This window comes from Paraburkholderia sp. J8-2 (assembly GCF_905220195.1).
Classification (GTDB): domain Bacteria; phylum Pseudomonadota; class Gammaproteobacteria; order Burkholderiales; family Burkholderiaceae; genus Paraburkholderia.
Window position 1 is genome coordinate 56,111 of record NZ_CAJMZA010000012.1, and the last position, 113,365, is coordinate 169,475.

Here is a 113,365-nt window from a genome sequence, read left to right on the forward strand (position 1 = left end):
CGTGCTCGGCGTCATGTCGGGCGCCGCGTCGATTTCCGCCGGCGTGCGCAGATCGTAGACGTTGGAAAGCGCCATGCGCTCCAGCGTAGCGGCGTCGGCTGCATTCGGTGTGAGCGCGTCGGAGCGGTAAATCAAGGCGCGGCGCACATGCGCGCCGTCGCTCGTCGAATAGCCGGGTGCAGCGCCGCCCAGATCGCGGAAGTTCGCCACCGCACCGATGACGGGCGTCGGCGCATCCTGCGCGCCGTCGCCTCCCGTGTATTCGCCGCCACACGCACTCAGCAACGTGCTGGCGCAACCGCTCAGCGCCAGCAGGCTCACCGTGCCCTTGAGCAGCGCGCGGCGCGGCGGGTTGGCGAGCGTGGCGCGGTCGCTCCGGTTGAAGTTGCCGGTCGCGGCCACAGGCAAACGCTTACGCGCCTGCGCGAACGAAGAGGTGTAGGCGGAGAAAGGCAAAATCATCAGTCGGCAGCTTTTGTAGGGTACCCGCGCTTCGTGCGGGCCGCTGCAACGTCGCGCGTCGCATGCGTTCGGAAAGGGCGCAGTTTACCGGCAGATAAGCCTGAAAGGGTAAAAGCGCAAAACGCCGTAATAATTCTTCCCGATTTTCAGTGCATTGCGCACCGATATTTTCACCGGTTTTTATTTATATTCTTACCGGACCTTTCCATTTACACACAACAGGTAATGATGGTGGTAAAGGGCGTTTAATTCCCGCTTCAAGCCATGCCTGAATATCGGCTCCACGACGCATTTTCTTTATAGTTCCTTCAACTCCTTTCCAAATATTATTCTTGACGCTCTTTGTCGCGCTTTTATAATCGCCCGTAAATTCAGGCATTCGCCTGGCCATCGTGGCCGTCACCGGCTGCCCCTGGGAGTACCACGTCATGTACAAAGGCAGTGTGACCGAGGAAGCGCGCGAAGTCCTGCGTGCAATCGAGCTGATCCAGCTGGGTGCACGCATGCCTGTGCTCGAAAAAGAGCTGACACTGTCGCGCAATCGTTTGATCAGGCTTTATCGGGAACTCAAGAACGCCTCGCCGCCCAAGGGTATGCTGCCGTTTTCGGCGGACTGGTATTTCACGTGGCTGCCGAACATTCACGCGTCGCTGTTCTACAACATCTATCTGTTCCTTACCGACAGAGCGAAATGCAGCCGGCTCGATGCACTCACGCGTGCGTATCGTCTCTATCTCGAACACTGCGAGAGCGCGGAGACCGAACGCGTGCTGAGCTTCACGCGGGCGTGGACACTGCTGCGCTTTTTCGATGGCGGCCTGCTCACGCTGTCGAACTGCACCGTCTGCTCCGGCCGGTTCGTGCGCCACGTGCGCGACGCACACAAGCCCACAGCATGCTGCATTTGCGTACCGCCCGCGCGCGCCGGCATGACGCGCGCAGCACGTGCGACCCGCAGTCCGGAAGCTGACGCCGCGCCCCCCGCCTCCTCCACGCGAGGACGCGCCGCAGCGGCACTGGGCGAACTCTCGGGCACCATGCGCGAAACCATGCGCGACACGCTCGCCGAAGTCACGCGCGCCCTCGATCCAAAGCGTTCCGCGAACCGCCTGCGCCTCGTCCCTTCAGTGCCTGCCTAGGCGACTCACGTCATATCTTCATCGCGCTCTGCATCCGCTTGCAGAGCGCGAATATCGCATGCACAAATCCGGCAGATTGCTTTGTAATCCTGATGGTCGTGCTGATGCTGTAGACGTTCACATTGCTGCGCCGCCAGCTCGATGGCGTGTGAATGTGCCGCCTGCCAGATCTCCCAGGCGATCTGCGCCCCGCTTTGCACGTAATCGTCGTTTTGATCGCGCTCCAGCGCATCGGGCAGCCGCGTGTGAGCTTGCAGATAATGCGTGCGATAAAGCGCCTCGAAAACCTCGCGGCGTGACGGGCGCTTCACGCTCGTCTCTTCACGAACGTTACGGGACTTGTGAGGCGCAAAGACTTCATCCACATGCGGCGTCGAGGCGTACTTCTTTTTGCGGGTAGGGGGTCCCGCGGTCGTCGCGCGAGCCTACGCGCACGACGTTACGGATACCGATATTGTCGCAGGCGGCGCAAAGGAATTGGCCGCGGAATATCGCGAATTTTTCTGCGTTATTCGTGGAGCGTTTCAGCGCCCGGACCTGCGATTATGTAGACATAAGAAAGTCGAAAGGAGTCGACCATGCAAATCGGGGCGGCGACACAGTTCGCCAGCAGCAGCGCCAACACGAACACACTCCGTGCGGGCGCGGCTTCAGACCAGGCAGAACAGGACGGCACGCAGTCGAACAACGGTTCGACGAACGTTGCATCGTCCCCATCGCAGGACGACGCCGTGCGGATTTCGCCGCAGGGCTATGCCGCCGCATCGACGGACGATAGCGCGGACAGCGACCTTGCCGCGAGCGAAGCGACGGATGCAACAGACGCGGCCGATGCGACCGAATCGGCCGATGCGACAGACGCGACGGACGCGGCCGATGTCAGCGATATGGCCGATACCAGCGATACCGGCGACACGGCCGACACGAGCGACGGGGGGTCTACGCCGACCAACGCGCAACCGATGAAATCGCTCGTTTATGGCGCGCTAGGACTCGAGCGTCCCGACGTGCCCGCCGACCCGAACCACACCTATACGATTGGACGCTGGATCGCAGCAGGCATTACGCTGGGCGGCATCATTTCCCTGTTCATCTGAGCGCTCGGCGTGTCAACCCGGCGCGCATCATGTTTCGGATAACAGAGGACACGGGCGGCAAGTCGGCTATCATCACCGCCGGCAAGACAATCAACCCGTCGCGTACACGAGATCCACCCGTGTCTCTCAGCGCTTCAGCCGTTCCGATCGCCGCTATCGCCGCTGCCGCCGTTGCGCTCGTGAAAGGCGGCCCGAAGCAGCCCGCGCCACTCGAGTCGATCAACGCGCCGTTCAAGGAAGTCGACTTCTCCGACCTTCCCGCATTGCGCCGTTTTAGCGCGCGAGACGGTGCGTCACTTGCCTGGCGCGCGTACCTGCCTCCTGCCGGCTCGCCGCAAGGCTGCGTCGTGCTCATCCACGGATCGTCGGCAAGCAGCGCGAGCCTCCACCCGCTCGCGCGCCAGTTCGCCGCCGCGGGCTACGCGGCTTGCGTGCCCGACGTCCGCGGCCATGGCGAATCGGGCCGCAAGGGCACGATCGACTACATCGGCCAGCTCGAAGACGATCTCGAGGATCTGCTCGCCGCGCTGCCGGGCGAGTTGCGCGCGCTGCCGAAAACGCTGGTCGGTTTCTCGGCGGGCGGCGGCTTTGCGCTGCGCTTTGCGGGCAGCACGCGTCAACGTCTGTTCGATCGTTACGTGCTGCTCGCGCCCTTCCTGCATCACAAGGCGCGCACCACGCGCAACGAGGTCGGCGGCTGGGTGTCAGTCGGCTTGCCGCGTGTCGCCGTGCTCGCCTTGCTGAACGGCCTGCGCATTCGCGCCTTCAATCATCTGCCGACGATCGCCTATGCGCTGGCGCCCGAGGTACGCGAGCAGCTCACACCGCAGTATTCGTTCAATTTGATGCAGAATTTCCGCCCGCACGCCAACTACCGCACGGACATACGCGGCGTGCGGCAACCCCTGCATGTGCTGGCCGGCGCCGAAGACGAGGTTTTTCTCGCCCGCGAGTACGCAGCGGCGTTCGAGGAAGCCGGAGCCCACGTGCCGGTTACGCTCGTGCCTCGCGCGGGGCACATCGGCTTGACGCTGGATGCCGTTGCAATCGCCACGATCGTCGGCTGCGTGAAGCAATAAGGCAGGCGCGGCGTGCTGGCGCCATGCCTGTCCGTATCCGCCAGACTGGCGGAATCCGCCGATTGATCTTCGCGGCGAACTGGCCCATATTCGAATCGGTGCGCAAATCAGGCACCGATTTTGCGGCGATTTTGCGGCCATTCGTCAATCGAAGCGAAAGCGCACTGCTCCCATGTTCAATGCCCCTGGTCGCGACGATCCCGGTCCGTCGGAGTGCCCCTACTGTGGGACGAGATTCATTGCACCGCTAGCGCTGTGCCCCCAATGCGGAGCGAATCAACTGGCTGCGGCCGCCCGCATCGCAGCCGCGAGCGAGGGCGCGCTGGATGAACGCGAACGTGCGCATGGGGTCGCCGGGCGTCTGCGCGCGAACCTGGGGGGACTCCCGGGCGGACTTGGCGGCAATCGGGGCTACGACGGGGGCTACGACGGCGCATATCCATCGATCGACGAGGCACACATTGCCGAGCGCTCGCGGCTGCCGCGCTATGCATGGGCAGGCTTCGGCGCGCTTGCGATCGCGTTCGGCGGTTATGCGTTCCTGCATCGCAGCGAGTGGGAGCCGAAACTCGGCGCACAGGTGGTCGTGGGGTCCGTGAGCGGCCCGAAGGGCACGCCTGGCAGGCCAGGCACATCGGGCTCGCCAGCCGCGCTGATCAGCCGGCCGCCAGCCGTCCTGCCGCGAGCGAACGCAGCTCAGCGCAACCTCGTACAGCAAAATGCGCCTGCGGTCGAGCGCGCGCCCGCCGCGCCACGTTATGCAAGTGCGCACCCCGGAGTCGCGAAAGATCTGGCCAGCGCACACGCGAGTCTCGACAGAAACAACCTTTGGCCCGCGCGCAGGGCGCTCACGAGCGCGCTCGCCGTCGAACCCGGCAACCGCGACGCACAGCAGATGCAAGCCGACCTCGTCGCGCGCGAGCACCAGCGCGACGCGTTGATCGGTGAGGCACGGCAATGCGCGCAAGAGCGCCAATGGGCTTGTGTGCGGCAAGACGCGGGACATGCGGTGAATGTCGACGCATCGAGCCGCGAGGCGAAGCGCCTGCTCGCGCTTGCCAGCGCCGAGCGCCGGCCGGGCGGCGGCAAGCGCAGTGGCTGGACCTTGCCATGGGAAAGCCAGTATGCGCAGGCGGCCGACACCCGTTCGCGCCAGGATTCCCTTTTCTGGCATCACTGATTCTTTGCGCCGAACCTTCCCGCCGATCGATTTTGTTAAGGCATCCTACCTAGACGTGCCCGCTAAAAGCGGTCACGCACGGGCCGCCACGGATCTGTCCCGGCGTCTCGCACCCCGCGAGCGCAAACGTCACCACGGCGCGCAAGCCGTTCTGTCCATCTCGACGGTTGTGCAGCGATATCGTGCCGCCGTGCCGCTGCACGATGGCCCGCACGATCGCAAGGCCAAGCCCGCTGCCCTCGACGCCGTGATTGCAGCGGAAAAAGCGGTCGAATACGCGCGTGAGCAAGGCATCGGGAATGCCGGGCCCTGTATCGGTCACCTCAATGTGCGCGCGCCCGTGTACGGCGAAGACGCGCAAATTGACGGAACCCCATTCAGGCGTATAGCGCAGTGCATTGTCTACAAGATTCTTCACGAGCGCGCGCAGATCGGACTCCGGAATCCGCACCTTCGCCGCCGACAATTTCCCGGCACCGATATCGATGCCTTTGGCCCGCGCGATTGGCAACAGGTCGGCAACGACCGAGGTCACCACGTGCGTCACCTCGGGCTCGTCCGTTGCGGTCTCGACGACCTGCGAGTCCGCGCGTGCAAGTTGCAGCAACTGCGCGACAAGCTGGCTCGTGCGATCGATGGTCTGGCGCAGCGCCCGAAACCGCTCCTCGCTGGAAGGCGCAATATCGCCTTCCAGGTTGTCGGCCTGGAGCTTGAGCGCCGTGAGCGGCGTGCGCAACTCATGCGCGGCGTCGGCGATAAAGTCGCGTTCGAGTTTCATCGAAGCGTCGAGACGCCGGATCATGCGGTTGATCGAACACACGAACGGTATCAGTTCGACGGGCAGGCCTCGGGCCGACAACGGCACGAGATGCGCAGAGTCGATCGCGCGCGCCTGCTGGCCGAGCCGCTTGAGCACCCTGAACGACCGGCGCACGCACACATAAACGGCGAGCCATACGGCCGGAATCAGGATGAACACCGGCAGCAACCCTCTAAAGGCACTCGCTTCGGCCATGCGCTGGCGCACCGATATGCGTTGCGCGACCTGGACCACGTCATTGTCGGGCGCGACCAGGGTATAGACTCGCCACGCCTCGCGATTGACAAACTGATCGGAAAAGCCGGGTGCGGCGTCGCGATCGAAAATGACCGCGCTGTCGGTCGTTCGGGCCGGCCGCTCGAGGCCGGGCTCCCAGACCAGCACCACGATGTCGTCCGCGTTCAACGAGCCTGCTGAATGGCGCGGAATGGCGTCCTCGAACATGTCGCGCACACGCTGCGCGACATTCGACAAGCGGCTGTCGAGCACGGCGTTCACGCCAACGCGCGCGAGATCGTATGAGCTGATTGCCTGCGTGATGGTGAAGATCGAAAGCACGATCCCAAGCGAAAGCACGAGTTGCGTGCCAAGCGATCTGGCTTTGGATTTCATTCTGGATTCCTCTACGACCCGATCCATTGGCTGCATCAACGGCAAAAGCCATGGTTGTCCGGTCATGCATCGTGAAGATCGACGGTCCAGCCGAAGCCACGCAGATTGCGAATGACCCCGTACCCGAACTTCTTTCTGATCGAATAAATGAGCACCGCTACGGCGTTGCTTTCGACTTCCTCTCCCCAGCCGTAGAGGCGATCTTCGAGTTGCGCGCGCGACAGGATCGCACCTGGCCGTTCGAGCAGCGCCACCATCAGCGCGAACTCCCTCGCGGGCAGCATTTCGCGGCGGCCGCGAAACGTCAGCTCGCGCCGGTCGAGATCGAGCCCCAGCGTTGCGTTGCCGAGCACGGGAACGCTCGCGCCCGCGCGCCTGCGCAAAACAGCGCGAATGCGGGCCTTGAGTTCCGACGTGTCGAACGGCTTGAGCAGATAGTCGTTGGCGCCGAGATCGAGGCTGCGAATGCGTGTGTCGATGTCGTCGCGCGCCGTAATGATCAGCACAGGTGCTGCGCAGCCCTTCGCACGCATGGTGGTGAGCACATCGATGCCGTCGGCGCCGGGCAACCCGAGGTCGAGCAGCACCACCGCGTAAGCGTGATCGAACACGGCGCGCCTCGCGCTCCCGCCGTCGCGCAGCCAGTCCACGCTGTAGCCGGCGTCCTTCAATGCGCGCATGAGGCTTTGGCCGATATCGATGTCGTCTTCGACAATGAGGATACGCATGAGTCGACCTCCACGGGTCGCCGCCGTTAGCCGGCAGTTTGCTGATACGCAGCGCATGGTAGACCCGCATGCTTAGCGCAAAGTTAGCAACGCGAACGCCGCCTGGCGCGTATGCGCTCACTCGCCACTAACTTTGCGCGATCACTCTGCTTCTCCACGACAGCCCCATTCAATTACCTCGGGGATCGCCGCGCGAGGCGGCGATGTTCCGGGACAACGCGATGAAGCAAGGTGACGCCATGAATCAAGACACGACCACGAGAGCGACAGGGACGTACCGGCCCTATGTCGATTGCCTGCTCGACGAATTCGAATCGCGGGCCGACCAGCCGGTTATCCGCTACGAAGGAACGAACGTGACGGGCCGCGCGCTGCGCAGCGCCATTTACCGCTACGCACGGGCGCTCGAGGCGCTCGGCGTCGACCGAGGCTCGCTCGTCGCGCTCTTCGCGCCCAACCGGCCCGAGGCGATCGCCATCCGTTACGCCGCCAACCTGATCGGCGCAGCAGCGATCTACCTGCCCGCGCTCGCGGATGCCGACCGGCGCGCGGCCCTGCTTGCGCGAATGGCGCCCGCGCTGCTGGTGGTCTTTCCGGAGACCGCCCGCCTTTTACCCGACACGCCCGGCACGACGCCGCTTCGCGTGATGCAGGTCGGCTTCGGCAACGCGGCGACGCGTCTGGACGTGCTCGCCAATGCGCAGCCCGACAGGCCACTGCAGGGACGCAACACGCCAGACGAACTCGCGGTGATCGTTTCCTCGGGCGGCACGACGGGCGTGCCCAAATGCAGCTGCCGTTCGTTCGCAGCCTGGTCGGCGCTCGTGAATGCGCCGCGCGATGAACAACGGCGCCAGCTCGTCAACGGTCCGCTCGCCTACCTGTCACAGGTGCTCGTCGATACCACGCTGGCCGCGGGCGGCACGGTCGTCCTCGAGCGCCGCTACAACCCTGCCGCCACCCTTGCCGCGATCGAAGTCGAACGCATCACCGATCTCCTGCTCGTCGAACCTCAGTTGTTCGAAACGATGGATCATCGCGACGTCCCCTTTCGCGACCTGTCTTCGCTGCGCTCGATCGCGCATGTGGGCGGATCGGCGCCGGCCGTGCTTCGCCGCCGCGCAATCGAACGGTTCGGCCCCGTGCTCACGCATTTTTACGGCGCGAGCGAGGCGGGGATCGTCAGCGCGCTGGCGCCTCACGAATCGGCTTCGAAGCCGGCGCTGCTCGACTGCGCGGGGCGCGTGCGCGCCGGCGTCGATGTGCAATTTCGGCGTACTGATGGCACGCTCGCGGCGCCTGGCGAGCCGGGGAAGATCGAGGTGCGCTCAGCGGCGGTTGCAAAAGGCTACTGGAATCAGCCTGAAGAAGCGGCCCTGAAATTCCGCAACGGATGGTGCCTCACGGGTGATATGGGTTTCATCGACAAAGCAGGCAACCTCCACGTACTCGGGCGCGCGCAAGACATCAGGCGAATCGCCGGCCGCACGATCGCTCCCGTCGATATCGAAGATGTCCTCTGCCGCTTGCCCGACGTGCGCTTTGCGACCGCCTTTGCCAGCAGTGACGCGTTCAGCGACGACCTGTGGCGTGCCGTCGTCGAGCCATGGGCCGGGCGTCGAGTAGACGTGGCGCGATGCCTGCGCGCGCTCGATGCGGCCTTCGGCGAAACGGTTGCGAGTCAGGTCCGCCTCACGCAAAGCCGCGCCATTGCGCAGACCGAACAGGGGAAGGTGGACCGCATGGCGATCATGCGGGCGGCGCCGTCGCACGCCTCGGAAGCGCTCTGCCACGCCGTCGTTCGGCTCCAGCCTTCTTGCTCCATCACTCTGGGCTAACTTTCGGCCCGTACGATGACAATCATCGACGCACCCGCAAGGATACGTTGCCTACTTTCCTCACCTTTGGAGAACTGCCATGAAAAACCTTATCTCTGCTGCATCGCTCAGTGCCGCCCTTGTTGCCGGTCTCTGCGCTTCCCCGCTCGCGCTTGCGGACACCGCAAAACCCGTCACTGCCGTTTCACCCGCAAAGATGACCTGCTCCGACTTCCTCGCCGTGGACGACGCCTACAAGCCAGCACTCGTCTACTGGGTTTCGGGCGTCGACAAGCTCGGCGTGAGCGAGACCGTGACGACGGTCGTGGATGTCGCGACGCCGGTGGCCGCCGTTGTCGGCGAATGCCAGAAGGCGCCGCACGCCCCGCTTGCAAACAAGGTGCACGACCTCTACAAGGGCGGCCGCCTCGCGCTGTTCCAGCATAGCTAAGCGTCTGCCGCACACCCGTTTTCGCAGGAGCCGTCATGAAGCTCAACGCAGACCAGAAAAGCGCCCTGATCCAGGCCTCGAAGCTTGGTATCAACTGTATCGACGCGACCATTCTCCAACTGAAGGCCGAATGCCCCGACGCCTTCCATTCACAGAGAACGTTGCGCAAGCGCCAGTTCCATCACCGACCCGCCTCGGACGCGCCGCATTCCAGCTTCGTTGTGAACCGCAATGCGTAACTGCGTAATCGCGTTCGATCCCGGATTTTTTCCGTCGGCAGCGCGATCGAACGCGAGTTTTCCAACGCGAACGATTTCAAACATTTAGATTAACGAAGTATTACGCGTTCCGATCAAGCCGTAGCCGGCACTCAAGCGCGAACGCTGTCATTCGCGCGCCTCGCTCCCGTCTGCTGAGGGCGTGCCCGCTTGCTCGTCGCGGGCGGCCAGGTCGATGGTCCAACCGAACCCCCGAATATTGCGTATCACGTCATGGCCGAACTTCTTGCGCACGCCGTGAATGAGCACCGCCACAGCATTGCTCTCCACTTCTTCGCCCCAGCCATACAGCCGGTCCTCCAGCTGGGCGCGCGAGAGGATCATGCCGGGGCGCTCGAGCAGCGCCGCCATGAGCGCAAACTCGCGCGCGGACAGTACGTCGCGCTGCCCCCTGTAGCAGAGTTCATGCTTATCCAGATTCAGACTCAACGTTTCGTCGCCGAGCACAGAAACCGCTGCGCCCGCGTGCCGGCGTATCACGGCGCGAATGCGCGCCAGCAGCTCGGAAGTGTTGAAGGGCTTGAGCAAGTAATCGTCGGCACCGATGTCTAGACCGCGAATACGGGTCTCGATGTCGTCGCGAGCCGTCACGATGAGCACCGGCGTCGTGCAACCGCGCCCTCGCGCGGCAGCGAGAACGTCGATCCCATCGGAGCCCGGCAGACCCAGGTCCAGCAACACGATCGAATACGCGTTGCCCACCACCGCCTCCCTCGCCTGCGCGCCGTCCCGGATCCAGTCCACGCTGTAGCCGGCGTCCTTCAACGCACGCATCAAGCTTTGGCCGATATCGATGTCGTCTTCAACGATGAGGATTCGCATGATCAATCATCCGCATGAATGGGCCGCGCCAAGGCGGGCGTTCGCCCGCGCACGCGCGATTGTGATCCGGCGACGCGGGCAAAGGCAAGCGCCCGATAGCATCAAACCGCGCGCTTCGCGGCGGCGTATCGTCCCCATAATCTGATATCGTTGGCGCACGCGCCAGCATTGCCGGCGCGGCGGCGGGCCGCACTGCGCCGCTGGCTAACGCGGGACGAACCGTCATGCTCATGAAAGCCAGATCTCTCAGCACCCAGCTGATCGTCTCGCTGGGCCTGCTGCTCTCCGTCTTCGGAATCGTGCAAGGCGTGACCTCCTACCGGCTCGCTCTCGTCGGCGTGAATGCCCTGCTCGACGATCGGCTCTCGAACGTCGCGGGTCGCATACGCGACGTGTACGAGGCCGCCATTCCGCGCCGCTCCCCTGGCTCCAGCAACGCCGACGACATCGTCGTCGTCGTTTGGACTGCTGAACACAAGTCCTCGCCCACCCGCACCACCGACAGCGCCGTCGAGTTCGACCGCAATTCGCCCACGGGCTTCTCGGAGCAATACGCCGCCAACGAAGCGTGGCGCGTGTATACGCTCGTCACCTATAACGAGGTGATACAGGTCGGCCAACGCATGTCGGTGCGCGTGCGCATGGCACAAGACAGCGCCGCACGCGCGCTGACGCCTGTTTACGTGCTGATTCCGGCCGTGTGGATCGCGGTGTACCTTTGCGTGCGCCGTGCATTCCGGGTACTCGACCGGCTCGGACGCCGCGCCCAGGCAATCGATTCGACGAGTCTCGAGGCCCTGCCGGACGAAGGCCTGCCCATCGAGCTTCGTCCGTTCGTCAGCTCGATCAACCGCATGATCGAGCGGCTCGACGGATCGATGCGGCTCGAACGCGATTTCATTTCCGATGCCGCACATGAGTTGCGTACCCCGCTCACCGCGCTGAAATTGCAGGCCGACAATCTGCAAGGCGACATTGCTCCGCAAAACCGCGAGCGCTTCCAGGCACTGCGTCGGGGAATCGAACGCACGAGCACACTCGTCGCCCAGCTGTTGCAGCTGGCGCGCGCGGATGCGCAGATGACGTCTGCGCCGAGCGCTTCGATCGACGTGACGCAAGTCGTTGCTTCAGTCGTCTCCGAGCTGCTGCCCATCGCCAACCAGAAGCGGATCGATATCGGCGCGAGCGAATTGACGCCGGCGCGCATCTGCGCAACCGAGTCGGACCTGCGCGCCGTGGTCAAGAACCTGATCGGCAACGCGCTGCGCTACACGCCCGACGGCGGCTCCGTCGATTTGCGCGTGCTCGCCGCGAATGGGCAGGCACGCATCGAAATTGCCGACACGGGACCCGGCATTCCCGAAGCGGCGCTTCCGCGTGTATTCGACCGGTTCTTTCGCGTGAACCATGGCGTCGAGGGCAGCGGTCTCGGGCTCGCGATCGTACTCGCGATCGTGACACGCTACGGCGGTCGCGTGACCCTCGAGAATCGCCATGACGGCGTGACGGGGCTGCGAGCCATCGTGGAAATGCCGCTTCTCGCCAAGGATGGCGCGCACTGCGCCGAGGCGCCCTGACGTCCTGGCGCGCCGAGCTTGCGCAGCGGGCCGATGGGCCGGGACGCCTCGCATCGGGTCTTCGGTTTGGCTCCTGCTAACTCACGACTCATTCTGCTTCGCGATGATGCTTCTCATCGACGGCTCGCCGTCCCTGTTCAAGGAGAAGCATCATGTTCGCCAAACTCGTCAGCAAACTCGAAGCGCACTTCGCCGCTGTGGAAGCTCGACAACGCGAGGCTTACCTCGCCTCGTCCACTGATCTTGCAGAACTCGAGCGCCGCAACCGGTATTTCGATGCGCACCACAATCCGTTCGCGCCTTACTACGTCGATGAGCAAATCGACTGGCGGCATTGACGCGCGACGAGTCATAACTCACGTCTAACTTTCGCGCGTCAGCATGCTATCCGTGCACTGACTGGACACTTCCATCATGAAACCCTCACGAACCGCCTGCCTCGTCTTATCCGCCTGCATCGTCGCCCTCGGACTGGGCGGGTGCGCCGTCATTCCGCCAACGGGCCCAACCGTGGTCGCATTGCCGCCAAAGGGCAAGCCGCTGGGCGAATTCCAGCAGGAGGACTATGTATGCAGGAATTACGCCTTCCGCACGGACGGCGCAGCCCAGCCCTCGGCGAGCCACGACGCGCTGGGTAGTACAGCGATCGGCACCGCAGGCGGCGCGGCGGCGGGAGCGCTGTTAGGCGCCGCGGCGGGCAATGCCGGTGTTGGCGCAGCGATTGGCGCCGGCGCGGGTTTGCTGCTTGGGAGCGCCGTCGGCGCCAATAACACCCAGGCGAGTTCCGCGAGCTTGCAGGCCAGTTACGACGCGGCTTACTCGCAATGCATGGCGTCCAAGGGAAATAGCATTTCGCAGCCGACCGTCTACGCAACTGCGCCCATGTATGCGCCGCCCCCCATGCTGGCGCCGGCGCCGGTTGTCTATGGCTACCCGCGCTCCTTCACCTACTGGGCGTACTGAGGGCCCTCACAATGTCCAAGACCATCGTCGTTGCAATCAGTCAGAATTCATCCGATGCGTTCCTCGCGGCGGCGCTCGACACAGCCAGAAATTGCGATGCGCATATTGTCGCCGTGCATATCGTCGATTTGACGCCCTGCTTCAAGGGGATGGGCGACCACCTGGACTACGGCCTGATCGCGGGCGCAATGGAAGAAGGCGGCCGCGAGACGCTGGCCCGCGCGATGCGGATACTCGAATGCAATCGACACGGTGCGCAAGCGCGCATGGTGACATCACCGATGTCCGGTTCGACCATCGGCCGCCAGATCGCCGCGGTTTGCGACGCAGCCGGTGCCGAGCGCGTTCTTCTGGGAATTCGCAAATCGGGTTGGTGGCGCTTCATGAATGAGGATGTCGCTGCGACCGTGCAGCGCCAAACGAGCACACCCGTACAGATCGTCGTCACATCACGCTCCGCGCCCGCTGTTCATCGCTCGCTCCGGCACAGCCATAAACACCCACAATCAGGATGGGTTCGCTGAACGAGGTTGCAGGGGCGAACCGGTTTGGCGACACTACGCCTGCCGTTGCGAAACGCTGCAGGTAACGGCACGCAGTGCACATCCCGCACAAGCCGTCCGGAACGCACAACGAACGCAGCGCCGCAAGCACGGAAAAAGGCCTCATGAAGCTACTAGTCGCGACCTATGGCACCGAAGGCGATGCGCGCCCGTTCGCCGCGCTGTGCCGTGGCTTGATGGACGCCGGGCACGACGCGCACCTGCTCGCCGATGCGGCCACGCTGGGCAGCGCCCACGCACTCGGCGTGCCGGCCACCGCGCTCGCCGGCGACATTCGCGGCATGCTGCGCCCGGACCACGCCATCGCCGGTGTCGTCGAGAAAGGCGGCGGCTTCAACGAGACCGCACGCGCGCTCGCGAAAATCGCCAACGAAAACGCGCAGTCGTGGATGCGCACCCTCGTCGAGGCCGGCGAGGGTTGCGACGCCATTCTGGTTGCGGGCCTGGCCGCGTTCGTGGGGCTTTCCGCGGCGGAATATCTGGGCGCGAAAGGCATCGGCGCAGGCATGATCCCGCTCACGCCCACGGCGGCCTTTCCCTCGGCGTTCTTGCCGCCCAGATGGGTGCCGCGCGTGTTCAACCGTGCGAGCCACGGCCTGGTGAACGGCATGCTCTGGAAGGCGTTCCGCGACCAGACCAACGTCGCGCGCGCGATGTTCGGCCTGCCGCCGCGCAAGGCGGTCTGGAAGGACCACCCGATGGTTTATGGCATCTCGCCAAGCCTGCTCGCCGCGCCCGCCGACTGGCCCGCCAACGCGCATCTTTGCGGGCAGTGGCTGGCGCCGAGCCCGGCCTGGACGCCGCCGCCCGCGTTGGCGCACTTCCTCGCTGCGGGCGAAGCGCCCGTCTATATCGGCTTTGGCAGCATGACGGGTTTCGACACTGCGCGCTTGCTGGCCGCGCTGATCGAAGCCATGCAGGGCCGGCGCGCACTCTTCTACCCGGGCTGGAACGGCATCGATCCCAACGCGCTGCCCGAAAACTTCTTCGTTGTCGGCGACACGCCGCACGACTGGCTGTTCCCGCGCACCGCTGCCGTCATTCATCACGGCGGCTCCGGCACTTCGCACTCCGCAACGCGTGCGGGCGTGCCTTCCATCGTGACGCCGTTCGCGGGCGACCAGTTCTTCTGGGCGCAGCGCCTGCGCGAGGCGGGCGTCGCACCGGTGGCCGTCGATGGGCGCAAGCCCAGCGCCAAAGCGTTCGCGAGCGCGCTCGACTTTGCCGCCAGCGAAACGGTGCGAAGCCGTGCCCGCGCATTAGGCAAAACGATGCGTGCGGAAAACGGCGTGGAGAATGCGGTAGCGACCCTCGAGCGCATCGTTGCCGTCGACGTGCGCGAGGGAGCCTGAAGCTAGCCGGTCAGCGAGGCCGCAATCGCCTTCCTGAACGGCATGAGCCGGGAAGCGGCGCGCAGCATGAAGTCGCGCGCCAGTTTTGCGGGCGCGGTGTTGTTCGTATAGACATCAGTGATGAAGCGGGTCGCGAGATAGAGCGGCCGGGTCGCGCGGCGATGCTGCGTTTCGTAGCGTTGCAAGACCTGTAAGGCACCGATGTCGAAGCCGCTATTTTTCGCCTCGATAATTCGGTTACCTAAGGTTTCCACGCCGAGCAGACCGAAATTGAAACCATGCGCGGTCACTGGATGCATGCCGACCGCGGCGTCCCCCACGACCGCGAAGCGTGTCCCGACAAAACGCTCCGGATAGACGGCCACGAGCGGATAGACATGCCGCGTGCTCGCCAGCTTCATCGCGCCTAGCCTGCGCATGAAACGTTGCTCGATATGCCGCGCGAATTCGTCGGGCTCGAGCGCTGCGATCTCATTGACCAGGCCCACCGGCAGCGTGAGCACGACCGACGACTGATGCGCGTTCGTCGAACGCTGCGCATTCATGGGAAGCAACGCGAGCGTTTGCTCGTACCCGAACCATTCCCACGCCGCGTGCTCGTGCGGCGCCTCATGCGTCATGCGGCAAACCAGCATGGCCTTGCCGAAATCGTGCATGTTGGCGGCAATGCCCATCATCTTGCGCGTGGCCGAAAAGCGGCTGTCCGCGGCGACGATCAACTTCGCCGAGAGCGTCTCGCCGCTCTCCAATGTCACGCTCGCCAGATCCTCGCCGGCTTTCACGCCGCTGACCTTTTGCGCCGCGAGCAGCGTCACGTCGCCGTGCTCTGCCGTGCTTTGGCGCAGCGCCTCATAGGCAGCCTTGCGAATCAGGTGATTGGAGACCAGCCAGCCCAGCTCCGTGTGCCCGCTCAGTTCGTGCCCGATCTCGAGCGCCCCCGGCGAGGGACCATTGAACACCTTGGCGCTGCACAGCGGAGCACGCGCGTGCGCTTCAATGCGATCCCAAAGCCCGAGCTTGCGCATCAAGCGCACCGATTTCTGCGTCAGCGCGATCTCGCGCCCGTCGAACTGCGGCTCGCTGATGTCGGCGAGACACTGCTGCTCGACCATGACGATCTTGAGGCCAGAACCCCTGAACGCGCGCGCAAGACATAGCCCCACCGGCCCGGCGCCCACAATAACGATATCTGCTTGCATGAATCGAACGAATTGAAACTGACTCAAACGACCTGATCAATCTTTGCGATGCCGCGTTCGCGCAACCCTTCGACCATGAGCGCGTCCATCGACTTCACATGCCACGCGAACCATTCGCGCAGTTCACCCACCAGTTGCCGGCCCGTTTCGAAGCGCCCCTCGTCGGCAACTTGCCTGCGTATTTCGCCGGCCACGTTCAGCACGTGCCGATGCTGGCCCGCATGGCAATGGCGCGGACCGAAGTGCATTTCCTGCATCCACGCTTCTTCCTGCGCGAAATGCTGCTTCGTATGGGCGACCCACGCGTCGAACGCGCCGAGCCATGTTTCGTCGCTCGCGTGCGCGAGCGCGTCGAGCAGCACGACGAACTCGGCATGCATCGTATCGGTCATGGGTTCGCCCAGTTGCAGATCGGGCGTAAGCGTTGGCGAAGGGCGCGACGCGTGTGAGGTCATAGAGGAAGGTGGCGGCGTTCAGCAGCGCTCTGAAATGCCCTCGCGGGCAAATTCTCACGATACCGGGGCACAGGGGATGGCGCGCTGATTTTTGGCAAATGTCGCACGATCGGTCGCTGAGGCGGATGGACGCGGCGTGCCCGCATGGAAGCGGTCAGACGAAGGGGATGTCGTTTCCGGCTCAGCGCGGATTGCGCGGACCGCAAATATCGAAGGATGCGAGAAGAAGTGCCGCAGGCGTAAAAACATGAAGCCGCGCGGCGCGCGGCTCAAACCAGTTCAGCGAGATTGACGAGGGCGCGGTCGCCGTCGGATTGTGCTTCGTTTTCGGCGCGGAACGTCTTCTCGCTATAAGCGATGACCTTGAACCCGCCGCCTGCCGAACGCTCGATGGTGATACCCCAGTGCCAGCCGCCTTCCTGTTCGAATACGTGCAGCCTCGGACTCGATGGTTGGCTCGGCGATTGAAAAATATTCATGTGAAGCCTCCCGTAGTGGGAATATCGTCTCGGACGATTGCCTGGATACGAATCAGTCTAAAAACCTCCGTGCTGCGACGCAATACGGAATTACGTGGACGTGAGAACCCTGATGCGCGGCGCTTTATTCGAGAATTACCCTGGTTATGATTCGACGCGTGGCAACCGCAAATGCCGCCATCGCAAACGCCGGGACAGCAATGTTCGCTTATCGCAGCGCGTTTTAAGGCGCGCGTGCCGGAATCGTCGAACTGAACGACATGGGAGACGCGACTATGACCGATGACGAACGCGCCATTCGCGAGCTCGTGCAGACCTGGATGGACGCCAGCCGCGCGGGCGACACAGCCAAAGTGCTAAGCCTGATGACCGACGACGTGGTGTTCACGGTGCCCGGCCAGGAGCCGTTCGGCAAAGCCGGGTTCGCTGCGGCCTCCGAGGCGCAGCCAGCCATGCGCATAGAGGGCACGGCGGAGATCGTGGAGCTGCAGGTGATGGGGGACTGGGCTTTTCTGCGCAATCGCATCGACATTTCCATCACGCCGCCGGGTGCAACCGAGCCGATGCGGCGTGCGGGCTACACGCTCACGCTCGTGCGCAAGGATGCGAGCGGGCGCTGGCTGCTCGCGCGCGACGCCAATCTTGTGGCGCCGAAGCCATAAATCCGCTTGAGCGCGCCAGGTCGCCGGTCTTGCGCACACGCACTTGCTTTCATCACTGAAAGAAAAGAATCCCGCCCGACAAGCCTCGCAGCGTTGCGCCCCTTTTTTCAATCAGAAAACCTTATCGATTCCTTCAGTTTATTGAGTTTCCCTTAATCGTGCGCTTGCGGCAAAGTGACGCTCATACGCTCGGAGCCCCTCCTTGAACCAACGCATCGATCCCTCCCTACTAGCTGCGCCCGACCTGTCGTACGCCACGTTGCACTCGGGCATTGCCCTGCCGTTTCTCGAGCGCGGCGAAGGCGAGCCGCTGCTGTTCGTCCACGGATCGCTCTGTGATTACCGTTACTGGATGCCGCAGCTCAATGGCCTCTCCGAGCATTTCCGCTGCATCGCGCCGAGCCTGAGCCACTACTGGCCCGCTGCTGACGCCTGCATCCAGGGCGACTTCGGCTGGGAGAGCCACGTCACCGAGCTGGCCGATTTCATCACCGCGCTCGGCCTCGAATCGGTGCACCTCGTGGGTCACTCGCGCGGCGGCTGCGTGGCGTGGCATCTCGCGCGCCGCTATCCGCGGCTCGTGCGCACGCTGGTGCTGGCCGACCCGGGCGGCCCGCTCTCGCGCGTGGACAACGACGACGCCGCGCTGCCGCCCGCCACCAACGCGCTGCGCACGCGCGCAGCCGACCTCATCCATGCCGGCGACGTCGAAGCGGGGCTCGAGTTGTTCGTCGACTCCGTGAGCGTGCCGGGCGCCTGGAAGAAGGGTTCGGCGGCGTTTCGCCAGATGGCCATCGCCAACGCCACGACCCTGCCCAAGCAGTTGCAGGACCCGCTGCCGCCCTATGCACCGCGCGCCGCCGGCGAGATCAAGTGCCGCACGCTGCTCATCGACGGCCAGCGCAGCCCGCTCATGTTCCGCAACAACGTCGAAGCGCTCGAAGAGTGGATCGCGTTCGCGCGGCGCGTGACGATCAAGGGCGCCACGCACGGCATGAACGGCACGCACCCCGACCTCTTCAACACTCACGTGCATACCTTCATCACGCAGGGTTGAGACCCGCCTCGCGCGCCGATCGACTCACCCGGCAATCAATCGCTCGAACAGATCGGCGTCACCCATCTGTCCACCCTTGAGCATGAGTTCGAGGCCGTCAAGACGGGCCTCATCGGCGTGAAGGCGGCATAGCGCAACGCCCGGCGCGAGCGACGCGCGATACGAAAGCGCCCGCGCCCCGAGCGCACGCACGGCGAAACTCGACGTATCGCCGCCCGCCACACCCACCCGGCGCACCGGTGCACGCCGCAGCACGCCGTCCAGCAATGCGCCGCATGCAAGCGCCAGCGCGTTTCGCCGGCCTTCGGCAGCCGCTTCGACGCGTGTGCGCTCGGTATAGGCCAGGACGTTGCGTCCCTGTGCAAGCGCAGCCCCAATCACATTGATCTGTTCGCGCAGATACGCCTCGCCTTCTCGTTCGCCGATCATGCGTAAGGGCTCGAGGGGCACGCGCAGGTACGAAATCGCCGCTTCGATCTGTGCTTGCGTGCGCGGTGAAAGGCTCCCCGCCAGCACGAAAACGGGTCCTTGCGCGGGCGCCACCGGCTCGCCGTTGCACGGCGCAGCGCCTGGGCGCGCATCGTCCGCCAGCACCCACGCCTGCGCAACACTGCTGGCCCCAACGGCCAGCAAGGGCCGTTGCGCGGCGCAATCTCGCATCAACCGCCCTATCGCGCGTAAATGCGCTTCATCTTGCACGTCGAACAGCAACGCATCGGGCCTCGGCCCCAACGCCTCTTCAACACGCGCCATCAGCACACGCTCGCCTGACGCATAGGCGCGCCAGTCGACCGATACGACATCCTCCAGGCCTTGAGCACGCAAATGTCGACGTAAATCCGCTTCGTGCATCGGCGTGACCGGGTGCCGACTCATGGTTGGATGCCGGTCGATGCGATATACCGGCAGGCGGTCGTCCGCCCCCGTCGCCGCAAACAACTGGCCGAACACGCAGTAACGCTGTAAATCGGGCTGCCCGCCCACCACCATCCGCAACGGGTGCGCGAAATGCGCCCCCAGCGAGCGCACCGCGACGCCAATACTGCCCACCTCCGGCGCGCTGTCGAATGTGGAGCACACCTTGTAGTGCATCACGCGCACGCCTAGCGCGGCAAAGCGCGCGCCCACCGCATCGAGTTCCTGGCGCATGGCCGCCGGCGCCATCGAGCGCGCCGCCCCCGCCACGCCGATCGCATCAAGCGTTCCAGCACGGGCGACACACGAATCATCAGGTATGCGAAGAAATAGCCTCGTGCGCAGGCCCGCCCGTGCGAGATGCGCTAGCGTGTCCGTCGCGCCGGTAAAATCATCGCCATAAAACGCGTAGGCGGGCGCGCTCATCGTCGTGCACCGAAGAACTGCAGCGCGCGCTGCAATGCGGGCCGCTCTCGTGCGTAAGTGTCGACATCGACGCCCGCCTCGATCGCCGCCCAGGCCTCGCGCACGCTCGTCACGCCTGCCGCCGCGCCGTCCGGATGCGCGAGTATGCCGCCACCGCACATGAACAGCAGGTCTGCATTCGGCACCGCGTCGCAGGTCGCGCGCGCGGTGCCCGCCCATTGCCCCGACGAAAACGCGGGCATTACCGCGTCGTCGAACGCGCGCGTGAGCGGCGTCGCGCAGTCGCGGGCCGACTCGACCACCTCCGCATCGCACTGCGCGAATTTTCCGCCGAGTCCGTGCACATGCATATGATCGACGCCCGCGAGCCGCCAAAGTGTTTGATAAGCCTGAAACGATATGCCGAGCGCGGAATCGCGCGACATCATGCCGTAGCCGTTGCGGTGCGCGTGCAGCACGAGCGGCGTGGCCCGGCGCAGCGCCTGGATGGCGGAGAAGCCGCACCAGTTTATGCTCGCCATCACGCACGCGCCCCCTTCGCGCTCCACGAGGTCGGCGTGGCGGCGCATGGCGTCGAGTTCGTCGGTGATATTGAAGGCGATCATCACGTTGCGGCCGGTGCGCTCGCGATAGCGCCTCACTTCGTTCATCACGGCGCGTATGCGCGCTTCGATTGGGGCGTGTGCCGGGTTCGCACATACTTCGTCGTCCTTGATGAAATCGACGCCCGCCTCGCACAGGCCGCGCACGAGCGAGGCGGTCTCCATTGCATCCATGCCGACGTTGGGCTTGATGATGGTGCCGATTACCGGTCCGCGCGTCACGCCGGTCAACTCGCGCGTGCCGCGCACGCCATGGCGCGGCAGTTCGAACCGCGCGCGATAGCCGGCCGGGAGCCTTAGCGAGAGCAGGCGCATGCCGGTCGTTTCGCCGAGATCGTACAAATTGCCCGCTACGGTAGCCGCCAGCGTTGGCAGGTTCGCGCCGATATTCGCAAGAGGAAACGAGAGCGTCACGTGCGCGCGCCGGTACGGTCCGTCCACGCCCTCACGCGCAAGCCATGCGCTCGCGAGGCTCGGTCGCCGCACCGCTTCGATCTCGTCGACTCGCACCACCGTCGCGCGGCTGCGCTCGCGCAGCGCATCGGTTTCGTTGTGCACGCGCACGAACGTGCCGCTCGACTGCTCCCCGGCCATCACGTCGGCCACGCGCGCAGGATCGAGCGGCGTTTCGATCAGGTAGTCGGCTTCGAGACGATCTGCGCCAACGGCTTCGATACCGGCGCTCATAGCGCCGCCAGATCGGGGAACGCGCGCACCGGCTCGCTGCCGTCCCAGCCCGCAGACTGCGCGCGGATGAGATCGAAGAGCTTGCCCTTCGGCCCCGCCACCTCGGAAAGCTCGATCACGGTGCCCGGATGCGTTTGCGTGTCGAAGTAGACGAAGCGCCCGTTGCGCCCCACTTCGCCGCTCATCGCCACCTTGAAGCCCAGACCCTGCAGGCGCTCGAGATCGGCGTCGAAGTTCGTGGTCCAGTAGGCGTTGTGCTGCAGGCCCGTGTGGCCCGCTGCGAGAAAATCGCGGTACATGGAGGGCGCGTCATTGCGCGTCTGGATCAGTTCGACCTGCAACGGCCCTGAGTTCGCGAGCGCCACCGAGTTGTGCACCTCGTAGGCCTCGCCGCGATAGCGGTAATTCTCGATCGGCACGCGTTCGTTGTAGAACCAGGGGCCCACGCCGAGCACGCGGCTCCAGTAGTCCATGGCGGCTTCGATGTCGCGCACGACATAACCGGCCTGCCGAATCTCGCCGAAGAAGCGGCTCATAACACTCTCCACACTGCTGCAAGGATTGAAGGACGAGCGCCACCGAGGCGTTGCGCACTTGCATGCACGACACCTTCGACAACAGCCCGCAACGGTTGGGTTAGAGAAAGCCGGTGGAAATCCAGGGAATGGCGGCGATCAGCACGAGACCCACGAATAGCGCGCACATATAGCCCACAATCGGTTTGATGCCGGCATCGGGATTGACCTTGCTGATGGCGCACGCCGAGTAGTAGCCCACGCCGAACGGCGGCGAAAAGAGCCCGAGCCCCATCGAGAGAATCACGACGATGGCGTAGTGGATCTCGCTCACGCCCGCCGTGCGCGCAATCGGAAACAGCAGCGGCCCGAACAGCACGATGGCCGGAATGCCTTCGAGCACGCTGCCGAGCAGTGCGAACACAAGAATCGAAACCGCAAGGAATCCATACGATCCGCCGGGCATCGCCCCCATCAGTTGCGCGAGATCCTGTGAGAAGCCCGATTGCGTGAGCGCCCAGGCCATCGCTGTCGCACAGCCGATGATGAAGAGGATTGCGCCCGAAAGCGTGGCGGCGTCCACCAGCATGCGGCCGAGCCGCCGCCATTCGAAGCGCCGGTAGACCAAGAGGCCGATCACCATCGTGTACGCGATGCCGATGGTCGACACTTCGGTCGCGGTCGCCACGCCTTCGACCACGGCGGCGCGAATCACGAACGGCAGCGCGAGCGCGGGCGCGGCGATCACGAGCATGCGGCCAATCTCGCGGCGCGAGAAACGCTGCGCGCCGCTCAGGTCCTCCTTGCGATAGCGCCACCACACCACGGTGCACAGGATCACGGCGAGCAACGCCGCGGGCAGCATGCCCGCCGTGAAAAGCGCCGAGATCGACAACCCCGTGACCGAGCCGATCGTGATGAGCACGATGCTCGGCGGAATCGTCTCGCTCTGTGCGCCCGTGGTGGCGAGCAGCGCAACGAGATCGCCCTCGTTTGCGCCGCGCTTTTTCATCTCGGGAAAGAGCACCGGGGCGATGGCGGCCATGTCCGCGACCTTCGAACCGGAAATGCCCGACACCAGATACATCGCGCCGATCAGCACGTACGAGAGGCCGCCATGCAAATGCCCGACCAGCCCCGCGAGAAATTCGATCATCGCTCGCGCCATGCCCGTCATTTCGATCAACAGCCCCAGAAACACGAAGAGCGGCACGGCGAGCAGCACGAGATGCGACATGCCTTCGTCCATGCGGCCGACCATCACTTCCATCGGCGTGAACGTCGTGAGGCTCAGGTAGCCAAAGGTCGCGAGCGCGAACGAAAAGCCGATCGGCACGCCGGAAAAGATGCCGATCGCCACCACGCCCACGAAAAAGATGACGAGGTTGAGCTTGCCGAGCGACTGCAGCCAGGGACCGGCCTGCACCGCCAGCACGCCAATCGCGACGGCGAGCGCCAGCATCGCCAGCACGTCGCGCGCTCGGCCCACCTGCGCAAGCCGAAGCAACCCGACGATCAGCATGAGCGCAGTGCCGATGGGCAGCGCGGCAGCGCGCCAGGCGTCGCTGATCTGCAGTGCCGGGGTCAGGATGGGCACCTCGCCCGAGGCAAAATCGTATGCCGGTTGCAGCAGCAGCGCGAGAAACGCAATCGAGGCGCAAATCGCGAAGGTATCGACGAACGCGCGAGAACGCGGCGACAGACGTCCGACGAACGCCGTCATGCGCATATGCTCGCCGCGTCGCAGCGCGAGCACCGCGCCCAGCATGGCAAGCCACATGAACAGAATGCCGGTGAGTTCGTCAGACCAGACGAAGGGCGCGTGAAAGGCGTAGCGCGAGATCACGCCGGCAAGCAGCACTACGATCTCCACGGCGAGAAGCGCTGCCGCGCACACCTCCACGAGCGTGACGAGCGCGCGGTCGAACACGCGCAGCGCGCGCCGCCATGCGCTCTTCGAAGCGCTCGCACTGGCGGCCTCCATCGCGTCGGCTTCGGCCGGGTGCAATGCCTGATCGGTCATGATGCTGGGTCCTCGCGCCGTTTCGCGGCTCAATCGTTTCACCACCGCACTCTCAGGCGAGCTTGCCCACGGTCTGCTCGAGCAGGTCCCACGCCTGATTGCCGAAGCGGCCCTGCCACTGCGCGTAGAAGCCCGCCTGGCGCAACGCCGTGCGGAACGTCTCGGGCGCGGGCTGGTTGATCGCGAGCCCCTTGCTCTTGAGGTCGGCCACTGCGGCGCCATTGAGCTTCGCCACATCCTGGCGCTGCCTGATCGCCGCCTGGTTGAAAGCGTCGCTCGCCACGCCTTGCAGGTCCTTCGGCAAGCGCTGCCAGGCGCGCGGGTTGAGCACGAACCAGTAGCCGTCCCAGATGTGATTGGTCAGCGAGCAATACTTCTGGACTTCGTACAGTTTGGCGACCTGCACGATGGGCAACGGGTTTTCCTGTGCATCGACGATATGCGTCTGCAGCGACGAATACACTTCGCTGAACTGAAGACTCGTAGGCGCGGCGCCGAGTCCCTTGAACATGTCGATGGAAAGCGGGCTCACTGGCACGCGGATCTTGAGCCCCTTCATGCTCTGCGCGCTCGTGATCGGGCCGCTGCTCGTGGTGGTCTGACGAAAGCCGTTGTCCCACATTTTCTCGAACGATTCGAGGCCGGCGCGGCGCATCGCGTCGCGAGCGAACGCGCCAAGCGAGCCGTCCATCGCCTTCCATACCTGGTCGTAGTCGCTGAACGCGAAGCCAACGGCATTGATCGCCACCGCGGGCGCGAGCGTCGAAACCACCAGCGACGACGGCGTGAACATTTCGATGCCGCCGCTGCGCACCTGCGCGAGCATGTCGGTGTCGCCGCCAAGCTGGTTGTTCGGGAAGATGCGGATCTCCATGCGCCCCTTCGAGGCGTCCTTCACCTGATTCGCCGCTTCCTGCGCGCGAATATTGAGCGGATGTGTGAGCGGCAGGTTATTGCCGTACTTGAAGACGAATTCGGGCGCCGAAGCGGCGCGGACGATGGCGGGAAAGCCGAGTGCGCCGGCCACCGGCGCCGCGGCGGCGGCACGCAGCAACGCGCGCCTCACCTGGTTGGTCATGACGTGTCTCCAAACACTATTGTCGTGTAGATGATGGCCTTGCAAAGTCCATCAAAAACCATCATTCCATCCGCGCTTCGCTTTGCCCTATCATCGTCGTGTGCAGCGGCGCGATAGCTGCAAGACTATGTGGCGCAAGAAACGCTGTCAAACCGCGCAACTGATGGTTTTTGATTGATTTCCGATCGGAACGACGTCATGTCAGAAACGATTTCGCCGCTCGCGGCACGTGCGCGCATACCCGACGTGGCGCGGGCGGCGCGCGTCTCGACCGCCACGGTCGACCGCGTGCTCAACGGCCGCGAGGGCGTGCGCGCCGCTACCGCGCAGCGCGTGCTGCAGGCCGCCGCTCAACTCGGCTACGTGCTCGCGCAGGACGCGCCCGAAGCGCCGTCCGCCCGGCCGCTGCGCATCGCCTTCCTGCTGCCCGCGGGCACGAACCGCTACCTGCGCATGCTCGGCGACTATATCGAATTCGCTCACGAGCAATGGAGCGCGCTCGGCATGAAGTGCCGCGTGCAGTATGTCGAGAGCTTCAACCCGACCGAGCTTGCGCTGCGACTGCTGCAAGCCGGGCAGCGCTCGGACGGCGTGGTATTCATGGCGCTGGAGCATCCCGTGGTGCGCGACGCCGTGAACACGCTTGCCGACCAGGGCGTGCCCGCCATCACCCTCATTTCCGATCTTTCCAACGCACGCCGCCTGGCCTACGTGGGGATCGACAATCGGTCGGCGGGACGCACGGCGGGTTTGCTGCTCGGCCGCTTCATGGGCCCGCGCCCGAGCGGCAAGATCGCGATGATCGCGGGCAGCCTCAACTATCGCGGCCATGAGGAACGGGAGATCGGTTTTCTGCATCTCGTCGAATCGATGTTTCCCCAGGTGAGCGTGATCGGCCTGCGCGAAGGCCAGGACGACAGCGAGCGCAACTACGAGCAAACGCGGCGGCTGCTCGAACAGCACCCCGATCTCGCGGGCATCTACAACAGCGGCGGCGGCTCGGACGGCGTGGGCCGCGCGATCGTCGAGGCGAAGTCCGAGCAAAAGATCCTGTTCATCGGGCACGGCCTCACGCCCGACACGCGCGCACTGCTGATCGACGGCACCATGGACGCGCTCATCACGCAAACGCCGCAGTCGATGGTGGGCAACTGTCTGAAGATCTTTCGCAATGTCGCCGCCAAACGCGACGCGCTCGACGCGGTGAAGCCGATTCAGTTCAGCATCGTGCTGCGCGAGAACCTGCCTTAGCGTCCGTACGCCATTCCAGCCGCACCGGCATGCGGTTCGGCACCATCGCGAACGCCGTGATCTCCTCGATCGTCGCGGGATCGACGGCGAGCCTCACCTTGAAGTGGTTGGTCAGCATGGAGAGCACGAGCCGCATTTCCATGGCGGCGAGATGCCGCCCCGGACACACACGCGGCCCCGCGCCGAACTGCACCCATGCGCGCGGATCGTGCACGCGGGCATCGGCATCGGCACCCGCATGGCCGCGCAGCCATCGGTCGGGATCGAAGCGCCCGGGCTGTGCGTAGTGGCGCGCGTCGAGCATGGGCGGCCGGGTGAGGAAGAACATCTTCGAACCGGCGGGCAGCGCGACGCCGCCCACCTCCACGTTCTCGACGGGCTCGAACGCCATGATCGCGGCCACGGGGCGAAAGCGCAGCGTTTCGCTGCACACGGCTTCGAACAGGTCGAGGTCCTTCACGAGGCCATAGTCCGGACACACATCGTGTGCGCCCAGCACCGCGCGCGCCTCGCCGGCGAGGCGCTGCTGCAGCGGTTCGTCGGCGCCTAGATAGTAGAGCGACCATGCCAGCGCGTTGGCCGTGGTGTCCTCGCCCGCCAGCAAGAGCGTGAGCACGTTGGCGGCGATGATGTCGTCGGTCACGTCGGAGCCTGGCTCCGCGTCTGGCTGATCGCGCAGCGCAAGCATCGCTTCGAGCAGATGGCGCGGCGCACGGTCGATTGAGGACGGCTCGTCGCGCATGCGCTCGCGCGAGCGCGCCATCATGCCGCGTATCGTGCGGTGCACTTCGGCCAGCGCCCGGTCCGTGCGGCGGTCGCGCGGCAAGCGCACGTAGCGCCAGTACGGAAACGGCGCGTTCACGCGATGCATGAGCGTCGGGAAGATCTGCGCGAGATGCTCCTGGATCACGCCGCGCTCCTGTTCGAGCGTGCGCGGGTCCTCGCCGAACGCGAGCGCGCTCGTCACGTCCACCGTGTAGCGCTTGAGGTCGTCGGTCATCTCGACCACGTCGCCTCGTTCGGCCGCGCGCCGCCAACGGTCGTGCAACCGCGCCGTGATGGCTTGCAGTGTGGGATAGAAGGCGCGAATGTGCGGAACGGAAAGCGCCTGCATCACGAGCCGCCGCTGCGGCTGCCACGCCGCGCCCTCGGCCGAGAACACGCCGTTGCAGCCGATTTCGGCAAGCACGGGTTCGAGCGACGCGTAACGCCGGTAGCGGTGTGGACGCTCGCGCATCACGCTCTGGCTCAGCTCCGCGTCGCTCCATACCGTAACGGGCATGCCGCAGATCTGGAAGCGATACGGCGTGCCGAGTTCCTGCGCCCAGTGTTCGAGCACGCGATGGAGCCTCGGCGCATTCAGCTGATGGAGGTTGCCGATGAGCGGCAAGCCGCGCGGGCACGGCAGGTCGCGCACCTGGCGCAGGCGCTGGGCGGTGGATGCGGCGGCGTCCATGTAGCGGCGGTGAGGCGGTGAGACGGCGCTCAGTCGAGCGACATCCCCAGTTCGGCGGCCATGCGTGCCACGAGCGCTTGCAGGCGTGCGACTTCGTCGGCGAGACGCTGCTGCTCGGCGCGCACCGCCTCGAAGTCCGCGAGCGAGACGCTCTCGCCGCCTTCCTCGCGAGCCCCGGGTGCGCTCGCTGCCGCAGCGGCAAAACTTGCCGTATTCACTTCGCCGCACAGCAAATGCATCCAGCGGCTTTCGCGCTCGCCCGGCGCGCGCGGCAGCTTCACCACGAGCGGCGGCTCGCGCTCGGCCAGTTCTTCCAGGAAGCCTTCGACCGACGACACATCGGCGAACCCGTGCAGGCGCGACGAGTTCAGGCGCAATTCCGCCGCCGTCTGCGCGCCGCGCAGCTGCAGGACCGTGAGGAGCGCCACGGCCTGGCTCGGCACGCCGAGCACGCGGTTCAGGTTGTGCTCGAAGCGCGGCACGCGGCTGCTGCTGCCTTCGAACACGAGGCTCAGCAGCTTGAGGTCTTCGATGGCGGCCAGCACGTCGGCTTCGCTCACGTTCATGACCGGCGTGCGCGCGGTCTTCTGGTTGCAGCCGAGCGTGAGCGCGTTGAGCGAAAGCGGATAGGTGTCGGGCACCGTGTGCTGCTTTTCGACCAGCACGCCGACGATACGCGCCTCGATTGGCGAGAGCGCGCGCAAGGTGCGCGGCGAGGAAGCATCGGCAGGAGAATTCATGGGCAGATCAACCACGCTGTGGTTCATGTTGGAATCAGGCGTTCGATCATACGCGCGCGGCGCTTCTTGCAGAAGCCAGGTGTCGCGCGTGTGGAATCAGCCCGCGATCAGCTTCAACCCCGCCGGCAGCGCCTCGCCGAACACCCGGCCCGTGTCCGCCGTGTCGAGCGCGACGACTTCGCGCACCATCGTCACCCACGTGGGCGGCGCGTTCGCCGACTCCATGCGACGCACCACCGTCTCGCGCAGTTCGGGCGGCAGGTCGCGCGAGCGGTCGCCCGTCATGCGCGCGATCTGCGCCGCGGCGAACATCGCCGGTTCGATTTTTTTCCAGTCGAGCGCCAGGATCGCATCGAGCCAAAGCGCGGCGGTTTCCGGCGGCACCACGCCGTGCGCGCTGCCGTAGAACGGCTGGCGCGCGCCGATCCGGCCCACGGCCCACCACGTCTGATGATTCTCCGAGGGCTTCTGCAGCCGCTGCAACAGCCGCTCGCCGATCTCGATCTTGCGCTCGGCCGCGATCTGCTCGAGCGACGCATAGAGCCGGATCATGTCCGCATGGGCCAGCTTCGCGGGGTCGAACGGCAGCTTGTGGCGCTTCGAGCCGGCCGCATCTTCGAGGTATGTCATCGCCTCCAGCACCTCGTGCTGCTGCGCCTCGTTCAGGCCGCCCGCCGCGCGCCGCCAGAGCGTCCACCACTCCGACCACACCTGGCCTTCGTTGACGAACTGGATGCCGTCGTCGAAGAGCGTCCAGAGCTGTTCGACGCGCCATTCGTCGAGCGGATAGCCGAAGCCCGGCCGCAAGCTGAAGCCGGCGAGGTTCAGCCACAGGCGTTCGTGATCGGCGGAGCGCCGGCGCTTGCCCGCGCGCTCCCAGAGCGCGCCGAACAGCTCGCGCAGTAGCGGGCCGTCCCAGTTCTGGCGCGGGCCGAGCCGCTCTTCGAGATGCGCGCGCAGGCGCTTCACTTCCTTCGCGTCGACCTTGACGGAGCGTGCGCCGAACACGCGTTCGATTGCTTCGATGGCGTCGTCGAGGCCCGCGTGGCGTGACTCGCCGTTCGCCGTGCCCGCACCACTCTCGTGCTCCGCGCGGCGCAGCGCGAATTCGAGCAGCCAGCGCTGCGAGGCGTCGTCGGTGGCGATGCAGTGCATTTCCAGCGTGCCGACTTCGGTCAGCGCGGTCGTGAGCTTGACGGGACGCTCGCGCGCCGCCTTCGCATCGCCGCCTGCGGGCACCACCGTCGCGAGCGGCGGCAGACGCACGAAGTCGCCCGCAGCCAGATCGGCCAACTCGCCGGGCTGCCACGCGGTGTCGGCCACCGTCGATGCGAGGTGGAACTGCACCGGCTGGCCGAGCTGCAATGCGAACGTGCGGTCGTCCAGATGCAGTTCGTGGCCTTCTTCCGTGCCGCGCGGGAGCACGCACACGCCGCGCGGTGCGGCATCGGCGCCCGCGCCTTGGTCGAGCACGAGGAAGTAACTGCGCGGCGAGCCGCCGCCAATGCGCAGCGCGTGGCCCGCGCGCGCGAGCGCATAAGCGACCGCGCCGCGCGCGACGGCCACGTCGGGCTGATTGTTCTGCAGTACGTTTAGCGGCTCGCCGCGCCAGGCGCCGAGCGTGTCGGCCAAACGTTGCGCGAGCGCGCGAGCGCGGAACACGCCGCCGTTGAGCAGCAGCGCGTCGGGCATGGGCAGCGCGGGGGTTTCTGCGTTGGCTGCGCCTGACGCGGCGCCCAGTGCCTCGCGCGACTGCGCGGCGAAGCGCTGCAAAAATGCCGCGATATGGCGCGTGATGGCCGGATCGGCGGCGTAGGGCAAGCCGAACTCGACGATCGCCGCGCGCGAGCGGCGCGGCAGGTCGCCGGCAGCGCCCATCGGGAAAAAGCCGTCCACCACGATCTGCGCGACTTCCTCGCGGCCAAGCTGCGTGGTGCGCGCGCCGCCCACGAGACGCGCGCCCGCGCCGAGCAGCGTGATCGGCACCGATTCGGGCGCGCTCGCGTCGAGCAGCTGCTCTTTCGCGACACGGCAGCGCTCCACGAGTTGCGAGAGGCTCGCCGCGCTCAACCGCGTTTGTGCGTTGGCGAGGCGGCTCTCGGCCAGATGCGCGAGCGCGAGGTCCATGTTGTCGCCGCCCAGCATCAGATGATTGCCCACGCCAATGCGCGTGAGCTGCGGCTCGCCGCTCTCGAACTGCACCTTGATGAGCGTGAGGTCGGTCGTGCCGCCGCCCACGTCGCACACCAGCACGAGGCGCGACGCGCCCAGCTGCGCGTCGAGCGTCGCGCGATGGTGATACAGCCAGTCGTAGAACGCGGCTTGCGGCTCTTCTAGCAGACGCAGCGCAGGCAGCCTGGCGAGCCGCGCCGCTTCGAGCGTGAGCGCGCGCGCGCCGTCGTCGAACGACGCGGGCACGGTCAGCACGACGTCCTGATCTTCGAGCGGCGCATGCGGGAAACGATGGTTCCACGCGGCGCGCACATGCGCGAGATAACTCGCGCTCGCGGCAACCGGCGAAACCTTGGCGACGTCGTCGGGCGCGCCCCACGGCAGGATCGGTGCAAGACGGTCCACCGCCGCGTGCGAGAGCCAGCTCTTGGCGCTCGCCACGAGCCGCCCCGGCACCTGCGCGCCGAGCGTGCGCGCGAGGCGGCCGACGACGGCGTCATCGCTTTGCGAAGGCGCGCTCCACGGCAAACGCAAATCGCCAGCCGCAAGTTCGCCCGCCGCCGGGTGATAACGCGCGGAAGGCAACATCTTTTCCGCGCCCACTTCTCCGAGGCCGGTGAGCTGCTCGACGTCGAACACGCGGATCGCGTCGCCGCCGGCCTCCACGTACGCCACGACGGTATTGCTCGTCCCCAGGTCGATGCCGACGACGTATGGCTTCATCGGACTCAGCTGCCTGCTCCGCCACGCACGTCGAACTCGACCTTCCAGCGCTCGTTCGTGCCGCTCGGCATCGCTTCGAGCTCCAGCGTGCCCGCTTCCGTCACGCGCGCGTGCAGCTTCACGGGCACGACTTCGCCCGGCGTGCGGCCTTCGGTCGGCAGCGTGGCCTGGATTTCCTCCAGTTCCTGCAATTCTTCAGGCGACCAGTAGTCGAGCATCGTGCCGACCTGATCATGACGCCGCACCGAAGAGCCGAAGAAACGGAAGTGCACCGGCTCGCCCACCACGAGGCCGAACTCCTGCGGCGGCAGCGCCGCCTCGGTGCCCTCTTCCATGCCGAAGGGCGCGACGCAGAGCGCCGAAACCGGCGGCTCGAGCCCCGGCACGGCCGGCATGGCCGATTCGACCGCCACGTAGTACGCGCGCGCTGTGCCGCCGCGAATGCGCACGCCTTTGCCGCGCTTCACATAGCCGTAATAGGCTGCGCCGCGCGCCACCGCGAGGTCGAGATCCGCACCGCCCAGCAGACGGGCGGGCGCAGCGCCCTCGGCCGCGAGCCAGCCGCCCAGGATATCGAGCACGCGTTGCGAGAGCAGCGGCGACTTGAATACGCCGCCGTTGAAGAGCACCGCGGTGGGATGCAGGAAGGTGGCGCCCGCGGGCGGCGCGCCAAAGCCTTCGAGTTCCGCGAGCGCCTGCACCTGGCGGCCGAGGAAGGCCGCGAGATGGCGCGTCACGCCCGCGTCCTGCGCATACGGCAGGCCAAGCTGCGTGAGACCCACGCGCGTACGCACAGCCGGGCGCGCGGCGGCGTCCACTTGCGGGAAGAAGCCTTCGAGGATGATCTGCGTGAGTTCGTCACGCGTGAGTTCCGTGCGGATCGACCCGCCGATCAGCTTCGAGCCGCGGCTCGGCACGACGATCGGCACCGTATCGACGGAGGCGTCGGAGAGCAGCGTTTCCTTCGCCGAGCGGCACGCATAGGTCAGCGCGCGCAGCTGCCACGGGTCCGCTTGCGTGCCCTGGGTCGCGAGCTTGCGCGCGACCACATGCGCGAGCGCGAGGTCCATGTTGTCGCCGCCGAGCAGAATGTGCTCGCCCACGGCTACGCGGTGCAGTTCGAGATTGCCTTCGCGCTCGACCACGGCGATCAGCGAAAGGTCGGTCGTGCCGCCGCCCACATCCACCACGAGGATGATGTCGCCGACCTTCACTTCCTTGCGCCACGCGCCGCCGCTCTTCTGGATCCAGCTATAGAGCGCGGCTTGCGGCTCTTCCAGCAGCGTCATGTTCGCGTAGCCCGCCGCCTGCGCGGCTTCCGCCGTCAGTTCGCGCGCGGCGGGGTCGAACGAGGCCGGAATCGTGACGGTGATCTCCTGCTCGCCAAACGGCGCCTCGGGATGCGCGTGGTCCCATGCCTCGCGCAGGTGCGTGAGATAGCGCACCGAGCTTTCGAGCGGCGACACACGCGCGACTTCAGGCGGCGCGTCGTTGGGCAGAATGGCCGCGCGGCGATCCACGCCGGGGTGGCACAACCAGCTCTTCGCGCTCGACACGAGGCGAATCGGCGTGCCCGCGCCACGGCTGCGCGCAAGCTCGCCCACGGCGTACTCGCGTGTGGTGGTCCACGGCAGCGTGAGGTCGCCCGGCGTCAGCTCGCCCGCATGCGGCAAGTAGAGAAACGAAGGCAGCAGGTCGGGCGATTCCAGCGTGCCCGGCGCAGTAAGCTGGGTCACGTTCAGCACGCCCTGCTGGGTCTTTTCGCCATCGCTGGCGGCGAGATCGACGTAGGACAACGCGCAATGCGTCGTGCCCAGATCGACCCCAATCGAATAGCGCGGATCGCTCACAGCTCCACCTCCGCCGGCGCGATGATGCGCGCGTCGTGCGTCTTGACGAGCTGCGGCAGCTTGACTTCCTCGACGCGCCAGCCGCGATGCGTGAGGCTGCCGCTGAACGGGGCCTCGCCGACCACGTTGCCGGTGAGGCGCACGGCGGCGGCGTCGAAGCCGGCCGGCAGCGTCACGCGCGAGCCTTCGGACTCGCTGCGCACCGGGCGGATCGAGAAGTGGTCGCGCAACGTGGCGCGGCAGCCTTCGTGGACGATGCGGGCGGCGGCGCCGATATCCGCATCGGCATAACCGGCAATGTCTTCCTCGACAAAATCGACGAAGCGCGCGTTGCGCTGGAGCAGGCCGAGCAGTTGCAACGCGGCGTCGGGCGTCGCTTCCTTGATGACGGTGGGTGCGGGCGCGGGCGCCGGCTTCGCGACCGGAGCCGCGGCAGGCACAGGGGCAGCCGCGGCGGGTGCGAGCCCGCCTTCACGCAGACGGCGCACGTTGGCGGCAAGCTCGCCGTCGCCGAGGATCGCGAAGAACGATCCCAGCGCGACCGAAAGGCGGCCGAAGAAAGACAGATTCGATTCGGGCATGTAGACGACTCCAATATCGCTTGAGGGCTCGCGGGCAACGCGAGCCGACCTGCCGGGCTCGCAACGAGGCCCGATCGATGCCTGGAAGGAGGCGGCCGGCAGGGGAAACTCGAGCCCGGCGCGGGCTCAAAACCCGTATTTTGCCTTGTCGCGGGCGCAAGCCGGTCAAAATGCGGGATTTGGCGGGGGATTGGCGTGCCCGGCGCGGCGCGCCGGGCTTTGACGCAGGCGGTCGCCTGGCGATACGGCGGGCAATGCGCACGGGCAGCGCGGCGCAATCCCGGCTGTCAAACGGTGAGCGGTACGGCCCTCAAATGGCGCGTCAGCGCTGATAAATGGGGCGCGATTAATGGTGCGCGCACGCGATCAGGCCCGCGCCGCAGCCGCATCACGCCTTACGGTCCGACGCATTCAGGGAAAGATCGGCGTCGTGGCTTCCGCGCCTTCCACATCGGCGCGCGGCACATGCTGGGCGATGCTCGCCTCGATCTCGGCTTCGCGCGAGCCGGGCACGTCGGCCATGACCAGCAACTGACCGTCCTCGATCGGACGGTTAAAGCGCGTCAGCGTCGTGTTCGGCTCGTCCACGCCAATCATGCCGGCCGCCCACGCGCCGAATATCGCGCCGGCAATCGTCAACGCAACGACCACGCCGCCCGTGATATCGAAGTTCTCGAACGGAAACATCAGCGCCACGAGGCCAACGACGGCGCCGGTCGCAGCGCCGAACATCACGCCGCGCTCCAGTGCGTGCACGATGTCGCTGCGCTGCAGCAGCGAAGCCTCGGGCAAGCGCTCGAGGCCCACGCTGTGATTGGCGAGCACATGAATATGACGCCACGTGATGCGCGCGCGCAGCAGATCGTCGACGATCTGCTGCGCCGTGGTCGTGTCGGGAGCGAGGAAATAGAGGCGTCTCATGATGCCCTCCTTCGGTCATGCAGCGACACGCTAGCGACCCGCTCGCTGCCACATGACTACGATGCGATTCCGATCATCCTACGCCTGAGTTTCTGTCAGCGCGACAGTCTGACGCCGATTTGCCTTCGGTTTGCGGCCGCTCTCTGCGTTTTGATTCTTTTGCATTTCGCTGAAGGTCTGCACGAGGCGATCCGCTTCCCGACAAGCGCGGAGCCACGGGAACTTGTCACGCATCAATCGAATCGCTTGCATCCACAGCGCAAGTCTGAACCGCCCGCATTGGCAACCGACCTTGCGTACGCAAAAAGTCCCGCAAAAACAGCGCATTTTCTCAACGAAAGGGCCTTATCTCGATAACGCGATCCTGAAAACAAGACGTATCTGTTCCTCCTACCATCGCTCACCTCAAATCGAGGGGAACAGCCTATGTCCACCGAACAGGATCCGCGCCGCCAATTCCTGCGGCGCATGCTCGCCGTCGTGCCGACCGCATCCCTTGCAACGGGAGCCGCGCTCTCGCAGTCCGCCTGCAAGCCGGCCTCCGCGCCGTCGGCGGCAGCCCCGCCGCCCTACCAGCCCGACTATTTCACGGCAGACGAATGGCGCTTTCTGCAAGCCGCCGTCGAGCGCCTGATTCCTTCCGACCACCTGGGGCCAGGCGCGCTCGAAGCGGGCGTGCCGGAATTCATCGACCGCCAGATGGAAACGCCATGGGGCCACGGCAAGCTCTGGTACATGCTGGGGCCGTTTCACGTGAGCGAAGCGCCGGAACTCGGCTACCAGTTGAATCTCGCGCCGCGCGACGTGTACCGGCATGGCATCAAGGCCTGCGACGCGTGGTGCCGCCAGCATTACAGCGGCAAATCATTCGCATCCCTGAGCAACGCCGAACAGGAGGCCGTGCTCCAGACCATGGAGCACGGCAAAGCCAACTTCGACTCCGTTCCAGCCAGCACGTTCTTCGGCTTTCTCCTCGCGAACACGAAAGAGGGATTTTTCGCCGATCCCATTTATGGCGGAAACAAAAAAATGGCGGGCTGGAAAACGATCGGCTTTCCCGGCGCCCGCGCCGATTTTGCCGACTGGATCGACCAACCGGGCGTGAAGTACCCGTATGGCCCGGTATCTATCGACGGAAGCAGAGGCTGATCGATGACCATCAAAATGAACAAGGTTGATTGCGTGATCGTCGGGTTCGGCTGGACCGGTGCGATTCTCGCCCAGGAACTCACGCAAGCCGGCCTGAAGGTCGTGGCGCTCGAACGCGGCGCGATGCGCGACACGCCCACCGACGCGAAATATCCGCAAGTCGCCGACGAACTCAAATACGCCGTGCGCGGCAAGCTGTTTCAGGACCTTTCGCGCGAAACGGTCACGATTCGCCACGGCGTGAACGATCTCGCGGTGCCCTACCGCCAGCATGGCTCCTTTCTGCTCGGCAACGGCGTGGGCGGCGCGGGCTTCCACTGGAACGGCATGCACTACCGCGTCCTGCCCGAAGAGCTGCAGCTGCGTTCGACCTACGAAGCGCGCTACGGCAAACGTTTCATCCCGGAAGGCATGCAGGTGCAGGACTTCGGCGTGACCTACGACGAACTCGAACCGCATTTCGATTTCGCGGAGAAAGTGTTCGGCACCTCGGGCAAAGCCGGCAATCTCCAGGGGCAGATCCGGTTCGGCGGCAATCCGCTCGAAGGCCCGCGCAGCAGCGAGTACCCAACGCCGCCGCTCAAGAACACGCTCGGCGCGCAACTGTTCGAACTGGCGGCGCGCGAGGCGGGCTTCAATCCGTACCCGGCGCCTGCCGCAAACGCTTCGCAGGCCTATACGAATCCCTACGGCGTGCGGCTCGGCCCGTGCAACTTCTGCGGCTACTGCGAGGACTTCGGCTGCTTCATGTACTCGAAGGCCTCGCCGCAGACCACCATTCTTCCGGCTTTGCTCAAGAAGCCGAACTTCGAGTTGCGCACGAATTCATATGTGACGAAGGTGCTGCTCGACAGCAGCCGCGAGCGCGCCGTGGGCGTGAGTTACGTCGACGCACAGGGCCGCGAGGTCGAACAACCGGCCGACCTCGTGATCGTCGCAGCGTTCCAGATGCACAACGTGCGCCTGCTGCTGCTCTCGGGCATAGGCAAGCCGTACGACCCGACGACGGGTCAAGGCGTGGTGGGCCGCAACTACGCGTACCAGATGAACGGCGCCGTCAACGTGCTGCTGCCCAAAGAAACCCTGCTCAATCCGTTCATCGGCTCGGGCGCGGGCGCGGTGGCGCTCGACGACCTCAACGGCGACCAGTTCGACCACGGTCATCTGGGCTTTCTCGGCGGCGCGAGCGTGCGCCACGCGCGCACGGGCGGCCGGCCGATTGGCCAGGCCTCCATCGTGCCCGGCACCCCCGCCTGGGGCGGCCAATGGAAGGCCGGCGTGGTCGACGCGTATCAGCGCTTCCTGAGCATCGGCATTTCCGGCTCGGTCATGCCGTACCGCGACGCGTACCTCGACCTCGACCCGACCTACCGCGACGCCCACGGACTGCCGCTCCTGCGCATGACGTTCGACTGGCACGCCAACGAATACCGCATGCTCGACTACGTGGGCACGCGCGTGGAGGAGGTGGCGAAGGCCATGAAGCACGACGCGTATTACCGCTCGATCCGCAAGCCCGGCGACCACTACGACACGCGCCTCTATCAGTCGACGCACACGACCGGCGGCGCTGTCATGGGCGCATCGCCGCAAACGAGCGTGGTCAACAAGTATCTGCAGAGCTGGGACGTGCACAACGTGTTCGTGATGGGCGCTTCGGCGTTTCCCCAGAACATGGGCTATAACCCGACCGGCCTCGTGGCGGCGCTCGCGTATCACGCGGCGAAAGCGATCCGCGAGCAGTACCTGAAGCAGCCCGCGCCGCTCGTTCAGGCGTAAGGAGGAATTCCCCTGATGAGGATGACGAAATACTCGCGTGCCGTGCTGGCATGGGCCGCACTGGCGCTGTCCGGCTGGTTCTCGCACGCGCTGGCGGACGATCGCACCGCCACGCAGCAAGCCAGCGCCAACGCGGCGCTCCCCGCGTTGATCGAAAAGGGCCGCTACCTCGCCACCGTGGCCGACTGCACGGCCTGCCACACGGCAAAGGGCGGCAAGCCGTTCGCGGGCGGTGTCGGCATTGCCTCGCCCATCGGCACGATCTACTCGACCAACATCACACCCGACAAGCGCACCGGCATCGGCGAGTACACGCTGCGCGACTTCGATCGCGCGGTGCGCCGCGGCATTGCCAGGAACGGCACGACGCTCTACCCCGCCATGCCTTATGTGTCGTACGCCAAAACGACGCCCGAAGACATCGAGGCGCTTTACGCGTACTTCACGCATGCGGTCGCGCCCGTCGAGCAGGCCAATCGCGCAGAAGGCATTCCCTGGCCTCTCTCGATGCGCTGGCCGTTGCGCTTCTGGCGCATGATGTTCGCCCCCACGCCGGTGACCGCCAACGCGCCGGCCAGCGCAGACCCCGCGCTGCGCGGAAGCTATCTGGTCGAGGGACTCGCACACTGCGGCGCGTGCCACACACCGCGCGGTTTTGGCCTCCAGGAGCAGGCGCTGAGCGACAACAAGAACGTCTATCTCTCAGGCGGCGTGGTGGACGGCTATCTCGCGAAAAACCTGCGCGGTGACGCGAAGAACGGCCTCGGCACGTGGAGCGAAAGCGACATCGTGACGTTTCTGAAGCAAGGACGATCCGACGATGCGGCAGCGTTCGGCGGCATGGTCGATGTCGTCCAGCACAGCACGCAGTACATGAGCGACGCCGACCTCGGCGCGATTGCGGCCTACCTCAAGACGCTCTCTCCCGTCGATCCGAACGGCGACGCGCTCAGACCCGACCCGAGCGCCGCGGCCGCCTTGCGCGCCGGCACGGACCGCAGCAACGGCGCGCTCACGTTTGTCGACAACTGCGCGGCCTGCCATCGCACGACCGGCGCCGGCTACGACGCAACGTTCCCGAGGCTCGCCAGAAGCTCGGTGGTCAACAGCGACAATCCGGCCTCGCTGATCCGCATCGTGCTCAAGGGCGGCCAGATGCCGTGGACGAACGCCGCGCCCACGCACTACGCCATGCCCGGCTTCGCGCAGCGCCTCACCGACCGCGATATCGCCGACGTGCTGAACTTCGTGCGTTCGAGCTGGGGCAATCACGCGCCGGCCGTGTCGGCCGCCGACGTGGCGAAGGCTCGCAAGGCCGCGCAGGCAGGACCGCAACCGTCGCGCGCCGAAAACCCGTAAGCGCCGCGCACGCGCCGGGACGCCGCCAGGGCCCGTTCACCTGCCTAACGAGCTTGCGAACGTGCCCTAGATCTCGACGCGCGCGCCGACCTCGATTACGCGATTGGCCGGCAGCTTGAAGAACGCCGCGATATTCCCGACGTTGTGCAGCATCACCGCGAAAAGACGCTCACGCCAGATCGACATGCCATGGCCGCGCTTGGGCACCACCACCGCGCGGCTCAGGAACCACGACGTTTCGTCGAGATCGAAGGTCAACTCCGCGGACTTGAACGCGGCAAGCGTGCATGGCAGGTCCACTTCGTCCTTGAACCCATAGTTGACGACGACGTGATAGCAGCCCGGGCAAAGCAGTTCGACCTTCACGCGTTCGCTTTCTGCCACCCATGGCACGTCTTTTGTCACGACGCTCAGGAATACTACGCGTTCGTGCAGCACCCGGTTGTGCCGCAAATTGTTGACGAGCGCATGCGGTACGGCATTGGCATTCGGCGTGAGAAAGATCGCCGTGCCGCCCACGCGCACGGGGTTGCTCTCCAGCAGCGTCGTAAGATAGGGCTTGAGGGGCTTCTTGCCGGCGCGTACGCGCGCCTCGGCCATCATCATTTCCCAGCCCTTTCCCCAGGTCGCCATGATCGTGAACATCAGGGCGCCGATGACGAGCGGGAACCAGCCGCCGTCCACGATCTTGAGCAGGTTGGCCGAGAAGAACATGGCGTCGATCACGAAGAAGAACGCCGTGGCGAACAGGCACAGCGCCCAGTTGTAATGCCACGCGTAACGCACGACGAAGAAAGTGAGGAACGTCGTGATGAGCATCGTGCCGGTCACGGCAATGCCGTAAGCGGAGCCGAGCGCCGTGGACGAACGGAACCCCACCACCGCCGCCACTACGGCCACGAGCAGAATCCAGTTGATACCGGGCACGTAGATCTGCCCGATCTCGCGCTCGGACGTGTGCACGATGTTCATGCGCGGCAGAAAGGAGAGTTGCATGGCCTGCATCGCCATGGAATAGGTACCCGAAATAACGGCCTGCGAGGCAATGACGGTGGCAACCGTGGCGAGCACGATCATCGGCACGATGGACCATTGCGGGAAGAGCCGGTAGAACGGGCTTTGCACCGCGCCGGGGTTCGCCAGCAGCAGCGCGCCCTGCCCGAGATAATTGAGCGCGAGCGCAGGAAACACGATGCCGAACCACGTGAGGCGAATAGGCTGCTTGCCGAAGTGGCCCATGTCGGCGTAGAGCGCCTCGGCGCCCGTGAGCGAGAGCACGACCGCGCCCAGCGCGACAAAGGCGAGCCAGCGGTGATGCAGACAGAACGCGAGGCCCTCGCGCGGATCGAGCGCGAATAGCACCGCTGGCGCTGAGGCGATGTTGGCCACGCCCGCCACGGCGATCACGGCGAACCAGAGCACCATGACCGGGCCGAACACGGCGCCGATGCCGCCCGTGCCGTGCTTTTGCGTGAGGAACAGCACGACGATCGCCACAAGCGTCACCGGAATCACATAGGTCTTGAGCGCGGGCTCGGCCACTTCGAGGCCTTCCACGGCGCTCAGCACCGAGATGGCCGGCGTGATCACGCTGTCGCCGAAGAAGAGCGCCGCGCCCATCACGCCGATCACGAGCAGCGTGTTACGCAGATGCGGCCGCGAGGCGACCGAGGAAGCCGCGAGCGCGAGCAGCGCCATGATGCCGCCCTCGCCGTGATTGTTCGCGCGCAGGATGAGCGCGACGTACTTGAGCGACACGACGATCATGAGCGACCAGAAGATCAGCGACACGATGCCTACGATATTGAAAGCATTGACCGCGAGGCCGTTGGCGGGATCGAACACGGTGGCGAGCGTGTAGAGCGGGCTCGTGCCGATGTCGCCATAGACCACGCCGAGCGCGGCAAGAGCGAGCGCGGGAAGCGCCGGGCGATGCGGGCCGGAGTCGCCAAGGCGCTCGTGCGCGTGCCCCGCGGATGCGGAATGTCCCATGTCTCCCTCCTCGTGGCGGCCGCATGCGGGCCGGGGGGCCGCGCGGCCTTGTCGCCTCGCTTATCGCTTGGTTTGTGGCCTGGTCTGTCGCTTCGTATTGGCGCGGCGGCCCCTGCTGGGCGCGCTAGTCGAAGTATAGGAATTTCGGGCAAAAATGCGCCGCGCGTGGCGCCGTGCTTTCGCAGAACTGTCATAGTCGAGCGTATTTTCCTGACCATTCGCCCGGTACGCACACAACCCAAAGGACTTGCACAATGCGAACCCGCCTCACGTTGCTCTGCGCCGCGCCGTTGCTCGCTGCCTGCGCGTTGCAGCCTCTTTCCACGCAACAGGACGCAGGAACGCTTTCTGCGCCAACCGCGGCTTTCGCGCAGGGCGGCGCCACCGCGCACGGCCGTGCCGTGAAAGTCATGATCGTGACGATGTTCGCGCCCGAAGCGAAGACATGGCTGGAGCGCCTCGGTCCCTGGGAGTCCGTGACGATCGCGGGCCTCTCGCCCGACTATCCCAAGGTGCAATGCAATACCGACGACGTATGCGTGATGACAACCGGCATGGGCCACGCGAACGCCGCCGCCTCGACCATGGCCCTCGCCTTTGCGCCTCAGTTCGACCTGCGCAAGACTTACTTTCTCATCGCGGGCATTGCGGGCGTGAACCCCGAGCACGGCACGATCGGCTCGGCGGCCTGGTCGGACTGGCTCGTCGATTTCGGCCTGCAGTGGGAAATAGACGGCGACGGCCGCCCGCGCAACTGGCGCACCGGGTATCTCGGCATCAATACGAAAAGTCCCGACGAAAAGCCCGCGCTCGACTACCGCACCGAGGTGTTCCGCCTGAACCCGCGGCTGACCGAGGCCGCCTGGGCCATCTCGCACGACGTGACGCTCGCCGATAACGCGCAGGCTCAGGCCGCGCGCGCGAAATATGCTTATGCACCCGCGAACCGGCCGCCCACCGTGATCCGCTGCGATTCGGTCGCCGACGACACCTGGTGGTCGGGCAAGGCGCTCGGCGCGAGGGCAAGCGAGTTCACGCGTCAATTGACCGGCGGACAAGGCGTGTACTGCATGACGCAGCAGGAGGACAACGCCACGTTCGAAGCACTCCGGCGCGCAGCGCGTGCGCAACGCGTGGACCTCGATCGCGTAGCCGTGCTGCGCGCAGGCTCGGATTTCGATCGTCCGTATGCGGGTGAATCGAATGCGGCAAATCTACTGAACTATGCAAGCCAGGGTGGCTTCGCACCCGCGTTGGAAAACCTCTATCGCGCGGGCCATCCGCTCGTGCAGACCATCGTCGCGCATTGGAGCGAATGGCGCAATGGCGTTCCTCCAAGCCCTTCTCAAGCCGCGCCTCGTTAACGGCGCCACGCCCTGTCCCCGCTTTGCCGCGTAGCATCCTTGTGAGGAATACAGACGATTGATGCATGGCGTTATCCGGCACGCATCGCCTATTCGCAAAGCAATTACAGTGCACGATCGTTCATACGCATGGCGCATGCGAATGCGGGATTTCCGCTACTGAAATCCTCCTTTGACCGGATAGCTTTATCGCGGCATCTATGCCAGATTAGGTCTCACTCATTTTGAGCGCAGCGCAGGGGTCGCGAAGCGATGCGCCATGATTCACGGGGGACAGCATGCACGGTTACTTCCCTCCCCTTCATGCCGCCACGCCCATCCTGTTCGCGAGTGTGTCCGCGTGTGACTATTCGCGAGCCAGTGCGTCATGAATGCCGCCAGCATCGTCGTGCTCGGCGCGGGGCCAGCAGGGTCAGCCGTTGCGCGCGCGCTTGTGGGGCTCGGCTATCGCGTGCAGGTGGTGAGCGACTGGCGTCGCTTCGATGCTGCCGAAGCCCTATCGGCACGCGCGATTGAAGCGCTGCGCCGTGCGGGCCTGCATCGCGCAGCCAGTTGCGGCGAGGGACCCTGCGTGCGCACCACACTCTGGAACGGCGTGCTGCAAACGCTCGACGCGGAATTCCTCGTCGACCGGCGTGTGTTCGATGCGGCCTTGCGCGAGGACGTGCGCGGTGCGGGCGTGGACGTGATCGAGGCGAATGTGCGTTCGCTGCAGTCCACTTCCGCGGGGCACGACCTCATGATCGAAACCGCCGACGGGCCGCTCACGTTGCGCGCGGATTTTCTTGTCGAAGCGCGTGGCCGCCTCGCACCGCTCTTGCGCGACGCCACGCGCGGCCCGCAAACCGTGAGCCTGCTGAACGTATGGAAGGGCTGCGCGGGCGCGGCGGCCACTGCGGTGGAAAGCCTGCCGGCCGGGTGGGCGTGGATGGCGCGCCTCGGCAACGGCCACTGCTACTGGCAATTGACGCTGGACGTCACGAACCCCGAGCTGCCGCAGCGCGATGAACTGCTCGCGTTCTGCGAGCGCATGCGGCACTCGCCGCTTGCCAGCGACTTCTTCGCGGGCGACGCAGCGAACGACGTGCGCCTCTATGCGCGCAGCAGCACCGCCACGCTGTGCGGCCGTACCGGCGGCCACAACTGGCTGCGCGTGGGCGACGCCGCCATGGCCGTCGATCCGCTTGCGGGCAATGGCGTGTTCCAGTCGCTCACCTCAGCGTTGCAGGCGCCCGCCGTGATTCACACGCTGCTCGCGCGGCCCGAGCGCGCGCCGCTCGCGCTGCGCTTTCACCAGCAGCGCATCGAGCAGTTGTTCATGCGCTTCGCGCGCACCGGGCGCGATGTGTATGCGCTCGAACAGCGCTGGACCACGCAGCCCTTCTGGCAAACGCGTGGCGCGTGGCCCGACGACCGGCCTGCTCGTGTGAGCGCCGATTTCAACGAGTTGAACGTGGGACGCGCGCCCGTGATCGATGGCGGCATGATTGCCGAAGCGGATGTGGTCGCGAGCCCGGACCAGCCGCTTGGCATCTGGCATCTGTGCGACGCTGCGCTTGCGCCTGTTGTTGAGGCGTTGCGGCGGGAGCCCGCCGAGCAGGTGCTCAAGTCGCTCGATGCGGATCAGGCGCGGATGATTCGGCATTGGCTTGCCATGCAGGATTATCCTTAGCTTTAGGTCGCCGTGTGGCCAGGCGGTTTGGTGTTTCTCTTTGGGCTTTCCTTGTTTTCGTGGCGGTATGCCAGCGTTGCCCCTGTGCGGGGCGGCACCTACTTTCTTTGCAGCGGCAAAGAAAGTAGGCAAAGAAAGCCGCTCAAACCGCCAGCGCCAGCCACAGTTCACATCGCGCCATCCCAGGTGAATGGCTCCGGAGCGTCTGTCGCCCCGCACCATTCCCGTTAGTGACAAAGCGCTCATCCGTTCCCGCTGCTCGCTGCGCGCGCAGCGGTTGGGTCTGCAAGGGAAACCGAGGGGCATTGTCATGCCGTAACGCAATGCAAGTGCACCACTGGTTTTAGGTTATGCCCTTCGGGGCGCGCAGCGCCGCCGGAAGGATGAGCGCCTTGTCACTCAGTTCGGTGGTGCGAGGTGACAGACGCTCCGGAGCCATTCACCTGGGATGGCGCGATGTCAACTGTGGCTGGCGCTGGCGGTTTGAGCGGCTTTCTTTGCCTACTTTCTTTGCCGCTGCAAAGAAAGTAGGTGCCGCCCCGCACAGGGGCAACGCTCGCATACCGACACGAACACAAGAAAAGGCCCAAGCCCCAGGAACACAAAAACCATCGCACTGCAAATCACCAGCCCCCACCTCACCGCTCCTGAGCGGCCATCTCCAGCAACGCCCGCGTCCCCGCCGATCGGTCATACGCCCGCGTAGCGATCACCACTTCGCTATACCCATTCGCCATCGCAAGCGGCTTGAACACCGCCCCTTCCAGCCCAAAGCGAGCGAGCGTGCGCGGCACGATGCCAACTCCAAGCCCCGCTGCCGCGAAGCTCATCACGCCCACGGAATCGGTCGTGCGCAATACACTGGCAGGCTCGACCCCGGCCTCGAGACACAGCTCCGTCACGCGATGCCCGAGCCCAACGCCGGGCGGATCGTCCACGACGATGAGGCGCTCATCGGCCACGTCGCGCAGCGTAATCCGACGACGGCCGGCGCAACGATGTTCGCCAGAGAGCACGACATCGAGCGGCGTGCGCGAAAACGGCGTGATGCGAATCGAGGCCGGCTGGGGCCCCGGCGGCGAGCGCAAAAACGCCACGTCGATGCGCTCATCGGCGAGCGCGTTCATCTGCGCCTGCACGGAGATCGCGCGCAGTTCCAGTTCGACCTCCGGCCGCGCCTGCGCAAAACGCTTGAGCAGCGCAGGCAGTTCCGGCTCGAGCGCTACGGAACTCGCATAGGCAATGCACAGCTTGCCCAGTTCGCCACGGCTCGCACGGCGCCCGGCCAGCACCGCCGTTTCGGCCTGCGTAAGCGCGGCGCGCGCGTGCTCCAGAAACACCGCCCCCGCGCCAGTCAGCTCGATGCCCCGCCTCACGCGCTGGAACACCTTGAAGCCAAGCTGCGTTTCGAGCGCTTTCATCTGCTGCGTAACAGCCGGCTGGGCAATGCCCAAGCGCTCGGCGGTGCGGCCGAAATGCAGTTCCTCGGCCGCGATCACGAACGTTCGGAAGTAACGAAAGTCCATAGCTGCACATTTAACAAATAAGATTATCTTATCAAAATCGCCGGTTTCGATTTATTGATTCGATCGATACAAACCGGTCCAATAGGGCTATCCAGCCTTTGGCTTCACCCACACCGCACGACCATGAATCAACGAATCGAACCCGCTCAACTCCAGACCGAACCTATCAACGACCTGCGCTCGGCCCTCAAACGGCTCGAGCAGTCGCCCGGGCAACTGCTCGAAACCGACCACGAGGTCGACCCGCATGCGCAACTTGCCGGCGTCTACCGGCACATCGGCGCGGGCGGCACGGTCGAGCGGCCCACCCGCCTCGGCCCCGCGATGATCTTCAATCACGTGAAGGGCTACCCGCAAAGCCGCGTGCTGGTCGGCCTCATGGCGAGCCGCAAGCGCGTAGGCCTGCTGCTCGACGCCGAACCGCGCCGCCTCACCCAGCACATGGCGCAAGCCGTGCGCAACGCCATCGACCCCGTGAGCGTGCCGCGCGAAGCCGCGCCGTGCCAGGAAACCGTGTATCTCGCGAGCGACCCCGGCTTCGATCTGCGCAAGCTCATTCCCGCGCCGACCAACACCGAGAGCGACGCCGGGCCGTTCCTGTGCCTCGGCCTCGTGCTGGGCAGCGACCCTGACACCGGCCACGCCGACGTCACCATCCACCGCCTGTGCGTGCAGGGCCGCGACGAGCTTTCCATCTTCTTCGCGCCGGGCCGCCATATCGACGCTTTCCGCCAGAAAGCCGAAGCGCGCGGCGAGGCGCTGCCCGTCTCGGTGAACATGGGGCTCGACCCGGCCATCCATATCGGCGCCTGCTTCGAAGCGCCCACCACGCCGTTCGGCTTCGACGAACTTTCCATTGCGGGCGGGTTGCGCGGCAAGCCGGTCGAACTCGTGGACTGCGTGAGCGTGAAGCAGAAGTCGATTGCGCGCGCCGAGATCGTGATCGAAGGCGAGATCCTGCCGAACGTGCGCGTGGCCGAAGACCAGCACACGCACACCGGCCACGCCATGCCTGAATTTCCGGGCTACAACGGCCCGGCCAATCCTGCGCTGCCCGTCATCAAGGTCAAGGCCATCACGATGCGCCACGGCGCAATCATGCAAACGCTCGTGGGCCCGGGCGAGGAGCACACGAATCTCGCGGGCATTCCCACCGAGGCGAGCATCTACAACGCCGTGGAAGCCGCCATGCCCGGCTTCGTGAGTCAGGTGTACGCACACACGGCCGGCGGCGGCAAGCTGCTCGCGGTGCTGCAGGTCAACAAGCAGTCGGCCTTCGACGACGGCCGCGCGCGGCAGGCGGCGATCATCGCGCTCGGCGTGTACTCGGAACTCAAGCACGTGATCCTCGTGGACGCCGACGTCGATCCCTTCGACACCGACGACGTCATGTGGGCCATGACCACGCGCTACCAGGGCGACGTCTCTACCGTGTTCGTGCCCAAGGTGAACGGGCATGTGCTCGACCCCTCGCAAACGCCCGAATTCAATCCCGCGCTGCCCGCGCGCGGCGTGACCTGCAAGACCATCTTCGACTGCACGGCGCCGTACCATCTGCGCGACGAATTCGTGCGGGCGAAGTTCAAGGAGGTGGACCCGCGCCCGTTTGCCCCCACGCTTTTCGGGGGCGATCATGAGTAAGCGCGCGTTGAATGGCCGCAAGCGGCTGATCGTGGGCGTGACGGGCGCCACGGGCTTTATCTATGCGGAGCGCACGCTGCGTCTGCTGCGCGAAATGGAGGTCGAGACACATCTCGTGATCTCCCGCGCGGCCGAACTCACGCGCGAGTACGAGTCGAACCTCTCGCGCGAAGCCGTGCATGCGCTCGCCGACCATGTCCACCCGATCGCCGATGTGGGCGCTTCCATTGCGTCGGGGTCGTTCCGCACGCTCGGCATGCTCGTCGTGCCGTGCTCGATGCGCACCGTTGGCGAGATCGCCTCGGGCGTCACGAGCACGCTGCTCACGCGCGCCGCCGACGTGGTGCTCAAGGAGCGCCTGCCACTCGTGCTGATGGTGCGGGAAACGCCGCTGAACCTCATTCACCTGCGCAACATGACGACGGTGACCGAGGCCGGCGCAGTGGTGTTCCCGCCGGTGCCCGCGTTCTACGCGAAGCCCGCGAGCCTGCAGGAGATGGTCGATCATTCGGTGAGCCGCGCGCTCGACCAGTTCGGGCTCGATACCGAACGCATAGAGGCGTGGCGCGACGCGTAAAGCCTCCGTGGACACCCCGCGGACGCACGCCGGACAATCAGGGAACGTGCATCGCAGTATTAAGTTTCGGCGTAAAATGCGCCGTTCGCCGCGATGTACCGGCGTAGAAGCCTCACGCCAGCGATGCACGTCGATCTACTTACCATCTACTTTCTCCTGATCGGGACCCTGCTAGCCAGTTCCCTGATCACGCTCTGGGAGCATCGAACGCATCCCGCGCGCAGCAAGGCCTTACGGATTCTTGCCGCCGGGTACGCCACCCTCGCAACCGGGTGCGCCGCGGTACTCGTGCGCGCCGACCTGCCGGGCGTATGGGGCGCGGCGCTGAGCAACCTCATCATCATGGCCGGCTATCTGCTGGTGTTGCACGGGGTCGCGACGATGAACGGGCGGCAATACCGGGCAGGCTCGATCGCCCTGCTCGCGCTGATCGCGCTGACGTGGGCCACATGGGGCGCACGGCATCCGGCCGAGATGTGGTATTACGCGAGCGCGTTTCCCATTGCGCTGGCGAGCGGCATGACTTCGCGCGAGTTGTTGCGCGGCGACGGCATGAAAGGGGTGCAATCACGCCACGTCGCGACCTTCGTGACCGGCTTTCATGCCCTTTTTTACGTGTTCAGGACGTTTTTGCTCCCCTTGTTGGGGAGCCGCTATGGGGACGGCTTCGTCGCGCTGGTCAGCAAGATCACGATGTATGAAGGCGTGCTGTATTCGATCGTTCTGCCCATGTCGCTGCTCAAGCTGATTCGCGAGGAAACGCACGGGCAGCTTTTGCGCGAATCCCAAACGGACTACCTGACCCGCCTTGGCAACCGCCGCTGGTTCTTCGAAGAAGGCGAGCGCGTGATGAGCGAGGCCGGGGCGCGCGAGGCCGGGGCCCGCCAGCCGGTCTCGCTCCTCGCCTTCGATCTCGACCACTTCAAGACCATCAACGACCGCTACGGCCACAAGACCGGCGACGAAGTCCTCAAGGCGTTCGCCGACATTGCCCGCAGCGCCATGGGGCCCGACGCGATCCTCGCGCGCATAGGCGGTGAAGAATTCGCCGCCCTGCTGCCAGGCCACGACCGCTTGCGCGCCAAAGCGGTGGGCGAAGCGATCGCCCGGCGCTTCGCCCAAACCGCGACGCACAAGATCGAAGGCGTGGACATACGCGCCACGGTGAGCATCGGCCTCGCGCAGCATGGTCACGAGGCGTCCACGCTCTCCGACCTGCTGGCCGCTGCCGACGCCGCGCTCTACAGCGCGAAGTCGCTGGGCGGCAACCGGCTCGAAATGCTGGTTCTCTAGCACCGCACGCCAAGTCAGCCATTTGTAGGCTGCGCGCATCCTTTTTGCTGAGCCACTTAAGCCCGCCTCATCCCGGTCGCGGGCGTAACCGCACTGAGCGGTAAGGGGGCGCAATGGCAACGATCGATTCCCGGATCCGGATGGCAATTTCTGCCGGACTCATTGTCCTGCTCGCGGCTTGCGGCGGCGGGGGTGGCGGCGGCGGTGGCAGCAGCGCAAGCGGAGGCTCGAGCACCGGCGCGAACACGCCGGCGGGCGGCGTCAAGCTGCAGGTCGTCTCGTTCGGCGACAGTCTTTCCGATGTCGGAACCTACGCGCCGATTGCGGGCGCCGTAGGCGGCGGGCGGTTCACGACCAACCCGGGCCAGGTCTGGTCCCAGGACGTCGCGCAATATTACGGGGACACCCTGAGCGCCGCCTACACCGTCAGCATTGATCACAAGCTGAGCGCGCAAGGTGGCTTCGGCTACGCGGAGGGCGGCTCGACGGTCGCCACGCCGGCCGACCAGTACGACTTCCTCTCGAGCGTGATCGGCAACATCGAAATGCCGGTCAATCAGCAGGTGTCGAACTATCTGTCCGCGCACGGCAGCTTCAACTCCGGCCAGCTCGTGCTGGTCTGGGCAGGCGCGAACGACGTGCTGCGCGCGGGCAATCCGCCGTCCGCCAATACCGTCGTGCAAACCGCCGCCACGACGCTCGCGCAAATCGTCGGACAGATCGTGCAGGCCGGCGCCACGCATGTCGTGGTGATCAACGTGCCGAACATCGGGCTCTCGCCCAAGGGCCTTGCCGCTGCCGACGGCGGCGCGAATCTGACCCAGCTATCGCAGCTCTTCAACTCGACATTGAACGGCGCATTGCAGGCCGAAGGTTTGCAGGGCAAGGTCATCGAAGTCGATTCGTACACCTGGATCACGCAGCTCGTGGCGAACTTCCAGGCGAGCGGATTTAGCGTGTCCAACACGGCCCAGGCGTGCGACGCTTCGAAAACGCCGGACGACACCTCGTTGCTCTGCTCGCCGGCCACCTATGTCGCGGCCAATGCCGACCAGACCTATATGTTCGCCGACGACCTGCACCCGACCACGCACACGCATACGCTCTTCGCGCAGTACGTCGAGCAGCAGATCGCGGCGAGCGGCCTGGGTCATTGAGTGCTGGATTCACGCGGCCGCGGGGCGTAGCCAGCACACACTTACCAGCAATGTGACCTACACTCAGTGCGTGACGCATTTCGCAACCCGCTCGGACGTGACCGCGCTATGCAGCGAGGAGACCATCGCCTGCCATAGATGCGCATCGTAGGCAGTGCGAGCAGTCGTTCGTTGCGAACCCCGATTCTGGCGCCTTGGCACCGTGTGCCCCCGCCGGTGTGTCTGCCAGAATCGTGCGACGAATGAAGATTCGTCGCGTCACGCTGAAGGAGCGACCATGCGCGCACTCGACATCACGACCGAGTCCGTCGTCTCCGCCATGCCGGAGATGACGATCCGCGACGTGGCGACCTTGTTCGTCGACAACGATATCGGCGGCCTGCCGGTCATCGACGCAACGGGAAAGGTTGTCCGCATCGTCAGCCACAGCGACATCCTGCATCGAGTAGCGAACGGTACGGTCCGCGCGAAACGCGCACGGTGGCTCGAAATCCTCGTGTCGTCGCCGCGCGAACAGGCCGCTGCAGACGATCCCGCACCGCCCGCGGTCAACGGCAAAGCACACGACGACGCCATCGTGCATAAAACGTTTCCTCGCGTGACGCCCACGCTCTAGCGCAGCCTTCGAACATCGACTGCATACGTCTGTCACATCTGGAGAATGAGGGCGATTTCCTTCGTCAATACTCCTGATGATTTCCAACGCCGGCGGGTCCGATATAGTTGGCCCGCGGCCGCAGCAGCGTGCCGCTCGTCATCTGCTCGATGGCGTGCGCCATCCAGCCCACGCTGCGACCAATGGCGAATATCGCGAACACGGCATCTTCCGGCAAGCGGCACCAGGCGGCCAGCGCGGTGAGCGCGATGTCGATCGTGGGCGCGAGACCGCGCGACGCGTGAACGTAGTCGATCAGCGCGCGCACGTCGTCCGGTGCCTCGAACGCCGCAAGCAGATCCGCCGCGCGCGGGTCGCCTTGCGGATAAAGCGCGTGACCGAAACCCGGCAACGGGCCGTTCGAATCGAGCCACGACTCGGCCGCCGCCGCGACACCCATCTCGCGCACCTTGCCGAGCAGCGCCTGCACGCGCAATGCGGCGTCGCCATGCAAGGGCCCGGCGAACGCGGCGAGACCCGCCAGCATGCATGAGCCAAGCGACGCGCCCGTCGATGCGGCCACGCGTGCGGCAAACGCCGAGGTCGTCAGCTCCTGGTCCGCCAGCAACGCGAGCGCACGCCGCAGCAAGTCCGCCTGCGCTTCGCACTGCCACGCACGCGCGAGCCGCTCATGCAGCGCGCCGCTTTCACCGAAGGCGCCGATGTTGCGAGGCCCGACGAAGGCGCTCGCCAAGCGGCCCACGAGGCGCGCAGCTTCCTCGTTCAACCGCGCGGCAACGAGCGCGCCGCTCGAAGGCGGCTGCGCCGCGGCGAGTGCAATCGACGCATACACTCGCGCACGCGGCGGCGCCCCAACGGGCACGCTCACGTCGTCGTGGCAGGTGGGGAAAACCGGTGCAGCGCCGGTTGCCCATAGACATTGGGCGACCTCTTCGAGCGTCGCCCGGCTCGCGAGTTCGACCGCATCGTGCCCGCGGTAGTAGAGCCTGCCCCGCGCAATCGTGGAAATACGCGTGTTGATGATGGGTTCGCCCCATGCCATCGTGCTCGCCGCGATGTTCTTGTGCGCGCGGCCCAGATCCCGTTTCTTCCTGAGCGCCGCGACATCCGAGCCGCTGTACAGCTTGCGGCTTGCGTGCTCCGGGTCCCAGCGCACCTCGATGCGCCCGCGGCTCACATACGCGTACAACGTCTGCTTGCGCACGCCGAGCGCGTGACAGGCCTCCTCCTGCGTCATCCAGTTTTCCACTCGCTTTCCCTGGGTTGGGCTGGTTGATTCACTTAATCAAGATTGACGCGTTCTGGCGGGGTGCGTCAAATACAGTCAATCCGACCCGCGCACAGCAACGCAGCTTACGGGTACGGATCGACAATGATAACCGCGCCTTAGAGCCCGACACTGGAGACACCGATGTCCACGCAGAGGTCCGTCAGCTACGCCGCCACTGAAGTCACAAGCGCCGCGCGCGCCACCCGCACGCGATACACGATTCTGGCCGCCATCCTGTTGCTCGCGACGGTCGCCTACGCAGACCGCGCGATCCTCTCGATTGCCGGACCCGGCATTGCAAAGGAATTCGGGCTCAACCCCATCCAGCTCGGCTACGTGCTTTCGGCGTTCAGCTGGGCCTATGTGGTCGGGCAGATCCCAGGCGGCCTGCTGCTCGACCGCGTGGGCACGAAGGTCATGTACGGCGCCACGCTGATCCTGTGGTCGCTCGCAACGATACTCGTCGGCTTCGTCGGCAAGGTCACTTCCGATGTATCGATGGCGCTGGGCCTGCTGTTCGCGTTGCGCTTCGCACTGGGGCTCATCGAAGCGCCGAGTTTCCCCGCCAACAGCCGCGTGACGGTCATGTGGTTCCCGAAGGAGGAGCGCGGCTTCGCCACGTCGTTGTTTGCGTCCGCATCGTATTTCGCGGTGGCGATCTTCTCGCCGTTCGCGGGCTGGCTCACCGGCAAGTTCGGCTGGCCCGCACCGTTCTTCGCACTCGGCCTGATCGGCATTGCCTGCGCCGGCATCTGGGTGCGCGTGATGAACGAACCGCGCAAACACCCGCGCATTTCGCCGGCCGAACTCGACCGTCTCGTCGCGGGCGGCGCGATGATCGACATCGACTCGAAGTTCGAGCGTCTGTCGCGCCCCGCGGTGTCCGGCAAGGCGCTGCGCATGCTGCTGGGCAACCGCATGCTCTGGTGCTCGTATATCGGCCAATATTGCGTGATCGCGCTGAGCTATTTCTTCATCACGTGGTTTCCGATCTACCTCGTGCAGGCGCGCGGCATGAACGTCATGCAGGCCGGCCTCGCGACGATGCTCCCGGCTGTCGCGGGCTTTCTGGGCGGCATTGCGGGCGGCGTGATTTCGGATGCGCTGATCCGGCATGGCTGGAGCGTTTCGTGGGCGCGCAAGACGCCCTATATCGTCGGCATGGCGGTGGGCTGCTGCATCGTGTTCTCGGCGTTCACCGAGAGCAACACCGTGATCGTGCTGCTCATGACGCTCGCTTTCTTCGGCAAGGGCGCAGCGGCCGGCGCGGGCACCTGGGCCATCGTCTGCGATACCGCGCCACGCGAAGCCGTGGGTCTCGCCGGCGCGATTTTCAACTGTATCGGCAATATTGGCGGTATCGTCACGCCTATCGTGTTCGGCTATATCGTGCAGGCAACGGGCGGCTACACGGCCGGTCTTTATTTTGTCGCGGCACACTGTGTGGTCGCGGCGCTGGTTTATCTCGTGTTCATGGGCCGCATCGAGCGCGTGAACGTCAACTGAGCGCGTGCCCACGCCTCAACCGAAGCAAGGATTCATCGATTCACCATGGCAAAACCCATCATTCTCAACGCAGCCGAATTGCCGGAACGCACCCAGGCGGAACTCGCCTCGCTCTTCACGATGCTCGATCTGCCGAAGGCGCCGGAAGAAGCGGCTGCGTTTCTCGCGCAGCACGGCGCGTCCATTCGCGGCATCGCGCTGCGCAAGACGAAGATCGATGCGGCATTTCTCGACGCCCTGCCCGCGCTGGAGATCATTGCGAGCTACAGCGCCGGCCTCGACAACCTCGACGTGAAAAGCGCGCAGGCGCGCGGCATCCGCATCGAAAACGCGTCGCACGTGCTGGCCGAAGATGTCGCGAATACCGCTATTGGCCTGGCGCTCGCGCTCACGCGCGACATCGTGCAGGCAGACGCCTACGTGCGCTCCGGACAATGGCCCGAGCATGGCGCACTGCCGCTCGGCCGCTCGATTTCGCGCATGAAGGTCGGCATTGTCGGGCTCGGCATGATCGGCGCGGCCATCGCGAAGCGGTTGAAGGCGTTCGGCTCGCATGTCGCGTACTACGGGCCGAACCGCAAGAGCGTCGATCTGCCGTATTACGACGACGTAACGCGTCTTGCGGCCGATAGCGACATGCTGATCCTCACCTGCCCGCTCACGCCACAAACGCATCATCTGGTGAATGCGGCCGTGATCGACGCGCTCGGCCCGCAAGGCTTCCTCATCAACATTGCGCGCGGTCCGGTGGTCGATGAACAAGCGCTGATCGCGGCGCTCGATGAAGAACGTATCGCAGGCGCGGCGCTCGACGTGTTCGAGCACGAACCCCATGTGCCGCAAGCGCTGATCGACAACCCGCGCGTCGTGCTGACTCCGCATATTGGTTCGGCAACGGAAGAAACGCGCACGGGCATGGCCGATAACGTGGTCGATATGCTGGCGAGCCATTTTGGCATTGCCAGTCCGCGCAGCGCACCTGAGCAAACGCCGGAAGTCGTGAAGACCGCAGCAGCAGCCTGACCGCTCCCGGGCAAGACTCAGGCCGATTCGCGCGCCACGATCGTGAACCCCACGTCGAGCGCGCGAGCCTCGGTCACGCTGGTTTCGCCGCTCAGGCGGTCCAGCAAAAAGCGCGCGGCGTTCACGCCAATGCGCGTGCCCTCCACGCGCACCGTCGTGAGCTGGGGCGTGGTTTCAGTGGCGAATTCCAGATCGCCGAAGCCGCAAATCGCCAGTTGCGAGGGGACGTGCACGCCCATCTGGCGCGCGGCACCGAGCGCGCCGATCGCGAGCAAGTCCGAGCCGCAGAACACGGCGTCGATATCCTGGGCGCGCGCGAGCAGTTGCGGCAGCGCGCGTTTGCCGTGCGCGACGGAACTCGGTGGCGCGACCTGTTCCTCGGGCACGTCCTCGATGCCTGCCTGCGCGAGCCGTTCGCGAAAGCCCGCGCGCCGCGCGAGCGCGCGCGCGTCGTTGGCGGAGATGAGCGCGGGACGGCGCGCGCCACGCGCGATAAAGTGCTCGGCCACCGCCGCGCCGATCCGGTAGTGCGAAAAGCCCACCAGCATGTCGATGGGCGTATCGGTCATGTCCCACGTTTCGACCACGGGAATGCCAACGTTCTTGAGGCGTTCGCGCAACGATTCGGTATGCGCCACACCCGTGAGCAGCACGCCTTCGGGACGGCGGCTTAAAACCGTATCGAGCAGGCTCTCCTCGTTCGACGCGCTATAGCCGCTCAGCGCGAGCAGCACTTCGTAGCCCGCGCGCGACATCGTCTCGCTGAACACCTGAATGGTTTCCGCAAACAGCGAGTGCGAAACCGTTGGCACGATGGCCGCAACGAGCCGCGAGCGCGCCGACGACAACCCGCCCGCGAGCCGGTTGGGCACATAGCCCAGTTTCTGCACGACCTGACGCACGCGCTCCAGCGTTTCCGGCGCGACCGACTCCGGGTTGTTGAACACACGCGAAACCGTGATGGGCGAGACGCCCGCCTGCGCGGCGACATCGGTGATGCGCAGGCCCTTCGGGCCGCCGCGCGTGCGCTTCGTGCGCACGGTGGCGTCCGCGTGTTCGATGCTCGGAGCGGGTTTGATGGTCGACATGAACGTGAACGGGTGTGGGCGGTGCGCGGCTATTGTAGCGAATGCGCCTCGCAGCCTAGCGTGCGTTGTTCGGCAGGGGCGCGCCGTCTGCGGCTTGCGGCGTACGATTGCCACGGCGCAGGATCATGGCGGTGACGATCGCGAAGATCACCATGCACGCGGCGGGCACGAGCATGGGCATGCGCGTGCTACCCGTTGCCTGCTTCACGAAGGGCACGAGATTCTGCGCAATGAAACCGCCAATATTGCCGAGCGAATTGATTGCCGCAATGCCTGCCGCAGCGCGCGCGCCGTAAAGGAACTTGGGCGGCAGCGTCCAGAAGCACGGAATCAGCAGATACATGCACGGCGCACCAAGACACAGCGCGGCGAAGCGCAGCGCGTGGCCCGGCAGAAACACCGACGAAACAAAGAACACCATGCCGAGCAGCGACGCCACGAGCATCGCGACCGTCGCATGATTGCTCGCGCGCAGCCGCGAAGGGAGCGTCGCGAGCACGATCGTCGCCAGCAGCCAGGGAATGATGTTGAGCAGCCCGTTCGTGGTGTTGCTCACGCCGAATCCCTTGACGAGCGTAGGCAGCCAGTAGCTCACGCCGTACACGGAAATCGACAGCATCATGTAGTAGAACGCCATGCCGAGCACGCGCGGCTCCGTGAGCACGCTGAGCACGGAGCCGTGGCGCTCCCGGCCCCGCGCGGCCGCGCTCTCGGTCGAGAGCGTGTGCACGAGCCAGCGCTTCTCCCCTTCGGAGAGGAACGTCGCTTGCTGCGGCGCTTTCGGTAACAGGTACAGCACGACGATCGTCAGCAGTACCGATGGAATGCCGGTGACCACGAACACGAGCTGCCAGCCTTGCAGTCCGAACAGTCCGCCTTTGTCGAGCAGCCAGCCGCAAATCGGCGCGCCGACCATGTTGCCGAGGCTGCTGCCCACCGTGAAGTAACCGAGCATGCGCACGCGGTGGCGCTGCGGGAACCACAGGGTGAGGTAATAGATCACGCCGGGATAGAGCCCCGCCTCGGAGGCGCCCAGCAAAAAGCGCAGGATGTAGAACATCGTGGCGTTGCGCGTGAAGGCGAGCAAAATCGTCACCACGCCCCACGTGAACATGATGCGCGCCATCCAGCGCGGCGCGCCGTACTTGTGGAGCAAAATATTGCTCGGCACCTCGAACAGCAGATAGCCGATGAAGAACAGCGACGCGCCAAGCCCGTATGCGACCTCGGAAAGCCCGAGGCTGTCGAGCATCTGCAGCTTCGCGAAGGCGATGTTGGAGCGGTCGATATACGCGACCAGATAAAGCACGCCGAGCAGCGGCATTAGCCGCCAGCCCATGCGGTTGATCAGACGCGGCTCGTCAACCGCTGCGATGGCATCGTTCACGTTGTCTCCTGAGCCCGCTTTGCGCACGGGCCTCTGTTTATTGGTGCCGTTCTGCTTACTTCAGGCGGCCTATTTTGCCTGCTGCTCGCACCATGCGCGATATGCCGCCAGCGTTTCCTCGTTCGGCGGATAGGTGCCGCGCAGTGCGAGACCCGACTCGATGCGCTCGGTGATGAACGCTTCGAGCCGCTCCTGTTCGGTGGCGTCGCGCGCCACTTCCTCGGCCATTTCATGCGGCACGATCACGACGCCGTCGGCATCGGCCACGACGATATCGCCCGGATAAACCGCCACACCGCCGCACGCGATCGGCACGTTCATGTCCACGGCATGATGTTTCGCGAGATTCAGCGGTGCGCTCGCCCCCGCGCACCACAGAGGCAAACCGAGCGCCGCGATCGTGCCGCTGTCGCGCACAGGGCCGTCCGAGACCATGCCCGCCACGCCGCGCTTCGCGAGACGCAACGCGAGAATCGAGCCCACCGACGCCACGGTGCGGTCTCCACGGCAGTCCTGCACGAGCACGCTACCCGCAGGCGCCGTTTCCACGGCCTTGCGCTGCGGATGATCCGGATTCTGAAACACGCCCACGTGGTCGAGGTCCTCGCGCGCCGGAATATTGCGCAGCGTGAATGCAGGACCGACGAGATTCGGCGTGCCCGGTTCGGGCTTCACGAGCGGCGCCACGCCCTGCAAAAACACATTGCGCAGGCCGCGCTTGAAGAGTTGGGTCGTGAGCGTGGCGGTGCTCACGTGACGCAGTTGTTCGAGCGCGGCTTCGCTGACTGGCGGGTTCGTTGCAGAGTTCGGTGCGGTCATGATCGGTGATGTCTTCGATGGTGGAGATTAGTGAATTTCAGGCTCGGTGCCGTGGGCTTCGCACGGCGTGGCGGCTGGCGTTTCGAGGAAATCGAAATCGCAGCCCTTGTTCGCCTGCGTCACGTGCAGCTGATGCATCACGCCGAAGCCGCGCTCGAACGGACGCTTCGGCGCCGTCCACGCCGCTTTGCGCGCGGCCAGTTCCGCGTCGCTCACCTGCAGATGCAGGCGGCGCGCCTCGACGTCGAGCTCGATGATGTCGCCGTCTTTGACGAGCGCGAGCGGCCCGCCCACGAACGATTCAGGCGCCACGTGCAGCACGCACGCGCCGTAGCTCGTGCCGCTCATGCGCGCGTCGGAAATGCGCAGCAGGTCGCGCACGCCCTGTTTGAGCAGCTTTTGCGGAATCGGCAGTTGGCCCCATTCGGGCATGCCGGGCGCACCTACGGGGCCCGCGTGCTGCAGCACGATCACGGAGTCGGCGGTGACGTCGAGGTCGTCGCTGTCGATACGTGCCGCCATGTCGTTGTAGTCGCGAAACACGACGGCGGGGCCGCGATGCCTGAGCAGATGCGCCTCCATCGCCGCGGGCTTGATGACCGCGCCGTCCGGCGCGAGATTGCCCGTGAGCACGGCAAGGCCGTCGCGCGCGACGAGCGGGTTGCGGCGCGTGCGGATCACGTCGTCGTTGAAGATTTCCGCGCCCGCGATGTTTTCGCCGAGCGTTTTGCCGCTCACGGTCATCTGCGTGCCGTCGATCAGGTCGCCGAGTTCCACGAGCAGCGCACGCAGGCCGCCTGCGTAATAGAAGTCCTCCATCAGATACTGGCCGGCCGGGCGGATATTGCCGAGCACGGGCGTCACGCGCGCGAGTTCGTCGAAGCGCGCCGTGGTCAGATCGATGCCCGCGCGGCGGGCCACGGCCACGAGGTGCACGATCGCGTTGGTCGAGCCCGACATCGCGAGCACGGTGGTCACGGCATTGTCGAACGCCTTCGCGGTGAGGATGTCCGAGGGCTTCTGGTCGGCCCACACCATCTCGACAATGCGCTGCCCCGTGAGCGACGCGTACTGCGCGTGACGCGAGTCCGCCGCGGGAATCGACGAAAAACCAGGCAGCGTGAGGCCGAGCGCTTCGGTGGCGCTCGTCATCGTCGAGGCCGTGCCCATCGTCATGCAGTGGCCCGGCGAGCGCGCGATGCCGCTCTCGATGCCCTTCCACTCGTCTTCGGTGATCTTGCCCGCGCGCAACTCCGCCCAGTACTTCCATGTGTCCGAGCCGCTGCCGAGCGTGCGGCCATTCCAGTTGCCGCGCAGCATCGGCCCGGCGGGCAGATAGATCGCGGGCAGATCCATGCTGATCGCGCCCATCAGGAGACCCGGCGTGGTCTTGTCGCAGCCGCCCATCAGCACGCAGCCATCGAACGGGTACGACTTGAGCAGTTCCTCCGTCTCCATGGCGAGGAAGTTGCGGTAAAGCATGGTGGTGGGCTTCTGGAACGGCTCCGCCAACGTCATCACGGGCATCTCGACCGGAAAGCCGCCCGCCTGCCAGATGCCGCGCTTCACCTCCTCCACGCGTTGCTTGAAGTGCGTATGGCACGAGTTGATCTCGCTCCACGTGTTCACCACGGCGATCACGGGCTTGCCCATGTAATCGGACGCGTGATAGCCCATCTGCGCGGTGCGCGAGCGGTGGCCGAACGAGCGGAGGTCGTTGACGCCGTACCAGCGGTAGCTGCGCAGGTCTTCGGGCTTCTTGCGGACTGGGGACAAGGCGTTCTCCATGATAACGCTACCATTTCGGCGAATAAAAAAACCGCCGAGGGCGGGCGGGTTCGATAGGGCCGCTGGTGAGGTGTTCCAGATGGTAGCGTTATCATTCGCGATCGGATCCTGGGGGAAATACGGAGCGTGATGCACGCAGTGCGTCTGTCGTGCTGCGCTGCATGTCGGTTGCCGCCCCTTTTTCGGACATATCCGATACCACCGCCGGCCGGTCTACCTGACGATATCTCACACAAGATAATTTTATCCCGCCATTGCGCACCAGCCATATCGCTAGACGGGCGTTTTTTATCGACTTCGTGAGGATAGGAAAATGTCAGGTAAGCGGGAATGCCGCGCAGGGGAGTCGAAATGAGACGAGCCCTGCTAAAGCTCGGAGACAAGACGACGGCGGGTGGCGTTGTGCTCGAAGGCGTCGATAGTTGCCTGCATCACGGCACGCCGCTCACTTTCATCGGCGCGAAGATCTGGTGTCCCGAATGCAATTCGGAAGGCGTGATTGGCTGGAACGGCCCGCATCGCAAGGCAACGATGATGGGCAAGCAGCAGGCCCTGGAAGGCGATCTCTGCCTCTGCAGATGCGATCCGCCACCGGTGCTCCTTGCTTCGCAGAACAGCGCCTGGCATGTGTTCGAGTCGCATGAACTGGAAAGGGCAACAGGTGCCGGCCATTCGATGACCCGCGCATCCCCGGCCGGGCACGACGAACTGGAACACTACTTTGAAATCGTTGACGCGGTAAGCGGCGCTCCAATTGAAGGAATGACCTATACGCTGTTAAGCAACGGTGTTTCGCTGGTCAATAGTCAATCGCTTGTCACCGGGAGAACGGCAATCGTTTCTAAAGCCGACTATCCCAATCTAACGTTCATTGCATGGCGCAAGGGGGACGTCAGATGAGCGACACGATCGACAAAAACGTGCGTCTGCTCGCAGCCATTGCTTACGGCGAAGCTTCAACGGCAAACGACGCTCAGGAAATCGGCGGCATCGCTTTTGCAGTTGCTAACAGGTGTCGTGCGTGGGGCAACAAGACTGTGACCGAATTGCGCAGTGCGGATCCAAACTATGCATACGCGTGGGACGGTTCCAATGAGCGTTTCAATAAGCTCATGCGAACATCAGACGCGGAGATAGCGTTCAATCCAGGCATGCAACTGGCGATTGACTCTGCACGCGAGGCAATAGCGAACAGCGGCGTGGACCCTTCAAATGGTGCGTTCTGGTGGGATGGGCTGGATTTCAAAACCAGGTATTCCAGCCACCCCAAAGTCCGCGACGGATTCAAATGGACAGATCCGTCCCACAACCTATTCGACGTGCCGGAAAAACGCCGGTCTGTCATTGCGTATTGGCGAGTGCGAAACAGAAAGACTGGCCAGGTCGTCGATGGCGCCGAGCGTGGCCGGTACGATTCGGTATGGATTTCAACCGCAGCCCACGGAAGCACGATTTTCTGGATTCACGATCCCGACTACCTGCAGGCAACGGGTGGAAAATCGTATCGATGAAGCGCTTCACAATCCTCCTGGCCGTCTCCTCTTGCATATCGACATACGCATATGCAGAGAAAATTTACGACGACTATGACGCTTTTTATGCCGACCAACCAGGCGCCATTTTCAAAACCCCGCTCAAGCAAGACAGGAGGAATGTATATTCCAACTTCGGCGAAAATGGCATCTATGCGGAGATACGGGCAACCATCAACGGGAGACCCGCGAGAATTCAGGTTGCTTCGGGGCACATATCAATCAATAAGAAAACGTACAGGTTTGCCCAGGCCATAACATTTCCAAACGAACACACGGGCGACATCTACCCCGGCACCGCCGAAGTTTTCATTGCGAAAGGTCTGGACAATCGTTCGCCGCTTCTGTGTCTGGAGGGGCACGGTAGCGGGTCCGGCGAAGCCAATCGCCGTCAACAGATATTCCTTCTGATGAACCCGTTTGGCCATCAGCCAGTGTTTCTTCATTTGCCTGGCCTTCTTTCGTCATGCCGGGCCGTGCTAGCAACGCACAACGGCCAAGTGGTCTTCCCGCAGAATAGTTATGTGTGGAATGCGACGCAGGATGCACGAACAGGTTTGCAAATCTCGTACTTTGCATTCGAGCGCGGGCGATTTGCCCCGACAAGCAAGAAGATCAATCTGCGCTTCGTTACGCCAGAGAACCCGTTCACCTTCTATCGACAGGAATAGCCGATCTCGCCGCGCCAGGACAAGCGGATGACCAATTGCCGCAGCGATTGTCGCCTCCCGATGAACACAGCATCGCGTTCGAACCACTTTATCCAGACTAACAGCGCCCGCATACTGCGTCTCATAGATTTCACGATCATGCCGACGCCATGCTAAACAGAGACGCCATCCGCTCCGGTGCGTTTCTCGAGAGTTTCAGCCATCTTCCGCCGGAAATTCTCTGGACGCAGACCCAAATCGACCAGTCGCTCGCCGAAACGATGGCGAAGCGCCCCGCTGGCAAAGAGATCTGGGTGTTCGGCTACGGTTCGCTCATGTGGAATCCGCTCTCGCGCTTCGACCGGCGCGCGAGCGCCACGCTGCACGGCTGGCGCCGGAGCTTTTGCATTCGCCTTTTCGGCGGCCGCGGCACGCCGCAGCGGCCGGGCCGCATGCTCGCGCTGGAGCCAGGGGGCGCCACGCAAGGCCTCGCGCTGCGCCTCGACGCCGCGACGCTCGAAGAAGAACTGCATATCCTCTGGACCCGCGAGATGCTGACCGGCGCCTATACGCCGGCCTGGACCACCGTGACACTCGCCACGGGCGAAACGCGCCACGCTCTCGCCTTCGTGGCAAGTGATTGCCCGCGGCAATACGAGGCCGATTCGAGCCCCGCGACGGTGGCCCGCCTGATCGCCCAGGCGCAGGGACCGCTCGGCTCCAACGCGGAATATGTGTTCCAGCTCAGGCAAGCGCTCGCCGATTGTGCGTTGACCGACGCCTACGTCGATGAGGTGGCGCAGGCGCTCGAACGGATCGAATTGACGCCCTGACTACGCGCTAAGCGAGCCGCGCGAGTCCCGTGACCAACTGAACGACGCCAAACGCGGCGATCGCAACGGCGGAAAAAATGGAGATGCCCCGCGTGAACGCGAGCGGCAGCTTGGTTCGCAACGCGGAGGTCACGCCGCTCAGGAACAGCCACCACACGGCCGAGCCCGCGAACACACCCGTCACCATGGGCGCCACCGAAAGCCATCCCGGCACGCCATGTTCGCCCGGCATGGCCGGCAATGGTCCGAGCGCCGCAAAAGCGGCGATGAACGAAAAAATCGTCAGGGGATTCGAGAGCGTGAGCGCAAACGTCGTGAAGAAGTCACGCGTAACAGGCGTGCGCAAGCCCTCCTGGACGGCGGCCGGCGCACGAGGCGCCTCGCGCGCGATCGTCCACGCCATCCATACCAGAAATGCCCCGCCAGCCGCCTTCAAGCCCACGGTCAGCATCGGCAGCGCCGCGACGATACCCGCCACGCCGAGCGCGCCGAGCAAGCCGTAACACGCGTCCGCGCACGCAGCACCCATGCCAGTGGCAAAGCCGGAGCGGAAACCCCGGCTCAGGCTGCGCTGGATGCACAGCATGCCGATGGCCCCGACCGGTGCGGCGATGCAAAAACCCAACGCCACCGCTTTAACGAACAACATGTCCCTCTCTCCGCAATTCATGTTCTGTGGGGGACTATCGTAGACCGCGAAGATTATCCGCAGAAGCGGGGATTTAAGGGAAAATGGGCATCTCACCTTAAACATTTCGCCAAGATGGACGATCTGGACTGGAAAATACTGGCGCTGCTGCAGGAGAGCGGGCGCATGACCTATACGGAGCTGGCTCGCCGCGTGCATCTCTCGGTGCCGGCGGTCACGGAACGCGTGCGACGTCTCGAAGATGCCGGCGTGATCGAAGGCTATACGGCGCGCGTGAATCCGGCCGCCGCTGGCTATCCCCTCTGCGCCCTGATCGGCATTACGGTGCCGCAGTCCGCGAAAGCGAAGTTTCTCAAGCTGCTCGGCACGATTGCCGAGGTGCTCGAATGCCATCACGTCACGGGTGCGGACTCCTACGTCATTCGCCTGGTGGCAACGAGCGTGGCCGATCTGGAGCGACTGATCCAGCGGATCAACCTTTACGGCGAGACGCGCACGTCCATTGTCATGTCCACGCCGCTCGCCGCGCGTGCGCTCACGCCGCCTCAAAACGGGTCGCGCGGCAAGGCGTAGCCGCGACGACCCAGGGGCTCAAAGCGAACGCGCGATTGCTTGGCCCAGCAGTTCCACGCCGAGATCGATCTCCTGCTCGCTTACGGTCAGCGGCGGCGCAATGCGGAACACGCCGCCCATGCCGGGCAACTGCACGATATTCATGCTGAGCCCAAGCTTCATGCATTCGCGCGTGATCTTCGCGCCAAGACCGTCGGCGGGTTCCTTCGTGCGGCGGTCCTTGACGATCTCGAGACCCAGCAGCAGGCCGCGCCCGCGAATGTCGCCGATGCAGTCGAAGCGCTCCATCAGGTCCAGCAGTCCGCGCCTGAGCCGGTCGCCCATGATGTTTGCGCGCGCAACGAGTCCGTCGCGCTCCACCACGTCCAGCACCCGCAGGCCGACCGCGGCGGGAAGCGGATCGGACACATGGGTCGTGTAGAACAGAAAGCCGCGTTCGTGCGCCGCTTCTTCGATCTGCGCGGACGTCACCACCGCCGCCAGCGGCAAGCCCGCGCCCAGCGTCTTGGAGAGCGTGAGAATGTCGGGCGTCACACCGTCGTGCTCGCACGCGAACATCGTGCCGGTGCGGCCAACGCCTGTTTGCGCCTCGTCCAGGATCAGCAGCATGCCGCGCTCTTCGCACTTGCGCTTGAGCGCCGCCATATAGCCCGGCGGCAATTCGATGATGCCGCCCGAACTCAGGATCGGCTCCGCAATGAAGGCCGCGAGATTGCCACTCGACTGGCGGTCGATGAGATCGAACGCGTAGTCGAGTTCCGCGAGGTAGTCGTATTGCCCGTTGCGCTCGAAGCGCGGCCGGTACATGAACGGCGCGGGAATCGCGTACGAGCCCACCGCTGCGGGACCTACGCCCTTGCGGCCTGCGCTATAGGTGGCCGAAGCCGCGCCGCCGGTCATGCCGTGCCACGACTGCGCAAAGCCCACGATTTCGAACTTGCCCGTGACGAGTTTCGCCATGCGGATGGCGGCCTCGTTCGACTCCGCGCCGGTGCTCAGCAGCAGCGCCCGGTCGAGCCCGGCGGGCGTGACATCGGCTAAGCGCGTCGCCAGCTCGACCACGGGCCGCGAGAGCATGCCGCTGAACAGGTGGTCCAGCTTGCCCGCATATTCGTTGATGACCGAAACGATCTCGGGGTGGCTGTGGCCGAGCACCGCGCTCATCTGCCCCGAGGTGAAATCGAGTATCGGGCGGTCGTCCGCGTCGTAGACGAAGCTGCCCTGGGCGCGCTCGATGATCATCGGCTCGAACGTGCCGCCATAGCGGATCAGGTGCTGCCGCGCGTTGCGCCAAAACTGTTCGTCGTCGTTCCTGGACACAGGCTTCTCCTTTTCGGGTGGCAGGTTTTTCTTGCAGTCTAGTCGGCGCTCTGGTTTTATAGAATCGAATAGTTCTTATGCAAGCTAGAAGAGAGGCTAATATCGTGAGCCGCCCGCTCGAAATCGATTTGCTGCGCTCGTTCGCGGTCATTGCCGAGGTGCGTTCGCTAAGCCGCGCGGCCGAACGCGTGGGCCGCACGCAGTCGGCGCTGAGCCAGCAGATCAAGCGGCTCGAGGAGATCGTCGATCAGCCGCTGTTTCAGCGCACCGGGCGCGGCGTCGCGCTGACGAGCCCCGGCGAGCGGCTGCTGGTCCACGCCCAGCGCATCCTGCGCCTGCACGACGAGGCGATGGCCGACCTGTGCGGCACGGGCCTGTCGGGGAGCATCCGCTTCGGTTGCCCGGACGACTATGCGGCCGTGTTCCTCCCCTCTTTGCTGCGACAGTTTTCGAGCCAGCATCCCCATGCGCTCGTGGAAGTCGTCTGCGTGCCCACGCCGCGCCTGCTCGAACAACTCGACAAGCGAGCGGTCGACCTCGCGATGGTGTCGCTGCCTTTGAACGCCGGCGACACGGACGACGAGATCATTCGCCGCGAGCAACTGGTCTGGATCGGTTCGCCCGAACTCGACGCCGCCCACTTCGACCCGCTGCCGCTCGCGCTCTCCGATCCCGATACGCTCGACCACATCGCGGCCTGCGAGGCATTGGAGCGCGCGGGCAGAGCCTACCGGGTCGCGTATGCGAGCAGCAGCCTCGCCGGGCTTACCGCGCTCGTGCGTTCGGGCCAGGCCTTCGCCGTCATGACGCAAACCGCAGTTCCGCCGGATCTGGCCATTCTCACTGGCGACCCGGCGCTGCCGCCCTTGCCGGCCGTCGGGATCACGATAAAGTTCGCTCGCAAGCGGCCCTCGCTGCTCACGGCGGCGTTTGCGGAGCACATTCGACTCACGCTGCCGATGTTGTGAGCACGCTGCCGCGAACAGGGCGCGCGCACGCTACGCGCGCACTGCCACGGTCTGCCAGGCAGGCGCAACCACGTCGCGTCGCTTGCTTTCGTGCTTTCGTGACGTGAGCGGGTCGATACTGAATTCGTAATAACATCGTATGCCGTGTTTCAACCGCACCCCGGAGGCAACATGCGACCCAATAGAATCATGTTTATCCGGCACGCCGAGAAGCCCGCATCCGATGAAGGCATCGGGATCGAGGCGGATGGCAAACCCGACGCGGAAAGTCTCTGCGTGCGCGGCTGGCAGCGAGCCGGCGCTTTGGCGCGATTCTTCTGCCCGAACGAGACAACGCATGCAACGCCACTCAAGCCAGCTACCGTATTCGCAGCGGGGGCCGGTCCTTCCAGCAAGAGCAAACGCTCGATGCAGACGGTGGCGCCCCTTGTGTCGCTGCTGCGCGAAACATCGCAGGTCGATTACGTCAACACCTACCTGAAAGACGACGGCCGAGCGCTCATGACAGACGTACTCTCTCGACCGGGCGTCGTGTTGATAGCGTGGGAGCACAAAGTGCTGCCCTCGCTCATTGGACACATACCTCGCGTGCCCACGGTCCCGGCAACGTGGCCGGACGAGCGTTTCGACATGGTCTGGATATTCGATCGCGCAGGGGAAGGCTGGTCGTTTTCACAGCTCCCGCAATCGCTACTCGCTGGCGATTCCAACGCGCCAATCCGCTAGGCCTTATGTTCTGGTCTCGATCAAAAACGAGCACAGTCACCGGCTAGCATCACGCTCGCTTTGCTCCTGCACCGTAAAGATTGCCTCGGGCAATATCTTCAGACGTTCAATGGGAATAGGATCGCCGCTTTTGTCGGAATATCCATAGGTGCCTTCTGCGATCTTCTCAAGCGCGCGCTGGATGTCGGCGATTCTCCGGTCGTTCACGTTGCGCAAGGCCTGATTGGCGACGTCCTGTTCGATTCTCTGGGCATCGTCCTCGGCTTCCCTTGCTTCCTCGCCAAACGCCTCTTCCTGATCGCGCTCCGCCGCAATCGTGCCTTCTTCGCCGCCGAGCACCTCACGCTGCAGCGCCAGCAAGCGCTGACGCTGACTCTCGATGAATGCTTCGCTCAATATCTGATCAGTCATGTTGATTCTCCCAAAGACCCATCGACGACACTGCGAGCTAGTGGAGCAGACCTTTGAATATCGCCGTCAAACTGACGGCCATCATTTCGACCGCGATGGCTGCAAGGATCATACCCATCAAACGCTTGGTGATCGCTGTCACCTTGGCGGACAAAAAGCGCCCGAGATATGGCGCGGAAAACAATGCAGCAGCCAGCAAGGCGAGAAACACGACCAGCCCCGTAGCGAGGCTCGCAATCTTCCCGTTGGCGTCTGCGGTGTGGCCGAACACCACTAACGTGGCGATCGTGCCAGGGCCCACAAGAAGCGGCGTGGTCAGCGGAAACACCGCCACGTCCTGATCATAGCCGCTTTCGCCTAGCTCGCCTTGCCGCGGCGTGTGCTGCGCGCTCGATGACCCGTGTACCATGTCCAGCGCGATCAGCAATACGAGCAACCCGCCCGCGAGACGGAAATCGTCGATGCTGACCCCGAACACCTTGAGAATCGTCTCGCCGAGCGTGACGGAAATAACACAGCCAATCGTCACGCCGATAAAGGTTGTGGCCGCAACCGCCCGCTGCTTTCCATCGGACAGTCCCTCAGTCAACGAAATGAACACCGGGATGTTCGCGATCGGATTCATGATCGCAAAGAGTGCCGAAAAGACCTTCATTGAAAACGCGAAGTCGATGGCCATGAGGTCACCTCGTGATCGTCATCCGCCCTACGATTCTCAACGCGTCCCAATTCACGAGTACAGCAGACGCTTGAATTCCTGGCCGCCATGTCCGCGACGTTCACGGCACGCACAGTTTATGCCACGTCAGAGATAGAATCGCCCGCTGCATTTTCCGATACTTTGCATCGCTCGTTTGGCGTTGACAATCCAATGCATGCTGGGTTCAATGCGTATTGATCGCCTGCGTGCCGGTGCCATAATGGATCTTCGGATGACCAACGGGAGTCAATCGTGACGCGCAAGTCCAGCGACCGACGACATCGATTTCTGCACGACCTCAAGTGGATTGCCATTCTTTGGTGCGTCGGCTTCGGTGCGACCGTTCTACTCACGCTGCCGTTTCACTTTCTCGTTATGGCCATGATGAGGAAGTAGCGGCACACGAACATCCGGCTAGCCCCCTTTCGCCTACCGCGCGCACGACGCCGCGAGTCTGCCGACCGTGATGACCGCCTGTTCGATTTCCGGCGACCACGGCGTGCTGTAATTGAGCCGGATGAAGTTGCGATAGCTGTCCGACACGGAAAACATATAACCGGGTCCAATCGTGATGCCGCGCGCCAGTGCAAGCTGGTAGAGCGTCATCGAATCCACCTTCGCCGGCAACTCGATCCACAGCACATACCCACCCATCGGAGTCGACGTGCGCGTGCCTGCCGGAAAGAAGCGCGTGACCGTCGACTTCATCAAATTGCACTGCTGTGCGTAATTTTTGCGGATGCGTCTCAGATGATGCTCGTAGCCATCGCGCTCCAGGTATTCGGCAATCGCCAGTTGTGGAATGACCGAAGTCGTCAGCGTATTCAGGAATTTCAGCTTTTCGACCTCGTCGCGATAACGTCCCGGCAACGCCCAGCCGATACGATACGCCGCGGTCAGACTCTTCGAGAATGAGCCACAGTGCAGCACCATGCCCTTCTTGTCATACGATTTGAGTGTGGTGGGATGCGAGTCGCCGAAATACAGTTCGTTATAAACGCCGTTTTCAATTACCGGAATCTCAGCCTTCTCGAGCAGGTCGACAAGTTCGCGCTTGCGCTCATCGGGCATCTGGAACCCGAGTGGATTCTGAAAATTCGGCATCACCATGCAAGCGGCAATCGGCCCTGATTCGATGATTTTCGCAAGCGCTTCGACTTCGATGCCGTACTCGGGGTGCGTCGCGACTTCGATCGCCTTCATGCCAGAGCGCTCGATAGCGTGCAGCATGGCGTAGAACGTGGGCGACTCCACGGCGATCACGTCCCCCGGTTTGGCGACTGCCTGCAAACACAGATTGATCGCCTCCGTCGCGCCCACCGTCACGATGATCTCGTTGGGGTCTACGGCCATGCCATTCTCGAGGTAACGCCGGGCGATCTGGCGGACCAGCTCCGGGGTGCCCGGCGGCAGCGCGTTGGTCACGCCCCACAGCGACTTCCTGCGTCCCGCGGCCGCCGCGTAGCGGTTGAGCTTTTCGTAAGGAAACAGCTGGGGGTCGGGATACGGCGAACCGAGCGGCACGGCGTCGTCGGTACCAATGGAGCGCAAGGTAGACAGCACGAGGCGGCTCACGTCCACCGTTGCCGACACGGCAATCGGCCGGCTCGTGCGCAATTCATCCGAGCGCACGCTGCCAGCGCCCGCTCGCACGCTCACGAAATAACCGGACTGCGGGCGGCTCTCCAGCACACCGCGGCTTTCCAGCAGCAAATACGCGCGAATGACGGTAGTAATGCTGATGCGGTGCTGCTGGCTGGCCTGGCGCACCGACGGCACGCGGTCCCCCGGCCGGTAGACGCCCTTGCGAATCAGTGTCTCGATGTCGTCCGCGAGCTTTTCATAGAGCTTCACTGTCTCTCCCCGGTAGCCGCTCACAGCACAGTTGATGCAGTGTACTGCGGTGCGCGAAACTGTACTCTAAATTGCATGTGGATTCTGTATGTCATGGGGGAGGTCCATAGCTCTTACCCTTGAGCATGACGAGATGCAGCACACCCCTTATGGGCACGCCCTGGGGAAACGCGTGATACCCATGGAGCGAAGCGTAATGGACAAGGCGATGCCAAAGGGAAATATCGAGGCGTATCACGCCCCCTCCGCCGGCTGGGACGCGCTCACTAGCCGCTACGCGCAGATTGCCTGGGACGATGTGTTCGCGCCGGTCGACTTCGAGGTCGCCGACACCCTCATCATCTTTGGGCACAATCCCGCAGCCAATCATCCGCGCATGCTCGGCGCGTTGCGCGAGGCGTCGCGACGCGGCGCGGTCATCGTTTCGGTGAATGCGCTGCATGAGCGCGACCTCGAACACTTCGCAAGCCCGCAGCATAGTGTCAAAACAATGGCGTTCGGCAGCACCCGAATCGCGTCGATGTTGATCCGGACAAAACCCGGCGGCGACTTCGCACTCGTCAAAGCAGTCGCCAAACGGCTCATTGAACTCGACGACGAAGCGCTCGCGAACGGCACCGAGCGCATGATCGATATCGACTTCATCAAGCAGCATACGCTCGGCTTCAGCGACTTCGCAGAGGAGCTCCGCGAGGAAAACTGGCCGCTTCTCGAAGTGGAGTCGGGCATGGCGCGCGAGGACATCGAAGGCTTCGCGCGTATCTACGCACACGGCAAACGCGTTGTTGCGAGCTGGTGCATGGACATCACGCAGCACACGCATGCGGTGCAGACCGTACACCTGCTTCACAACCTGCTGATGATGCGCGGCAACACCGGCAGGAAAAACACGAGCAGCAGCAAGGTGTGTTTCATCTGCTCGCCGCTGCCCCGAATAGCCCCTACCTTACGTTCATGCTGCCCGGCTTATTCAAACATTAAGGGTTGCATATCCGATAGCTAATATCGGCTCGCCGACAGTTCACGGCAACACGCTGCGTCCCTAGAATGAAGTAGAGAATTTGCACGCCAATTCGCTCTTCGCTTCAACAGCCCTCACGCGAATGTGCGTGCTGAAGATCGAAGATCGAGATATTCAAATATACATAACGGGAAAATAAAAATTCGAACTTGAAGATTTAATTCTTGTTCCGAATTCGGGATTGCCTAAAATCAACCGTGACACGCCAGACAACAATCCTCAGACCCGTGCGGTCCTGGTGCGGCGTTGCTCCGGCCTTGCGCTGCATGCGTAGAAAACCCAATGGAGTTTCCCATGACGAAACTACGTGATGTGCCCGGCGTTCATCCCTACACTGGCCCGGCTGGTGGATGGGGCGCACTCAAAGCAACCGCGCAGGCGATTCACGATCAAATGGAAAGCATCGAGGCGCCCATCACGCTGATGCGGACCAATCAACCCGATGGCTTCGACTGCCCCGGCTGCGCATGGCCCGACAAGGAGCACCGTTCCACCTTCCAGTTCTGCGAGAACGGTGCGAAGGCTGTGACCTGGGAAGCCACGACGAAACGGGTGACACCGGAATTCTTCGCTGCGAACACCGTCACCTCGCTGCTGCAGAAAACGGACTATGAGCTCGAAGACATGGGACGGCTCACCCATCCGCTCGTCTATGACCGCGCAAGCGACACGTTTCGCGCCGTCGATTGGGAAGACGCCTTCGCGCGCATCGGCGAAATCCTGCGCTCGCTCTCACCGGATCAGGTTGAGTTCTATACATCCGGGCGCGCGTCCAACGAGGCTGCGTTTTTGTATCAGCTTTTCGCGCGCGAGTACGGAACGAACAATTTCCCCGATTGCTCGAACATGTGTCACGAGCCGACCAGCGTTGGCCTGCCGCAATCGATCGGAATCGGAAAAGGAACGGTCTCGCTCGAAGATTTCGATTCGACCGAGCTGATCATTTCCATCGGCCACAACCCGGGCACGAACCATCCGCGCATGATGGGCACCTTGCACGAAGCTTCGCGACGCAACGTGCCCATCATCGTCTTCAATCCATTGCGCGAGCGAGCACTCGAGCGTTTTGCCGATCCGCAAAGCATGATTGAAATGGCGACGTTCGGTTCGACCCGCATCGCGTCCACCTACTTCCAGCTGGACGCCGGCGGTGACGCGGCCGCGCTCAAGGGCGTCATGAAGGTCTTGCTGCAAATGGAGGCGGAGCAAGGCGGCGTACTCGACAAGGCGTTCATTGCGCAGCATACCGAAGGCTTCGACGCTTTCGCCGCGGATCTCGAAGCAACCTCATGGGAAGACATCGAGAAGGCCAGCGGCCTCACGCGCCCCGACCTCGAGCATGTGGCGATCGCCTATGCGAAATCGAACGCGACGATCGTCACGTACGGCATGGGCGTCACCCAGCACAATAAAGGCACGGCCAACGTGCGCCTGATTGCGGATCTGCTGTTGCTGCGCGGCAATTTCGGCAAGCCCGGCGCCGGCATTTGTCCGCTGCGCGGGCATTCGAACGTGCAAGGCAACCGCACCGTTGGGATCACCGAGAAGCCGTCGAAAGCGTTCCTCAAGCTCATCGAAAATGCCTGCGGATTCACACCGCCCGACGGACACGGTCACGACGCGGTGCAAGCCATGCAAGCGATGATCGATGGCAAGGCCAAGGCGCTCCTGTGCCTGGGAGGCAATTTCGCGGTTGCGCTGCCCGACTCCGAGCAGTCGTTCCCCGCGATGGCCGCGCTCGACCTGGGCGTCCACATCGGCACAAAGCTCAATCGTACGCACCTGCTCGTTTCGAAAGAGACGTATGTGTTTCCGTGCCTCGGTCGTACGGAACTCGATATGCAGAGCAGCGGACGCCAATCCATCACGGTGGAAGATTCGATGTCCATGGTGCACGCTTCGGCCGGCAAGCTCACCCCCGCTTCCGACCAGCTTCGCTCCGAACCCGCTATCGTTGCAGGCATGGCGCGCGCCACGATGCCCAATACGAAAGTGGCGTGGATGGAGCTTATCGCCGACTACGACAAGATCCGCGATCTGATCGAGCAGACCGTGCCCGGCTTCGAGGACTTCAACCGACGCATTCGCGTTCCGGGCGGATTCCGCTTGCCGCTTCCACCAACCGAACGCCAGTGGCACACGCCATCGGGCAAGGCCGAATTCTCCGTTTATGGAGGCGTGAAGGAAGATGCCGACGTGTTGGGGGCCCAGAACGTGCTGCGCCTGATCACGATTCGCAGCCATGATCAGTACAACACGACAATTTACGCGATGGATGACCGCTATCGCGGCGTGTTTGGCCGGCGCGACGTGCTCTTCATGAACGGCGACGACATGGCCGCGTACGGCATCGAGCACGGCGATCTTGTCGATATCGAAACGGTCACGTCGGGCCGCACACTACGGCTGAAGAACATCACCGCCATCGTGTATAGCATCGCGCGCGGTTCCGTAGCGGCTTATTACCCGGAGGCCAACGTGCTTGTTCCGCTTGACTATATCGACAAGGAGAGTGGAACACCCTCCTATAAGTCTGTGCCCGTGCGTGTGGTGCGCGCGGCGGGAACCTAGTCTTGTTCAGTTCCGGTAGTCCGGGCGGGCGCCCCGCCTTCCCGGCCGGAATGTCTCTGGCATGCAGATGCAATCGTCACCAGGAGCGCAAAAGAATCATGGACATCTTCGACGCATTTCATCTCGCCAGGCTGCAGTTCGCATTTACCGTTTCGTTTCATATTGTGTTCCCGGCGATCAGCATAGGCATGGCGAGCTTTCTCGCCGTGCTCGAATGGCGTCTATTGCTAACGGGCGATGCGGCCTATAAAGACATGTACCGCTTCTGGTCGAAAATCTTCGCGGTGGGATTCGGCATGGGTGTGGTCTCCGGCGTCGTGATGGCTTACGAGTTCGGCACGAACTGGAGCGGATTCTCGACGATTGCGGGCAATATCACGGGTCCGCTGCTGACCTATGAAGTCTTGACTGCGTTCTTCCTGGAGGCCGGTTTTCTCGGTGTGATGCTGTTCGGCTGGAGTCGTGTGAGCCCGAAGGCGCATTTCTTCGCCACGCTCATGGTCGCGATCGGCACGCTCATTTCGACATTCTGGATTCTCTCGTCGAACAGCTTCATGCAAACGCCCCAAGGCTACGCGATCCTGAATGGCCGCATCGTGCCGGTGGACTGGTGGAAAGTGATTTTCAATCCTTCGTTCCCGTTTCGGCTCGCGCATATGACCATCGCCGCGTTTATCGTGGCTGCCTTCATCGTGGCGGCTTGCGGCGCATGGCATTTGCTGCAGGGGCGGCGCGACGTGCCGGTAAAGCGCAGTTTCTCTATGGCGCTGTGGATATTGCTGTTTCTCGCACCCATTCAGATTGTGGTCGGCGACGCGCACGGTCTCAATACACGCGAGTATCAACCAGCGAAGATCGCCGCGATTGAAGGACTCTGGGAAACGGAGCACGGCGGCACCGCGCTCAATCTGGTCGGCTTTCCGGACATGAATGCGGAAGTGACACGTTTCGCGATCAGAGTGCCGCATCTTGGCAGCCTGATTCTCACACATAGCTGGAACGGCGAAATTCGCGGCCTCAAGGAGTTTCCACCCGAAGATCGTCCGTTCTCGCCAATCATTTTCTGGACGTTCCGCATCATGGCCGGGCTCGGCATGCTCATGCTGCTGACCGCCGTAGTGGGACTCTTTTTGCGTCGCGGCGGGCGACTTTATGAAGCGCGTTGGTTTCAATGGTTCGTATTCTGCATGGGACCGTCCGGAATCCTCGCGCTACTGGCCGGCTGGATCACGACCGAAGTGGGCAGGCAGCCATGGACCGTATACGGCATCGTGCGCACAATCGATTCGGTGTCGCCCATCGGCGCGCAGCAAGCCGGCGTTTCGCTGCTGATCTTCGTGATCGTCTATTTCCTCGTCTTCGGAACCGGCGTCTATTACATGCTCAAGATGATGAAAAAGGGACCCGCTACCGGGGTCGAAAGTGTCGAATCGCTCAAGTATCCGGGATTGCACAATCGTGCACTCGACGCTGTAGTGGGGGACTGAGGCCATGCAAATCGATCTTCCTGTGATCTGGGCCGCCATCATCGGTCTCGGCGTTTTTATCTACGTGATGCTCGACGGCTTCGATCTGGGCATCGGCCTGCTGTTTCCGTTCTTCGAAGGCAAGGTTGAACGCGAGGTGATGCTCAATACCGTTGCGCCGGTGTGGGATGGAAACGAAACCTTCCTCGTGCTGGGCGGCGCCGGTCTTTATGGGGCCTTTCCCGTGGTCTACTCGACGTTGCTGCCCGCCAACTACATGCCGCTCATTCTCATGGTGGTCGGCCTGATTTTTCGCGGCGCGGCCTTCGAGTTGCGCGCGAAAGCCACGCGTACGCAACATGCGTGGGATCTCGCGTTTATCGGTGGTTCCGCGCTCGCCGCAATGTGCCAGGGCGTCACGCTTGGATCGCTCTTGCAGGGCATCAAGATAGTCGATGACAAGTTCGCGGGCGATCCGTTCGACTGGTTCTCGCCGTTTAGCGTGTTCTGCGGTTTCGGCGTATTGCTCACGTATGCGACGCTTGGTTGCGGCTGGCTGATCCTGAAGACCGACGGCGAGCTGCAGCGCAAGATGCGCCAGGTGATGCGTCCGCTCCTTGCCGTGCTGCTCCTGGCGATTGCCATCGTCAGCCTCTGGACCGTGCTCGGACTGCCCGCCGTGCGACAGCGCTGGTTCTTCAGCGGCAATCTCGGCTGGTTCCTGCCGGTGCCGATTCTCGTGGTGCTGTGCACGTTGGGCATCTACCGCTCGCTGAACCGGAGCCACGAAGCGATGCCTTTCCTCCTTTCGCTCGCGATCTGCTTTCTCGGCTACACCGGACTGATCATCAGCATCTGGCCGTACATCGTGCCCCCCTCGCTCACAATCTGGGACGCGTCGTCCAGCCATTCGAGCCAGCTGTTCGCCCTCGTGGGCACGGTCATCGTGCTACCAATCATTATTGTCTACAACGCCATGCAATATCGCGTGTTCCGGGGCAAGGTTCGCGAAGGAGACCACGGCTATCACTGAAGGGCATGGAAATCGCTGACTCAGGCAAGACCGGAAGGACTTCCCCATGCGCCAGCGAAAGAGTTCTAAGTAATTGCGCGCGCCCTATGAGCAGGCAACCGTACGTCAATACTCCAGAAAATGAAAGGCCATCATGATTGTCCGGCCACGGGAAAACTGGTTCCGGCTGCTGTTCGTCTGGAACGGATCGGTTCTGTCATCAATCATTCCCCAACTGTGCTTCATGGCAGTCGTGAGTACGCTTGCGGTCTTCACGCACGGGCGAGTGTTTGGAGAAAAGATTCCGCTCAACACTGCGCCCTTCACACTGTTCGGCGTCGCACTGGCTATCTTCCTCGCGTTTCGAAATAACGCCAGCTACGAGCGCTTCAACGAAGCGCGGCATCTTTGGGGCAACTTGCTGATCGCTTCGCGCACGCTGACTTCGCAAATGCTTTGCTACATTCCGGAACGCGCTGACACCTTGCGCATCGCGCAGCAGATAGTCGCATTCGTTTACGCGATCAAGCATGAATTGCGGGGCACCGATCCCACGACGGACCTTCAGCGTCTTCTTGGCCGCGAGCAGGCTGAGACGGTGTGCAGCCAGATCTATAGACCGGTGGCCATTCTCAACGAAATACGGCGCGAACTCTCGATCCCTCAGCATCGCGTTCATACGCCCGATACGAAGTTATGGATGCTCGATGCACAACTCGACGAATTGGGCAAAGCATTGGGTGGCTGCGAGCGTATCGCCTCGACGCCAATTCCATTCGCCTATAACGTGCTGCTGCATCGTACCGTCTACGCCTATTGCGTTTTGCTGCCTTTTGGGCTGGTGGATTCCACGGAGTTTTTTACGCCGCTACTGTGCGTTTTCATTGCGTATACGCTGATTGCGCTCGAAGCCATTGCGAGTGAAGTCGCCGATCCGTTCAGCGTGGCGCCCAACGCGCTCGCACTCGACGCCATGTCGCGCAATATTGAACGCTCCGTTCTCGAGCTGTGTGGATGCCCTGTTCCCGATCCGGTTGCACCCATTCGACCTTATCAGCTTACTTGAGTAAGCAGTAGCGAGAAGCCAGATTTCGCAGAGGAAATCGTAGCGTTAATTTTCTCTCCACCGCTCACTTACGGGTAGCGCGAATAAAATCACTGCCAATCCGATACGATGTATTGGAAATTCATCTCACTAGATTTTCGTACGACTACCGCCTACTCTGAATAGAAACCGAACCCGAGTTAATGTGCCATGGCCAACAACTTAATTGTCGCTGTTTTCAATGATTCCGCTATCGCCGAAAAAGCGTGTCAGGACTTCAAGGACTACGCAGAAAAAGGACAAGGGTTCATGATCCACAGCGGCGTCGTGGTGGAAAAGAGTACCGATGGAAAGTTGTCCGTTCTCGAGCGGCAATCACGGTCCTTCTGGGGAACGACGATCGGCGCGGCGACAGGCGCGCTCATCGGCTTGCTGGGCGGCCCGGCCGGCTCGATTCTTGGCTTTGTCGTCGGTGCAAGCGCAGGATTGACCGCGCATGCGCTGCGTGAGTTGCTTGACAGCGAACTGGTGAACGAGATTTCAGCGAAGCTGACGCCCGGCTCCGCTGCGGTCATACTCGAAGCGGACGAACCTTCCCCCTTTGTTGTGGACAATGTCGTAAGCGGCTATGGCGGCAGTGTTCACCGGAAAGCGTATCCGGAATGACGCCCCTCTCTTTGGTTTGCCTCCAGGAACGAATCGCACCACAGGCTTCCATAACAGTTCGACTCTCGCCGGAACGTCAACTGTTATCTATGTGCTCACGCTGTACGCGCCGCATCAAAACTGTACTCTACTCAGCGAGCGCGATTTGTGCGCTCCGCGCATGAATGACTCCTCTTACTCTTACCCCATCGCCACGTCGCCTCTGCAAGACGCGACGCAAGAATCGGAGTTAAAGCAATGAGAGGAATCGTATGTCAACGCCATTTACTGAAGGACGCACCGCGAATACCACCGGCCACGGCAAGGAACGCACGGTGAACCTGCTGGAGGCCATGCGGATTTACGTGAGAGTGGTCGAAAGAGGGAGCATCTCGGGCGCAGCAAGGGATCTGGACATCGGCCAGCCGGCCGTGAGTGAGCGCATCGAGCGGCTCGAGAAGTACCTCGGATGTCGCCTGCTGCAACGCAACGCACGTGCTTTCAAGTGCACGCCTGAGGGGATCATCTTCCATGAACGCAGCAAAGCAGTGCTAGGCGCCGTGGAGCAAGCCGTGGCCGAAGTGTCGAATGACGAGCAGGCAGTGAAGGGGGCGATTCGTATTGCAGCGCCACACTGCTTCGGTGAAACGCTTCTGCCCGAAGGCGTGAAGCGAATCCGTGAAAGCTATCCGCGCATCGACATCGAACTCGTGCTCAACGACAAGATCACCGACCTTGTCACCGAGGGCGTCGACATCTCGTTTCGTCTCGGACAACCTGGCGACGGTGCGTACATCGCCTGGCCGATTGGTGAGATCGAGCGCGTACTAGTCGCTTCGCCGGACTATCTGAAGCGGCACGACGCGATCGACGATCTGGCGGATCTCACAGGACACAACCTGATTCGCGTGAAGGGCTCTTTCGACGCGGACCTGCTACCCCTCTCGCGAGATGGTGCGCCCATCGACAGTGCTCCGATTCAGACAATGATCAAGACCACGCATTGGCGCCCGATGTATGAAATGGTTTTGTCAGGACTCGGGCTCGGTGTGCTAGAGGCACCGCCCATCAAGGGCGCCCTCGAGACAGGCGAGCTGGTGCGGGTGCTCCCGCAGTATGAAGTGCCTGCACTGGCACTGAACCTGCTTATTCAGCCCCAGCGTCCAATTGCGGTGCGGGTTCGCAGAATCGTCGACACACTCAGGAGCTACCTCTCCGAGGCACTGGCCCAATAGTGAAAATCGAAACGCCGATCCATGACGCGAGCATTCTGTTGGCTAGCTTGAACAGTCGTTAGTTACATCAAAGTGCATTCAGATCGCGAACGATCTGCTCCGCTTCCTGGGTGCATTCAAGCCTGAAGAACCAGCGTTCAGCATGCTCGCGAACGGCTACCCACGACCGATCCTGAAGGTCATTTTTTATGCGACCGATGAATTTGCAGGCGCGCTCCATGCCGTCACGATTGGCCTCTGCCTGCGTCAACCATTCCGGTTGCACGGTGTCCGGGCTACACGTAGCAAACAAACGGCCAGCGTGACGAATCTTCACGTGCGCGATCCAGCCGCCCCGCTCGTTCTCGCGGGATTGTGCCGTTATCTGAAAGCCGTAGCACGTCATACTTTCGGTCGGAGCCATGCGCTGCCTCCATTGACATTCACGTTGATGGCCGTGTATCCCCCAACGCGGACGGCTGTCCCGTCGTCGAGGTTCGCATTTCCAGTACCGCGCGATGAATGGCTTCGGTTAGCGTATTGTTGACTTCAATGAGCTTACGCATCTCGTCCTGCAGCTTCAGAAGTGCCTCGGCGTCCTTGTAGGTCTGCAAGGCCTGCTTATCCGATGCCGCAGCCGCCACCTTCTGGCCGACCATGATTACCGATAACAGTACGAGCTGCAAAAATGTCTGTGCGACCCACGCGACCAGAGTCGAAACGCCACCCTGGATAGCCGACGGCAAGCTCACAAGCGCAATCGCTGCAAAAACGTAGGCGCACCACATCGTTCCGACAACATTAGTGATAGCGACGGCAATCCTGCCGTTCAGCCCCACATGCTCGTGCTTGGTCAGATGCGGGCCGGTCTTTTTACGTTCTTCAACACGCGCACTCGCTTCGTTATCCACTTTCATCATTGAACCCCCGAAAGAGCGATTGGATCAACGTCGGACCCGGCAACGTGCCCCACCGTATTTATCGGCCGTGATTCCCGTGCGTGATCTGTGTGCCAAGCTCGGAAATCGTACGGAAGGCCCTTCGCACCACTGCAAAATCGTGCGTCACAGCGCGGCGTGGAAATGCGTCGCCCGGCACGCTGACGAAATCAAAATCGAGACCATGCATTGAGAGTATATAGCTCGCTGTATACGCACGCCATGGATCGGCAAACGCCACGCCTCGCGGTGTGCCGTCGAAACGTTCGGTTCTTCGTTGCAGCCGCTTTACCCAATACGACGTATCTGTCTCCGCGTTTGGGAAATCGTACATCCAAACTGCGACACGAAAGATCGGTTTCTTCTTGTCAATCCGATACCTGATATCGCACGCACAATAAGATCGACCTGAATCTCCCCGATATAAAGTATCGGATGGGCAGAGGTTCACATCCGCCGAATTCAACAATAATATTCAATCGTCAAATTGTCCCTTTTTGGCTTCCCTCGCGCTCTCGTCTGATATCGGCGCTGCTTGCGGGCGACTATGAACTCCATCTCAGCGAGGACCGTTCCGGCTAACTTGATCGAACGGACACGACGATCAGGCTGTACCTGCGCGAAGCAGTCACTTTCTGGATGCTGACAAGCGAAGCGTCGGCTCCGCTTGCCTATTCAGTGGCACGGCCGGCACACGCTGACTTCTTCAGGACAACTTCAAACGGTTAAAGGTGCTTCGATCATGCCTACACTCTGCGATATCTGCCACGCTCGCCCCGCTGTCGCGCGAGTCGTCGTGACCGAGAACGGCGAGCGCAAGTCTCTGTCGATCTGCGACTATCACTATCGACAGTTGATGCGCCATCAAAGCATGCTCAATCCGTTCGATTCGCTGCTCGGCGGTGGAGGCGACCTTTCAGGTTTGCTCGGTGAATTCGGCGATGAAACCGGAATGAGTGCAAGCGTGCCTCGGGAGTCCGTCGACGCTACGGACGCGTTCAGCGAGCAAACCATGGAGTTACTGCAACGCGCCGCCGAAAAAGCTCACGAATTACACCGCACCGAACTCGATACCGAGCATCTGCTTTATGTGCTCGCCGATACCGACGTGTGCGCGGCGCTACTCAAAGAGCTGAAACTCTCGCCGCAGGATATCAAGCGCTATATCGACGAACACGCCAAACACGGCACGGCCAGCGACGATGAATCGCTCGAGAGAATGACGGTATCGCCGCGTTTGAAAAAGGCCTTTCAGTTTGCTTTCCAGGCGTCTCGCGACCTCGGCCATTCGTACGTGGGCCCTGAGCATCTGCTGATCGGCCTCGCCGCCGTACCGGAAAGCCTGGCTGGCACGCTGCTCAAGAAGTATGGCGTAACACCCGAGGCGCTGCGCCAGAAAGTAGTCAAGGTGGTCGGCAAGGGTGCCGAAGATGGACGCGTCGAAACGCCTACCGGTACGCCGAACCTCGACAAGTTCGGCCGGGACCTCACTGCGCTCGCGCGCCAGGGCAAACTCGACCCGGTGCTCGGCCGCGCTCAGGAAATCGAAAGCACGATTGAGGTGCTGGCGCGCCGCAAGAAGAACAACCCTGTGCTCATCGGCGAACCGGGCGTGGGCAAGACCGCGATTGTCGAAGGACTCGCGCAGCGCGTGGTCAACGGTGACGTACCTGAGGTCCTGCGCGGCAAACGCCTCGTGGAAGTCAATATCAACTCGATGGTCGCCGGCGCGAAATACCGCGGTGAATTCGAGGAGCGCGCGAAGCAATTGATCGACGAGGTGACAGCCAAGCAAGATGAACTCATTTTGTTCATCGACGAGTTGCATACGATCGTAGGCGCTGGCCAAGGCGGCGGCGAAGGCGGCCTCGACATAGCGAATGTGCTGAAACCCGCACTCGCGCGCGGCGAATTGAGCCTCATCGGCGCGACGACACTGAACGAATATCAGAAGTACATCGAAAAAGATGCGGCGCTGGAGCGTCGTTTCCAGCCCGTTCTCGTGCCGGAGCCAAGCGTCGAGCAAACCATCGTTATCCTGCGCGGCCTGCGCGACAAACTTGAAGCACACCATCAGGTGACGTTCTCCGATGACGCGTTCGTTGCAGCGGCAGAATTCGCCGACCGCTATATCACCTCGCGTTTTCTCCCCGATAAGGCCATCGATCTGATCGACCAGGCTGCCGCACGCGTGCGCATCGGCGCCACGTCGCGGCCGGCCGACATCCAGGAGCTGGGGGCAGAAGTTGCGCAGCTCAAGCGCGAGCAGGATTATGCGTCGTCGCGCAAGCGTTTCGACGAAGCAAAGGCCTTTGAAGAACGCATCAACGAGAAACAGAAACAGCTCGATGAGCAGATGGAGGCATGGCAGCGCAAGACCGGCACGGAAACGCTGGAAGTGACCGTGGCTTCCGTCGCCGAGGTCGTCTCGCGCCTGACCGGCATTCCTGTTGCCGAACTCACGCAGGAAGAGCGCCAAAAGCTGCTGAAGATGGAGGAGACGCTGAGAGAGCGCGTGGTCGGCCAGAACGACGCGGTTGTCGCTGTGAGCGATGCCGTGCGTTTGTCGCGCGCGGGCCTGGGCCAGGAGCACCGGCCCATTGCGAATTTCCTGTTCCTCGGACCGACGGGTGTTGGCAAGACCGAACTCGCGAAAGCCCTTGCGGAAAGCGTCTTTGGAGACGAACAGGCAATTATCCGGATCGACATGAGCGAGTACATGGAGCGCCACGCCGTCGCGCGGCTGATCGGCGCGCCACCGGGATACGTGGGTTATGACGAAGGCGGACAGCTCACCGAGCGCGTGCGGCGGCGTCCGTACAGCGTTATCCTTCTCGATGAGATCGAGAAGGCGCACCCGGACGTCTACAACGTGCTTCTGCAGGTATTCGACGACGGGCGTCTCACCGACGGAAAGGGCCGTGTGGTCGATTTCAGCAACACGATCATCATCGCCACGAGCAATCTGGGCGCCTCGATCATCATGGAGAACCTCGAACAGCCTGAGGCGAAACGCAAGAGCGAAAAGGAGGTGCGTGACGAGCTGATGAAAGTGCTCAAGGGCCACTTCCGGCCAGAGTTTCTCAACCGCATCGACGACATTATCGTATTCCACTCGCTTTCAAAGGAGAATATTCGCGCGATCGTACAAATTCAGCTCGATCGTGTCGTTCGGACTGCGGCCGCACAGGACATCACGCTTAAGGTGGGCGGGTCGCTGGTCGACCATCTGGTCGAAGTCGGCTATCAACCGGAGTTCGGCGCTCGCGAGCTGAAACGGCAAATCCGCCAAGAAGTCGAGACCCGGCTCGCAAAGGAAATACTCGGAGACACGTTGAAATCCGGCGACAGCGTGGAAATCGACTATGACGAAGAAAAAGAGGAAGTGAAATTCAACAAGGTGCAGTCTTCCGCCACGCCTGAACCGCAGAAGGGCAATGGCGCGAGCGCCAAAACGGACGGCGCTGCTTCGACCGCGCCATCCGGCGGAACCGTAACCGGCAAGGGACGCAAAAAGCGCAGTGAAAAGGAGTCTGGTCCGAACGCCAGCTAACTAGTTCGGATTGAGGCGGCGCCCTGTGGTTAAACCGACATTTTTAGCCCTCGGCGCCGCAATCGTTGATATCAATTCCAAAAAGACACGCCCGCGCTCTTGCTACGCATCGATAACTCAATCATGCCTTTCAGCTTCGCCCGATTCACCGTTGTGAAAAATTTCTCCGCCTCGCGCGAGACATACACGGTGTCTCAACTCGTGCCACTGCTACCACAACACAACATTCCATACCGGGAACTGCACCTACTGATTCGAGCGCAGCGGCCCATTCCGACGCGCGTGCGCACAGTCACCGAAATCATGAAACAGTGCGTGCCCGATCTGCTTGGCGCATTGACAGTAGATGACTCAGATCGGGATTCGCATTCATGACAGGGACAACCGTTGCGTCTCGCTCAGGTCGGGCAGGCCCCTTCTGTTCACGACCCGAGTTCCTGGAACGCATGTCCGTTCGCCTCAAGATTCTTGAGCGTCGCGGCATCGAGTTCGCTTTGCCAGATGTGCCCAGAAAACTGCCACTCTTTCGGGTTGGCAAGGTCAGGCAACCCCATGCCTTTGCGCACGTATAGCCCAAGCGTCGGTTTAGCGAGGTTGATGTAAAAGTCGAATTCCTGCTGTTGCGGTTCCATGACGCCTCCTTTCCGTACAAGACCGATACGCACTTATAGAACCACGCTTTACACAGGATACAGCGTTCGACCGCAACACACCTGTCCTTGCGACCGGTTTGGCACTCGCGCCAGCGCGTCGTAGCGCTCACGCCTCCAGTTGTTCGAGCACCTTCCCCTTCGTCTCGATGCCGAGAAAATGCACCGTCACGGCCGCGAGGAATGGCACCGCGGCGAGAATATAAAACGCGACGTCGAGATTGCCGCCGATCATCGTCTTCGAAACTATCGTCGGTGCGAAAATGGCGGCCACCTTCAGCCATGCGCCGCCCACACCGCAACCCAATGCACGGATGCTCGTGGGGTATAACTCAGGCGTGTAGACGTAAGCGGTAATAAACCCGCTCGCGAGCAGGCCGAGCGCCAGCGCGCAAAACGTCGCGACCACATAAACCGACATGGCATGGCACACGCCAGCCAGCACCAGAGAGACTGCGCAAAGCACGAAGGAGACGTTGATCACGGGCTTGCGGCCCACCTTGTCGACCAGCAGCGCGCAAGCAAGCGAGCCAAGCACGCCGAGCACCGAGGCCGCGACCGCGAGATTGAGTGCGAGCTGCAAAGGCGCGTGATAGACGGTGCGATAGATCGTGGGCAGCCAGGTGGAAAGCCCGTACTGGATAAAGCCGCATGTGATCCAGAGCATGGCCACCGCGAGCGTGCGCTTGCGATACGCGGGCCCGAACAGGTCCTTCACGCTACGCTTGGGATGGCGCGCCACGAGCGCGTCGAATTCTGCGGCGTTCGTGACCGGGGCGAGCGGGCCTTTCGCGGTACGCTCGAACGCGCTCACCGCGCGATCCGCTTCCTGCACGCGTTCGCGTTCCGCGAGCCAGCGCGGCGACTCGGGCACGAGCTTGCGCAGCACGAAGAACAGCACGAGCGGCATCCCGCCAATGAAGTACATGATCTGCCAACCGAAGCGCGGCACGAGCCACGCGCCCAGCGCATTCGAAGCGAGCAGACCCACCGGGAACACGATCTCGTAGAGGAGAACGAAGCGTCCGCGGCCATGAGCGCGGCTAACCTCGTTGATATACGTCGCGGCCACGGGCAGCTCGCCGCCCAAGCCGAGGCCTTGCACCACACGCAACGCCGCGAACACGGCGAAACTCGGCGCAAATCCGCACGCAATGCTGGTCACGCCGATGATGCCCGAGCTCCACGCAATCGCGCGCACGCGGCCGTGGCGCTCCGCGAGCCACGGGAACAGGAACGCGCCGAACAACTGCCCGACCGAACCCGAAGCGATCAAAAAGCCGATCTCCCACGGCGTGAGATGCCACTTCTGGATCAGGATCGGCAGCGTCGCGGCAATCGCGATGACGTCGAAACCGTCGAAGAACGTGGCGAGACCGATGAGGCCGCCCCACGCCGCCCTCTCGGTATGCGAACATCACGCGATGTTTCGCCGACGAAATCCGCCCATGCCGACAAGCCGAAAAGCCATCACCGCGCTTCTATTCATCGCACTCGCCGCAGGCAACGCCGCGGCCGAACCCGCACAAAAGCCGCCCGGACCGGCCATGATGGTCCACTTCGATTACTACCCGAAAGACCGCCCCAAGATCCACGCGCTCGAACAGCGGCTGGCAAGCGCGATCAAGCGCGCGGACGCCGGCGAACTCGGCGAAACCGAAATTCACGTCGATGGCAACGACGGGTATCTGTACATGTACGGCCCCGACCCAGACCGGCTGTATCACGTCACGAGCCCGATTCTGAAGTCGTCCAGATTGACAGCCCATTCCGAAGTCACGAAATGGTATGGGCCGCGCACGGAGACTTTTGTGATTCGCTAAGGTAGCGAGCGCCTCAAAGCTTCGGATGGCACTCGAAACGGATCGTGGAAGCCTGCTGCTGCAGCGCCTCGAAACCGTCCATTTGTTCGATGCCGAGGCTCGCCTGCATGCCGCGGGTCTCGCAATAGTCGGACGCCGCGGTCACGGCGCGCTTGTGGGCGCGCGCCCAGGCGAGGCGCCCGCCGGACGCCGAGGCGGAAGCGACGAACGTATCCTGCCGATCCGACGCGGTGACATTGCCTGTCGACGCGCATCCCGCGAGCACCGTGCAAGCGGCAGCAAGTGAAACGAATACCCTTGGCAACAACTGCGTGATGCGCGACGGCCACTTCGCGACGCCGCCAAACTGTTCCGACGCGCTCATGAATACACGACCTCCGCGCCGCGTTTGGCCGCCGCCTTGCGGGACTCCAGCGCCATACGCAACTTCGCATGCTGCACGAGGTTCTGCGTCGTCACGCGCCCGGCTGTGTGAAGCACTCGCTTCGCCGCGCGCGGCAGCCGCCGCTGTTCGTTGCGGCTATGCGCCCAGGCGCGCGCCGCGAACCAGCCAACGACGGTCCAGCCGAGCAGGATGTTGACCATCGTGATCGCAAACGCGTCCTTGTGCCCGCGCGCGTCGGCTTCGATGGAAGGAATCAGATACAGGATGACGGCCGCAATGACCGAGGCACCTTCGAGAATTTGGAGCATCGCACCACCTCATGTTCGAGCATCGAAACTGGGCGAAACGCCTGTGCGTCGCAGGGACAAGATCGGGCGCGATCGCGCGCCGGATTGTCCACGTCCGCCAGCTTCAGAAGCTGTTTCGCTTTGCCTGCACCGCGGCCATCGTGGCCGCCGTGACATGAGGTAGCAGTTTAGGATCGTTCTATCGAAAGTCCATGCCAATAGAACGAATTCAGTGTTGCGGCTGCATTAACAATCGCGCACGCCTGCTAGCGAAAAGGTTGAGGATTGCTGTCGAATTACACCATTCATGAGATAAATGGGGTCGAAATCTCGTCAACGTGTTAGTGATTGGGACGAAGCGGCAGGAAGGCGAGTCGACGTGTTTCGCGCGCGTGGCACGCGTGCATCCGCGCACGCATGCCGCCACCGCCGTCAAATCAGGGGCAACCGAGGCTCAGGCCGGCACACCCTCCATCGCGCGCCCGGAACGACCCCACGCCACCACGACGCCGAGACCGAGCACCGCCAGACACACGATCGGCACGATCATCGGACCGAATGCCGTGCCCGTGAGCTTGCCTGCGAGCGGCATGAGGTTCTGGCCAAAGAAGCCGCCGAGATTGCCGATCGAGTTGATGGCCGCCACGCTCGCCGCCGCTCGCGCGCCGGTGAAGTAGCGCGGCGGCATCGACCAGAAGCACGGGTACAGCAGCGGGATGCACGCGCCGCCGAGTACGAGCGCGATAAAACGCAGCGGCGTGGAAGGCAGCAGCAGACTCAACAGGAAGCTGAGCGTCCCCAGCGCAGCGACGATCGCCATCGTTCGAAGAATGCTTTTTGCGCGGCGCAGCTTCGACGGCAGCCACAGCAGCAGCAAGACCGCCAGTGCCCACGGCAGCATGCTCAACAGCCCGTTCACGCTGCTCGACACGCCAAACGACTTCACGAGCGTGGGCAGCCAGTACGTCACGCCATACAGAGACGTCGACATCAGCATATAGGTCGCCGCGAACAGCATCACGCGCGGATCGAGCAGCGCCTTCCAGGGCTGTGCGTGTTCGGCATGCTCGGGCTTCTCGCGCTCGTGCGCGGCCGCCACGATCTGTTTTTCGCGCTCGTTCAGGAAGCGCGCTTCCTGGTACGACGCCGGCAGCAGCCTGAACACGGCAATGCCGACCAGCACGGCGGGCAGGCCCGTGGCGATGAACACCCACTGCCAGCCGGCCAAGCCCCATACGCCGTTGAGGCTCAGCAGCCAGCCGCCCACGAGCGAGCCCAGCATGTTCGCGAGCGCACTGCCCAGCGTGAAGATGCCGAGCACGCGTGCGCGGTAGCTCTGCGGAAACCACAGCGTGAGGTAATAAATCACGCCCGGATAGAAGCCGGCTTCGGCCACGCCCAGCGCAAGGCGCAGCCCGCAGAACACCTTCATCGAGGTGGTGAAGCCCATCAGCACGGTAATCAAGCCCCAGGTGAGCATGATGCGCGCGAGCCACACGCGCGCGCCGTAGCGATGCAGCGCGAGCGTGCTGGGCACTTCGAACAGCAGATAGCCGATGAAGAACAGCGACGAGGCAAGACCGAATGCCGTTTCGGTCATGTTGAGGCTGTGCACCATCTGCAACTTTGCGAAGCCGACATTCTGCCGGTCGATAAAAGAGATCAGGAACATCACCACGAGGATCGGCATCAGGCGGCGCGCGATCTTCGACATGACATCCCGCTCTTCGGCGGGCTGTTGATCGACGGTTTTATCTGGATTCACTCTGTTCTCCTACGTTTATTTGTATGTTGCCTGTGCGACTGCCTAAGACGGACGGAACTCCGCGAGCATCGGCACGAACATGTCGTTCCACGTGCGCGGTTTCGCCTTGATCGTGCCCACCATGTACAAAAAGTCCACGTACTCCATCAACTGCTCGGGCCAGACCGAAAAGCGCGACTCCGGCGCGGCGAGCGTCTGCACCACGTGCTCGCGCGACGCCCCGAAGCCCGACGAATCGACATAGATTTGCGCCGCCGCCGCTTTGTCCTGCGCGATCATCCGGTTCGCCTCGTCGAGCGCGTGAAGGAACGCGCGCACGAGCGCCGGTTCGGTGTCCACGAGGCGCTTGGGCGCGAATACCACGTCGAGCGTGAGCGGCCCGAGCACGTCGACTGAATTGACCACGCGGTGTATGCCCGGCTGCTGCAATTCGAGTGTCGAAAATGGCGGCGATGCGAAATGGGCGGTAATGCCGCCCTCGCGCCGGATCAGCGACTGCATGGCCTGCGGATGTGGCAAGCCCACGGTAATCGAATCGAGCTGCGCGAAGTGCTGCGCGCCAAGCAGCTTGCTCGCCACCATTTGCAGCACGACGGCGGAAAGCGAGGTGCGAATGCCCGGCACCGCAATGCGGTCGGCGGACGTGAAGTCGTGCAGCGTCGCGATCTGCGGCCGGTTCGTGTTCAGCGAGAGCGCCGTGGCCGAAAGGCCGCTAATGCCGATCACCTCGACGTTCGGTATGCCGCGCGCCCGCGCCCACAGTTCGATGAACCCGGGCGCGCCCACGGCGGCGAAGTCGAGCGTGCCTGCCATCATGGCGTCGTCGACGGAATTGCCGCCGTCGAGCCTCAGCCACTCGACGCTCACGTCTACGAGCCCCTGACGGGCCGCATGGCGCTCGAAGAGCCGCATCTTTTCCATCACGAGCAGCGGCAGATACAGCAGGCCGTAGCCCTTCGAAATGCGCACCGTGCGCGGCGCGGCCCGCACCCAGGCAGGCGCGAGCGCAGCGGCGAGCGCCGCCGCGCCAAGCCCGGCCGCAACGAGTGCGCGCCGCCTCGGCGACTGCATGCGCATCTTGCCGTCTCCGGTGGTTCGTGTCGTAATCACGTCGCTGCATCTTCCATGGTTCGCGAGATTACCGGGCGAGTCTGAGAAAATGCTGAGAAAACACGGCTGGCAGACCTCGGGAAAACCCGCAATCGTACCCATGAAGATTTCGGCAGGAACGGCATCATGCGCATTCTGGTGGTAGAGGACGACGCGGAAATCGGCGCGGCGGTCCGCAGCCGCCTCACGCGTCTCGGTCACGCGGTGGACCTCGAAGCGAACGGCGCCACGGCGAACAGCCTGCTAGGCGTCGAGCGCTTCGACCTGGTCGTGCTCGACGTGATGCTTCCCGCCATGGACGGCTTCGCGATCCTGCGCAACCTGCGCGCGGCGGGCTCCACCACGCCCGTGCTGCTTCTCACCGCGCGCTCGGCCATCGACGATCGCGTGAGCGGGCTGGGCCTCGGCGCCGACGACTACCTCGTCAAGCCGTTCGACTATCGCGAACTCGAAGCGCGCGTGCAGGCGCTCCTGCGCCGCAACAGCGGGCACGCGAACGACGTCGTGAGGCTCGGCGGTCTTGCGATCGACCGCAGCAGCCGGCTCGCCGAACTCGACGGCAAAGCGCTTTCGCTCTCGCGTCAGGAATTCGCCTTGCTCGAAATCCTCGCCAGCCGCCCGCAACGCATTTTCCCGAAAGAGGAACTGCTGAACCAGTTGTTCAGCTATGGCAACGAGCCGACCGCGAACGCGGTCGAACAGTACGTCACGCGTTTGCGCAAGAAACTGCAAGGCAGCTCGGTCGAAATTCGCACCGCGCGCGGCATGGGATACCAAATTGCCGCGCTTTGACTGGTTCCCCAAAACGCTGCTCGGCCGCACGCTGCTCTTCATCGCGCTCGTGGTGGCGTCGGGGGCGGCGGCGCTCGCGGGCATCGCGCGCTATTACGCGGGGGTCGCTTCCGAGCGCGCCTACGATCAACTGCTTGCGGGCGCAACCATCCAGGTCGCCGAAAATCTCTACGTGCAGGGCGGCGTGCTCGCACTCAATCCGCCGGTGGCCGCCCTCTCCACGCTCTCGCGCTATGACATCGTCTACTACAAGGTGGTCGATGCGCGCGGCCTCGTGGTAGCGGGTTATGGCGACCTTCCCGGTCCGGCCAACACGATGAGTGCGCGCCAGGGTCCGACATTCGCGAATGGGCGCTATCAGGGTGAGCGCGTGCGCACGGCCACCATCGGGCGCTACATGCCCGACGCGCGGCCGCCCGGCTGGGCCCTCGTTACAGTCGCGCAAACCACGCATGCGCGCCAGCAGCTCACGAACGACATGAGCTTCAAGGTCTGGACGCTGATTCTGCTGATGAGCGTGCTCGCCATCGGTGCGAGCGGTCTCGCGATCCGGCGCGGCCTGCGCCCGCTCGCGCAGATCGAGCAAATCATCGCCGCGCGCGATCCCGCCGACCTGCGGCCTGTGTCGCACGACACGCCGAGCGAGATCAACGCGCTGATCGGCGCGATCAACGGACTGATCGGGCGCCTCGCGGAACGCATGACGGCCATGCAGCGTTTTATCGCCGACGCCGCGCACCAGATGCGCACACCGATCGCGCGGCTCGACGCGCAAATCGAATTGCTCAGCACCGAGTCCGATCCCGTGCGCCACGCCGCACGGCTCGAAGCGTTGCGGGCCACCTGCTCGGACGTGGGCCGGCTCACCGGCCAGCTGCTCAATCACGCCATGGTGATTCATCGCACGGAAGTGGTGCCGTTGCAGCGCGTGGACCTGGCGAAGCTCGCGAGAGAAGTGCTGGGCCGCACGATCCCGCTTGCCGACGAACGCGACGTGAAGGTGGCGTTCGAAAGCAGCGCGCCGCAAGTGTGGATCGCGGGCGACGCCGTCAGCCTGCAGGAAGCGCTTTCGAACGTGCTGCACAACGCGCTGCTGCACGGCAAGGCCGACGATATCGTCGTGACCGTGAACGCTTCGCCGGAGGCTGTCACGTTAACCGTGACCGACAACGGCAGCGGCATTGCGCGCGAACACTGGGAGGCCGCGTTGCGTCCGTTCGAGCGCATCGGTCAGGAAGGCGCGGAGCGCACGACGGGCTCCGGCCTTGGGCTCGCCATCGTACAAGCGGTGATGAAGGCGCACGGCGGCCGCGTGAACTTTGCGTTTCCCGCCGCGGGTGGGTTTGCCGTGGTGCTGACGTTTCCGCGCGCAGAAGACGAAGCGCCTCCCACTACGCCAATGTAAACGCCTCGCGAAAGCGCTGGAGCGCGAGTTCGGCGTCGCCGCTCGCCCAGGCTTCGAGGCCGATCGTGCCGCGATAGTCGAGCGCGGCAAGCGCACGTGCGATCGCAGGATAGTGAATCTCGCCGGTGCCGGGCTCCTTGCGCCCCGGCACGTCGGCCACCTGAATCTCGCCGATATAAGGCGCGGCACGGCGCACGAGTTCGATCAGATTGCCCTCGCCGATCTGCGCGTGATAGAGATCGAGATTCAACCGCAGATGCGGATTGTCGATGGCCTTGATGAGCGCCAGCGTGTCGGCGGCGCGCGCGAACGGCACGCCCGGATGATCGACTTCAGTGTTGAGGTTTTCCAGGCAAAACACCACGTCGTGCCGCGCGCCCAGTTCGGCAATGCGTGCGAGCGTTTTCTGCGCGGCCAGCCACATTTCGCCGCTCACGACCGGCACCGGTATAACGGGCAAACCGTTGCCATCGAGCCCGGTGCCGTGCAGGTTAAGGCGTGGGCACGCAAGGCGCTTCGCCACTTCGATCGATTGCTCGGCCGTGCGCACAAGCGCATCGGCGCCGCGCTCGGTGATCAGGTCGCCTTCGATATAACCCGTCGTCGACGAAAACTTCGCGCCGCTATGCGCCAGCGCGCCGATCTCGTGCCGGGTCCAGTCCCAGATCTCGACCTCGAAGCCCAGTTCGCTGATACGCCTAACGCGCTCGATCACCGGCAAGTCACAAAAGACCATCTCCGCGCACACTGCGAGAGTAAACATGGGTATCCCTTACTCAATCGGAAGATTCCAGGCCGGCGCCTGGCTGACTCAAGCAACCTTTACGCGGCCAGCAGTGCCATAGTAGTCCGACTTCGCGCCGCCTCCGCCGCGAAATGTCCAGTCTGGCTAAAGGGCCATCGATCAGCAGCTTGCCAAGCCGCGCTTCAATGGTCCGAAGGATGTGCCCGCGCATACATGCGCAATGCGAGCCAGCACACCGCTGCCCCGAGGCCGCCCACCACGCCGCCGAACGAGCCGACCCACGACACGCCAAAGCCGTTGGCGATATGGTTGCCCAGCAGCGCGCCCGCGCCGATCCCCACGTTATAGAGCCCGGAATAGATCGAGACCGCGAGGTCCGTGGCTTCCGGCGCGAGTTTGAGCACCCATGCCTGCATCGCAAGGCCAAAAGAAACGATCGCGCCGCCCCAGACCAGCGTATGAACCGACAACGTGACGATGCTCAACGCAGCGGGAAACAGGACGAGCAAGCATACGCACACGGCAATCACAGCCGCTTGCAGGAATTGCGCAGGATCGCGCGGGTAAAGGCGATTGAAGCAAATGGCCGCTGGAATGCCTGCACCGCCAAACAGGATCAGGATATAGGTGATGCGCTGACTGCTTTCGTGACCCACGGTGTGAATGAACGGCTCGATATACGTATACGACGTGAAGTGCGCGGTCACGACGAGTATCGTCAGCAGATAAAGCGAGGCCAGCATCGGCTTTCTGAACAGCACGGGTACGCTGCTGAACGAGCCCGTTTGCTGGCTCGGCAAGGCGGGCAGCCACATGCGCAACATCAGCAGCGCAACCGCCGCCGCGCCCGCGATGACGAAGAAAGTCTGCCGCCAGCCCAGCGTCTCGCCAATCACGCGCCCAAGCGGAATGCCCGCCACCATGGCGATCGATGTGCCCATGCCGAGCATGGCGAGCGCACGGCTCTTGTTGCCGGGCGGCGCGAGCCTCACCACCAGCGAAACGGAGATCGACCAGAATATCGCGTGCGCAAATGCAATACCGACGCGGCCCACCATCAGCACCGTGAAATTCCACGCCACGCCGGTCACGATATGGCTGACGATGAAGAGCCCGAATATCCAGGTCAGCAGCTTGCGGCGTTCGACGTTGCGTGTGAGCAGCATCAAGGGCAGCGACGCCACGGCCACCGTCCACGCGTAGATCGTCAGCATGAGGCCGACGTCGGTCGGCTGCATGTTAAGGCTGTCGCCAATGGCACTCAGCAGCGCAACGGGCACGAACTCGGTCGTGTTGAAAATAAAGGCCGAAAGCGCCAGGACGAGCACGCCCCACCACGAGTGCCCGGAAGAGACCGGTTCAGGCGTCGACATACGAGAGATGCGGGAATCGATAAAGGGCAATTATCGCGTATCGCGCGTTTCAAGCTCTCCGAACCGTACAGTGCTTCTTCTGGCCCTCGCCGCAAGCCGCGCGGGCCAGCCCAGATCACTGACTTACGCGAACGGCCGCACGCCGGGCGCGCAGCCCGAACGCATAGGCGAGCACCGCCGAAACAAGCAGCGTGGCGCTGACGAAATACAGCCCCAGTGAATAGTCGCCGCTCAGGTCGCGCAACCGGCCAATCACCATCGGGCCGATCGTGCCGCCGATGAGGCTGCCCATCGCGTTGATGAGCGCAATGCCCGCGGCGGCAGCAGAGCCCGAGAGAAACTGCGTGGGCATGCTCCAGAGCGGCGGCTTCGCCGCGTTGATGCCGAAGTTCGCGATCGAGAGCCCGACGATCAGCACAATGACATTGGCGGCGTGACCGGACATCAGCATGCCGATGCCGGCCGCGAGACACGCAATCGCAACGTGCAGGCGGCGCTCGTTCGTGCGGTCCGAGTTGCGCGCCCAGAGCACCATCGTCACCACCGCGAACAGGTTCGGAATCGCGTTCACGACACCCAGTTCGAAGTAGCTGAAGCCGAAGCGGTGGATGATCATCGGCGCCCAGATGCCAATGGCGTAGAGTCCGGTCGACGTGCCCGCATAGACGAGCGCAAGCAGCAGCACGCGCGGGTCCTTCACTGCGCCCCACACGCTCGACTTGCTCTGTGCCGCTTTCGCTTCGCGCTCGCGCCGCATTTCGGCGCTCAGCCACTGGCGCTCGGCGGGCGCGAGCCACTGTGCGTCCTCGGGCCGGTCAGTCAAATAGAAGTACGAAACGATGCCGAGCAGCACGGTCGGCGCGCCTTCCACGAGGAAGAGCCACTGCCAGCCGTGCAGATGCGCCACGCCCTCCAGGTTCATGAGCGCGCCGGAAATGGGCGAGCCGATCATGTTCGAGAGCGGCGCGGCGGTCATGAACATGGCCGTGACGAATGCACGGTGGCGCGCGGGAAACCAGAAGCTCAGGTAAAGAATGATGCCTGGAAAGAAGCCCGCTTCAGCGAGACCGAGCACGAAACGCAGCGTATAAAAGCTGTACGGGCCCGTGACGAACGCCGTGGCTGCGGAAAGCAGACCCCATGCAACCATCAGCAGTGCGATCCATCTGCGCGCGCCAACGCGCTGCAACGCAAGGTTGGACGGCATGCCCGCCGCGATATAGCCGACGAAGAAAATCCCCGCGCCCACGCCGAACATGGCCTGCGTGAGCCCGATGTCGTGATTCATCGTAAGCCCCGCGAAGCCGACGTTCACGCGGTTCAAAAAACTCAGGAAATACAGGACGATGATGAACGGCGTGATGCGCCGTGAGACCTTGCGCACAACGCTGGGCTCCAGCGCGGCGGCGTCCTGCGGATGGACTGCGGCAATGCTCATGGGTTGTCTCCGTATGGGCGCACTTGCCGCGCATGGCGGTGAGTGCGCCCCTGTGCCGTTGCGCGCGATGCACGAACGGTCTGGTTATAGCAAGGGGATTAAGCGCGTTGCTGCTGCGCCGGCAGATCGATGCGGCACCACGGCTGCGTCGCCCAATGTTTCGCCTCGAAGGCGTCGATCGCTTCCTGCTGGCGCAGCGTCATACCGACCATGTCGAGCCCTTCCACGAGCATCTGCTTCTGCCGTGCCGGCAGCGAGAACGCATAGCGCTGCCCAGAAGGCGCGATCACCACTTCGTTGTCGACATCGATCGATACGTGTTTGTCGTCGCCGCTCGCGATCTCCGCGACCAGCGCCTCGACTTGTTCCGGCGGCAGCGTAACGAGCAGCAAGCGGTTGTTCGTCGAATTGAAGTAGAAAATCTCGCCATAGCTCGGCGCGATCACGGCTTCGAAACCCGCCTGCTGCAAGCCCCACACGGCATGTTCGCGGCTCGATCCGCAGCCGAAGTTCGAGCCCCCGATCAGCACCTTCGCGTCGCGATACTCAGGACGATTGAGCACGAAATCCTCACGCACGCGGCCATCGGCATCGAAACGCAAGTCGTACAGCAGCCCGCGCGCGAGCCCCGATTTGTCGATGCCGAGCAGAAACTGCTTGGGCATGATCTGGTCGGTGTCGAGGTTGTTGACGGGCAGTGGCGCGGCAACGCCCGAGATCGTGAACGGCTTAGCCATGTGCAAGCTCCTTGCGAATGTCGACGATGCGGCCCGCCAGCGCGGCGGCGGCGGCCATTGCGGGGCTCATCAAATGCGTTTTGCTGTCGCGCCCCTGGCGCCCTTCGAAATTGCGGTTCGTCGTCGAGGCGCAGCGCTCGCCTGGCGCTAGCACGTCGTCGTTCATCGCGAGGCACATCGAGCAGCCCGGCTGACGCCACTCGAACCCCGCGTCGATCAGCGTCTGCGCAATGCCTTCGCGCTCCGCCTGGTCGCGCACCATGCCCGAACCCGGCACGACCATCGCGCGCACCGTCGCGGCCACCTTGCGGCCGCGCACGACCTGGGCGACGGCGCGCAGGTCCTCGATGCGCGCATTCGTGCAGGAGCCGATGAACACGCGGTCGATTGGCGTGCCCTCGATCGGCGCGCCTGCGGCGAGGCCAATGTAATCGAGCGCCTTGTGCAGCGTCGCGGCGTCGAGACCCGCGCCTTCGGCCGCTTCGGGAATGCGGCCGTCCACCGGCACGGCCTGGTCAGGGCTCGTGCCCCATGTCACGTAGGGTGCAACGCGCGCGGCGTCGAAGCGATGCTCGATATCGAAATGCGCGTCGTCATCGGAGCGCAGTTTCGACCATGCGTTGCATGCGGCGTCGAGCGTCTTTGCATCGAGGTCGCGCACCTTGCTGGCCACGTAGTCGAGCGTCATGCGGTCGGGCGCGATCAGCGCGGCGCGCGCGCCCGCCTCCACGGTCATGTTGCACAGGGTCATGCGCGCCTCGGCGGAGAGCCCGGCAATGGCTTCGCCCGCATATTCCACGGCGTAGCCGCGTGCGCCCTGCGCGCCGATCTTCGCAATGATGTGCAGCACGAGATCCTTCGACGTCGTTCCCGGCGGCAGCGCGCCGTCCACGACGATGCGCATGTCCTTTGCGACGCGGTACACCAGCGTCTGCGTCGCCAACACGTGTTCGACTTCCGAGGTGCCGATGCCGAACCCGAGCGCGCCCAGTGCGCCGTAAGTCGTCGTGTGGCTATCGCCGCACAGCACGACCATGCCAGGACGAATCAGACCGATTTCGGGCGCGACCACATGCTCAATGCCCTGCATCGGGTCGTGGATATCGAACAGATGAATGCCCTGCTCCACGCAGTTGCGCGTGAAGTTCGCGGCCTGCTTCGCGGCGTCGACGATCTCGATCGTGCGCGCGGCCACGGGCACCGGCTTGCTGGGAATGACGTGATCGACCACGCCCATCTGCTGGCGCGGGCGGCGCACGCGCAGGCCCTTCTCATGCAAGCCCGCGAACGCTTGCGGGCTCGTGTACTCGTTCATGATGTGCAGATCGGCGTAGAGCAGAACGTGCTCGGCGTCGATGATCGATACGGTGTGCGAATCAACCAGTTTCCGGTAAAGCGTTTGTGAGGACATAATGAAGCCCGACTAAAAAATGACGATCGAATCAGCGCTGCAGAAAAGGCAGCACGCGTTCGAGGAGAAACTGGGGCGCTTCTTCCGCGATGTAGTGGCCACACGGCAGCGCCTCGCCGCTTACGTTCGCGTTCCAGCTACGCCACTCCGCCAGCGGATCGAAGCACTGGCCAACCGTGCCCTGCGCGCCCCACAGCGCGAGGAACGGGCACTCGATGCGCTTGCCCGCCGCCAGATCCGCGCGGTCGTGTTCGAGGTCGATCGTGATCGACGCTCGATAGTCCTCGCAGATTCCGTGTGCGGTTGCGGGGTCCGAAAGGCAGCGCCAATATTCCGCGTAGGCCTCGGGCGCGAAAGGCGCGAGCCCCGCGCTACGCGCGCCCATTGTCTGCTTCAAATACAGATCGGGGTCGGCGCGGATCAGCGTTTCCGGAAACAGCGCCGGGCGCACGAGAAAGAACCAGTGCCAGTAAGCACGCGCGAACTCGAACGACGTCTGTTCGTACATCGCGACCGTTGGCGCGACGTCGAGGGTCACGAGTTGCGTGACCACGTCCGGATGATCGATCGCCATGCGCGCGGCGACGCGGCCGCCCCGGTCATGGCCCATCACCGCAAACGAAGCGAAGCCGAGGCCGCGCATGAGCCCAACCTGATCGAGCGCCATGCGGCGCTTCGAATAGTTGGCGTGGTCGGACGTGCCCTGCGGTTTGCCGCTGTCACCGTAACCGCGCAGGTCGGCGGCAACGACCGTGAAGTGCTCCGCGAGCGTGGGCGCCACCTTGTGCCAGATGGCATGCGTTTGCGGATGGCCGTGCAGGAGCAGCAGCGCCGGGCCGCGTCCGCCCTTGATTGCGTGAATGCGGACGCCTTCAATGTCCGCCGACACGTTGGTGAAACCTTCGAACATGCTTGTCTCCCGAGGTTGCATGCAGTCTAATTGATGCCTTGGGCGATTGGGTTTCCGCAAAAGCAATCCGGTCGTAACTTTCAGGAACGAATCACGCACGGCAACGGGAGCGGCTCGATGGACGCGTTTTCCGATCTGAATCTCTTTGCGCTCGTGGCGCGCAACCGCAATCTGGCGGCGGCCGCGCGCGAACTGGGCGTCACGCCGCCCGCTGTGAGCAAGCGTCTCGCGCAACTGGAGCAGCGCCTGGGCGTGCGGCTCGTGAACCGCACCACACGGCGTCTTTCGCTCACGCCGGAAGGCGAGCTGTATCTCGCGAACGGCTCGCGCATCCTCGACGAACTCTCGGAGCTGGAGCAACTCGTCACGCGCAGCCGCGGCGAACCGGCCGGGCTGCTGCGCGTGAACGCGTCGTTCGGTTTTGGCCGCGCGCACGTCGCGCCCGCGGTATCCGCTTACGTCGAGCGGTTTCCCTCGATGAAAATCCAGCTGCAATTGACGGAGCGGCCGCTCAGCCTGCAGGAGGAAGGCTTCGATCTCGGCATTCGCTTCGGCGAGGTGCCCGACGCGCGCATCAATGCGCGTTTGCTGCTGAAAAATCAGCGCATCGTGTGCGCTTCGCCGGCGTATTTGAAACGGCATGGCAATCCATCGGCACCGCACGATCTGACACGCCACGCGTGCATCGTGCTGCGCGAAAACGACTCGGCATACGGCACCTGGCACTTTTCGCGCGGCAAGCGCACGGAAACCGTGAAGGTCGACGGCGCGCTCTCGAGCAACGACGGCAGCACCGTGCTGCGCTGGGCGCTCGACGGACGCGGCATTGTCGTGCGCTCGCAGTGGGAAATCGGCGAGCACATCGAGCGCGGCGAGCTCGTGCCTTTGCTTGCCGAATGGGCGCTGCCGAACGCCGATATTCATGCGATCTATCTAGAGCGCAACAAGCTTTCGGCGAAGCTGCGCAGTTTCGTCGAGTTTCTCGGCGACTATCTGCGCGATGCGGTTGGCGCGGAAATGCCTTAGCCACGCTGGGCCGCACACCCTCGCGTCGTCGATCAGGCGTTCTCTCTATACTCTTTCGCGTGCCTTGCGCCTCTTTCCATGAGGCTCAGGTTCGGGCACGTTCCACCTGCATTGCCCATCCCTGGACGCCGTCACGTACTGCCGCGCGAAACGCGACTGCGCGCGCATGCGCGCCGGCGTCTGTCTGCTTCGTGATGCTGTAGTTAGAAACTGGAGAGTTTCCAATGAGCACCTTCACCACCCGCGATGGCACGTCGATCTATTACAAGGACTGGGGCAGCGGGAAGCCCGTCGTTTTCTCCCACGGCTGGCCGCTCACGGCCGACGCCTGGGACGCCCAAATGCTCTTTCTCGTGCAAAACGGCTTTCGCACGATCGCGCACGACCGCCGCGGCCACGGCCGCTCCGAGCAGCCCGCCAAGGGCAACGACATGGACACGTGGGCCGACGACCTCGCAGACCTGCTCGACAAGCTCGACGTGAAGGACGCCACGCTCGTTGGCCACTCCACGGGCGGCGGCGAAGTCGCGCGCTATATTGGCCGCCACGGCACGAAGCGCGTGTCGGGCGCGGTGCTGATCGGCGCGGTGCCGCCCATCATGATCAAGAGCGAAAAGAATCCGGGCGGCCTGCCCAAAGATGTGTTCGACGGCATCCGCAAGGGCGTGATCGACGATCGCTCGCAGTTCTTCAAGGACCTGGCTGTGCCGTTCTACGGCTACAACCGCAGCGGCGCAAAAGTCTCGCAGGGCGTGATCGACTCGTTCTGGCAGCAGGGCATGTGGGGCGGCATCCTCGCGTTGCATGACTGCGTGCACGAGTTCTCCGAAGTCGATTACACGGAAGACCTCAAGAAGTTCGACGTGCCCACGCTGATCCTGCACGGCGACGACGACCAGATCGTGCCGATCGACGACGCCGGCAAGCTCTCCGCGAAAATCGTCAAGGACGCGACGCTCAAGATCTACCCGGGCGCCCCGCACGGCATGTGCACGACGCTGGCCGATCAGGTCAACGCCGACTTGCTCGCGTTCCTCAATCGCAAGTAATGTGGTGCGCGGCGTGCCCGCTTGATGTGCCCATTTAGCGCGCGCACGCCATAAGCGCCTCGACGTATTGCGCCTGCCACGCCGGATCCTGTGCGAACGCCGCGAGGTCCGCGTGCAGGTCATTCGCGTAGGCCGCAATACACGCGCGGTTGTTCGCCTCCACGGCACGCGGCATGTAAAGAATTGCCGCGACGACCGCTCCCACCGCCAGCGCGGCAATCGCCACGCCAATTGCCCAACGCCAGGCCTCCTCCGCCGTCCCTTTCAGCGCCGCTTCGCTCATCGTTCTTCTCCTTATTGATTAGCAAGACAATCATTGAGGTTTCAAAAAACGCGCGAACGCCTCAGGCGAGACCCTTGCGTATCTTGCGCATGCCGGTGACCGTCGACTCGAACAGGTCCGAGCCCACTTGCGCACGCAGGCGGCGCGCGACTTCGGCGCTCGCACCGTTGATCGGGCCGTCGAGCGCCGCGCCGCTCGTCGTGGGAAAGAGACCCCATTCGCGGGCGTCGGCCTCGCCCTGGCGGCGCTCGAGCAGGTCCTTCTCGCACAGGGTGTCCACGAGGCGCGTGGCCGTGGGCCGCGCAATGCCGAGCGTTTGCGCGACATCGCTCGCCAGGCACCCAGGCTTGGCCAGCACCACGCGCAGCACGAAGCCTTGCGCGGGCGTGAGGCCGAACGGCGCGTAAGCGGCGCTCCACTCGCGCTCGACGAGCCGCGCGAGTGCCGACGAATTGAAGTAAAGGCAATGATCGAACATGGAACGAATGAGACCACGAATTGATTAGCAAGGCAACCGTTATTGCGCGCTTGAGCGAGGCTGACGGAGCAAAATTCTTATATAAGACTCCCCGATTCACTTCTCTTTTCACAAGGGTCTTTACCAACTTGACACATTATCGAGGGTACGATCCACAAAACCTCGATGCGGTGCGCGAATCACCGGGATCACGCTGCAAAGCCTTATCCAATGGGGCTCCGGCGCGGAAACGTTTTCAGCGCGCAGCCGGCCAATCAAGGCAAACGCTCCGACTTTCTGGTCAATTAACATTGCGCAAGCACATTCCACGATATGAAATACATGCACTGTTGGCCCCCGGCCGGCTGCAAATTCAGGCAAAATCCAGGTGTTTCGCCGACTGCGCGCAGCCGGTGGTGTTATCACCCCGTTTTTGAACCCCGCCAAGAAGCCGATGAGTACCCAGCAACCCACCATCATCTATACCCTGACCGATGAAGCGCCGCTGCTCGCCACCAGCGCGTTTCTGCCGATCATCCGCACCTTCGCTGCGCCGGCCGGCGTGAACGTCGAGACCAGCGATATCTCCGTTGCGGGCCGTATCCTCGGCGAGTTCCCGGAATTCCTCACGGAAGACCAGCGCGTGCCGGACAATCTGGCCGAACTGGGCCGTCTCACGCAGTTGCCGGAAACGAACATCATCAAGCTGCCGAACATCAGCGCATCGGTGCCGCAGCTCGTCGCCGCGATCAAGGAACTCCAGGGCAAGGGCTACAAGGTCCCTGACTTCCCTGAAGATCCGAAGACCGACGAAGAAAAGTCCATCCAGAAGCGTTATTCGAAGTGCCTCGGCTCGGCCGTGAACCCGGTGCTGCGCGAAGGCAACTCGGACCGCCGCGCACCGCTCGCAGTGAAGAACTACGCGAAGAAGCACCCGCACAGCATGGGCGAGTGGAGCATGGCTTCGCGCACCCACGTCGCGCACATGAAGCACGGCGACTTCTACCACGGCGAAAAGTCGATCACGAACGACAAGGACCGTGAAGTCCGCATGGAGCTCGTGACGAAGGGCGGCGAGACCATCGTGCTCAAGCCGAAGGTCAAGCTGCAAGCCGGCGAGATCGTCGACAGCATGTTCATGAGCAAGAAGCACCTGCTGGCCTTCTACGAAGAGCAGATGGAAGACGCGCGCAAGACCGGCGTCATGCTCTCGCTGCACGTGAAGGCGACCATGATGAAGGTTTCGCACCCCATCGTGTTCGGCCACGCCGTGCGCACGTTCTACAAGGACGCGTTCGCGAAGCACGCCAAGCTGTTCGAACAGCTCGGCGTGAACGTCAACAACGGCCTCGTCGATCTCTACACGAAGATCGAAACGCTGCCGGAATCGCAGCGCGAAGAAGTCATTCGCGACATGCACGCTTGCCACGAGCACCGTCCGGCGCTCGCCATGGTCGACTCGGCCAAGGGCATCTCGAACCTGCACGCACCGAACGACGTGATCGTCGACGCTTCGATGCCGGCCATGATCCGCGCAGGCGGCAAGATGTGGGGCGCCGACGGCCGTCCGGCCGACACGAAGTGCCTGATTCCGGAAAGCACGTTCGCGCGCATCTACCAGGAAATCATCAACTTCTGCAAGACCAACGGCGCATTCGACCCGCGCACGATGGGCACGGTGCCGAACGTCGGCCTGATGGCGCAGAAGGCTGAAGAGTACGGTTCGCACGACAAGACGTTCGAGATCCCGCAAGACGGCACGGCGCGCATCGTCGATAACGCCACGGGCGAAGTCCTCGAAGCCCTCACGCAGCCCGTTGAGCAAGGCGACATCTGGCGTATGTGTCTCGTGAAGGACGCGCCGATCCGCGACTGGGTCAAGCTCGCCGTCACGCGCGCGAAGAACTCGAACACGCCGGCCGTGTTCTGGCTCGACCCGTACCGTCCGCACGAAAACGAAGTGATCAAGAAGGTCGAAACGTACCTGAAGGATTACGACACGAACGGCCTCGACATCCAGATCATGTCGCAAGTCCGTGCAATGCGTTACACGCTCGAGCGCGTGATCCGCGGTCTGGACACGATCTCGGTCACCGGCAACATCCTGCGCGACTACCTGACCGACCTGTTCCCGATCATGGAACTGGGCACCTCGGCGAAGATGCTCTCGATCGTTCCGCTGATGGCGGGTGGCGGCATGTACGAAACGGGTGCAGGCGGCTCGGCTCCGAAGCACGTGCAGCAGCTGGTTCAGGAAGACCACCTGCGCTGGGACTCGCTCGGCGAATTCCTCGCGCTGGCTGTGTCGCTGGAAGACCTCGGCATCAAGACGAACAACGCGCGCGCCAAGCTGCTCGCGAAAACGCTCGACGCCGCCACCGGCAAGCTGCTCGACAACAACAAGGGCCCGTCGCCGAAGACCGGCGAGCTGGACAACCGCGGCAGCCAGTTCTACCTCTCGATGTACTGGGCACAGGAACTGGCCGCGCAGAAGGACGACGCGGAACTCGCAGCGCAATTCGCACCGCTCGCGAAGGCACTGGCCGACAACGAGCAGACGATCGTTGCCGAGCTGGCTGCGGTTCAGGGCAAGCCGGTTGACATCGGCGGCTACTACAAGCCGGACTTCGTGAAGCTCGCTGAAGTCATGCGCCCGAGCACGACGTTCAACGCCGCACTCGCAGCTGTCGCGAAGTAATTGATGGAACCCTCCCCTGCGCTTGTCGCGGGGGACATTCCACCAAATGAATCGAGCCTCCCGATGTAATCGGGAGGCTCGATTTTTTTTGCCTTTCTACTGCGAGGCAAGCCACGCGGCCCGCCTCGCACTGAAGGCTTAGTCGTCCAGCAGCGAGAGGTCGCGCACGGCGCCCTTGTCCGCCGACATCACGAGCTTCGCATACGCCTTCAAAGCCGCCGACACCTTGCGCGGACGCGCCTTCGCCGGCTTCCAGCCTCGGGCGTTCTGCTCTTCGCGGCGGCGCGCGAGTTCCTCGTCCGAAACCAGCACGTTGATCGTGCGATTCGGAATATCGATGCGGATCTTGTCGCCGTCGCGCACGAGGCCGATCGCGCCGCCCGCTGCCGCTTCCGGCGAGCAGTGGCCGATCGACAGGCCCGAGGTGCCGCCCGAGAAGCGGCCGTCGGTCAGGAGCGCGCACGCCTTGCCGAGGCCCTTCGACTTGATGTAGCTCGTCGGGTAGAGCATTTCCTGCATGCCGGGGCCGCCCTTCGGGCCTTCATAGCGCACGATCACGACGTCGCCGGCCTTGACCTTGTCGGCGAGGATGTTTTCCACCGCCTCGTCCTGCGACTCGGTCACGTGAGCCGTGCCTTCGAACACGAGAATGCTGTCGTCCACGCCTGCCGTCTTCACGACGCAGCCGTCGAGCGCGATGTTGCCCGTCAGCACGGCCAGGCCGCCCTCCTTCGAGAACGCGTGCTCATACGAGCGGATGCAGCCTTCGGCGCGATCCGAGTCGAGGCTCGGCCAGCGCGTGTTCTGGCTGAACGCGACCTGGCTGGGAACGCCAGCCGGACCGGCCATGTAGAACGTCTTGACCGCGTCGTCCTCGGTGCGCTTGATATCCCACTGCTCGAGCGCGTCGCCGAGCGTCGGCGTGTGCACGGTCGGCACGTCGGTGTGCAGCTTGCCCGCGCGCTCCAGCTCGCCAAGGATCGCCATGATGCCGCCCGCGCGGTGCACGTCTTCGATGTGGTACTTGTTCGTGTTCGGCGCGACCTTGCACAGCTGCGGCACGACGCGCGAAAGGCGGTCGATGTCGGTCATGCCGAAGTCGATGCCCGCTTCCTGCGCAATGGCCAGCAAGTGGAGGATCGTGTTGGTCGAGCCGCCCATGGCGATGTCGAGCGTCATGGCGTTTTCGAACGCCTTGAAGCCCACCGAGCGCGGCAGCACGCGCTCGTCTTCCTGCTCGTAGTACTGGCGCGCGAGTTCGACGATGCGGCGGCCGGCGCGCTTGAAGAGCTGTTCGCGGTCCGCGTGCGTGGCGACCACGGTGCCGTTGCCCGGCAGCGAGAGGCCCAGCGCCTCGGTCAGACAGTTCATCGAGTTGGCCGTGAACATGCCCGAGCACGAACCGCAGGTCGGGCAGGCGGAGCGCTCGACTTCGGCCACTTCGGCGTCGGAGTACTTGGTATCCGCCGCGATCACCATGGCGTCGATCAGGTCGAGCTTCTTGACTTCGATAGCCTTCGTGACGGGGTTCGCGAGGCGCGTCTTGCCCGCTTCCATCGGGCCGCCCGAGACGAAGATCACGGGAATGTTCAGGCGCATGGCGGCCATGAGCATGCCCGGGGTGATCTTGTCGCAGTTCGAGATGCAGACCATGGCGTCGGCGCAGTGCGCGTTGACCATGTATTCCACCGAATCCGCGATGATGTCGCGGCTCGGCAATGAATACAGCATGCCGTCGTGGCCCATGGCGATGCCGTCATCGACGGCGATCGTGTTGAATTCCTTGGCTACGCCGCCCGCGGCTTCGATTTCGCGCGCAACGAGCTGGCCGAGGTCTTTCAGGTGCACATGGCCGGGAACGAACTGGGTGAACGAGTTGACGACAGCGATGATCGGCTTGGAGAAGTCTTCGTCTTTCATGCCGGTGGCGCGCCAGAGGGAGCGCGCACCTGCCATGTTGCGGCCGGCGGTGGAGGTTTTGGAACGGTATGCGGGCATTGTGGCTGTAGGAGAAAAATCGCAGAAAGGAAGCGGGCCACGGGAATAAAGGCCCCACGCATGCCCTTGCGAACAACCTCTTGAGCTGCGCTCTGGGCAGAACCCGTAATTATCCCACAGGCCTCGGCGCCGCGCTGTCCACGGCGGTTTTGGCGGTTTTTCTCGCTCCATCATTCGCGTTTTGCATGCCTGGACGCCTCCACATTTTTGGCGGCAGATGTCGAATGAATTCTGGCGGCGTATGGTGGCCATACAGCGTCGTGCAGACGCGCAAACTCAAGCACCTCGGGGGCAATATGAAACATTGGCAACACGCGCGGCGACGCGCGAATCTGGCCGTCACGGGCCTCGCGCTCGGACTCGTTGCGACAGGTACGGGTGTACACCTCTGGCTGCGCGCCGTGGCAGCCAGCAGCGGGGACCAGTCGGTTGCGGTCGGCGCGATTGTGCTGGGCGTCTTTACGGCGATCTACGCCGGACATGAAATCTGGCGCGCGAGGACGCGGTAGGGGCGGGTAAGTCACCGGCAGGTCCCTTCGCTCAGGGTTCCCGCACCTTGCACAAAGCGTGCGGCTGCACCAATACTCTGCGTCAGTCCCCGCGACGGAGAGACCCATGCCCATGCAGAACATCAAGCACGTCGTTGTCGTGATGTTCGAAAACCGTTCGTTTGACACGATGCTTGGCGGCTTGTACACGAACGGCAGCAGCCCCACGCATTTCCTCCCCGCCGCCAGCGCGGACCGGCCATTCGACGGCCTCAAGGCGGGCCTGAGCAACCCGACCCGGGCAGGCGGCACTATCGCCGCGACCACACCGGCCTCCACGGCCACGCTGCCCGACCCCGATCCGCAGGAAACGTTCGCAAACGTGCACATCCAGTTGTTCGGCAACGCCGCTGGGGCCGAGCCCATGTCCGGCTTCGTACAAGACTACGAAACGACCGCGACGACAGATGCGAGCCAGGTCATGCAGTGCCACAGCCCCGACCAGTTGAAGGTGCTCGCAACGCTCGCACGCGAATACGCCGTTTCGGACGCCTGGTTCGCGAGCGTGCCGAGCCAGACGTGGCCGAACCGCGCGTTTGCCCACGCGGGCACGTCGAACGGGCATGTCGACAACGGCGCCCCGCCCGATCCGTTCGACTGGCAGGTGCGCACCATCTTCAACGTGTTGAGTGACGTGGACATGAGCTGGGCCGTGTACAGCGCCGCGCTCGTCGCGCCGTCGCTCACGCTCACCATGTTCCCAACGTTATGGGATCCAAAATATAAAGCGAATTTTCAGCGCTTCGGCAACTTCGTCTCGGACTGCAAGAACAACACGCTGCCGCAATATTCGTTCATCGAGCCGCGCTTTCTGCTCGATCCCAACGACCAGCACCCGCCACACGACGTCTATGCGGGCGAAAGCTTCCTCTACGACATCTGGCATGCGTTGAGCACCTCGCCCGCATGGCCCGAAACGCTGCTCGTGATCACTTACGACGAGCACGGCGGCACTTACGATCACGTCCTGCCACCCGCCAACGCCGTGGCGCCCGATACCGCAAGCAACCCCGGAGACCAGAACTTCGCCTTCGACAGCTTTGGCGTGCGCGTGCCAGCGGTCGTGGTTTCGCCCTATATCGCACCGGGCACGGTATTTCGCTCGCCCAGCGCCACGCCTTACGACCACACGTCGATTCTCGCCACGCTGCGCGACTGGCTCGACATCGCCTCCGCCGACATGCTCGCGAGCAAGCGCGTGGCGGCCGCGCCCACGCTGGCGCCGTTGCTCACGCTGGACACGCCGCGCACGGACTTGCCAGCCATCGCCGCGCCGCCTGCCTCCGGCTTTATTGCGACCAACCTCGCCCGCCCGCTGAACGACCTGCAAAAGAGTCTCGTAAGCGGCACGGCACGGCGCACCGGGCTCGACCCGGCGGCCACGCTCGGCGCGATGAGCACTCGCCAGCACGCGGTGGACTTCTTCCACAACCTGCTTTCGTCCGGACAATCCTGAGCGGATCAACGAACCGAAAGGGGCATGCGACGCATGCCTCAGGCTTCGCCCAGCCCCTCCTGCGCAATCAACCCGAACAGCACGTCCGAAAACGCGTTGGCGGCGAGCGTGCTCGATGCGTGCCGCCGCTTGAGGAGCGCAACCGTGCGCTGCGGCAACGCCGGCATGACGGGCAGCGTGACGAGCCCGCGATGCTCGCGCAGCACCGCCGATGGCAAGAGCGTGGCGAGCGTGCCGTCCTTCACGAGCTTGAGCACCGTGCCCACCGAGTTGGCCTGCAGCATGACGCGCGGAATCAACTGATGCGCGCGGAAATACGCATCGGCGAAACGTCGCACCACGAAGTCCGGGCTCAGCAGTGCAAGCGGCATCGCCGCAAGCTGGTCAGCCGTCACCTCGGCGCGGCGCCGCGCGAGCGGATGGCGCGTGGCCACAAGCAGCGCCATGTGCTCGGCAAAGAGCGGACGCACTTCGATTTCATCGGAGCGCACGTCCGTGAAGCCAATGCCGAGATCGATTTCGTCACGCTCGAGTCCCCCTTCGATGTCTTCCAGCGGCCGCTCGCTCACGTCGAGCGCGATAGCCGGATGCGCTTCGCGAAAACTGCGCAGCGCGGGGCCGATCAGATATTCCGCGAAAGTGGGGGTATAGGCGAGCCGCAGCAGGCCGCGCGTGAGGTCGCGCACGTCGTGCAGCGCACGCTTGCCCGCGTCGAGATGCGCGAGCGCCTGGCGCGCGTGGTCGATATACACGCGCCCGAATTCGGTGAGGCTGATGGCCCGGCCGCTGCGATCGAACAGCGCCCCGCCAAGCTCGTTTTCCAGTTGGCGGATCTGCTGTGAGAGCGCCGGCTGCGAAACGTGCAGCACTTCGGCTGCGCGCGTGAAATTCTTCAACTCCGCCACGGTGAGCACGTAGCGTATCGAGCGAAGCATCAAGATGGCTTGCCTCCCGAATGTCTCCGGATTCTTTTCATAAGGTGCGCTTATCGCGACGATCCAAATATCGTCTTGGACGTGAGCGCGCGCCCTGCGCAAAATAGTTTGCGATGGCGGCGATCCCGTGCGCATGGCGCGCGGCATCGCTTGCCGCACACCATTCTACCGGGGAGCAAACGGATGTTCGAGTCGATCTCGATGAGCGTGGCGGCGGTGTTCGCAGGCTCGTGCCTGACGTTTCTCATCGCCGTCCTGCTGCCCGAACCCGTTGCGGCCAAAGGCGCCGAGGGCGGCCTTTATGCCGGGCTCGGCAATGAAGATGAAAGTTTCGTGCGCGCGAGCCAGGCGCGCACGCGGCGCTTTCGCGCGCTGAAAACGTGGCGCGCGGGCGGCCGCCGTTCGCCGGGCACGACGGTAGTCGCGTGTTGCCCCGTCAATAGACGTCGCGCACGTAGCGTTTGTCCCGCCCGAGCGCACTGACATAGTCGTGCGCGGCCTCGGCGCTCATGCCGCCATGGGCCGCCACCACGTCCCGGAGCGCCGCATCCACATCCTTCGCCATGCGGCTCGCATCGCCGCACACGTAGAGGTGTGCCCCTTCCTGCAGCCACGCCCATAGCTGCGCGCCCTGCTCGCGCATACGATCCTGCACGTACACCTTCTCGGTCTGGTCGCGCGAGAACGCGAGATCGAGGCGGTCGAGGTGGCCGTCCTTGCGCATTTGCTCCAGTTCGTCGCGATAGTAGAAGTCGGTGGCTGCGTGCTGCTCGCCGAAAAAGAGCCAGTTGCGGCCCGTATCGCCACGCGCCTGCCGCTCGTGCAGGAATGCGCGGAACGGGGCGACACCGGTGCCGGGGCCGACCATGATCATCGGCGCGTCGCCATTACGCGGTGGCCGGAAATGCGTGCTTTTCTGCACGAACACGGGCACGCTGCCCTCGTGCGCGCGGTCGGCGAGGAAGGTCGACGCCACGCCCTTGCGCTCGCGGCGGCCGTTGTTATAGCGCACGGCCGATACGGTCAGATGCACCTCGCCCGCGTGCGCCTTCGGGCTCGACGAAATCGAATAGAGCCGCGGCTGCAGGCGTTTGAGCATGCCGAGCAGTTCCGGCGCGGTCATGTCGACGGGGTATTCGTGCAGCACGTCGGCGAGCTGCTGGCCCCAGAGCCAGTTGCGCAGATCGCCCTTGCGCGCCTCGTCCAGCATCTCGGCCAGACCGCGCGAGCGCGTGCGGGAAGCAATGAACGCAAGCGCATCGGGGCTCGGGCGCGCGATCTCGTAGTGCTTGCTGAGCGCCTCGCCAAGGCGCATCTCGCCCTGGCCGCTCACGGCAACCGACGTGTCGGCGGCGAGGCGCGTGAGGCCCAGCAATTCGTCCACGAGCGCGGGGCAATTGGTCGGCCACACGCCGAGCGCATCGCCCGCTTCATAGTCGAGGCCCGCCTCGCCCGTTGCAAGCGAGAAGTAGCGCGTATCCTTCGTCGCGCCCTTCATGTTCAGGCGCACGTTGCTCAGGAGCTTCGAGGCGGCCGGGCGCGCTTTGGTCGCCGCGCATCCTGGCAGCACCTCGGGAATCGAACCATCGGCAGGCACGGCGTGCAGCGCCGCATCTTCCTGCTTGATACGCACGACGATCCGATCGAGCCATGCGTCTGCGGCGCTCTGGTACTCGCTGTCGCAATCCACCCGCTCCATGAGGCGCGTGGCGCCCAGCGCTTCGAGGCGCGCGTCGAGCTTGCGGCCGTGACCGCAAAACGCGTCGTAGTTGCGGTCGCCCAAGGCGAGCACCGAGAAGCGCAGCGATGCAAGACGCGGCGCATTCTCCGCCGCGAGCGCGCTCCAGAACGCCTCGCCATTGTCCGGCGCGTCGCCGTCGCCGAAGGTGCTCGTCATCAGGAGTGCGTACTGTGCTTTTTCGAGACTGGCAAGCGGGTAATCGGCCATGCTGGCCGTGCGGATCTCGAAGCCCGATTCCATGAGCTGCGTGGCGTACTGCTCGACGAGTGATTCGACATTGCCCGTTTGCGAGGCCCACAGCAACACGACCTTCGGGCGCGTGTGCGCAATGCGCACACCATGCGGCTTTTCTTCAGGAGCGGCCGGCACGGCGAGCGAAGCCGTACGCGCGCCAGGCTCGCCGCGGCTGAACAAGCCCGCCAGCAGCCCGTCCAGCCATACGCGCGTGCCGGCCGGAAAGGGGGCATGCGCGGGCAGCACGGGCACGCCAACGGGCTCGGCTGCCCTCAACGAACGCAGGCCGCCGACAAAGCCCGAGAGGTACTGGCGCTCTGCGTCGCTCAGTTGTGGCGCGGCGATGTCGTCGAGACCGAGTAGCTGAGAAAAGGCATCGATACGGGACATGTCGAGTTCCTGAAACGGGTTGACGGCTTGCGGCGGGCTCGCGTCGAGCGTGGCCGCATCGGCAAAGGCATCGGCGGCATCCGGCGTGCGCTCGCTCTCGCGCGGCGCAGATTGCGGACCGACGCGCGAGAGCGCCACCGCGCAGAATTTCAATTCGGGCTGCTGGGAAATGGGGTCAACCGCATCGCTCGTGAGCGCGTTCACGCAGAGTTCCTCGCCATACACGTCGTTCCAGTGCATGGGCGCGAAACAGTTGCCGGGGCGCACGCGCTCCGTCACGACGGCAGGCAGCACCACCCGCCCGCGGCGCGAACGCACTTCCACGCGATCCTTCGCGGCAATGCCGAGCGCGGCGGCGTCTTCCGGGTGAATCTCGACGAAGGGGCCCGGGTTGAGCTTGTTGAGCATCGGCACCTTGCCGGTCTTCGTCATGGTGTGCCACTGATGCTGTAACCGGCCCGTGTTGAACACGACCGGATACGTGCCATCCGGCAGTTCGGCGGGCGCGACATGCGGGCGCGCGAAGAACACACCCTTGCCGTGGGGCGTTGCGAAAGCGATGCGAGGGCGCGTGCCGTCTGCGTTTTCCTTCAGCGTCTGGCTCACGCCATCGTTCACATAGCGCAGCGGGTTGCGATCGCTCGCGGCATCCGGCGCGATGGGCCACTGCAGCGGCGTTTCGCGCAGCTTCGCATGGCTCGCGCCGCGCAGGTCATAGCCCGTCTTCGGGTTCGAGAACCGCGTGATTTCGTCGAATACCTCGGCGGCGCTCTGGTAGCTGAACGCGTGCGCAAAACCCATCTCGCAGGCCACGCGCGCGATGATCTGCCAGTCGGGCAGCGCTTCGCCTGGCGCTTCGACGGCTTGCTGCATGAGCGTCATGTTGCGCTCGGAGTTGATCATCACGCCCTCGGCCTCGGCCCAGAGCGCACCGGGCAGCAGCACGTCGGCGTATTGATTCGTTTCGGTGTCCAGAAAAGCGTCCTGGGCGATCACCAGTTCGGCGGCTTTCAGGCCAGCCACCACCGTCTGCCGGTTTGCGACGCTCGCAACGGGATTCGTGCAGATGATCCAGCACGCCTTGATCTCGCCCGCCGCCATGCGCGAGAACATGTCGATGGTGCCGCCGCCCACTTTCACGGGCAGCGTGCCGGGCGCCACACCCCACGCCGCTTCCACGAATGCGCGGTCGTCTTGCGCGAGCACCGTGCGCTGGCCGGGCAGGCCCGGCCCCATATAGCCCATTTCACGCCCGCCCATGGCGTTAGGCTGCCCCGTGAGCGAGAACGGGCCGCTGCCGGGGCGGCAAATCTTGCCCGTCGCCAGATGCAGGTTGCAGATCGCGTTCGTGCTCCACGTGCCATGCGTGCTCTGGTTCAGGCCCATGGTCCAGCAGCTCATCCACTCGGGCGCTTCGCCTATCATCTGTGCCGCGCGGAGAATGTCGTCAACGGCCAGGCCCGTGATTTCCGCGACCTTCTGCGGCGTGTAGTCGTCGAGGAACGCGGGCAGTGCGTCCCATCCTTCGGTGTACTGTTCAATGAAGTCTGCGTCGGTGTGACCGTTCTTGTGCAGCAGCTGCAGCAAGCCATTGAGCAGCGCGAGGTCGGTGCCCGGCGCGATCTGCAGAAAGAGCGAAGCCTTGTCTGCGGTCGCCGTGCGACGCGGGTCCACCACAATGAGTTTCGCGCCCGCTTTCACGCGGTCCATCATGCGCAGGAACAGGATGGGATGGCAGTCCGCCATGTTCGCGCCGATCACGAAGAACAGGTCTGCCTTATCGAAGTCCTGATACGAGCCCGGGGGGCCGTCCGCGCCCAGCGAAAGCTTGTAGCCGCTGCCTGCGCTCGCCATGCACAGACGCGAGTTCGATTCGATATTGTTGGTGCGCACAAAGCCCTTGGCGAGCTTGTTCACGAGATACTGCGCCTCGATCGACATTTGCCCCGATACGTAGAACGACAGTGCGTCGGGACCGTGCGCGTCGAGCGTCGCGCGCAGGCGGCGCGCGGTATCGGCGATCGCCTGCGCGAGCGGCAGCGGCACCGGGTCCTCGTCGCGCGCATGGCGCACGAAGGCACGCTCGAGACGCCCCGACTTGCGCAGCGCCACGTGCGCCGAGGAACCCTTCGTGCAGAGGCGGCCGAAGTTGGTCGGATGCTCGGCGTCGCCGGAGATCTTCGCGACCTGACCGTCCTCGACGTGCAGGATCATCCCGCAGCCTACGCCGCAGTACGGGCAAACGCTTTTTACGCTCTCGCTGCTCATGCGGTCGATCGATATCAGCTTGAAACAGATTC

Annotated in this window: 102 protein-coding genes and 1 pseudogene (1 of these 103 only partly in view); 52 read left to right on the forward strand and 51 right to left on the reverse strand. The window is 63.8% G+C overall.

Going from position 1 to position 113,365, the window contains the following annotated elements; translation table 11 throughout:
• Together U5A52_RS24270 and U5A52_RS24275 are read right to left on the reverse strand one after the other, a co-directional pair.
• Positions 1-462 carry the 5' portion of a tyrosine-protein phosphatase gene (locus tag U5A52_RS24270; RefSeq protein ID WP_321910060.1) on the reverse strand. It extends 471 nt beyond the left edge of the window, so the window shows 462 of its 933 coding nt (coding positions 1-462); its start codon is at positions 460-462; the stop codon falls past the left edge of the window.
• Positions 463-646: 184 nt separating this feature from the next.
• Positions 647-841: a hypothetical protein gene (locus tag U5A52_RS24275; protein WP_321910062.1), complete on the reverse strand. Its 195-nt coding sequence runs from the start codon at positions 839-841 to the stop codon at positions 647-649.
• 49 nt (positions 842-890) lie between these two features.
• Between U5A52_RS24275 and flhC the strand changes: the two genes are divergently transcribed.
• On the forward strand, positions 891-1,601 hold the full coding sequence (gene flhC / locus U5A52_RS24280; RefSeq protein ID WP_321910064.1) for a flagellar transcriptional regulator FlhC: 711 nt from the start codon (positions 891-893) through the stop codon (positions 1,599-1,601).
• 5 nt (positions 1,602-1,606) lie between these two features.
• Here the strand turns inward: flhC and U5A52_RS24285 are convergent, their stop codons facing one another.
• Entirely contained in the window at positions 1,607-1,966 is a 360-nt protein-coding gene (locus tag U5A52_RS24285) for a hypothetical protein (protein WP_321936529.1), read from the reverse strand.
• A gap of 213 nt (positions 1,967-2,179) precedes the next feature.
• On the opposite strand from U5A52_RS24285, the gene U5A52_RS24290 reads away from it, so the two are divergent.
• The 3 genes from U5A52_RS24290 (at position 2,180) to U5A52_RS24300 (ending at position 4,957) form a co-directional block, all read left to right on the forward strand.
• Positions 2,180-2,698 (forward strand): hypothetical protein, encoded by a 519-nt coding sequence (locus U5A52_RS24290; RefSeq protein WP_321910066.1) that lies wholly within the window; start codon positions 2,180-2,182, stop codon positions 2,696-2,698.
• A 119-nt stretch (positions 2,699-2,817) separates the two neighbouring features.
• Positions 2,818-3,777 carry an alpha/beta hydrolase gene (locus tag U5A52_RS24295; protein ID WP_321936530.1) on the forward strand — a complete coding sequence of 320 codons (960 nt, stop codon included), beginning with the start codon at positions 2,818-2,820 and terminating at the stop codon, positions 3,775-3,777.
• Positions 3,778-3,949: 172 nt separating this feature from the next.
• Positions 3,950-4,957, forward strand: coding sequence for a hypothetical protein (locus tag U5A52_RS24300; RefSeq protein ID WP_321936531.1), 1,008 nt, complete (start codon positions 3,950-3,952; stop codon positions 4,955-4,957).
• Between the two features lie 49 nt (positions 4,958-5,006).
• Here U5A52_RS24300 and U5A52_RS24305 read toward each other — a convergent pair whose 3' ends face one another.
• Positions 5,007-6,389: a sensor histidine kinase gene (locus U5A52_RS24305; RefSeq protein WP_321936532.1), complete on the reverse strand. Its 1,383-nt coding sequence runs from the start codon at positions 6,387-6,389 to the stop codon at positions 5,007-5,009.
• 62 nt (positions 6,390-6,451) lie between these two features.
• Entirely contained in the window at positions 6,452-7,117 is a 666-nt protein-coding gene (locus U5A52_RS24310; protein WP_321936533.1) for a response regulator transcription factor, read from the reverse strand.
• Positions 7,118-7,356: 239 nt separating this feature from the next.
• Here U5A52_RS24310 and U5A52_RS24315 point away from each other — a divergent pair, with 239 nt between their 5' ends.
• The 3 genes from U5A52_RS24315 to U5A52_RS24325 all read left to right on the forward strand — a co-directional run bounded on the left by U5A52_RS24315 (position 7,357) and on the right by U5A52_RS24325 (position 9,624).
• Positions 7,357-8,955 (forward strand): AMP-binding protein, encoded by a 1,599-nt coding sequence (locus tag U5A52_RS24315; RefSeq protein ID WP_321936534.1) that lies wholly within the window; start codon positions 7,357-7,359, stop codon positions 8,953-8,955.
• A 79-nt stretch (positions 8,956-9,034) separates the two neighbouring features.
• Positions 9,035-9,385 carry an HdeA/HdeB family chaperone gene (locus U5A52_RS24320; RefSeq protein WP_321936535.1) on the forward strand — a complete coding sequence of 117 codons (351 nt, stop codon included), beginning with the start codon at positions 9,035-9,037 and terminating at the stop codon, positions 9,383-9,385.
• Positions 9,386-9,420: 35 nt separating this feature from the next.
• The gene (locus U5A52_RS24325) at positions 9,421-9,624 is read left to right on the forward strand and encodes a hypothetical protein (RefSeq protein WP_321936536.1); all 204 of its coding nucleotides are present in this window, start codon (positions 9,421-9,423) and stop codon (positions 9,622-9,624) included.
• A 147-nt stretch (positions 9,625-9,771) separates the two neighbouring features.
• On the opposite strand, the gene U5A52_RS24330 is transcribed toward U5A52_RS24325, so the two are convergent.
• Entirely contained in the window at positions 9,772-10,485 is a 714-nt protein-coding gene (locus tag U5A52_RS24330; RefSeq protein ID WP_321910078.1) for a response regulator, read from the reverse strand.
• A 230-nt stretch (positions 10,486-10,715) separates the two neighbouring features.
• Here U5A52_RS24330 and U5A52_RS24335 point away from each other — a divergent pair, with 230 nt between their 5' ends.
• The 5 genes from U5A52_RS24335 to U5A52_RS24355 all read left to right on the forward strand — a co-directional run bounded on the left by U5A52_RS24335 (position 10,716) and on the right by U5A52_RS24355 (position 14,940).
• Positions 10,716-12,062: a HAMP domain-containing sensor histidine kinase gene (locus U5A52_RS24335; RefSeq protein ID WP_321936537.1), complete on the forward strand. Its 1,347-nt coding sequence runs from the start codon at positions 10,716-10,718 to the stop codon at positions 12,060-12,062.
• Between the two features lie 152 nt (positions 12,063-12,214).
• Positions 12,215-12,400, forward strand: a complete 186-nt coding sequence (locus U5A52_RS24340; protein ID WP_321910081.1) for a DUF3563 family protein — start codon at positions 12,215-12,217, stop codon at positions 12,398-12,400.
• Between the two features lie 76 nt (positions 12,401-12,476).
• Entirely contained in the window at positions 12,477-13,025 is a 549-nt protein-coding gene (locus U5A52_RS24345) for a glycine zipper domain-containing protein (RefSeq protein ID WP_321936538.1), read from the forward strand.
• Positions 13,026-13,036: 11 nt separating this feature from the next.
• Positions 13,037-13,549 (forward strand): universal stress protein, encoded by a 513-nt coding sequence (locus U5A52_RS24350; RefSeq protein ID WP_321936539.1) that lies wholly within the window; start codon positions 13,037-13,039, stop codon positions 13,547-13,549.
• 143 nt (positions 13,550-13,692) lie between these two features.
• Complete coding sequence (locus U5A52_RS24355; RefSeq protein ID WP_321936540.1) at positions 13,693-14,940, forward strand: glycosyltransferase; 1,248 nt, start codon at positions 13,693-13,695, stop codon at positions 14,938-14,940.
• 2 nt (positions 14,941-14,942) lie between these two features.
• On the opposite strand, the gene ubiM is transcribed toward U5A52_RS24355, so the two are convergent.
• From ubiM to U5A52_RS24370, 3 genes are all read right to left on the reverse strand, one after another.
• The gene (ubiM, locus tag U5A52_RS24360) at positions 14,943-16,139 is read right to left on the reverse strand and encodes a 5-demethoxyubiquinol-8 5-hydroxylase UbiM (protein WP_321936541.1); all 1,197 of its coding nucleotides are present in this window, start codon (positions 16,137-16,139) and stop codon (positions 14,943-14,945) included.
• A gap of 23 nt (positions 16,140-16,162) precedes the next feature.
• Complete coding sequence (locus U5A52_RS24365) at positions 16,163-16,594, reverse strand: hemerythrin domain-containing protein (protein WP_321936542.1); 432 nt, start codon at positions 16,592-16,594, stop codon at positions 16,163-16,165.
• A 269-nt stretch (positions 16,595-16,863) separates the two neighbouring features.
• Complete coding sequence (locus U5A52_RS24370) at positions 16,864-17,073, reverse strand: hypothetical protein (protein WP_035514678.1); 210 nt, start codon at positions 17,071-17,073, stop codon at positions 16,864-16,866.
• Positions 17,074-17,348: 275 nt separating this feature from the next.
• Between U5A52_RS24370 and U5A52_RS24375 the strand changes: the two genes are divergently transcribed.
• Together U5A52_RS24375 and U5A52_RS24380 are read left to right on the forward strand one after the other, a co-directional pair.
• Entirely contained in the window at positions 17,349-17,735 is a 387-nt protein-coding gene (locus U5A52_RS24375) for an SgcJ/EcaC family oxidoreductase (RefSeq protein ID WP_321910098.1), read from the forward strand.
• 202 nt (positions 17,736-17,937) lie between these two features.
• Positions 17,938-18,792, forward strand: a complete 855-nt coding sequence (locus U5A52_RS24380) for an alpha/beta hydrolase (RefSeq protein ID WP_321910100.1) — start codon at positions 17,938-17,940, stop codon at positions 18,790-18,792.
• A gap of 24 nt (positions 18,793-18,816) precedes the next feature.
• On the opposite strand, the gene U5A52_RS24385 is transcribed toward U5A52_RS24380, so the two are convergent.
• The 5 genes from U5A52_RS24385 to U5A52_RS24405 form a co-directional block, all read right to left on the reverse strand.
• On the reverse strand, positions 18,817-20,133 hold the full coding sequence (locus U5A52_RS24385) for a four-carbon acid sugar kinase family protein (RefSeq protein WP_321936543.1): 1,317 nt from the start codon (positions 20,131-20,133) through the stop codon (positions 18,817-18,819).
• Positions 20,130-21,422, reverse strand: a complete 1,293-nt coding sequence (locus tag U5A52_RS24390; protein ID WP_321936544.1) for a ribulose-bisphosphate carboxylase large subunit family protein — start codon at positions 21,420-21,422, stop codon at positions 20,130-20,132. Before U5A52_RS24390 ends, U5A52_RS24385 begins: the two co-directional genes overlap by 4 nt.
• The gene (locus U5A52_RS24395; RefSeq protein ID WP_321910106.1) at positions 21,419-21,958 is read right to left on the reverse strand and encodes a VOC family protein; all 540 of its coding nucleotides are present in this window, start codon (positions 21,956-21,958) and stop codon (positions 21,419-21,421) included. Before U5A52_RS24395 ends, U5A52_RS24390 begins: the two co-directional genes overlap by 4 nt.
• A gap of 100 nt (positions 21,959-22,058) precedes the next feature.
• Positions 22,059-23,960 (reverse strand): TRAP transporter large permease subunit, encoded by a 1,902-nt coding sequence (locus U5A52_RS24400; RefSeq protein ID WP_321936545.1) that lies wholly within the window; start codon positions 23,958-23,960, stop codon positions 22,059-22,061.
• Positions 23,961-24,012: 52 nt separating this feature from the next.
• Positions 24,013-25,038, reverse strand: a complete 1,026-nt coding sequence (locus tag U5A52_RS24405; RefSeq protein WP_321936546.1) for a TRAP transporter substrate-binding protein — start codon at positions 25,036-25,038, stop codon at positions 24,013-24,015.
• Between the two features lie 198 nt (positions 25,039-25,236).
• Between U5A52_RS24405 and U5A52_RS24410 the strand changes: the two genes are divergently transcribed.
• On the forward strand, positions 25,237-26,289 hold the full coding sequence (locus tag U5A52_RS24410) for a LacI family DNA-binding transcriptional regulator (protein ID WP_321936547.1): 1,053 nt from the start codon (positions 25,237-25,239) through the stop codon (positions 26,287-26,289).
• Here U5A52_RS24410 and U5A52_RS24415 read toward each other — a convergent pair.
• From U5A52_RS24415 to U5A52_RS24440, 6 genes are all read right to left on the reverse strand, one after another.
• On the reverse strand, positions 26,258-27,745 hold the full coding sequence (locus U5A52_RS24415) for a cytochrome P450 (protein ID WP_321936548.1): 1,488 nt from the start codon (positions 27,743-27,745) through the stop codon (positions 26,258-26,260). The two genes, U5A52_RS24410 and U5A52_RS24415, sit on opposite strands and share 32 nt — an antisense overlap.
• 29 nt (positions 27,746-27,774) lie before the next feature.
• Complete coding sequence (locus U5A52_RS24420) at positions 27,775-28,485, reverse strand: YceH family protein (protein ID WP_321936549.1); 711 nt, start codon at positions 28,483-28,485, stop codon at positions 27,775-27,777.
• Positions 28,486-28,581: 96 nt separating this feature from the next.
• Positions 28,582-31,380: an Hsp70 family protein gene (locus U5A52_RS24425; protein WP_321936550.1), complete on the reverse strand. Its 2,799-nt coding sequence runs from the start codon at positions 31,378-31,380 to the stop codon at positions 28,582-28,584.
• Positions 31,381-31,385: 5 nt separating this feature from the next.
• The gene (locus tag U5A52_RS24430) at positions 31,386-33,230 is read right to left on the reverse strand and encodes an Hsp70 family protein (RefSeq protein ID WP_321936551.1); all 1,845 of its coding nucleotides are present in this window, start codon (positions 33,228-33,230) and stop codon (positions 31,386-31,388) included.
• On the reverse strand, positions 33,227-33,811 hold the full coding sequence (locus tag U5A52_RS24435) for a DUF2760 domain-containing protein (RefSeq protein WP_321910124.1): 585 nt from the start codon (positions 33,809-33,811) through the stop codon (positions 33,227-33,229). Before U5A52_RS24435 ends, U5A52_RS24430 begins: the two co-directional genes overlap by 4 nt.
• Before the next feature lie 411 nt (positions 33,812-34,222).
• A complete protein-coding gene (locus U5A52_RS24440; RefSeq protein ID WP_321936552.1) occupies positions 34,223-34,732 on the reverse strand; it encodes a DUF1269 domain-containing protein in 510 nt (169 codons plus the stop codon).
• Positions 34,733-35,158: 426 nt separating this feature from the next.
• Here U5A52_RS24440 and U5A52_RS24445 point away from each other — a divergent pair, with 426 nt between their 5' ends.
• From U5A52_RS24445 to U5A52_RS24455, 3 genes are read left to right on the forward strand one after another with little or no spacing between them, the layout of a single operon-like run.
• Positions 35,159-35,881 (forward strand): gluconate 2-dehydrogenase subunit 3 family protein, encoded by a 723-nt coding sequence (locus U5A52_RS24445; protein ID WP_321936553.1) that lies wholly within the window; start codon positions 35,159-35,161, stop codon positions 35,879-35,881.
• Positions 35,882-35,884: 3 nt separating this feature from the next.
• Positions 35,885-37,660, forward strand: a complete 1,776-nt coding sequence (locus U5A52_RS24450) for a GMC family oxidoreductase (RefSeq protein WP_321936554.1) — start codon at positions 35,885-35,887, stop codon at positions 37,658-37,660.
• Between the two features lie 21 nt (positions 37,661-37,681).
• Complete coding sequence (locus U5A52_RS24455; protein ID WP_321936605.1) at positions 37,682-39,019, forward strand: cytochrome c; 1,338 nt, start codon at positions 37,682-37,684, stop codon at positions 39,017-39,019.
• A 66-nt stretch (positions 39,020-39,085) separates the two neighbouring features.
• On the opposite strand, the gene U5A52_RS24460 is transcribed toward U5A52_RS24455, so the two are convergent.
• On the reverse strand, positions 39,086-41,011 hold the full coding sequence (locus tag U5A52_RS24460) for a potassium transporter Kup (RefSeq protein WP_321910130.1): 1,926 nt from the start codon (positions 41,009-41,011) through the stop codon (positions 39,086-39,088).
• A 254-nt stretch (positions 41,012-41,265) separates the two neighbouring features.
• On the opposite strand from U5A52_RS24460, the gene U5A52_RS24465 reads away from it, so the two are divergent.
• Together U5A52_RS24465 and U5A52_RS24470 are read left to right on the forward strand one after the other, a co-directional pair.
• Positions 41,266-42,375, forward strand: coding sequence for a purine nucleoside permease (locus tag U5A52_RS24465; RefSeq protein ID WP_321936555.1), 1,110 nt, complete (start codon positions 41,266-41,268; stop codon positions 42,373-42,375).
• A 367-nt stretch (positions 42,376-42,742) separates the two neighbouring features.
• Positions 42,743-44,047, forward strand: a complete 1,305-nt coding sequence (locus U5A52_RS24470) for an NAD(P)/FAD-dependent oxidoreductase (RefSeq protein ID WP_321936556.1) — start codon at positions 42,743-42,745, stop codon at positions 44,045-44,047.
• 638 nt (positions 44,048-44,685) lie between these two features.
• Here U5A52_RS24470 and U5A52_RS24475 read toward each other — a convergent pair.
• On the reverse strand, positions 44,686-45,573 hold the full coding sequence (locus tag U5A52_RS24475; protein WP_321910135.1) for a LysR family transcriptional regulator: 888 nt from the start codon (positions 45,571-45,573) through the stop codon (positions 44,686-44,688).
• Between the two features lie 123 nt (positions 45,574-45,696).
• On the opposite strand from U5A52_RS24475, the gene U5A52_RS24480 reads away from it, so the two are divergent.
• The 5 genes from U5A52_RS24480 (at position 45,697) to U5A52_RS24500 (ending at position 50,857) form a co-directional block, all read left to right on the forward strand.
• Entirely contained in the window at positions 45,697-47,214 is a 1,518-nt protein-coding gene (locus U5A52_RS24480; protein WP_321936557.1) for a UbiD family decarboxylase, read from the forward strand.
• A complete protein-coding gene (locus tag U5A52_RS24485; RefSeq protein ID WP_321910138.1) occupies positions 47,207-47,791 on the forward strand; it encodes a UbiX family flavin prenyltransferase in 585 nt (194 codons plus the stop codon). The genes U5A52_RS24480 and U5A52_RS24485 overlap by 8 nt, the downstream gene beginning before the upstream one ends.
• 123 nt (positions 47,792-47,914) lie before the next feature.
• A complete protein-coding gene (locus U5A52_RS24490) occupies positions 47,915-49,084 on the forward strand; it encodes a GGDEF domain-containing protein (RefSeq protein WP_321910140.1) in 1,170 nt (389 codons plus the stop codon).
• 140 nt (positions 49,085-49,224) lie between these two features.
• Positions 49,225-50,241: an SGNH/GDSL hydrolase family protein gene (locus tag U5A52_RS24495; RefSeq protein WP_415774048.1), complete on the forward strand. Its 1,017-nt coding sequence runs from the start codon at positions 49,225-49,227 to the stop codon at positions 50,239-50,241.
• Between the two features lie 277 nt (positions 50,242-50,518).
• Entirely contained in the window at positions 50,519-50,857 is a 339-nt protein-coding gene (locus U5A52_RS24500) for a CBS domain-containing protein (protein WP_321936558.1), read from the forward strand.
• Between the two features lie 64 nt (positions 50,858-50,921).
• On the opposite strand, the gene U5A52_RS24505 is transcribed toward U5A52_RS24500, so the two are convergent.
• Complete coding sequence (locus U5A52_RS24505) at positions 50,922-52,094, reverse strand: citrate synthase family protein (protein WP_321936559.1); 1,173 nt, start codon at positions 52,092-52,094, stop codon at positions 50,922-50,924.
• Positions 52,095-52,268: 174 nt separating this feature from the next.
• On the opposite strand from U5A52_RS24505, the gene U5A52_RS24510 reads away from it, so the two are divergent.
• Both U5A52_RS24510 and U5A52_RS24515 read left to right on the forward strand, forming a co-directional pair.
• Positions 52,269-53,633 (forward strand): MFS transporter, encoded by a 1,365-nt coding sequence (locus U5A52_RS24510; protein ID WP_321910146.1) that lies wholly within the window; start codon positions 52,269-52,271, stop codon positions 53,631-53,633.
• Between the two features lie 45 nt (positions 53,634-53,678).
• Positions 53,679-54,656, forward strand: a complete 978-nt coding sequence (locus U5A52_RS24515) for a 2-hydroxyacid dehydrogenase (RefSeq protein ID WP_321936560.1) — start codon at positions 53,679-53,681, stop codon at positions 54,654-54,656.
• Positions 54,657-54,673: 17 nt separating this feature from the next.
• Here the strand turns inward: U5A52_RS24515 and U5A52_RS24520 are convergent, their stop codons facing one another.
• From U5A52_RS24520 to araD, 4 genes are all read right to left on the reverse strand, one after another.
• Positions 54,674-55,744, reverse strand: coding sequence for a LacI family DNA-binding transcriptional regulator (locus tag U5A52_RS24520; protein WP_321910148.1), 1,071 nt, complete (start codon positions 55,742-55,744; stop codon positions 54,674-54,676).
• Positions 55,745-55,799: 55 nt separating this feature from the next.
• On the reverse strand, positions 55,800-57,083 hold the full coding sequence (locus U5A52_RS24525) for an MFS transporter (protein ID WP_321936606.1): 1,284 nt from the start codon (positions 57,081-57,083) through the stop codon (positions 55,800-55,802).
• 117 nt (positions 57,084-57,200) lie between these two features.
• A complete protein-coding gene (locus U5A52_RS24530; protein WP_321910150.1) occupies positions 57,201-57,950 on the reverse strand; it encodes a ribonuclease activity regulator RraA in 750 nt (249 codons plus the stop codon).
• A gap of 27 nt (positions 57,951-57,977) precedes the next feature.
• The gene (gene araD, locus U5A52_RS24535) at positions 57,978-59,726 is read right to left on the reverse strand and encodes an L-arabinonate dehydratase (protein WP_415774049.1); all 1,749 of its coding nucleotides are present in this window, start codon (positions 59,724-59,726) and stop codon (positions 57,978-57,980) included.
• A 363-nt stretch (positions 59,727-60,089) separates the two neighbouring features.
• Here araD and U5A52_RS24540 point away from each other — a divergent pair, with 363 nt between their 5' ends.
• From U5A52_RS24540 to U5A52_RS24555, 4 genes are all read left to right on the forward strand, one after another.
• Positions 60,090-60,638: a PAAR domain-containing protein gene (locus tag U5A52_RS24540; protein ID WP_321936562.1), complete on the forward strand. Its 549-nt coding sequence runs from the start codon at positions 60,090-60,092 to the stop codon at positions 60,636-60,638.
• A complete protein-coding gene (locus U5A52_RS24545; RefSeq protein ID WP_321936563.1) occupies positions 60,635-61,249 on the forward strand; it encodes a hypothetical protein in 615 nt (204 codons plus the stop codon). The genes U5A52_RS24540 and U5A52_RS24545 overlap by 4 nt, the downstream gene beginning before the upstream one ends.
• Complete coding sequence (locus U5A52_RS24550; protein WP_321910158.1) at positions 61,246-61,941, forward strand: hypothetical protein; 696 nt, start codon at positions 61,246-61,248, stop codon at positions 61,939-61,941. The genes U5A52_RS24545 and U5A52_RS24550 overlap by 4 nt, the downstream gene beginning before the upstream one ends.
• A gap of 149 nt (positions 61,942-62,090) precedes the next feature.
• Positions 62,091-62,753, forward strand: coding sequence for a gamma-glutamylcyclotransferase (locus tag U5A52_RS24555; protein WP_321936564.1), 663 nt, complete (start codon positions 62,091-62,093; stop codon positions 62,751-62,753).
• A gap of 7 nt (positions 62,754-62,760) precedes the next feature.
• On the opposite strand, the gene U5A52_RS24560 is transcribed toward U5A52_RS24555, so the two are convergent.
• Positions 62,761-63,402: a LysE family translocator gene (locus tag U5A52_RS24560; RefSeq protein ID WP_321910162.1), complete on the reverse strand. Its 642-nt coding sequence runs from the start codon at positions 63,400-63,402 to the stop codon at positions 62,761-62,763.
• A gap of 114 nt (positions 63,403-63,516) precedes the next feature.
• Here U5A52_RS24560 and U5A52_RS24565 point away from each other — a divergent pair, with 114 nt between their 5' ends.
• Complete coding sequence (locus U5A52_RS24565) at positions 63,517-63,975, forward strand: Lrp/AsnC family transcriptional regulator (protein WP_321936565.1); 459 nt, start codon at positions 63,517-63,519, stop codon at positions 63,973-63,975.
• Between the two features lie 18 nt (positions 63,976-63,993).
• Here the strand turns inward: U5A52_RS24565 and U5A52_RS24570 are convergent, their stop codons facing one another.
• Positions 63,994-65,295: an aspartate aminotransferase family protein gene (locus tag U5A52_RS24570; protein ID WP_321936566.1), complete on the reverse strand. Its 1,302-nt coding sequence runs from the start codon at positions 65,293-65,295 to the stop codon at positions 63,994-63,996.
• Positions 65,296-65,372: 77 nt separating this feature from the next.
• On the opposite strand from U5A52_RS24570, the gene U5A52_RS24575 reads away from it, so the two are divergent.
• Both U5A52_RS24575 and U5A52_RS24580 read left to right on the forward strand, forming a co-directional pair.
• Entirely contained in the window at positions 65,373-66,263 is an 891-nt protein-coding gene (locus U5A52_RS24575) for a LysR family transcriptional regulator (RefSeq protein WP_321936567.1), read from the forward strand.
• Between the two features lie 171 nt (positions 66,264-66,434).
• Positions 66,435-66,989 (forward strand): phosphoglycerate mutase family protein, encoded by a 555-nt coding sequence (locus tag U5A52_RS24580; protein WP_321936568.1) that lies wholly within the window; start codon positions 66,435-66,437, stop codon positions 66,987-66,989.
• Between the two features lie 36 nt (positions 66,990-67,025).
• On the opposite strand, the gene U5A52_RS24585 is transcribed toward U5A52_RS24580, so the two are convergent.
• From U5A52_RS24585 to U5A52_RS24595, 3 genes are all read right to left on the reverse strand, one after another.
• Positions 67,026-67,400 carry a TraR/DksA family transcriptional regulator gene (locus U5A52_RS24585; protein ID WP_321910171.1) on the reverse strand — a complete coding sequence of 125 codons (375 nt, stop codon included), beginning with the start codon at positions 67,398-67,400 and terminating at the stop codon, positions 67,026-67,028.
• A gap of 37 nt (positions 67,401-67,437) precedes the next feature.
• Positions 67,438-68,079 (reverse strand): MarC family protein, encoded by a 642-nt coding sequence (locus tag U5A52_RS24590; protein ID WP_321910173.1) that lies wholly within the window; start codon positions 68,077-68,079, stop codon positions 67,438-67,440.
• Between the two features lie 450 nt (positions 68,080-68,529).
• Entirely contained in the window at positions 68,530-69,954 is a 1,425-nt protein-coding gene (locus U5A52_RS24595) for a PLP-dependent aminotransferase family protein (protein WP_321910174.1), read from the reverse strand.
• 88 nt (positions 69,955-70,042) lie between these two features.
• Here U5A52_RS24595 and U5A52_RS24600 point away from each other — a divergent pair, with 88 nt between their 5' ends.
• From U5A52_RS24600 to U5A52_RS24630, 7 genes are all read left to right on the forward strand, one after another.
• The gene (locus tag U5A52_RS24600) at positions 70,043-70,957 is read left to right on the forward strand and encodes a molybdopterin-dependent oxidoreductase (RefSeq protein ID WP_321936569.1); all 915 of its coding nucleotides are present in this window, start codon (positions 70,043-70,045) and stop codon (positions 70,955-70,957) included.
• Positions 70,958-71,269: 312 nt separating this feature from the next.
• The gene (locus tag U5A52_RS24605) at positions 71,270-73,546 is read left to right on the forward strand and encodes an FdhF/YdeP family oxidoreductase (protein ID WP_321910178.1); all 2,277 of its coding nucleotides are present in this window, start codon (positions 71,270-71,272) and stop codon (positions 73,544-73,546) included.
• Positions 73,547-73,644: 98 nt separating this feature from the next.
• Complete coding sequence (locus tag U5A52_RS24610) at positions 73,645-75,033, forward strand: cytochrome ubiquinol oxidase subunit I (protein WP_321910179.1); 1,389 nt, start codon at positions 73,645-73,647, stop codon at positions 75,031-75,033.
• Between the two features lie 4 nt (positions 75,034-75,037).
• The gene (gene cydB / locus U5A52_RS24615; RefSeq protein WP_321910180.1) at positions 75,038-76,045 is read left to right on the forward strand and encodes a cytochrome d ubiquinol oxidase subunit II; all 1,008 of its coding nucleotides are present in this window, start codon (positions 75,038-75,040) and stop codon (positions 76,043-76,045) included.
• A 133-nt stretch (positions 76,046-76,178) separates the two neighbouring features.
• Positions 76,179-77,090, forward strand: a complete 912-nt coding sequence (locus U5A52_RS24620) for a bestrophin family protein (protein ID WP_321910182.1) — start codon at positions 76,179-76,181, stop codon at positions 77,088-77,090.
• Between the two features lie 189 nt (positions 77,091-77,279).
• Complete coding sequence (locus U5A52_RS24625) at positions 77,280-77,735, forward strand: DUF1269 domain-containing protein (protein WP_321910185.1); 456 nt, start codon at positions 77,280-77,282, stop codon at positions 77,733-77,735.
• Positions 77,736-78,049: 314 nt separating this feature from the next.
• Positions 78,050-78,949 carry a LysR family transcriptional regulator gene (locus U5A52_RS24630; RefSeq protein ID WP_321910415.1) on the forward strand — a complete coding sequence of 300 codons (900 nt, stop codon included), beginning with the start codon at positions 78,050-78,052 and terminating at the stop codon, positions 78,947-78,949.
• 67 nt (positions 78,950-79,016) lie between these two features.
• On the opposite strand, the gene U5A52_RS24635 is transcribed toward U5A52_RS24630, so the two are convergent.
• The gene (locus tag U5A52_RS24635; protein WP_321910187.1) at positions 79,017-79,352 is read right to left on the reverse strand and encodes a DUF6566 family protein; all 336 of its coding nucleotides are present in this window, start codon (positions 79,350-79,352) and stop codon (positions 79,017-79,019) included.
• A gap of 19 nt (positions 79,353-79,371) precedes the next feature.
• Positions 79,372-79,848: a hypothetical protein gene (locus U5A52_RS24640; protein ID WP_321910189.1), complete on the reverse strand. Its 477-nt coding sequence runs from the start codon at positions 79,846-79,848 to the stop codon at positions 79,372-79,374.
• A gap of 760 nt (positions 79,849-80,608) precedes the next feature.
• Here U5A52_RS24640 and U5A52_RS24650 point away from each other — a divergent pair.
• On the forward strand, positions 80,609-83,419 hold the full coding sequence (locus tag U5A52_RS24650) for an ATP-dependent Clp protease ATP-binding subunit (protein ID WP_321936570.1): 2,811 nt from the start codon (positions 80,609-80,611) through the stop codon (positions 83,417-83,419).
• Positions 83,420-83,841: 422 nt separating this feature from the next.
• Here the strand turns inward: U5A52_RS24650 and U5A52_RS24655 are convergent, their stop codons facing one another.
• Positions 83,842-84,051, reverse strand: coding sequence for a hypothetical protein (locus tag U5A52_RS24655; protein ID WP_321936571.1), 210 nt, complete (start codon positions 84,049-84,051; stop codon positions 83,842-83,844).
• A 127-nt stretch (positions 84,052-84,178) separates the two neighbouring features.
• Positions 84,179-85,453: pseudogene (locus U5A52_RS24660) on the reverse strand (MFS transporter); the annotation flags it as partial.
• A 64-nt stretch (positions 85,454-85,517) separates the two neighbouring features.
• Here U5A52_RS24660 and U5A52_RS24665 point away from each other — a divergent pair.
• Positions 85,518-85,892, forward strand: a complete 375-nt coding sequence (locus tag U5A52_RS24665) for a hypothetical protein (protein ID WP_321936572.1) — start codon at positions 85,518-85,520, stop codon at positions 85,890-85,892.
• Positions 85,893-85,905: 13 nt separating this feature from the next.
• Here the strand turns inward: U5A52_RS24665 and U5A52_RS24670 are convergent, their stop codons facing one another.
• Positions 85,906-86,256 carry a hypothetical protein gene (locus U5A52_RS24670; protein ID WP_321910223.1) on the reverse strand — a complete coding sequence of 117 codons (351 nt, stop codon included), beginning with the start codon at positions 86,254-86,256 and terminating at the stop codon, positions 85,906-85,908.
• Positions 86,253-86,585, reverse strand: coding sequence for a superinfection immunity protein (locus tag U5A52_RS24675; protein ID WP_321910225.1), 333 nt, complete (start codon positions 86,583-86,585; stop codon positions 86,253-86,255). Before U5A52_RS24675 ends, U5A52_RS24670 begins: the two co-directional genes overlap by 4 nt.
• A gap of 11 nt (positions 86,586-86,596) precedes the next feature.
• On the opposite strand from U5A52_RS24675, the gene U5A52_RS24680 reads away from it, so the two are divergent.
• Complete coding sequence (locus U5A52_RS24680) at positions 86,597-86,743, forward strand: hypothetical protein (protein ID WP_321936573.1); 147 nt, start codon at positions 86,597-86,599, stop codon at positions 86,741-86,743.
• Positions 86,744-87,018: 275 nt separating this feature from the next.
• Here the strand turns inward: U5A52_RS24680 and U5A52_RS24685 are convergent, their stop codons facing one another.
• Together U5A52_RS24685 and U5A52_RS24690 are read right to left on the reverse strand one after the other, a co-directional pair.
• Positions 87,019-88,278 (reverse strand): MFS transporter, encoded by a 1,260-nt coding sequence (locus U5A52_RS24685; protein ID WP_321936607.1) that lies wholly within the window; start codon positions 88,276-88,278, stop codon positions 87,019-87,021.
• A 93-nt stretch (positions 88,279-88,371) separates the two neighbouring features.
• Positions 88,372-89,400, reverse strand: coding sequence for an ABC transporter substrate-binding protein (locus U5A52_RS24690; protein WP_321936608.1), 1,029 nt, complete (start codon positions 89,398-89,400; stop codon positions 88,372-88,374).
• Between the two features lie 165 nt (positions 89,401-89,565).
• On the opposite strand from U5A52_RS24690, the gene U5A52_RS24695 reads away from it, so the two are divergent.
• Together U5A52_RS24695 and U5A52_RS24700 are read left to right on the forward strand one after the other, a co-directional pair.
• Positions 89,566-90,231 carry a response regulator transcription factor gene (locus U5A52_RS24695; RefSeq protein WP_321910299.1) on the forward strand — a complete coding sequence of 222 codons (666 nt, stop codon included), beginning with the start codon at positions 89,566-89,568 and terminating at the stop codon, positions 90,229-90,231.
• Positions 90,218-91,636 carry a sensor histidine kinase gene (locus U5A52_RS24700; RefSeq protein ID WP_321936574.1) on the forward strand — a complete coding sequence of 473 codons (1,419 nt, stop codon included), beginning with the start codon at positions 90,218-90,220 and terminating at the stop codon, positions 91,634-91,636. The genes U5A52_RS24695 and U5A52_RS24700 overlap by 14 nt, the downstream gene beginning before the upstream one ends.
• Here the strand turns inward: U5A52_RS24700 and U5A52_RS24705 are convergent.
• From U5A52_RS24705 to U5A52_RS24730, 6 genes are all read right to left on the reverse strand, one after another.
• Positions 91,623-92,399: a TIM barrel protein gene (locus U5A52_RS24705; RefSeq protein WP_321936575.1), complete on the reverse strand. Its 777-nt coding sequence runs from the start codon at positions 92,397-92,399 to the stop codon at positions 91,623-91,625. The two genes, U5A52_RS24700 and U5A52_RS24705, sit on opposite strands and share 14 nt — an antisense overlap.
• 164 nt (positions 92,400-92,563) lie before the next feature.
• The gene (locus tag U5A52_RS24710) at positions 92,564-93,754 is read right to left on the reverse strand and encodes a sugar transporter (protein WP_321936576.1); all 1,191 of its coding nucleotides are present in this window, start codon (positions 93,752-93,754) and stop codon (positions 92,564-92,566) included.
• 115 nt (positions 93,755-93,869) lie between these two features.
• Positions 93,870-95,192, reverse strand: a complete 1,323-nt coding sequence (locus U5A52_RS24715; RefSeq protein ID WP_321936577.1) for an MFS transporter — start codon at positions 95,190-95,192, stop codon at positions 93,870-93,872.
• A gap of 98 nt (positions 95,193-95,290) precedes the next feature.
• Positions 95,291-95,929 carry a 3-isopropylmalate dehydratase small subunit gene (gene leuD, locus U5A52_RS24720; RefSeq protein WP_321936578.1) on the reverse strand — a complete coding sequence of 213 codons (639 nt, stop codon included), beginning with the start codon at positions 95,927-95,929 and terminating at the stop codon, positions 95,291-95,293.
• The gene (leuC, locus tag U5A52_RS24725) at positions 95,922-97,340 is read right to left on the reverse strand and encodes a 3-isopropylmalate dehydratase large subunit (protein WP_321936579.1); all 1,419 of its coding nucleotides are present in this window, start codon (positions 97,338-97,340) and stop codon (positions 95,922-95,924) included. Before leuC ends, leuD begins: the two co-directional genes overlap by 8 nt.
• 31 nt (positions 97,341-97,371) lie before the next feature.
• Entirely contained in the window at positions 97,372-98,250 is an 879-nt protein-coding gene (locus U5A52_RS24730) for an alpha/beta hydrolase (protein WP_321936580.1), read from the reverse strand.
• A gap of 117 nt (positions 98,251-98,367) precedes the next feature.
• Between U5A52_RS24730 and U5A52_RS24735 the strand changes: the two genes are divergently transcribed.
• Together U5A52_RS24735 and U5A52_RS24740 are read left to right on the forward strand one after the other, a co-directional pair.
• Positions 98,368-99,276 carry a LysR family transcriptional regulator gene (locus tag U5A52_RS24735; RefSeq protein WP_321936581.1) on the forward strand — a complete coding sequence of 303 codons (909 nt, stop codon included), beginning with the start codon at positions 98,368-98,370 and terminating at the stop codon, positions 99,274-99,276.
• Positions 99,277-99,500: 224 nt separating this feature from the next.
• Positions 99,501-100,325 (forward strand): alpha/beta hydrolase, encoded by an 825-nt coding sequence (locus U5A52_RS24740; RefSeq protein ID WP_321910316.1) that lies wholly within the window; start codon positions 99,501-99,503, stop codon positions 100,323-100,325.
• Positions 100,326-100,359: 34 nt separating this feature from the next.
• On the opposite strand, the gene U5A52_RS24745 is transcribed toward U5A52_RS24740, so the two are convergent.
• Together U5A52_RS24745 and U5A52_RS24750 are read right to left on the reverse strand one after the other, a co-directional pair.
• The gene (locus U5A52_RS24745; RefSeq protein ID WP_321936582.1) at positions 100,360-100,608 is read right to left on the reverse strand and encodes a hypothetical protein; all 249 of its coding nucleotides are present in this window, start codon (positions 100,606-100,608) and stop codon (positions 100,360-100,362) included.
• Between the two features lie 61 nt (positions 100,609-100,669).
• On the reverse strand, positions 100,670-101,086 hold the full coding sequence (locus tag U5A52_RS24750; RefSeq protein ID WP_321936583.1) for a MarR family winged helix-turn-helix transcriptional regulator: 417 nt from the start codon (positions 101,084-101,086) through the stop codon (positions 100,670-100,672).
• Positions 101,087-101,519: 433 nt separating this feature from the next.
• On the opposite strand from U5A52_RS24750, the gene U5A52_RS24755 reads away from it, so the two are divergent.
• A complete protein-coding gene (locus tag U5A52_RS24755) occupies positions 101,520-103,763 on the forward strand; it encodes an NADP-dependent isocitrate dehydrogenase (protein WP_321910322.1) in 2,244 nt (747 codons plus the stop codon).
• A 138-nt stretch (positions 103,764-103,901) separates the two neighbouring features.
• Here the strand turns inward: U5A52_RS24755 and ilvD are convergent, their stop codons facing one another.
• Entirely contained in the window at positions 103,902-105,761 is a 1,860-nt protein-coding gene (ilvD, locus tag U5A52_RS24760) for a dihydroxy-acid dehydratase (RefSeq protein WP_321936584.1), read from the reverse strand.
• Positions 105,762-106,057: 296 nt separating this feature from the next.
• Here ilvD and U5A52_RS24765 point away from each other — a divergent pair, with 296 nt between their 5' ends.
• Together U5A52_RS24765 and U5A52_RS24770 are read left to right on the forward strand one after the other, a co-directional pair.
• Positions 106,058-106,270, forward strand: coding sequence for a hypothetical protein (locus U5A52_RS24765; RefSeq protein WP_321910326.1), 213 nt, complete (start codon positions 106,058-106,060; stop codon positions 106,268-106,270).
• A 106-nt stretch (positions 106,271-106,376) separates the two neighbouring features.
• Positions 106,377-107,765: an alkaline phosphatase family protein gene (locus U5A52_RS24770; RefSeq protein ID WP_321936585.1), complete on the forward strand. Its 1,389-nt coding sequence runs from the start codon at positions 106,377-106,379 to the stop codon at positions 107,763-107,765.
• 38 nt (positions 107,766-107,803) lie between these two features.
• On the opposite strand, the gene cynR is transcribed toward U5A52_RS24770, so the two are convergent.
• Positions 107,804-108,700: a transcriptional regulator CynR gene (gene cynR, locus U5A52_RS24775; RefSeq protein WP_321910331.1), complete on the reverse strand. Its 897-nt coding sequence runs from the start codon at positions 108,698-108,700 to the stop codon at positions 107,804-107,806.
• 183 nt (positions 108,701-108,883) lie between these two features.
• Here cynR and U5A52_RS24780 point away from each other — a divergent pair, with 183 nt between their 5' ends.
• The gene (locus tag U5A52_RS24780; RefSeq protein WP_321936586.1) at positions 108,884-109,183 is read left to right on the forward strand and encodes a hypothetical protein; all 300 of its coding nucleotides are present in this window, start codon (positions 108,884-108,886) and stop codon (positions 109,181-109,183) included.
• On the opposite strand, the gene U5A52_RS24785 is transcribed toward U5A52_RS24780, so the two are convergent.
• Positions 109,137-113,333 carry a sulfite reductase subunit alpha gene (locus U5A52_RS24785; protein WP_321936587.1) on the reverse strand — a complete coding sequence of 1,399 codons (4,197 nt, stop codon included), beginning with the start codon at positions 113,331-113,333 and terminating at the stop codon, positions 109,137-109,139. The genes U5A52_RS24780 and U5A52_RS24785 overlap by 47 nt on opposite strands.
• Between the last annotated feature and the right edge of the window lie 32 nt (positions 113,334-113,365).

What these genes read in the sequence shown, in the direction of transcription:
- U5A52_RS24275 (WP_321910062.1), bottom strand. Translation starts at nt 841, where the DNA reads ATGCCTGAATTTACGGGCGATTATAAAAGCGCGACAAAGAGCGTCAAG.
- flhC (WP_321910064.1), top strand. Translation starts at nt 891, where the DNA reads ATGTACAAAGGCAGTGTGACCGAGGAAGCGCGCGAAGTCCTGCGTGCA.
- U5A52_RS24290 (WP_321910066.1), top strand. Translation starts at nt 2,180, where the DNA reads ATGCAAATCGGGGCGGCGACACAGTTCGCCAGCAGCAGCGCCAACACG.
- U5A52_RS24300 (WP_321936531.1), top strand. Translation starts at nt 3,950, where the DNA reads ATGTTCAATGCCCCTGGTCGCGACGATCCCGGTCCGTCGGAGTGCCCC.
- U5A52_RS24305 (WP_321936532.1), bottom strand. Translation starts at nt 6,389, where the DNA reads ATGAAATCCAAAGCCAGATCGCTTGGCACGCAACTCGTGCTTTCGCTT.
- U5A52_RS24310 (WP_321936533.1), bottom strand. Translation starts at nt 7,117, where the DNA reads ATGCGTATCCTCATTGTCGAAGACGACATCGATATCGGCCAAAGCCTC.
- U5A52_RS24315 (WP_321936534.1), top strand. Translation starts at nt 7,357, where the DNA reads ATGAATCAAGACACGACCACGAGAGCGACAGGGACGTACCGGCCCTAT.
- U5A52_RS24320 (WP_321936535.1), top strand. Translation starts at nt 9,035, where the DNA reads ATGAAAAACCTTATCTCTGCTGCATCGCTCAGTGCCGCCCTTGTTGCC.
- U5A52_RS24325 (WP_321936536.1), top strand. Translation starts at nt 9,421, where the DNA reads ATGAAGCTCAACGCAGACCAGAAAAGCGCCCTGATCCAGGCCTCGAAG.
- U5A52_RS24330 (WP_321910078.1), bottom strand. Translation starts at nt 10,485, where the DNA reads ATGCGAATCCTCATCGTTGAAGACGACATCGATATCGGCCAAAGCTTG.
- U5A52_RS24335 (WP_321936537.1), top strand. Translation starts at nt 10,716, where the DNA reads ATGAAAGCCAGATCTCTCAGCACCCAGCTGATCGTCTCGCTGGGCCTG.
- U5A52_RS24340 (WP_321910081.1), top strand. Translation starts at nt 12,215, where the DNA reads ATGTTCGCCAAACTCGTCAGCAAACTCGAAGCGCACTTCGCCGCTGTG.
- U5A52_RS24345 (WP_321936538.1), top strand. Translation starts at nt 12,477, where the DNA reads ATGAAACCCTCACGAACCGCCTGCCTCGTCTTATCCGCCTGCATCGTC.
- U5A52_RS24350 (WP_321936539.1), top strand. Translation starts at nt 13,037, where the DNA reads ATGTCCAAGACCATCGTCGTTGCAATCAGTCAGAATTCATCCGATGCG.
- U5A52_RS24355 (WP_321936540.1), top strand. Translation starts at nt 13,693, where the DNA reads ATGAAGCTACTAGTCGCGACCTATGGCACCGAAGGCGATGCGCGCCCG.
- ubiM (WP_321936541.1), bottom strand. Translation starts at nt 16,139, where the DNA reads ATGCAAGCAGATATCGTTATTGTGGGCGCCGGGCCGGTGGGGCTATGT.
- U5A52_RS24365 (WP_321936542.1), bottom strand. Translation starts at nt 16,594, where the DNA reads ATGACCTCACACGCGTCGCGCCCTTCGCCAACGCTTACGCCCGATCTG.
- U5A52_RS24370 (WP_035514678.1), bottom strand. Translation starts at nt 17,073, where the DNA reads ATGAATATTTTTCAATCGCCGAGCCAACCATCGAGTCCGAGGCTGCAC.
- U5A52_RS24375 (WP_321910098.1), top strand. Translation starts at nt 17,349, where the DNA reads ATGACCGATGACGAACGCGCCATTCGCGAGCTCGTGCAGACCTGGATG.
- U5A52_RS24385 (WP_321936543.1), bottom strand. Translation starts at nt 20,133, where the DNA reads ATGAGCGCGCCCGCCTACGCGTTTTATGGCGATGATTTTACCGGCGCG.
- U5A52_RS24390 (WP_321936544.1), bottom strand. Translation starts at nt 21,422, where the DNA reads ATGAGCGCCGGTATCGAAGCCGTTGGCGCAGATCGTCTCGAAGCCGAC.
- U5A52_RS24395 (WP_321910106.1), bottom strand. Translation starts at nt 21,958, where the DNA reads ATGAGCCGCTTCTTCGGCGAGATTCGGCAGGCCGGTTATGTCGTGCGC.
- U5A52_RS24400 (WP_321936545.1), bottom strand. Translation starts at nt 23,960, where the DNA reads ATGACCGATCAGGCATTGCACCCGGCCGAAGCCGACGCGATGGAGGCC.
- U5A52_RS24405 (WP_321936546.1), bottom strand. Translation starts at nt 25,038, where the DNA reads ATGACCAACCAGGTGAGGCGCGCGTTGCTGCGTGCCGCCGCCGCGGCG.
- U5A52_RS24410 (WP_321936547.1), top strand. Translation starts at nt 25,237, where the DNA reads ATGTCAGAAACGATTTCGCCGCTCGCGGCACGTGCGCGCATACCCGAC.
- U5A52_RS24415 (WP_321936548.1), bottom strand. Translation starts at nt 27,745, where the DNA reads ATGGACGCCGCCGCATCCACCGCCCAGCGCCTGCGCCAGGTGCGCGAC.
- U5A52_RS24420 (WP_321936549.1), bottom strand. Translation starts at nt 28,485, where the DNA reads ATGAATTCTCCTGCCGATGCTTCCTCGCCGCGCACCTTGCGCGCGCTC.
- U5A52_RS24425 (WP_321936550.1), bottom strand. Translation starts at nt 31,380, where the DNA reads ATGAAGCCATACGTCGTCGGCATCGACCTGGGGACGAGCAATACCGTC.
- U5A52_RS24435 (WP_321910124.1), bottom strand. Translation starts at nt 33,811, where the DNA reads ATGCCCGAATCGAATCTGTCTTTCTTCGGCCGCCTTTCGGTCGCGCTG.
- U5A52_RS24440 (WP_321936552.1), bottom strand. Translation starts at nt 34,732, where the DNA reads ATGAGACGCCTCTATTTCCTCGCTCCCGACACGACCACGGCGCAGCAG.
- U5A52_RS24445 (WP_321936553.1), top strand. Translation starts at nt 35,159, where the DNA reads ATGTCCACCGAACAGGATCCGCGCCGCCAATTCCTGCGGCGCATGCTC.
- U5A52_RS24450 (WP_321936554.1), top strand. Translation starts at nt 35,885, where the DNA reads ATGACCATCAAAATGAACAAGGTTGATTGCGTGATCGTCGGGTTCGGC.
- U5A52_RS24455 (WP_321936605.1), top strand. Translation starts at nt 37,682, where the DNA reads ATGACGAAATACTCGCGTGCCGTGCTGGCATGGGCCGCACTGGCGCTG.
- U5A52_RS24460 (WP_321910130.1), bottom strand. Translation starts at nt 41,011, where the DNA reads ATGGGACATTCCGCATCCGCGGGGCACGCGCACGAGCGCCTTGGCGAC.
- U5A52_RS24465 (WP_321936555.1), top strand. Translation starts at nt 41,266, where the DNA reads ATGCGAACCCGCCTCACGTTGCTCTGCGCCGCGCCGTTGCTCGCTGCC.
- U5A52_RS24470 (WP_321936556.1), top strand. Translation starts at nt 42,743, where the DNA reads ATGAATGCCGCCAGCATCGTCGTGCTCGGCGCGGGGCCAGCAGGGTCA.
- U5A52_RS24475 (WP_321910135.1), bottom strand. Translation starts at nt 45,573, where the DNA reads ATGGACTTTCGTTACTTCCGAACGTTCGTGATCGCGGCCGAGGAACTG.
- U5A52_RS24480 (WP_321936557.1), top strand. Translation starts at nt 45,697, where the DNA reads ATGAATCAACGAATCGAACCCGCTCAACTCCAGACCGAACCTATCAAC.
- U5A52_RS24485 (WP_321910138.1), top strand. Translation starts at nt 47,207, where the DNA reads ATGAGTAAGCGCGCGTTGAATGGCCGCAAGCGGCTGATCGTGGGCGTG.
- U5A52_RS24490 (WP_321910140.1), top strand. Translation starts at nt 47,915, where the DNA reads ATGCACGTCGATCTACTTACCATCTACTTTCTCCTGATCGGGACCCTG.
- U5A52_RS24495 (WP_415774048.1), top strand. Translation starts at nt 49,225, where the DNA reads ATGGCAATTTCTGCCGGACTCATTGTCCTGCTCGCGGCTTGCGGCGGC.
- U5A52_RS24500 (WP_321936558.1), top strand. Translation starts at nt 50,519, where the DNA reads ATGCGCGCACTCGACATCACGACCGAGTCCGTCGTCTCCGCCATGCCG.
- U5A52_RS24505 (WP_321936559.1), bottom strand. Translation starts at nt 52,094, where the DNA reads ATGACGCAGGAGGAGGCCTGTCACGCGCTCGGCGTGCGCAAGCAGACG.
- U5A52_RS24510 (WP_321910146.1), top strand. Translation starts at nt 52,269, where the DNA reads ATGTCCACGCAGAGGTCCGTCAGCTACGCCGCCACTGAAGTCACAAGC.
- U5A52_RS24515 (WP_321936560.1), top strand. Translation starts at nt 53,679, where the DNA reads ATGGCAAAACCCATCATTCTCAACGCAGCCGAATTGCCGGAACGCACC.
- U5A52_RS24520 (WP_321910148.1), bottom strand. Translation starts at nt 55,744, where the DNA reads ATGTCGACCATCAAACCCGCTCCGAGCATCGAACACGCGGACGCCACC.
- U5A52_RS24525 (WP_321936606.1), bottom strand. Translation starts at nt 57,083, where the DNA reads ATGGGCTGGCGGCTAATGCCGCTGCTCGGCGTGCTTTATCTGGTCGCG.
- U5A52_RS24530 (WP_321910150.1), bottom strand. Translation starts at nt 57,950, where the DNA reads ATGACCGCACCGAACTCTGCAACGAACCCGCCAGTCAGCGAAGCCGCG.
- U5A52_RS24540 (WP_321936562.1), top strand. Translation starts at nt 60,090, where the DNA reads ATGAGACGAGCCCTGCTAAAGCTCGGAGACAAGACGACGGCGGGTGGC.
- U5A52_RS24545 (WP_321936563.1), top strand. Translation starts at nt 60,635, where the DNA reads ATGAGCGACACGATCGACAAAAACGTGCGTCTGCTCGCAGCCATTGCT.
- U5A52_RS24550 (WP_321910158.1), top strand. Translation starts at nt 61,246, where the DNA reads ATGAAGCGCTTCACAATCCTCCTGGCCGTCTCCTCTTGCATATCGACA.
- U5A52_RS24555 (WP_321936564.1), top strand. Translation starts at nt 62,091, where the DNA reads ATGCTAAACAGAGACGCCATCCGCTCCGGTGCGTTTCTCGAGAGTTTC.
- U5A52_RS24560 (WP_321910162.1), bottom strand. Translation starts at nt 63,402, where the DNA reads ATGTTGTTCGTTAAAGCGGTGGCGTTGGGTTTTTGCATCGCCGCACCG.
- U5A52_RS24565 (WP_321936565.1), top strand. Translation starts at nt 63,517, where the DNA reads ATGGACGATCTGGACTGGAAAATACTGGCGCTGCTGCAGGAGAGCGGG.
- U5A52_RS24575 (WP_321936567.1), top strand. Translation starts at nt 65,373, where the DNA reads ATGCAAGCTAGAAGAGAGGCTAATATCGTGAGCCGCCCGCTCGAAATC.
- U5A52_RS24580 (WP_321936568.1), top strand. Translation starts at nt 66,435, where the DNA reads ATGCGACCCAATAGAATCATGTTTATCCGGCACGCCGAGAAGCCCGCA.
- U5A52_RS24585 (WP_321910171.1), bottom strand. Translation starts at nt 67,400, where the DNA reads ATGACTGATCAGATATTGAGCGAAGCATTCATCGAGAGTCAGCGTCAG.
- U5A52_RS24590 (WP_321910173.1), bottom strand. Translation starts at nt 68,079, where the DNA reads ATGGCCATCGACTTCGCGTTTTCAATGAAGGTCTTTTCGGCACTCTTT.
- U5A52_RS24600 (WP_321936569.1), top strand. Translation starts at nt 70,043, where the DNA reads ATGTCATGGGGGAGGTCCATAGCTCTTACCCTTGAGCATGACGAGATG.
- U5A52_RS24605 (WP_321910178.1), top strand. Translation starts at nt 71,270, where the DNA reads ATGACGAAACTACGTGATGTGCCCGGCGTTCATCCCTACACTGGCCCG.
- U5A52_RS24610 (WP_321910179.1), top strand. Translation starts at nt 73,645, where the DNA reads ATGGACATCTTCGACGCATTTCATCTCGCCAGGCTGCAGTTCGCATTT.
- cydB (WP_321910180.1), top strand. Translation starts at nt 75,038, where the DNA reads ATGCAAATCGATCTTCCTGTGATCTGGGCCGCCATCATCGGTCTCGGC.
- U5A52_RS24620 (WP_321910182.1), top strand. Translation starts at nt 76,179, where the DNA reads ATGATTGTCCGGCCACGGGAAAACTGGTTCCGGCTGCTGTTCGTCTGG.
- U5A52_RS24625 (WP_321910185.1), top strand. Translation starts at nt 77,280, where the DNA reads ATGGCCAACAACTTAATTGTCGCTGTTTTCAATGATTCCGCTATCGCC.
- U5A52_RS24635 (WP_321910187.1), bottom strand. Translation starts at nt 79,352, where the DNA reads ATGGCTCCGACCGAAAGTATGACGTGCTACGGCTTTCAGATAACGGCA.
- U5A52_RS24640 (WP_321910189.1), bottom strand. Translation starts at nt 79,848, where the DNA reads ATGATGAAAGTGGATAACGAAGCGAGTGCGCGTGTTGAAGAACGTAAA.
- U5A52_RS24650 (WP_321936570.1), top strand. Translation starts at nt 80,609, where the DNA reads ATGCCTACACTCTGCGATATCTGCCACGCTCGCCCCGCTGTCGCGCGA.
- U5A52_RS24655 (WP_321936571.1), bottom strand. Translation starts at nt 84,051, where the DNA reads ATGGAACCGCAACAGCAGGAATTCGACTTTTACATCAACCTCGCTAAA.
- U5A52_RS24665 (WP_321936572.1), top strand. Translation starts at nt 85,518, where the DNA reads ATGCCGACAAGCCGAAAAGCCATCACCGCGCTTCTATTCATCGCACTC.
- U5A52_RS24670 (WP_321910223.1), bottom strand. Translation starts at nt 86,256, where the DNA reads ATGAGCGCGTCGGAACAGTTTGGCGGCGTCGCGAAGTGGCCGTCGCGC.
- U5A52_RS24675 (WP_321910225.1), bottom strand. Translation starts at nt 86,585, where the DNA reads ATGCTCCAAATTCTCGAAGGTGCCTCGGTCATTGCGGCCGTCATCCTG.
- U5A52_RS24680 (WP_321936573.1), top strand. Translation starts at nt 86,597, where the DNA reads ATGTTCGAGCATCGAAACTGGGCGAAACGCCTGTGCGTCGCAGGGACA.
- U5A52_RS24685 (WP_321936607.1), bottom strand. Translation starts at nt 88,278, where the DNA reads ATGTCGAAGATCGCGCGCCGCCTGATGCCGATCCTCGTGGTGATGTTC.
- U5A52_RS24690 (WP_321936608.1), bottom strand. Translation starts at nt 89,400, where the DNA reads ATGCAGTCGCCGAGGCGGCGCGCACTCGTTGCGGCCGGGCTTGGCGCG.
- U5A52_RS24695 (WP_321910299.1), top strand. Translation starts at nt 89,566, where the DNA reads ATGCGCATTCTGGTGGTAGAGGACGACGCGGAAATCGGCGCGGCGGTC.
- U5A52_RS24705 (WP_321936575.1), bottom strand. Translation starts at nt 92,399, where the DNA reads ATGTTTACTCTCGCAGTGTGCGCGGAGATGGTCTTTTGTGACTTGCCG.
- U5A52_RS24710 (WP_321936576.1), bottom strand. Translation starts at nt 93,754, where the DNA reads ATGTCGACGCCTGAACCGGTCTCTTCCGGGCACTCGTGGTGGGGCGTG.
- U5A52_RS24715 (WP_321936577.1), bottom strand. Translation starts at nt 95,192, where the DNA reads ATGAGCATTGCCGCAGTCCATCCGCAGGACGCCGCCGCGCTGGAGCCC.
- leuD (WP_321936578.1), bottom strand. Translation starts at nt 95,929, where the DNA reads ATGGCTAAGCCGTTCACGATCTCGGGCGTTGCCGCGCCACTGCCCGTC.
- leuC (WP_321936579.1), bottom strand. Translation starts at nt 97,340, where the DNA reads ATGTCCTCACAAACGCTTTACCGGAAACTGGTTGATTCGCACACCGTA.
- U5A52_RS24730 (WP_321936580.1), bottom strand. Translation starts at nt 98,250, where the DNA reads ATGTTCGAAGGTTTCACCAACGTGTCGGCGGACATTGAAGGCGTCCGC.
- U5A52_RS24735 (WP_321936581.1), top strand. Translation starts at nt 98,368, where the DNA reads ATGGACGCGTTTTCCGATCTGAATCTCTTTGCGCTCGTGGCGCGCAAC.
- U5A52_RS24740 (WP_321910316.1), top strand. Translation starts at nt 99,501, where the DNA reads ATGAGCACCTTCACCACCCGCGATGGCACGTCGATCTATTACAAGGAC.
- U5A52_RS24745 (WP_321936582.1), bottom strand. Translation starts at nt 100,608, where the DNA reads ATGAGCGAAGCGGCGCTGAAAGGGACGGCGGAGGAGGCCTGGCGTTGG.
- U5A52_RS24750 (WP_321936583.1), bottom strand. Translation starts at nt 101,086, where the DNA reads ATGTTCGATCATTGCCTTTACTTCAATTCGTCGGCACTCGCGCGGCTC.
- U5A52_RS24755 (WP_321910322.1), top strand. Translation starts at nt 101,520, where the DNA reads ATGAGTACCCAGCAACCCACCATCATCTATACCCTGACCGATGAAGCG.
- ilvD (WP_321936584.1), bottom strand. Translation starts at nt 105,761, where the DNA reads ATGCCCGCATACCGTTCCAAAACCTCCACCGCCGGCCGCAACATGGCA.
- U5A52_RS24765 (WP_321910326.1), top strand. Translation starts at nt 106,058, where the DNA reads ATGAAACATTGGCAACACGCGCGGCGACGCGCGAATCTGGCCGTCACG.
- U5A52_RS24770 (WP_321936585.1), top strand. Translation starts at nt 106,377, where the DNA reads ATGCCCATGCAGAACATCAAGCACGTCGTTGTCGTGATGTTCGAAAAC.
- cynR (WP_321910331.1), bottom strand. Translation starts at nt 108,700, where the DNA reads ATGCTTCGCTCGATACGCTACGTGCTCACCGTGGCGGAGTTGAAGAAT.
- U5A52_RS24780 (WP_321936586.1), top strand. Translation starts at nt 108,884, where the DNA reads ATGTTCGAGTCGATCTCGATGAGCGTGGCGGCGGTGTTCGCAGGCTCG.
- U5A52_RS24785 (WP_321936587.1), bottom strand. Translation starts at nt 113,333, where the DNA reads ATGAGCAGCGAGAGCGTAAAAAGCGTTTGCCCGTACTGCGGCGTAGGC.